Genomic DNA, 114,032 nt, shown 5'->3' with positions numbered 1-114,032 from the left:
CACTCGATAGGTCCGCGCAACGGCAGCAATCGCCTCACGTCGCTCATGCGGGACGGTGAGAGTCGTCGGATTCTGCAGCGTCGGGTTCAGATAAAGTGCTTTTGGTTGCAGACGTTTACAGCTTTCCGCAAAAGCATCGGGTGAGATGCCGAATTCATCCATCGGCAAACCGACGAGATTGAGCCTGAGTTGGGCCGCAATCGAACGCATCCCGGGATAGGTGATGTTTTCGGACAGCACGGTATCGCCGGGCTTGGCCAACAGGCCGAAGATTGCCAGCAGCGCCGGGTGTGCGCCGGGCGTTATGAAGATGCGCTCCTGCGCCGGATTGATGCCGCGCCGTCCAAGCCAGATCGCGGCGGCCTCCTTGTCCATGGCCGCGCCTCCAAAGCCCTGATAACGCAACAGGGAAACGAGATCGGCGGAAACGACGGATAAACCCTCGCGCATGCGAGCAAGAAGATCCGGCTCATTCGGCTCCGGCGGCAGGTTCATGGAAAAATCGATCGCCGACGCACGACGCGGGTCCGACGCCGTATCTATCGCAAATCCACGGCGTTCACGCTCCTGTTTGCCTGTCACGAACGTCCCGCGCCCGACATGGGAATCCACCAGTCCCCGCTTTTGCGCCTCAACATATCCGCGCGCCACCGTCGTGAAATCGATATTAAGGCTTTTGGCAAGCACACGCTGCGGCGGCAGGCGATCCCCCGCGACCAGAACACCGCTGCGCAAATCCATTTCAATGAGGTCTGCGATGGCGATATAGCGCGGACTGGAGGAGCGGCTGAGGTCGGGGTACCAGTTCTTCATTCGATGCTCCGCAGGGCGAACCGGCAACTGAAAAGGCAATCGCACCGGCATTGATGGTATATTGTTGCATACAACAGAGCCCATGTAGAGTTCCCAACTCCACATTTCATCCATCAAACGACCAAATGTCGCAACATCTTCCCACATCGCGGTTAGGCGCCGGAACCTATGGTTTTGGGTCGATAGCTTTCGAACACAGATGAAAACGCAGTCGGCCCGCCAGTTGCCCGGCGGGCCGACCATCCAGTCAAATAACCGTCAACGATCAGTCATCGTTTATTTCGTCTGTGCGTCTGCCGCTTTGACTTTCGCTTGATCGTCGACAAGTTCGTACCACATGGCATTGAGAACGGCGAATGCCGCCGCCAGGGGAAAGCCGAGAAGCCAGGCAAAGTACCACATAGGAAATCTCCTCAGGATCAGTAGGCGTGACCGCCCTTGTCGTTGACCGTCTTCTCGTCGACCTTGCCCCACAGCACATGATAGACCCAGGCGGTGTAGGCGAGGATCATCGGCAGGAAGATGATGGATACGACGAGCATGATGAACAGCGTCATGTGACTGGACGAGGCATCCCAGACCGTGAGGCTGGAGCGCGGATCGAGCGACGATGGCAGAAGGAAAGGAAACATCGACAGGCCAACCGTCGAGATTATGCCGAAGATCGCAAGCTTGCTGAGGAGCAAGACCGTGACTTCACGCCGGCCGAGCATGGCGAGCAAGGCGGCTATTGTCCCGACAAAGCCAAGAACAGGTGCGATTATCATCCACGGATGGGCGTTGTAATTGGCGAACCAGGCCTTGGCGCTGTGTTCGACTGTCTTCAGCAACGGGTTTGACGGCCCGTTGGTATCAATAGCACTTGCGATGTGATAGCCATCGACCCCCATCCACAGAAACACGCCGCCAAGCGCAAAGAGCACGATCACCATCAGCGCGGCGATGATGCCGAAGCGACGCGCGCGCTGCGCAACGATGCCATCCGTCTTCACCAGCAACCAGGCCGCGCCATGCATGACGAGCATCGCGACCGAAAGGACGCCGCAAAGCAAAGCGTATGGGTTGAGAAGCGCGAAGAAAGATCCCTCGTAATAGATGCGCATGTCGTTATCGAAGCGGAACGGCACGCCTTGCAGCACATTGCCGACAGCGACACCGAAGATCAGCGACGGAACGAAGCCTCCGATGAAAAGCGCCCAATCCCATCCTGCTTTCCAGCGAGCGCTCTCGCGCTTGGAGCGATATTTGAAGGCAACCGGCCGCAGGATCAGCGCAAAGAGGATGGCGAACATGGCGAGATAAAAGCCGGAGAACGATACGGCATAGAGCGGTGGCCACGCGGCGAAGATCGCCCCGCCTCCGAGGATCAGCCAAACCTGATTGCCTTCCCAGGTCGCGCCGATCGAGTTGATGGCGATGCGCCGCTCCGTATCCGTCCTTGCGACGAACGGCAGCAGCGTCCCGACGCCGAGGTCGAAGCCGTCGGTGACGGCAAAGCCGATCAGCAGCACGCCGAGAAGCAGCCACCAGATGACACGCAGGGTTTCGTAGTCGATCAATTCATGCAGGATCATGACGGGTCACTCCGCGGCCGGAACAAGGTTTTCGGAAATCAGCTTGGCCTCCGGTTCGTCATCCGGTTCGGGACCTTTGCGGATCGCCTTGATCATCAGCGTCATCTCGATGACGATGAGCACGGTATAAAGCGCGGCAAAGCCGAGGATGGTGAGAAGCACGGTGCCGGCGCCAAGGTTGGAGACCGCCGCCGCCGTCGGCAGCACGCCTTCGATGATCCACGGCTGGCGACCGAACTCCGCAACGACCCAGCCCAGCTCGATGGCGACCCAGGGGAGCGGGATAGCGAAGACGGCAATACGCAGAAGCAGCGGATAGTGATCCAGCCGGCGTCGCGCTGACAGCCAGAAGAAGACCGCGGTCAGCAGGATGAAGAACATGCCGAGACCGACCATGATGCGAAACGCCCAAAAGATCGTCGGCACATGCGGAATGGTATCGCGCGCGGCCTGAGCGATCTGCTCTTCCGTCGCCTGACGCGGATCGTCGACATATCGCTTCAACAGCAGCGCATAACCGAGCTCATGACCGATGTCCTCGAAAGAGGTGCGCGCTGTCGCAACGTCCTGCGAAGCCTGACCGGGCGTCGCCGGATTTGCCGCGCGGATCTTCATCAGCGCATCATAGGCCTTGATACCCTGACGAATATGATCCCTCGCCTGCGCCTCGAGCTTGTCGATGCCGGCAATTTCCGTCGTCAACGAGCGTGTGCCGATCAGACCCATGGCCCAGGGAATGTGGATAGCATAATGCGTTTCGCGGGCTTCCTGGTCCGGAAAACCGAAGGCGGTGAAGGCGGCCGGTGCTGGCTCCGTCTTCCACATGGCCTCGATCGCGGCGAGCTTCATCTTCTGATGCTCGGTCGTCAGATATCCGCTCTCATCGCCAAGCACCACGACGGACAGCGCCGAGGCAAGACCGAAAGAGGCCGCAACTGTCATCGAACGCTTTGCGAGCTCGACGCTGCGACCCTTCAGCAGATACCAGGCCGAAACGCCCAGCACGAAAACCGAAGCGCAGACATAACCGGCAGAAACGGTATGAACGAACTTTGCCTGCGCGACCGGATTGAAGACGACATCGAAGAAGCTGACAATCTCCATGCGCATGGTCTGCGGGTTAAGCGCCGAGCCTATCGGGTTCTGCATCCAGCCGTTGGCGATCAGGATCCATAGCGCCGAGAAATTCGAGCCCAGCGCCACAGCCCAGGTCGCGACCAGATGGCCGACCTTCGAAAGCTTGTCCCAGCCGAAGAAGAACAGGCCGACAAACGTCGCCTCGAGGAAGAAGGCCATCAACCCCTCGATCGCGAGAGGCGCGCCGAAGATATCGCCGACATAATAGCTGTAATAGCTCCAGTTCATGCCGAACTGGAATTCCATCACAATGCCCGTGGCGACGCCGAGAACAAAGTTGATGCCGAAGAGTGTACCCCAGAACTTCGTCATCTGCCGCCATATCTGACGGCCGGTCATGACATAAGTGGTTTCCATGATGGCAAGCAGCACGGAAAGGCCGAGCGTCAACGGCACGAATAAGAAGTGATACAGCGCCGTCATGGCAAACTGCAGGCGCGACAGCGCCACGATATCGAGTTCCATAGTCTTTCTCCCACCCCCTGCGGTGTGAATACGACGCCATTCGACGCGTCGCGGGCATGTTGCTTGCTTCTCAGTCCGGTCTCAGCCGGTTGAGCAGCATTTCGAATTCCGGTGTGCCACGATCAGCGCTTGCCGCGAGTCTTCCGCCGCTCAGCACCACGATGCGGTCTGCCAAGGCCGCTTCGCGGCGAATATGCGTGGCGATAACGAGGCTGCGTCCAGCGGCGGCGGCCAATCGTTCCAGCACCGCTCGACCGGTCTCTGCATCGAGGCTTTCGGTCGGCTCGTCGAGCAGCCACATCGGCGTATCGCGCAGGAATAGTCTCGCAAGCGCCAGTCGGCGCAATTGCCCGCCGGACAAGCCGGCACCACCTTCGCCGAGCCATGTGGAGAGCCCCTGCGGCAGCGTCTCGATATCATCAAGCAATCCCGCCGCCGCGAGCGCCTCGCGCAGCCGACAATCGTCGGCATCCGGTGCAGCCAGTTTCAGGTTACCTCGCACCGTGTCTTGAAACAGCTCGCTTCGTTGCGTGAGGCGTGTCGTCGGCAGACAGGCGACCGAGCCTTCAGTCGCAACGACCTCGCCCGCCAGCAAGGCCAGCAGCGTCGACTTGCCGACGCCGCTTTGCCCGACGACGGCCAATCGCTCGCCAACTGCCAGCGATAGGGAGAAATCATGCAGCACCGGACGTACTTCTTCCGCGTGGCCCGCGACAATGGACCGAAGCGCAAAGGCATAGCCGGCATCCGGGATGTCGATCCCGGTAGTTTCAGACGCCGGGTTCAGCCGAGGCGCGATGCGCCGCGCCGCAAGCAATGTTCGCCCAAGCTCCAGCGCTCCACGTCGCATGGCAGCGAAAGGCTCCGTAGCAGCGAATGCGATCAGAAGCGCGAAGGCGGCAGCCGGAGCGCCAATCGTGCCTTGCTTGGCAAGGAATGCGACCGTCAGCAGCGTTGCAGTCAACAGCAAGGTCGATGCGAGCGAGAAGCCTGCGGCGACACCGCTGTCGATCCGATTCAGAGCGTCGTCCGCTTCGCTCAGACGACGATCCGCCTCCTCGATGGCGCGTCGCTGCGCCTGCAGTTGGCCTACCATCGCGAGGTCGGTCTGGCCGGCGATGAGATCGATGGTTCGAGCCCGCAGAGCCTCCATCGCATGCGCGCGCCGTCTACCAGGCGTCAGGGCCATGCGTCCGGCAACGACCGAGAGACCAAGACAAATGACGACGAGCCATAGCCCCGCAAGGATGCCGAGCATCGGATCGATAAAGCTGAGGGAGACCATGACGGCGAATGCAGCGATCAAGGCAACCGTTGCCGGCACCAGCACACGCAGATAAAGCGAATCGAGCGCGTCGACATCGTTGGTCAACCGGAAGAGCAGCTTCGCAGGCCGTCTTATCATGGCCGCTGCGGCAACCGGCTCCGCCCAGCCGCGAAACAAGCGCTCGCGCAATGCCGCAAGAACCTTCAGCGTCGCATCATGCGTGACGATCCGTTCGCCATAGCGCGCCGCCGTCCGGCCGATTGCCAGCAGCCGTATGCCGGCCGAAGGCGCAAAGACATCAAAAACCGCAGCGCTGACGACCGATACTCCGGCAAAGGCGGAAGCGGTGATGAACCAACCGGACAGGCCGAGCAGACCGACACCGGCAAGCATCGCCAGCGCCGACAGGCCGGCGCCAAGAGCAAGGCTTGTGCGACGCTCGATCCAGAACAACCTGATAATGGGAAGAAGATGTGTCAGAGCACGCGTCATGCCCTTTCCCTCCGCGCTCCCGCATCCAGCTTGATGACGTGGCCCAGCCGCTCCGCGAGAACAGGATCATGGGTGGCAACGATCAAGGTGCGCCCCTTGGCAAGCGTCAGTAACGCCTCCGTCACAACAGCCGCAGTCTCGGCATCGAGATGGGCGGTGGGCTCATCGGCGAGAATGATCTCCGCGTCTGATCCGACCATCAGTCGCGCCAACGCCAGCCTCAGCGCCTCCCCACCAGAGAGACCCAGGCCGCCCTCCCCGACCGCCATCACGCGCTCGGCTGTCAGGACCTTGCTGAGGTCAACGCCGGCAAGGGCGTCTGCAACGGCATTCGCGTCGATCTCGTTGCGGCCGAGCCCGACATTGCGCCTGACGCTGCCAGCGAAAACATGTGGCGATTGACCAATCCAGGACATGCGGCGGCGCAGACCATCGGCGGTATCATCGCGCAGCGGCATGCCGCCGATCCGGATACTGCCGGCTTCACACCGCGCCAGACCGGCGATGAGCGATAAAATCGTCGTCTTGCCGGAACCGCTGGCCCCCCACAGCGCGACATGCTCGCCAGCAGCAACCGATAAAGTGACATGATCGATGACGGCTTTCAGCCCCGGCTGATGACGAAAGACGACACTATCGAGCTCGACCGAAGCCACACCGCCGTACACGGGCGTTCCCTCATCGCTGCCACCAAGAATGGCCTGCCGGGGCGATGCCAGGTCCTTCAAAGCGGCAAGTGCTGCCTCGCCGCTGGCACGATCGTGCCACACCGCAGACAATTCGCGCAGAGGCTCAAAGAAGGCCGGGGCCAGCAGGAGAATGAAGAGCCCTTCCGTGAGCGTAAGCGGGCCTTCCCACGTTCCGATATCGATCGAGCCAAGCAGGCTAAACCCGACGTAGACGGCCGTGGCGGCGACGCCGAGCGCTGCAAAGAATTCAAGCACCGCCGAGGACAGAAAGGCGATCTTCAACACGGCCATGGTGCGGATCCGCAGGGATTCGGCATCGGCCCGCAGCCTCAATGCCGTCGCATCGACCGCGCCCAGCGCGCGAATGGTGGCAAGTCCGCGCAACCGGTCGAGCAGGAACGCATTGATCCCGCCAGTCTCCGCAAGCTGCTTCTCGCTGGCAGCCTGCGCCCGCCAGCCGATCAGCGCCATAAAAATCGGGATCAAGGGCGCGCAGAGCGCGAGAACCAGCGCCGCAACCCAGGAGATCGGAAAAATACAGCCCAGCATGACGAGTGGGACGACGCTTGCTTTCATTCGGACAGGCCGGAACCTGGCAAGATAGGGAACGATCGCCTCGGCCTGCTCGCCGAGAAGGCTCGCGGCCAGCCCGGATGCAGGCCTGCCGCTATCGAGAGGCGATCGTCTTGCAAGCGTTGCCGCCGCCGCCGCCCGATGGACGCTCAATGCATGGCGGGCCGCACGAAAGGCCAGACGGCCACCGGCTGCCTCTAGAGACGCCCGAAGGATACCCAGACCTGCAACGACCGCAGCGGATACCGCCACCTCCGCAATGTCGCCGCCCCGACTAATCCCTCCCACACTGATCGCCAGCATGGCCGCCTGGCCAATCCATATCAGCGACGAGAGACAGAGAAGGGCCGACGCAAAACCGAGACCAGACCTTTTTTCGACCGGCGAATGCCGGATCGCTTTCCTGGCATCTGTGGTTTTCGAGTTGCCCGATCCCAAGGCGTCTCGCCTTTCCATCATACCTTCGCTGGCGGAGGAAGCACGCACGTTGGCTCACCCTTTCCAATCTATCTCTTCAAGTAAGGTTCGCGGAAAGGATGGGGCGTACGATCAGCATCGCATGCACATCCATCCGTCACCGAACCCTGAACGCACTTGCCGCAATCGATTATCTCGTAGCGCTAATATGACCGGCTTTTGCAGACTTGTCAGCGACAAGCATAGCATGGCCCGCCTCGCCGAAAGGTTGATCTCGCGGCAAGCTGTTCGCGAAATGGTTCTATGAGCATTGTGCACTGCGCAAAAGCGTGCAGGATGTCGCAGGACGTGTCACGGAGGATGGCAGATTGACGCAGAACCTACTGATCTCGCTTCAAAGTCTCGCAAAAATAGCCTGATGTAGCCGGGACGCTCAACTCGTTTGGCGGCTAAATTCTTTTGCATTGCAGCAATTTACGTGAGGTGACTGGCTCTGAACTTTCGCGACTCAACTTAGGGCGGCAAGGTTGTATATTTTTTCAAAAGCAGGCGCCCGACTCGCGTGAGCGCGACGATTTGACCGGCAGGATGATCGTTTAACCAGTTGATCCCTCGGCTTCATTCTTGCCGACCTGCTGGACAAACGTTTATGTGTCCGGGCAAAGGTATTTCGCGCTTGGTGGCAAGCGTTTGAGGTCGGTGCACAAGGGAGATTGTAATGTACGACAGGATTATTTGTGCAATCGGCCTTGGATCGCGCGAACGTGCCGAGCATTTGCTGCGGACGTCTCAGGCGCTTCTGGCGCCGCACGGCGAGCTGACCGTGGTGCATGTGGTCGAGCGCTTCCCCTCCGGCCACGAAAGCCCGGACGCATGGGCCGTCTCCGTCATCGGAGAGGCCGAAGAGAAGCTCAACACGCTTTGCCGCCGCCTCGGGATGACCACCACCATCGATGTCCGAACCGGCAACGCATCGAAAACGCTTCTCCTGATCGCCAAGGAGAGAAAAGCCGATCTGATCGTCCTGGCCACGCACGCTTCGGATATCCTCGACCGCCTCTTCGGCTCGACCGTGGAATACGTCATCCAGCACGCCGAGTGTTCGGTTCTTATCGATCGGGCGGAACGGCCGGCGTCGAAGAGCAAAAAATAGGTCGGATCGCCCGCTGAAAGGCAATCAGCTGCCATCGCTTGCTTTGCAATGCGACAGTGCTACATATCCGCGTCCATCCCGCGTCCAAGACGAGCCGAATGACTGAATCCGCCATTACTTGGAGTATCGCCGGGCTGACTGCCATAGGCGTCGTCGCACGCCCGTTTCGTTGGCCGGAGGCCGTCTGGGCGATACTTGGCGCAGCCCTTCTTCTCATATTCGGATTGATCGGGCCCAATGATGTCTGGGCAGGCGTCTCCAAGGGATTCGATGTCTATCTCTTCCTGATCGGCATGATGCTCCTGTCGGAGCTTGCCCGCAGGGAAGGACTGTTTGATTGGGTCGCCGCGATCGCCACGTCCCACGCCAAGGGCTCGCCCCGCCGGCTGTTCGCACTTGTTTATATCGTCGGCGTCGTGGTCACCGTCTTTCTGTCGAATGATGCCACTGCTGTCGTGCTGACACCGGCCGTCTATGCTGCCTGCCGCGCGGCACGGGTCAAAGACCCCATGCCCTACCTTCTGGTTTGCGCCTTCATTGCCAATGCCGCCAGTTTCGTACTGCCCATCTCCAATCCCGCCAATCTCGTAATCTTCGCAGGCGGCGAGATGCCGCCGCTGTCTCGCTGGATGGCAACATTTCTGCTGCCCTCGATCGTCTCGATCGTCGCGACCTTTGTCTGCCTCTACTGGACGCAAAGAAGCGCTCTGGCGGAGGATACTATCGCGCGCGCAGTCGAGGAGCCAACGCTGTCCCACAGCGCCAAACTGGCCGGATGGGGACTTCTCGTGACGGCGGTGATCCTGATCGGCGCTTCGGCCATGCATCTCGATCTCGGCGTCCCCACGTTCGTCGCAGGCATTGTTACAACGATCCTCGTTCTCACGCTCACCCGTCAAAGCCCGGTCGAAACCATCCGCGGAATCAGCTGGAGCGTATTGCCGCTCGTCGCCGGGCTGTTCGTCATCGTCGAAGCAGTCAATCATACCGGGCTGACCGCCCTTCTTTCTGACAGGCTCGCGTCGCTTGCTGCGCATTCTCAGGCACAAGCGGTCGGCGTCGCCGGAGTTTCTGTCGCGATCGTATCCAATCTCGTGAACAATCTGCCAGCTGGCCTCTTTGCCGGAAGTGCCGTGCAGGCCGCTCATGTACACGATTCGATAGCAGGCGCCGTGCTGATCGGCGTCGATCTCGGCCCGAACCTTTCAGTGACGGGTTCGCTTGCGACCATCCTCTGGCTTGCAGCATTGCGCCGCGAGGGCCTGCATATGGGCGCATGGAGCTTCCTGAAGCTCGGCGCAGTCGTGATGTTTCCGGCGCTGATGCTCTCCTTGGCAACACTCTCGTTGATATAAATGCAAACGGCGCAGAGCTTGTAGACGACCGGTCGATTATTTGTTACGCACCGACCATGGTGACCAGAAAGAAATCCGATCTGACGCGCAACCACATTCTCGAAATCGGGAAAGAACTGGTGCTGCGCAAGGGATTCGGCGGCGTAGGGCTCAAGGAACTGCTTGAACAAAGCGCCGTGCCGAAGGGGTCTTTCTATTACTATTTCGCGTCCAAGGAAGCATTCGGCTGTGCTCTTCTCAAGCAGTATTGCACCGATTATGCGGAGCGGCTCGATACGTTTTTTGCCTGGAAAGGAAACGGTCGTCAGCGGTTGCTCCACTATTGGAATGCTTGGATTTCGGACGGCAATGCCGGCAGCCTGGCCGATCGATGCCTGGTCGTGAAGCTTGCCGCCGAGATATCCGATCTGTCTGAAAACATGCGCGTGATCCTGCTTGGCGGTGTCGACGACCTGCTTCGCCGCATCAGCACCACGCTGACCGAAGGCCGCGAGGACGGCTCGATTTCCCCATCCTGCGTGCCGGAGAAGATGGCCCGCTCTCTCTACAGCCTTTGGCTCGGTGCGGCGATTCTCGCCAAACTTGGAAAAGACAAAGCGCCGCTCGATCAAGCCATGTTTGCCACCGAGCAGGCCCTTTCTGCGTCCGGTAGCCTGTGACCCAAGCCCGGATCGACACAACAAAATGCAAGGAAAACAAAATGCGTAGCGCCATTCACGAAGTCTTCGGCGATCCGGCTGCAGTCCTTCGTCTTGCCGAGATGCCGTTGCCGCAGCCGGTCGATGGACAGGTCAGAGTGCGCACCATCCTCTCCCCCATTCACAATCACGACCTCTGGACCGTGCGCGGCGCCTATGGCTACAAGCCGGCGCTGCCGGCTATCGGCGGCAGCGAGGCGGTTGGTATTGTCGATGCCGTCGGCCCTGGCTGTGATCGCCAGTTGATTGGCAAGCGCGTCGTCTCCGCCGGGGTACACGGGACCTGGGCCGAGCACTTCATTGCGCCTGTCGCAAGCCTTGTGCCCGTCCCCGACGTCATTTCCGACGAGGCCGCCGCACAGCTTATTGCCATGCCGTTCAGCGCCATCGCGCTTCTGGAATTTCTCGACGTCGAGAAAGGTGAGTGGATCATCCAGAACGCCGCAAACGGGGCCGTGGGCAAGACCCTTGCCATGTTGGCCCATAGCCGTGGTGTTCACTGTGTCAGTCTCGTCCGTCGCGACGCCGGGGTCGAAGAGATGGCAGCATTCGGCGTCGAGAATGTCATTTCGACTGCCGGCCCCGACTGGAAGTCCAAGGTTCGTGCTCTGGTCGGAAATGCGCCGATCAAAGCCGCCGTCGACTCCGTCGGCGGCGTCGCAAGCAACGACCTGGCTGACCTTCTGGGGGAAAACGGTCTGCTGATCACTTTCGGCACCGCCGCGGGCAGGCCGATGCAGATCGCGTCGGGCGCGGTCATTTTCAAGCAGCTGACCATCAAGGGCTTCTGGGGCAGCAAGATCAGCGCCGCCATGCCTGCCGAGGAGCGGTTGCGCTTGATCGCCGAGTTGATCCACCGCGTCGCCGTCGGGGAGGTCAAACTACCGGTCGAAGCGTCATACGAGATGACCGAGATCGCCGAGGCGGTGAAATCCTCAATGGCGCCAGGCAAAGCCGGCAAGGTTCTCCTGAAACCATGACCGGCGCGTCAAACTCCGGTCGCGGTTCACTTTAGAGTGACTTTGCGACCGCCGTGGCTGAGCTTTTCTTTAGATCCTGATCAGACTTTTGCGTTATCAAAAGCAAAAGTCTGATCAGTCGGAGTAGCATCGGTGAGCGCCGTGACATTGGAAGACGTTGACCGGCAAATCCGAAACGGGTTTCGGTTTCTTCGTTTCAAACCGGCGATCGAGGCGCTTTTCCTCAAGGACTACGCCGCAAGCCGCATCAAGCTGTCGCCGATCTGGGCTGTCGTCGGCACGCTGATTTACGATCTCGTTTATTTTGGCGACCGCACGATGATGGCGGACGTCTTCCAACAACTGGTCATGGTGCGTTTCGGGATTTTCACACCCTTTGCGCTGATTACCGTCGTGGCGCTGAGACGCTGGCCGAGCGCGCTCAACTACGATCTTCTAGCGATTAGCGTGGCTGTGCTCGGCGTTCTCCTGCCGATGTCGGTCGCCATGCACAGCGGCAGTCCTTATCTGTTCGTCTATCAGAACGGCAACGTCGCCGCCTTCCTGTTTTTCGTCATCGCCCTCAGGCCAAGATTTGTGACGATCCTGATCGGCCTCACGCTGATGTGCGCGGTACAATTCACGACCACCAAACTCAGCGGCGCCTTCGATGACGTCGTTTATACCGGCATCATCACTTTCTACGTCACGCTTGCGATTTTCCTCGTCCTCAGCGCCTATTTTTCGGAACACAAGGACCGGCTTAATTTTCTCAATCAGCTGCGCGGCAGCCTGCTCCACGTTCAGCTGGAGCAGAAGTCCGAACGCGACGAGCTCACCAGTCTGTTCAATCGACACTCCCTTGATCGCATGCGCTCCTCGATCTGGCGCCCCGATGGAGAGGTCCAATCCGTCGCGATCATCATGCTCGATATCGACAGGTTCAAGCTGTTCAACGATGTCCATGGCCACATGGAGGGCGACGATTGCCTTCGCGCCGTCTGCCAATGCATCTCGCGCGAGATCGGCGCCAATGGGACGGCATTCCGCTTCGGTGGTGAGGAAATTCTGGTCTTGCTGCCCGACACGACCTGCGAGGTCGCCTTCGCGATCGCCGAAAGAACCAGACGCTCCATTGAAACCTTCGCCATCCCTCATCGCGGTCTCGACGGCGGGCACGTCACGGCAAGCCTTGGCGTCACATGCGGCAGGCCTTCGCAAGACACACTCGAAGACCTTCTGAAAACGGCCGACGCCGCGCTCTATGAGGCAAAACGCGCCGGCCGGAATATGGTCATAGTTGCGCATGGCCCTTTCCTCAATTCGAGTGACGAGCCTCAAAACGACCATGACAGGGATTTCGGCGAGCCGTTGTCGGCGGCGTGATGCCGAGGCAAAAAATCTGAAAAATCGCTCTTGTTCCTCTAGTAGCTAGAGGATGTAGCAATGGTTCCAATAGCAAAATCGGAACCTGACGATGACTTCGACAACACAACAGAGCCGCTATCGCGTGGAAGGCATGGACTGCGCTTCCTGCGCTTCCAAGATCGACACAGCCGTACGTCGCTTGCCCGGCGTGGAGGACGTTTCCGTTTCGGTCACGGCAGGCACCATGACCGTGAAACACCAAGAAGACGAAACACTTGCTCCCGCCATTACAAAGAGGGTGACAGGGCTTGGGTATAAGGTGACGGCGCTTTCGCGAGCGAGCGCTTCCGTGACGAAGGCGGACGTAGGCGATCATGCTTGCGGCTGTGGGCATGACCATGACCATGACCATGACCATCATCACTCGCATGACCACGAAGAACATGATCACGCCCATCATGATCACGGTAAAGGTGCCCATCAGCATGAGCACGCAGGCCACGATCATGGTGCCACCAAAGACGAGCCGGCCATTGCCGGGCTCCACGGCCATGATCACGGTCCAACCAACGGACCATGGTGGAAATCGTCGAAGGGACGGCTGACCATTGCCAGTGGCGCAGCACTCGCGGTTGCCTGGGCGATTGGGAAAATGGTCCCGGAGCTCGATATCTGGATCTTCAGTGCGGCGATGCTGGTCGGCCTCATACCGATTGCCCGACGCGCATTCATGGCCGCCATGGTCGGAACGCCTTTTTCGATCGAGATGCTCATGACGATCGCTGCCGCCGGCGCCGTCATTATCGGTGCCAGCGAAGAGGCGGCCACCGTGGTCTTCCTGTTCCTGATCGGCGAATTGCTGGAAGGTGTCGCCGCCGGAAGAGCGCGGGCCAGCATCCAGTCGCTGACGGATCTCGTTCCCACGACGGCTTTGCTCGAGGAAAACGGCAAGACCCGAGAAGTACAGGCGGAGGATCTGGCTGTCGGCGCCGTCATTCTCGTACGGCCCGGCGATCGCATTCCAGCCGACGGCGTTATTTTGTCCGGTGAAAGCGCCATCGATGAAGCGCCGGTCACGGGCGAGAGCACGCCTGTGCGCAAGGGAGCTGACGAGCCCGTCTTTGCCGGCACCGTCAACGGAGATGCAGCGCTTCGCGTTCGCGTCACCGCGGCTGCGGCCGACAATACGATTGCACGCGTCGTCAAGCTGGTTGAAGAGGCACAGGAATTGAAGGCACCCACCGAACGCTTTATCGATCGTTTCTCGCGCTATTACACGCCGGGGGTGGTCGTCGTTGGCGCGCTCGTTGCCATTATCCCACCGCTCTTCATGGGCGGAACCTGGGCGGAATGGGTCTATAAAGGCCTCGCCATCCTGTTGATCGGCTGCCCGTGTGCCCTGGTCATCTCAACTCCGGCAGCCATAGCGGCCTCGCTGTCTTCGGGAGCAAGGCGCGGCCTTCTTCTCAAGGGCGGCGCCGTCCTGGAAAACATTGGCAAGGTGACCGCGGTCGCTTTCGACAAGACGGGGACGCTGACGGAAGGAAAGCCGAAAGTCACGGATATTGTCGCGCTCGGCGCGCAGGAGATGGAAGTGCTGCGCCTGGCAGCGGCCCTCGAAACCGGTTCAAGCCATCCGCTTGCTCGGGCGATCCTTGATCGCGCGTCGGCAGACGGCATCGAAATTCCCCAGATCGTCGATGCGAAGGCGATTGGCGGCAAGGGCATAAGCGGAATGGTGGATAGCGCCGAAATCTTCCTCGGCTCGCCGCAGGCAGCTGCCGAGAAGGTTCCGCTCACGCCGGAGCAATCGACCCGCATTGCCGCGCTCAACGACGAAGGCAAGACGGTCTCGGTTCTGATCGTCAAGGGCACCGCGGCCGGCTTGCTTGCCATGCGCGATGAACCCCGCGCCGACACGGCGGCAGGTCTGAAGGCCCTGACGGACGCTGGCATCAAGACCATCATGCTGACCGGCGACAACAAACGAACTGCGCAGGCCATCGGCAAGACACTCGGCATCGAGGTTCGGGCCGAGCTGCTGCCGGAGGACAAGCAGAGGATCGTCGGTGAATTGAAGAGCCAGGGCCTTCGCGTCGCAAAGGTCGGTGACGGTATCAACGACGCACCTGCTCTGGCCGCCGCCGATGTCGGCATAGCCATGGGCGGCGGCACGGATGTTGCGCTCGAAACCGCGGATGCCGCTGTGCTGCACGGTCGTGTCGGCGACGTCATGGAGATGATCGCTCTGTCCCGGCGGACGATGAGCAACATCAGCCAAAACATCACGATCGCGCTTGGTCTCAAGGCGGTATTTCTGGTGACCACCATCATCGGCATCACCGGTCTATGGCCTGCCATCCTTGCCGACACCGGCGCGACCGTGCTCGTCACCATGAATGCCCTGCGTCTTCTCGGCGGCAAGCGCAGGCAATTGACCGCCTAGAGCAAGCAGTAAATCTTCAACGGGCGCCGATTTCCGATCGGCGCCCGTTTCCCGTCATGGGTTCCTGATCGAAAGATAGCGACGCGGTGAAAGGCCAAACGCCTTTTTGAACATGGCAATGAAGCTGCTGGCGCTCGCATAACCGAGATTGTCTGCAACCTCGGCAATCGCACTGCCTGAGGTTAGATATTCAAGCGCCAGCATCAAGCGTGCCTGCTGACGCCAATTTGCAAACGACATGCCTGTTTCCGCATTAAAAAGTCGTCTTGCCGAACGCTCGGAAATGCCGGCTTTCTGCGCCAGTACTTGAAAGGTGTCCTCGCTCGCAGGCTCGCGCAGCACGGCCTCGGCAATGCGAAGCACCCGCCGGTCGGCCGGCATGGGCAGATGCAGACTTTCCGTCGGTGCGGCTCGAACCTCATCGAGCAAAACAGTCGCAAGGCGGCGCTGCGGCGCCGAAAGCGCGTCTTCCCAGTGCCAGCTCGTCGCTCGTCGCACGAGCGCGCGCAATACGTCGCTGACGCTTAGCACGCACGGACTTTTCGGCAGCCCGGCGCTTGCAGCCGGTGTCAGCAAAATTCCCCAGCCGCTCAGGACGCCATTGATGCTCGCCCTGTGCATGACACCAGGCGGGATCCATCCCGCTCGCCCAGGCGGCAACAGCCACGAGCCGGCAGGCGTGCGGACCGTCACCAGGCCGCTCTCTATGCAGAAGAGCTGTCCTCGCACATGAGAATGCCAGTCGTATTCCAGCGTCCCGAGCCGAAAAGCGCTCTCAGGCTCGTCCGATCCCCAAAAAGCGATCAGGGGCGGCCCGTCGGAGCGTTCGCCAATTTCTTCCAGGTCCATATCGGTTTGGCCGCCTTGCGATATTTAAAGTCCGAATGTCGTTATCACGGCCAGGCGCTCCAGCGCTATGGTTCTGCTCGAACTTAGAATGCAAACACAAACCAGAGCCCCAAATTTCATGCAGGATTTTCATGTTGCCATTATAGGCGCGGGCCTTGGAGGCCTCTGCCTCGCACAGGGTTTGAAGCGCGCCGGAATTCGCTTCGACGTCTATGAACGCGATCCGAAGCCAGATAGCCGCATCCAGGGCTACCGTATCCGCATAGACGCCGATGGTCAGAGAGCACTGGCGGCGTGCCTGCCGGCAAATCTCTTTGCTCTCTTTCAGGCAACAGCCTCCATCAGCGCTTCGGCCGGTCGCTTTCTGACCCCGCAGCTTCTCCCCGTCACGGGGCGAGCGCCGACAAGCTGGAACAGCGATGCGGATGACGACGCAGGCGATTTGAGCGTCAACCGTCAGACGCTTCGCGAAATCCTGCTTTCAGGGATTGAGGACCATGTTCATTTCGGACATGGCTTCATCGACTATCGCTGCCAAGACGATGGTTCGGTCGAGACCAGGTTCGAAAGCCACGCTCAGATACGCTGCAATCTGCTTGTGGGCGCAGACGGCGTAAACTCTCAGCTGCGCCGTCTACTTGCACCGCACGCCCGGCCGATCGATACCGGCTCGATCTGCATCTACGGCAAGGTCGACCTTCCGCTAGGTGACGCCGCCGACCTCGAAGAGGGCACGACCGTTGTCTTTGCCGATGGTTGCACGGCAATCTTCGATCTGATGCGGTTCGACGATGATTTTACGAAGCTCGCTGAACGCTTTGCACCTGGCTGCAACCTCACCCCGATAAGAGATTATCTCTATTGGGCCCTGATCGGCCCTCGCCGGCGGTTAGGCCTGACAGACGATGACATCGATCGAGATCCTCGGCCGGCGCTCGAGGGCGTAACGCAAGACTGGCACTCCAGTCTGAAGCAGATCATCGGCCGCACCGACCGCCACGACATCGCAGCCCTGCCGGTGCGAAGCGGTCGTCCGGATGCGCTCTGGCCTCCTGGTGCGGTCACCCTTCTTGGTGATGCGATCCATGCCATGAGCCCCGCCGGCGGACTCGGCGCCAACACGGCATTGATGGACGCACATGCTCTCTCCGAAACTCTCGCCAACGCGCTTGCAACGTCCGGGGCGCCCAATGCCCTGCTGCTTTACGAAGCCGACATGCGCGAGAGAGCCATCCGCGCCATCGATGCGTCGGAACGTGGCGCAGCCATGCTGTTTGAAACCAAAGCTTGAGGGACATATCATGACAATAGATGTAACAACCTTCACCGTCCACGACGTCTCGCTGTGGCCGATCGTTCGGCAGAGCGCGCAGTCGGTTCATCCGGGTTATGCCACACAATGGGCGCACGAAATGGATTCCCTCCTTTCCATTTCCATGCCCTTCGTTGTCATCATGGAGGGTGACCAACCGGCGGAAGATCACGAAGATCGAAAGGCGCGCGGTATTTGGCTGAAGAAAAACAAAGCTGCCCTCGCCTCGGTCTGCAGGGCCGTCATCGGCGTTGAGCCAAGCGCCCTTAAACGCGCAGCCATACAGGTCCAGATGAGCCTCGCGACCAAGGCTTTTGGCACGCGAATGGAGATGGTGAGTTCCGAGCAGGAAGCTCTCGCGCTTGCGACAAGAATCCTTGAGGATCGCCAGAGCGAGAATTAACCGGCATTCACTTCCGCGTTGCTCGCATGTCGACTTTATTGGGCGTATGGCGCTGTTTCCCAGCCAGCTGGCTGCCGGGATCGTCGCCACCTCGACTGGCGGCCACTATTTCCTATGGCTCACGTAAAAACAAGTGCATTAAACTCAAGAATAGCTATAGCAATGCAAGCCCATATCTTGGTAGACGTGAGCGCAGCATCGAGCACCCGCCTGCGGATCGAACGGTGCGCAGAGACGAAGGAATGTGAATGATGATGACGAGTGGCTCAGAAGCACGCTCCGTGCCTCCTGTCGACGTTTCAACCATGGGCGGTGAAGATCTTTTCCAGCTCGACGGTGTCTCTTTTGGCGTTGGCGGCCGAACCCTGCTTCAGCCTTTGAACCTGACGCTCGCGCCGCGACGCATTGTCGGTCTGATCGGTCACAACGGCTCTGGGAAGTCGACGCTGCTCAAGCTGCTGGCCAGACAGCAGCCTCCGGCCGCCGGCACCATCCGCTTCGAAGGCAAGCCCCTGACGGAGTGGGGTGACCGGGCCTTCGCGCGCAAGGTCGCCTATTTGCCTCAGGCCACGCCTGCCGCCGCCGGCATGCTGGTGCGCGAACTGGTCGCGCTCGGACGCTATCCATGGCACGGCGCTCTTGGCCGCTTCGGGCAAACCGATCGCGAAAAGGTCGAGGAAGCCATGAAGCTGACGGATGTCGCCGGCATGGCCGACCGGTTGGTCGACACGCTTTCCGGCGGCGAGCGCCAGCGCGTCTGGCTTGCGATGCTCGTTGCCCAGGATGCGGAGTGCCTGCTGCTCGACGAACCGATATCCGCACTCGACGTTGCCCATCAGATCGAAGTGCTGTCTCTTGTCCAGAGCCTCAGCCATGCAAGAGGCCTCGGCGTCGTCGTCGTGCTGCACGATGTCAACATGGCCGCCCGCTTCTGCGATCACATCATCGCCCTACACTCCGGCAAGATCATCGCCAACGGGCCACCGGACGATATTCTGACGACGGAAGCGCTGAAATCCATCTATGGCCTCGACATGCACATCATACAGCACCCGGCATCAGGTCATCCTGTCGCCATCCCGACCTGATTGATCAGCAGCCGACATATCAAAAACGGAGCAAGATCCTTGCTCCGTTTGCTTTGCTGAATGCGTGTCGATATCAGGATGCCGATCGTCGCAGGACCGGCGTGGCTTTCCATCCCAATTCCGGAGCGATCGAGGTCACGAAGTCGTGCAGGATCTGCCTGTATTCCTCATCTTGAAACTCATAAGGCAGCTCCAGGCGGAATTCGCTGACGTAAGGCAGGATAGGATCGGCAAACAGACGCTCCAGAATCTCGTCCGACGTGCCGACGATATCGCGGTCAAAAAGCGTTCTGCGATCGCCTTGTGGCGAGAGCGTGCGCTCGTGACGTCCCGCCGCGTAATCCGTATAGCGCTTTCGCGTCAAGGAATCCGCGCTATCGAACGGCACGATGACACGTCCAAGCGCCACGCGCCTCTCCTCGCCACCCGAAGCCCGATAGGTCTTGAGCTGCCTCGACTGCGCGACGAAGAAATCATCGGTCTCTTCCCCTGTCGTCACATTGCCGATCAGGAGATTGAAACCGCTCCTTCCGGCCCATTCCGCTGAGCGCAACGACCCGCCGCCGTACCATATGCGATCGATCAAACCCTTCGCATAGGGTTGCAGGCGTGGCCGCTGGGGGCCGAAGGGCGTCTTTATGACTGTCTTCTGATCGCCAATATAGGTCCCTCGCAGATTATTGGCGAAACGCAGCACTCTCTGGTGTGAGAAATCATGACTTTCCCAATCACCGTCAAAGGCAAGTGGACCGATCAGATCCGCGTGCAGGGGCCGCCCCGCACTCAAGCCGATGTTCAGTCGCCCACGCGAGAGAACGTCCACCGTGGCAAGGTCCTCCGCCAGACGATAGGGGCTTTCGTAGCCGATCGGGATCACGGCCGTTCCGAGCTCGATGGTGCGCGTCCGCTGCGTTGCCGCCGCAAGGAAGGCGCTGGCTGATGATATGCCCGGCTCAAGATGCCGCTGGCGGACCCAAGCGCTGTCAAACCCCTTTTGCTCACCGTGTTCAAGCAGTTGCAGGGTTTGTTCCAAGCCCGCCAAGGGATCTTCGTCCGGATAGTTGCCTGGTGTCAGAAAGCCGATGTGGCGGATCGATGGGGTTGGATGGCTCATCGCACGTCTCCTCAATATTTCGGCAAGCCGGGCGGGTTTGTTTCCGAAGCAGGCAACGCTTCCTCGGCGAGATGCCAGTGATCCAGTATCTTTGCGTAGGTGCCGTCCTTGATGAGACCATTGGTGGCCGCGGTCAGTGCATCGGCAAGGCCGCTGCCCTTGCGCGTGGTGATCGCGACATCGGACCGGTCCGGCCAGCCTGCGCTAAGCGTGCCGACGCGCTTGATGTTCTTGTCGCGCGCGGCGATGTAGACGAGCTGAGCGTGAGGCTGCACGATGACGTCGGCACGAGCCGATTGCAGTGCGAGAAGGCTCGCCGCGTCATCGTCATAATATTGCAGCTCGATCGGCTTCAGGCCGGCTTTGACGTCTTCATCGCTCCATTTCAGCAGAATCCGCTCCTGATTGGTGCCGGCGCCGACGATGATCCGCAGACCCGCCGCATCCTTGGGCTCCCTGATTGACGCAATCCTGCTGTCGCTTTTGACGAAGAACCCGTGAAGTCCCTGGCGATAGGTGGAGAAATCGAACTTCTCCTTGCGCTGCTCGGTCACGCCGACATTGGAAATGACAGCGTCGTATTTGCCCGATGTCAGTCCGAGCGGCCAATCGATCCACGCCACCGGAACCAGGTCCAGCTGCAGACCAAGCGCGTCGGCAACGGCATAGGCATAATCCGGATCCGCCCCGACGACGGTCTTCGCGTCTGTCGCGTAGGTGGCAAGCGGCGGTCCGCCGGGCGCGACCGCCACGGTGAATTTCCCCGGCGTCACGAACTTGAAATCCTTCGGGATGGCGGCAATTGCCGCCTCGTTCTTTGCCGCATGAATGCGTCCCGGCTGCTGAGGACTAAGATCGAAATCCTCGGCCGCGCTCGCCGGTCCAAGACCGATCAAGGTAATAGCGGCAACGGCGGCAAACCTGCTTCTAAGGCTGGAAAGAATAGTCACGGAAACTGTATCTCCATCTGAGATTCATGGGAGCGGACCGGCGAGGGCCCCACCAACGCCGGTCCGCTCGACCAACATTACGAACCGCTCTTCGGCAGGCCCGCAGGGTTGGTCTTGGATTGATCGACCGCTTCGGCAGCCAGGCTCCAGTGCTTCAGCACTTCGCCATATTTGCCGTCCTTGATCCGATCGTTGATGGCGAGTGTGAGGGCATCGGCAAGACCAGCGCCCTTCTTCGTGGTAACCGCGATTTCAGCCGTCAGCGGCCATCCGCCCGAGACGGTTCCGACAAGCTTGCGCGTGCCGTTGATCGAGGCCTTATAGGCCTGCGTCGCATTCGGATTGAATTCGACATCGGCGCGACCGGACTGCAAAGCAAGATCGGCGGCGGCACGATCGTCATAATACTGAACTTCGATCGGCTTCAGGCCGGCTGCGACGTTCTGACGATCCCATTCGAGAATGATCTTTTCCTGGTTGGTCCCGGCGCCAGTGATGACCTTGAGACCTGCGACATCCTTCGGTTCCTTGATCTCGGCGATCTTGCTGTCCGCTTTCACGTAGAAGCCAAGCACGTCGCGCCGGTAGGTCGAGAAGTCGAATTTCAGCTTCCGCTCTTCGGTGACAGTCACGTTGGAAATCACCGCATCATACTTGCCGGAGGAAACCCCGAGCGGCCAATCCTCCCAGGCAACGGGGACCAACTCGAGCTGCAGACCGAGGGAGTCGGCAAGCAATTGCGCGATATCGGGATCGGCGCCGACGACGGTCTTCGCATCCGTCGCGTAAGTGGCGATAGGCGGATCCCATGGGTTGATCGCCACCGTGAGCTTGCCGGGAGTGACGAACTTGAAGCCCGGTGCGATCGCCTTGATCGCTGCCTCATCCTTCTCCGCCCTGATGCGGTTGGATGTATCCGGGCTCAGATTGAACTTCTCGGCTGCACTGGCCGGAGTGCAATTCAGCGCTACGGCTGTAATGACCCCCGCGAGCACGTACCGTGCACTATCTAAAAATGCCATGTCCCTTCTCCGTTTCATCTTAAAGTTGTCTTGGTTGTCGTCATTGCCCGAATGCCGTCGGGGCTCGGCATTTTTTCGCCAGCGCTTGTTCGCTAGAGAACCTTGGCGAGGAATTCGCGCGTGCGCGGATGTCTCGCATCATTGAGGATCTGTGCCGGTGTGCCAGCTTCGATAATATGGCCGCCCTCCATGAAGACGACGGTATCGGCGACCTCACGCGCAAAGCCGATTTCGTGGGTTACGATGACCAGCGTCGTGCCGGTGCGCGCAAGCTCCTTGATGACATCGAGCACTTCGCCGACGAGCTCCGGATCGAGCGCGGAAGTGGGCTCATCGAACAGAAGGACCTTCGGACGCAGGGCTAGAGCGCGCGCAATGGCAACCCGTTGCTGCTGGCCGCCGGAGAGCTGGCGTGGATAGGCATTTATCTTGTCACCGAGACCGACGCGCGCCAGCAACTCCTGCGCCAATACCACGGCCTCGTCCCGCCCCAGACCGCGCACCTGTATCGGCGCTTCGATCAGATTTTCCAGAACGGTGAGATGCGGGAACAGATTGAAGCTCTGGAATACCATGCCGATATCGGTCCGGCGCTTCAGGATGTCCTTCTCCTTCAGTTCGTAGAGAACCTCGCCTTTCTGCGCGTAGCCGACAAGCTCGCTGTCCACCGAGATGAAACCACTGTCGACGCGTTCCAGATGGTTTATGGACCGCAGCAATGTCGATTTGCCGGAACCTGAAGGACCTACAATCGCGGTGACACTGCCGGCCGGAAGGCTGAGTTCGATATTGTCGAGAACCTTCAACGTGCCGAAGCTTTTCGATATTCCGTGGATACGCACAGCGCCGCCTTTGGCGCGCAGTCCGGTCACGCTGCGGAATGCTGCGAGCGACGCGGTATCCGAGCCGACATTAGCCGCGACGTTTGGCAGCGGCCGACGAAAGCGCTGGAAGAATGCCTGGAACGGCAGCGGGGTCGGATTGCGCAAGGCACCCTTCGAGAAATAACGCTCGATGTAGTGCTGCGCGATCGACAGGACCGTCATGATAACGAGATACCAGACCGTAGCGACCATCAGGAGCGGAATGACTTCGAGATTTCGGCGGTAGATGACCTGCACGGTGTAGAAAAGTTCCGGCAGCGCGAGCACGTAGACCATCGACGTGCTCTTGGCGAGCCCGATGATCTCGTTGAATCCTGTCGGAAGAATCGAACGCATGGCTTGCGGAAGAACGATACGGAATGCCTGGCGTCGACGTGGCAGGCCGAGCGCGGCGGCAGCTTCGAGCTGGCCCTGATCGACGGACAGAATCCCGCCGCGAACGATCTCGGCGAAGAAGGCCGACTGGTTCAGCGTCAAGCCGAGGAAGGCGGCGGCAAACGGCGTCAGAAGCTGCGTCGTCGGATAATCGAAAAGCACCTTGTCGGTAAAGGGTACGCCGATGGCGATGGTCTCATAGAGATAGCCGAGGTTGTTCAGCACCAGCAACAGCACGATCATCGGGATGGAACGCAGCAGCCAGATATACCCCCAGGAGAGGCTCGACAGCAGCGGTGATTTCGATACGCGCGCCAAGGCCAGGGCTGTCCCGAGAACAGAACCGGAAACGGCCGCAAGCGCAGTCAGAAGTAACGTCCTGCCAAGCCCGACGAGCACAGGCTCGGCAAAGAACCACTCTGCAAACACACCCCAACCCCAGCGAGGATTGGTAAAGGTCGAATAGAGAATGGCGACGAGAACGAATGCGGCGAAGATCGTGCCTGCCGTCCGTCCCGGATGCCGCGCCGGCACGATGCGATAGCGCGCATAGTCTGTCTTCTTCTCGTTTTCTCCCGTCGTCGCATTGATGCCGGCGAAATCCGTGGTGAGTGCCATGATGCTTGCCCCTTATGATTGTCGTTGCGTCGCGTCGCCGTCATCGTCCGGCGACGGCCAGACGCGGCTGCAAGTCGGAAGCCTCAGGGCGATAGGACGGCGCCAGATGCCGAACATCCTTCTCGAAAGGCAGGCTCTTGTAGATTTCGGGATCGACCGATGTGTCGAAGAGTGCCGTGTAACCATTGTTCAGATAGAGACCGACGGCCTCCGGCTGACGAAAGCCTGTCGTCAGATAGATGCGCTGATAACCCTGCCGGGCGGCCTGCAGCTCGAGCTCGACCAAAAGCTTGCGTGCCAATCCCTGCCGGCGGAGATCATGCCGTGTCCATATGCGTTTGAATTCGGCTGTCCGCTCATTGTAGTGCTTGAAAGCACCACCGCCGATCGTCTCTCCATCACGTAGAAGAAGCAGAAAGTTTCCGTGGGGCGGAGCGAATGCCTCCGGCGGGTAACGGTTCAACTCGGCAGCGGCACCTTCCGCGTTGAAGTAGGTGCCGTAACGGCTGTCATACTCGAAAATCAGCTCGTCGATCAGCGGCTTGGCGCGAGGATCCAGCGTGGTCGTGTAGAGAAACGTATCGCTCATGTCGGTTGTCACCTGTTGTCATCAGCAAGGAAGGTTTCGGCGAGGCGCACCCAGTAGCGGGCGGCGGGTGCGATGATCGCGTCGTTGAAATCGTATTGAGCGCTATGCAGCGGTGCGCTGTCTCCGTTGCCAACGAAGAGGTAGCTGCCCGGCTTTGCCTCCAGCATGAAGGCGAAGTCCTCGCTCGCGGTGCGCGGTCTGAAATTGGCCGCCAAAGCCGCAGGTCCCAATGCTTGCACTGCGACTTCGCGGGCAAAGTCCGTCTCGTCGGCGTGATTGACGAGAGCAGGAAAGCCGAGACGATAGCTAACGTCTGCCTCTGCTCCGAAGCTCTCGGCCTGAGCGCGGGCAAGCGCGGGTATCCGCTCCTGTAGTTTGACCCGAACCGTTTCGCTGAAAGCACGCATGGTGAGCTTCAGCTCGACGCTTTCCGGGATGACGTTCGAAGCGGAGCCCGCGTGTATGGAGCCTACTGTGGCGACGGCCATATCCTGCGGATCGATGTTTCGCGATACCACGCTTTGGAGTGCCGTGATGAAGGAGGCCGAAGCCAGCACCGGGTCGACGGCGCGATGCGGTTCGGCTCCATGGCCGCCCTTGCCGACAATCCGGATCAACGCCTGGTCGACGGAGGCCATTGCCGGTCCGACGACGAAGCCGAACTGCCCCTCAGGTACCCCCGGCCAATTGTGCAGCCCAAAGACCGCATCGACAGGGAAGCGATCGAACAAGCCTTCAGACAACATCTTGCGCGCCCCGGCGCCAATCTCCTCGGCCGGCTGAAAAATCAGCCGTAAGGTGCCGCTGAAATTGCCGCTCTCGGCAAGATAGCGCGCAGCGGCAAGCAATATGGACGTGTGTCCGTCATGGCCGCAGGCGTGCATGACACCGGGATTGCTGCTGGCATAGTCGACCCTTGTCGTTTCCTCGATGGGCAGCGCATCCATGTCGGCTCTGATGCCGAGGCTGCGGGACCCCTCTCCGCGCTTCAGAGTCGCCACGACGCCCGTTCCGGCGATGCCCGTTGCAACCTCATAACCCCAATCGCTCAGAAGCGACGCAATCCGCTTGGAGGTGCGATGCTCCTGAAAGGCAAGTTCGGGATACTGGTGGAAGTCGTGACGCAGCGCGATGATCTCGTCGAGATAGGCGGCAATTCCCTTCTCGACGGGATCGTTGATGGAATCCGGCTTGATGATGGCGTTCATAGTGATCGGTCCGGGCTCAGGCGCCGACGGCCTTTGCTGGTTCGATGTCATCGGAGCTTGCCGCGTAACGGCTCTCGCGGAACGGCAGACCAAGATGATCGCGAAGCGTCTCGCCTTTCAGTTCCGGGTCGAAATAGCCACGGCTCGTCAGGATAGGCAGCACATGCTTGGAGAAGTCGTCGAACCCCTCGCCGATGACTGGAAAGCCAAGAATGAAACCGTCCGCGCCTTCCTGATCCACCCAGCGGATGATCTCATCGGCAATATGTTCGGCAGTCCCGATAAACGAAGTGCGCGGCGTTGCGGCATCGAGCGCCACGTCACGCAGGGTCAATCCCTTCTCACGTGCCGTCTTCTTTATGCGGTCGGTCGTGGCGCGAAAATTGTTGCGGCCGATATCGCCAAGATCCGGGAAAGGCTCATCCAGCGGATAGACGCTGAAATCGTGATGATCGAAGAAGCGGCCGAGATAGGCGAGCGCCTCCTCGATGGTCACAAGGTTGCGGATTGCCTGGTATTTGGCATCGGCCTCCTCCTGTGTTGCGCCGACAATTGGGCCTATACCGGGGAAAATGCCGACATCCCTTGCGCTACGACCGTGCGCGACCGCGCTTTGCTTGACCTGCTTGTAGAAAACCTTGGCGTCTTCCAGCGGTCCGCCATTGGTAAAGACGGCATCGGCGTGCTTGCCGGCAAGCCGGATGCCGGAATCGGACGCGCCAGCCTGAAACACCACCGGCTGCCCCTGTTTGGAGCGGCTGATGTTGAGAGGGCCTTCGATACGGAAGAACCGACCCTTGTGGTTCAGTCGATGCAGCTTGGATTTGTCGGCATAGACGCCGGCTTCCCTGTCGCGAACGAAGGCGTCGTCATCCCAGGAGTCCCAAAGGCCTTTCGTCGCATCGAGATATTCGTCGGCGATCTCATAGCGCAATTCATGCTCGGGATGTTCGCGGCTGTAATTACGGCCGGATCCTTCAAGCGGCGATGTCACGGCATTCCAGCCGGCACGGCCGCCGCTGATCAGGTCCAGCGAGGCGAACTGGCGCGCAATCGTGAAAGGATCGCTGTACGACGTCGAGACCGTGCCGACCAGCCCGAGCTTTGTGGTGAAGGCGGCCAGCGCCGACAGGATGGTCAGCGGCTCGAACCGGTTGAGAAAATGCGGGATCGACTGCTCATTGATATAGAGACCATCCGCAACGAAAGCGAAGGCGATACCGGCCTCTTCCGCCTTACGGGCAGTCTTGACGAAGAAATTGAGATTGGTGCTCGCATCGGCGGGGACGCTCGGATGCTTCCAGGCGTTCATATGGCCGCCCGGGCCCTGCAGCATGATACCGAAAGTGACGTGTTTCTGAGCCATGATTGATCCTCCTGGGACAGGCCGTTCAGGCGACGAGGGAAAGCCGCTCTTTGGCGAGCAGTTCGATTGAGGTGAGCCGCTCGGCGGCGGTCAGCGCCGGCGTATCGAGGACAAATTCTTCCACGCCGTAGCGATGGTGGAGAGCATCGAGCTCGGCGCGAATCTGCGCCGCCGTACCATGGAGCACGCTCGGCACCTTCTCTTCGGTTCGGTAGTCCGTGACGCCAGCTTGTCGTGCGAATTCCGCCGCCTGCTCCAGGCTGCCGACATTGACGCTCTGGCCGTTGGGCAGGAAAAGTTTGACGATGCGGAGCTGACCGACGCGCTCACGGGCGTGCGTCTCGCTCTCGGCAGCAAAGGCCGCAAGCGCAAGGATTGGCACCCTTCCACCCGTGGCGCGGCCATAGGCCTCGAAGGTTTTGCTGAGATTGTCTGGATCGCCGTTCAGATGACCGGCAAAAACCAGCGTCCAGCCTTTTTCGGCAGCGAGCTCGGCACTTTCGACGCTGGCACCGAGAAGGAAGCGTTCCGCCGGGTGCGACGGGAACGGAGTTGCCAGCGCACCCTCGGAGGTTGGATCGGCAGCAAGATAACCATTCAGCTCCGAGAGTTGCTCAGCAAAGCTCGGCTTCCTCTCAGGATCGACGGCCACCTGAAGTGCACGTGTCGATAACGGAAAGCCGCCTGGTGCCTTGCCGACGCCGAGATCGATGCGACCGGGCGCAAGCGAGGCCAGCAGATTGAACGCCTCAGCGACCTTATAGGCGCTGTAATGTTGCAGCATGACACCGCCCGAACCAATGCGAATCCGGGAGGTTCTGGCGATCAGATAGGCGATCAGCACCTCGGGCGCCGAGCTTGCGAGGTTCGCCATATTATGATGCTCGGCAACCCAGAAGCGATGATAGCCAAGCTCTTCGGCTCTGGCGGCCAATCGCGTGGTGACACCAAGCGCGTCGCTGGCAGTGAGCCCCTGTTCGATCGGGCTCTTGTCGAGAAGGCTGAGAAGATAGGACATGCCGTTTCATTTCATCCATAGTCGTGCTCGATGCCGACCATCAAGCAATAGTCTATAAAAAGCATAGATTTTAAGGAATTTAAGAAACAGCTTTCTTTTTCTCGCCGCAGATGCGGAAAAAATAAGCAGTTGATCATATGGATGGCGCGTATGCCTTCAGCATGGCGTTGCGCGGAAATTCGCAACGAAGAACGGCCTATAAGGAGTGTGCCTTGCCGATATTTTCGGAGAGGAGGACGGCACCGTGAAGAAGCCCGCGCTTCGACGCTCGCCAATTTAGACAACCATTCCCCTTATAGTCTATAAAAATAGTTTGTTATTTCTGTCGTTCCCGCCGTTCCCTTCGCTAGGCTCTGCTCATTGCACTCAGGGAAACGCCACTATGGGCGAAGGGGCCAAGAATGAATTTCAAGCAACTGATCGCGGCGGCCGCAATTGGCGTCCTCAGCATTTCAACGGTATCAGCCGCTGCCGCGGCCGATAAGAAAGTCGTCGTCGGCTATCAGACCGACGCACTGCCGTCCTCCGTCGCCATTGCCAATGGCGATTTTGCCAAGGAAACCGGCTATCAGATCGATTTCCGCAAATTCAACTCGGGAGCTGAGATCTTCGCGGCCATCGCATCGGGCGATGTGCAGATCGGTTATGTTGGATCAAGCCCGTTTGCCGCGGCTGCCTCCCGCGGCCTGGACGTGAAGGCCTTTTATCTGTCCTCGATCTCGGGCGTCGATGAGGCGCTTGTGGTTCGCAATGGCTCCGGCATCAACACGCTTGCCGATCTGAAGGGGAAGAAGCTCGCGGCAGCGCCGGTATCGACCGACCATTACCAGCTGCTTGCCCTCATAAAGTCTCTCGGCCTTACCGAAAAAGACGTTCAGGTTTTCACCGTCCCGCAGCCGGAAATCGTTGCCAGCTACAATCGCGGTGATATCGATGGCGGCTTCGTCTGGGATCCGGCGCTGACGGAGCTGAAAAAGAACGGCAAGGTGCTGGTGACCTCCAAGGATGTCGCCGACAAGGGCGCTCCCACTTTCTCCGCCTGGGTCGCAACATCGAAGTTTGCCGCTAGCGATCCAAAGTTCCTGCAGTCATTCGCATCCGTCATCAGCAAGTATTACGCCTCCTTCGCCGCCGACAACGCAGCCTGGGGACCGGATAGCGATAACGCAAAGGCACTCGCCAAGCTCCTTGGTGGAACGGCCGACCAACAGGCTGCTGCGCTGAAAAACCTCACGCTGCTGACACCGGATGTCCAGGCGTCCAGCGCGTGGCTTGGCGGTGGCGACCAATCCGGTGCGGCGAAGATCCTGAAGGACACGGCAACTTTTCTGAAGACCCAGGGCAAGGTGTCCGAGGTCCTGCCGAACTACGGTGCGTTCGTGACGGCCGATGCACTCGTAAGCGCAAGCAACTGATCCTCCCTGACGCTGGCGCGCATGTCGCGCCGGCGTCGAACCTTTGAGAAAAAACATATGCTTAAAGTCGATCATGCCAGTGTATTCTTCGCAGCGCGCGATGGGAGAGCCGTTCACGCGCTCGATCGCGTATCCTTCAATATCCCGGAGCGCGGGATCGTGGTGGCGCTGGGTGCATCAGGATGCGGCAAGTCCACCCTGCTGAACGCGATCGCCGGCTTTCTGCCGCTCTCGGATGGCTCGATCACATTGGATGGCCGGCCCGTCGCCGGGCCTGGCTCCGATCGCGGCGTCGTCTTCCAGAAAGATTCATTGCTGCCCTGGAAATCCGTCGTCGATAACGTCGCGCTCGGATTGCAATTTGCCGGCCTGGGACGGCGGGAACGACGCGAGCGATCCTTCGAACTCTTGAAACTGGTTGGATTGACCGACTTTGCAGACGCATCGCCCTACGAGCTTTCGGGCGGGATGCGCCAGCGGGTCGGCATCGCCCGGGCGCTCGCGACCAATCCTGACATTCTGTTGATGGACGAACCTTTCGGCGCCCTCGATAGCCTGACCCGCGAACAGATGCAGGAGCTGCTCATCTCCGTCTGGGCGAGAACCGACAAGCGCATTTTCTTCATAACGCACTCCATCGACGAGGCATTGTTTCTCGGGACTGAAGTGCTTGTCATGTCGCCGCGGCCCGGCCGTGTCGTCGCCCGCTTTTCGCTGGATTTCGTGCATCGCCTTGCGGCTGGCGGCAACGCGAAGTCGATCGTCACTTCTCCGGAATTTACCAATCTCAGGGAAGAGATCCGCACAATCCTCCACAATGCAGACGATTTCAGGAGCGCGGCATGAGCGACGTCATCCAGACAAGGAGCATCGCCGCGTCCGAGCGCGACGCCCGGCCGAAGCTGGTTCAAATGCCAAGCTTCGGTGTAGGCGGCAAACCGACGATTGCGATCAGCATCGCGACGGGGATCTTTTTTCTTGGATTGTGGTGGCTGATCTCGACGCTCGGTTGGGTATCCCACCTCTTTCTGCCACGGCCCGACGAGGTGCTGACGCAAATCGGCGTCGTCTATCGTGATGGTTATGCGGGCGCATCGCTTTCAGAGCATATTTCCGCAAGCCTGTTCCGCATCGTCGTCGCGGCTGCCATCGCGATCGCAATCGGCATTCCCGTCGGTTTGCTAATGGGGCTCAACCGCTGGGCAAAGGGAATATTCGACACGCCCATCGAGTTCTACTGGCCGTTGCCGCCTCTCTCCTATCTGCCGCTGATGATCATTTGGCTCGGCATAGGCGAGACCTCGAAGATCACGCTGCTTGTGCTCGCCATGTTCGCGCCCATTTGCCTCTCGGCGCAGGCAGGCGTCCGCTCGCTCCCTCTCGAGCGTGTCAACGCTGCGCGTTCGCTGGGGGCAAACCGGCTTCAGCTGTTTCTGTCGATCGTGCTGCCCTCCGCCCTGCCTGAAATACTGACCGGCGTCAGGATCGCCTTCGGTATCGGCTGGGGAACCTTGGTGGCAGCCGAGCTCATCGCCTCCACACGCGGTATCGGCTTCATGATCATGTCGGCATCGCAGTTCCTGGCAACCGATGTCGTCTTCGTCGGCATCGGCATCATCGCGATCTGCGCCTTCGCGTTCACAGCGGGGATCCGCGTCTTGGAGGCCGTTCTCGTTCCATGGAAGGGCAAACTCTGAACAGCACATCCTTGGCGGCCGGGCTCCAGATGCATCCGCGCACCCATGTCTCATTCAGACAAGGCGTATAGGCAAGTCATGAGCAGCAGCAGCGAGTTTCTCTGGTACATTCCCAATGACGTCAAGCCCGGACACCGGGGTGATATCGCTGTCGAGGACCACAACAGCCTGGAAACGCTGACCAGCCACGCCAGGGCGCTTGAAGCGCATGGCTGGAAGGGCGCATTGATCGGAACCGGCTGGGGCAGACCTGACACGTTCACCGTTGCAGCCACCCTTGCTGCTCGCACCACCACCTTCGAACCGCTGATCGCAATTCGCCCCGGTTATTGGCAGCCGGCACAATTCGCATCGGCCGCCGCGACCCTGGATGAATTGAGCGGTGGCCGCGTGCGCATCAACATCGTATCAGGCAAGGACAATCTCGCAGCCTATGGCGACAGTGAAGGCGAGCCTGCACACCGTTACGGCCGTACTCGCGAATTCATCCGTCTGGTCCGCAGATTATGGATCGAGGAGGATGTGACCTATGACGGCGAGCACTTCCGCGTCACTGCATCCACGACCGCGCCACGGATCAATCCACGTGGCGAGCGCCGTCATCCCAAGCTCTATTTCGGCGGCGCGTCCGAAGCGGCCGAACGGGTGTCCGCCACGGAGGCGGATGTTCAGCTTTTCTGGGGTGAGCCCCTGGATGGCATCCAAGAGCGCATCGAACGCCTGAAGTCGCTAAGCAAAAGCCTCGGTCGCGATCTCGCTCCTCTGGAATTCGGGTTGCGCATTACCACTCTGGTGCGCGACACCTCCGAGCAGGCCTGGGCCGACGCCGAAGCAAAGGTTGCCGAAATGGCCAAAACCGGTGGAGCCAGGTGGCACGATCACCGGCAGTCAATTGCCGAGGGACAGAAGCGCTTGTTCGATCTCGCCGCGCGTGGCGACGTACTCGACGACAATCTTTATACGGCACCCGGCAGGGTCGGTGGCGGTGGTGCCGGCACGACATGGCTGGTCGGGTCTGCCTCGGAGGTGGCGCGCTCGCTCATGAAATATCGGGATATCGGCATCACCCACTTCATACTCTCGGATACGCCCTATCTCGCGGAAATCGAGAGACAGGGACATCAGCTACTGCCGCTCCTGCGCGATCGATCTTTGTAAACCGAAGATAACCATACCCACAGAACATCGCGACCTTCCGGGTTTCCAAGGCCGCCCCAGTCAATTATGACAGTTTCATGACAATGAACGCATGGGGCTTTGATGTTAGGCTGGTTTCGTAAACTCATGCCGCGCGAGGATCGCTTTTTCGATCTTTTCGCGCAGCACTCGCGCACGATCGTCGGCGCGGCCGAAGCGTTGAACGACCTGCTGTCCGGCAAGGACATCGATGCCAAATGCCGGCAGATCGTCGATCTTGAAAATCAGGCCGATGCCATCACCCGCGATGTGCTGCTGGCCGTACGCCGCAGCTTCATCACGCCGTTCGACCGCGGCGACATCAAGGATCTGATCATGTCGATGGATGACGCCATCGACATGATGCACAAGACGGTGAAAACCATCCGTCTGTTCGAGCAGAAGAGTTTTGATCCCGGCATGCAACAGATGGGTGCGGTGATCGTCAAGGCCGCCTATCTGGTCGCTGAAGCTGTGCCGCTGCTCGATCGGATGGGCGCCAATGTCACCAAACTCGGCAGCCTGACGGAGGAGATCGTCAAGGTGGAAGGCCATGCCGACGAACTTCACGACCAGGGCCTGAAGGATCTGTTCCGCAATCACGGCGCATCCAATGCGATGGCCTACATTATCGGCAGCGAAATCTACGGCGAGCTGGAGAAGGTCGTCGACCGCTTCGAGGACGTCGCCAATGAGATCAACGGCATCGTGCTCGAGAGCGTCTGATGGAGGCCTCGATCGCCTCTCCGCTGCTGGTGGGTATCATCGCCACGGCGCTGTTCTTCGATTTTCTGAACGGCCTTCATGATGCGGCGAATTCCATTGCCACCATCGTGTCGACCCGTGTGCTGCGGCCGCAATATGCGGTGCTGTGGGCCGCATTCTTCAACTTCATCGCCTTCCTTTTCTTCGGCCTGCACGTCGCCGAGACGCTGGGAACAGGCATCATCGATCCCAGCATTGTCGATCCGACGGTTATCTTTTCAGCCCTGCTCGGAGCGATCGTCTGGAACATCATCACCTGGGTCTTCGGCATCCCCTCGAGTTCGTCCCACGCCCTCGTGGGCGGCTTGATCGGTGCAGGCCTTGCCAAGGTTGGTGTCAGCTCCATCGTCTGGCTCGGCGTCTTCAAGACTGCCGGCGCGATCGTCATGTCACCCCTGATCGGCTTCGTGCTCGCCTTGTTTCTGGTGCTGATCGTGACATGGGTGTTCGTCCGCCAGACACCCTTTGCCGTCGACCGCACGTTCCGCATCTTGCAGTTTTTTTCGGCGTCGCTTTACTCGCTCGGCCATGGCGGCAATGACGCGCAGAAGACCATGGGGATTATTGCAATCCTCCTGTATTCCCAGGGCTATGGCGGCGGCTCTTTCCATGTTCCTTTATGGGTCGTGCTGTCGTGTCAGACCGCCATGGCTCTCGGCACCCTGTTCGGCGGCTGGCGCATTGTCCATACAATGGGGTCGAAGATCACCCGCCTCAATCCGATGCAGGGTTTCTGCGCGGAAACCGGCGGAGCCTTGACGCTGTTTGCGGCAACCTGGCTGGGCATCCCCGTCTCCACCACGCATACGATCACGGGCGCGATCATCGGTGTGGGTGCAGCACGCCGTATGTCGGCGGTGCGCTGGGGCCTCGCCGGCAACATCGTCATCGCCTGGGTCATTACGCTACCTGCGGCGGCGGCCATCTCAGCCCTGTCCTATTGGGCAATGCAGCTTTTCAGATAGGCGACGCACGCCCCTGATTTAAATAGATCTCAATGTTCCGGATCACGGCCGATAGGGCCGTAATCTTCGATTCAGGCGGCCGCTTCGTTCATTGGCTGGCCCCATCCTGACCATTTCAAGATCCCTTCCAAAGGTCAGCGTCACAACGTCGTCCCGATGTCGAGATCAGCACGCCACTCTGCCAGCGCCGTATATTAGCACAATCATCCAATATTGGCTTATTGACTTAAATTTAGCCGAAGCTATATTTTTAATAACGAGCTGGAGAAAGCCCCCATGACAGACTCGCTTGTCCGACGCACATTGTCGGAACGGACGGATATGCAGATTCGCGAAGTCTTGGCCGGTCGCCGCCGAGGTTTCCGTTCCAATCTTCTCTTTGCCGGTCCGGCGGTGATCGCCTCCATCGCCTATATGGACCCAGGCAATTTCGCGACGAACATTCAGGCAGGCTCTGCCTATGGCTATACGCTGCTCTGGGTGGTGTTGACCGCGAACCTGATCGCCATGTTGTTTCAGGCGCTTTCGGCAAAACTTGGCATCGTCACCGGCCATAATCTTGCGGAACTCTGTCGCGATCGCTTTCCGGCACCCATTCGCTACACGATGTGGGGCATAAGCGAGATCGCAGCCATGGCAACGGATCTTGCGGAATTTCTGGGCGGCGCAATCGGCCTGTCCCTGCTCTTCCACATGCCGTTGATCGCCGGGATGGCGGTGACTGCGGTTGTTACCTACGGCATGCTGCTGATGGACAAGCGTGGCTTCCGGCCGATGGAGCTCGTTATCGGCGGTCTCGTCGCGATCATAAGTCTTTGCTACATCCTTGAGATGTTCATTGCGCCCGTCGCCTGGGGTCAGGCTGGCATGGGCGCTATTCTTCCATCGATTCCAGATTCCACGGCATTGACGATCTCCGTCGGCATCATTGGCGCAACCGTGATGCCGCATGCGCTATACCTGCACTCCGGCCTCACCCAGCATCGCGCTCCAGGCCGCAATGACAGCGAGCGGCGCAAGCTATTGTCCTTTTCCAATTGGGAATGCGTCATTGCGCTTGCCGTCGCCGGTGCAGTGAACATGGCGATGGTGATCATGGCATCGGCCGCCTTTCATGCAGGCCATCCCGCTGTCGCCGAAATCCAGAGCGCCTATCATACGCTGACGCCACTGCTGGGCGGCGCTGCGGCAAGCATCTTCCTGATCTCGCTGATGGCGTCCGGCATTTCTTCATCCGCCGTTGGCACCATGGCGGGCCAGATGATCATGCAAGGCTTTGTCGGCTTCCGCATTCCCGTCTGGCTTCGGCGGCTGGTGACCATGCTTCCGGCGTTCGTCGTCGTGCTCATGGGCGTCAACACCACCGAAGCACTTGTCTATAGTCAGGTCGTGCTGTCCTTCGCCTTGCCAATCCCCATGATCGCACTTGTGCTATTTACCAGGAACCGCGCCATCATGGGCAACTTCGCCAATGGCCGTTTGACCGACATTGGTGCGATCCTCGGAACGATCATCATCCTTTGTCTCAATGCCATCCTGCTTTGCCAGACATTTGGCATCCCGATCCCTGGGCTGGAATAACCACAGGTCTATAACACGCACCGGGGTTTCATAACGGAGTTGAATTATTTATAGTCAAGGCTAAACATCATCACGCGACTCTTAACTTCATGAGGGTAAGCCGCCTTGACGAAACCGCCTGTAGTCCCGGAAAGCCGTTTTGCTTCCACTGAAGTCGAAACGCATGTCGAGGCTTTCCAGAAAAGCCGTGACGATCGACGTACGGAACTGATGGAAGATTACGTCGAACTCATCGCGGATCTGATAGAGCATGCCGGCGAAGCGCGCCAGACCGATATCGCGCAGCGCCTGGGGGTAACCCAGCCGACGGTTGCCAAGATGCTGAAGCGACTGGCTGAGGAAAACCTGATCACCCAACGCCCCTATCGCGGCGTCTTCCTGACGGAAGAAGGCCATCGTCTGGCAATTGCCACACGTCGTCGACATGAAGTTGTGGAAGCCGTCCTGTGCCGCCTCGGCGTCGATCCCGACACGGCAAGAAACGATGCAGAGGGCATAGAGCATCATGTCAGCGAGAAGACGCTGGAAGCGTTCGAGCGGTTTTTGAAAACCTGATGCCCTGAAATTGAGCAAAACGAGCCATTTTAGGCATAGTTTCACCAAGAATGGATTGAAATAGATCGCCGGCTACCGTCTGACTTGACCGATCCACCGGTATAAACGCATGCTTTACAAATCTTCGCTAAGCAAGACTTAGCGAGCTGCCGGCTGTTGTCGTAATTATACATATTTTTATTGCCGGCGCAGGGAATCATGATGAACGCCCAAGACCTTAGCACCACCGTGTTCGACATTGCCCCCGTTGCCATGTGGCTGGAGGATTTCAGCGGCGTTAAGGAGCAATTCGACCTTTGGCGCAGCGAAGGGGTGACCGATCTGCGCGCTTTCCTGCTCGCGGACGTTCAGCGCGTCGCCAGCTGCTCGCAAAAGATCAAGGTCGTCGCCGTCAACGCCAAGACGCTGGAATTGTTTGAGGCCGCGTCCTTCGATGCGCTGGTTGCGGGCCTGCCCAACATCTTTCGCGGCGAGATGCTTCAAAGCCACGTGAACGAACTGGTTGCGCTATGGGAAGGAAAGACCGAGTTCTCCGGCACCGCGATCAACTATACGCTTGGCGGCAGGCGCCTGGACATTCAGCTCAGAGGCATCATTTTGCCTGGGCACGAGAATTCGTGGAACCAGTTGCTGCTGACAACCGAAGATGTGACCGCGCGCGAGGAAGCTCGGCGCCGGGAAGAGAGCCAGCGGCTTTATGCCGAGGGAATGTTTGAACATTCGCCGGTTTCTCTCTGGGTCGAGGATTTCAGCCGCATCAAGATCCTGCTCGATGAAATCCGCAATCGCGGCATCGTCGATTTCCAGGTATTCCTGGACGTGCATCCGGAATTCGTTCAGCAATGCATGAGCGAGATCAGCGTGATCGACGTCAATCAGGCAACGCTCGATCTTTTCTGCGCTCCGGATCGCCAAACCCTGCATCAACGCATTGGCGAAGTCTTCCGCGACGACATGGAAAAGCATTTTCGCGGTCAGCTGGTCGAATTGTGGAACGAGCGACTTTTCCATCAGCGTGAGGTGCTCAACTACGCGCTGGACGGCTCGGAACGGCATGTGCTCCTGCAATTTTCCGTCTTCCCCGGCCATGAGCATGACTGGTCGCTGGTTCAGGTCGCACTGACCGATATTACGGCGCGCAAGAAGGCCGAAGCCTATCTCGAATATCTCGGCAAGCATGATGTGCTCTCCCGGCTATACAATCGTGCTTTCTACATGGAGGAGCTCAACCGGCTTGAGCGTAAATCGCTGCGGCCCGTCTCCGCCATCATCATCGATCTCAACGGGTTGAAAGAGGCCAATGACGAGAGCGGCCACGATGCGGGCGACTCCTTGCTGCGGCGCATGGGCGAAGTGCTGAACAGCGTGGTGTCTCAGCCCAATCATGCAGCCCGCATTGGCGGCGACGAATTCGCCGTCCTCATGCCCGGAGCCGATGAACTTTCAGTCGCTGCGATGGTCGAAACGATCAACGAGCTGCTCAAGATCAACAATCAGTTCTATTCCAGCGCGCCGCTGAGCGTCGCCATCGGCGTTGCCACCAGCCAGCCGGGAGAAACCATGGGCGCCATGGTCAAACGGGCCGATCTCGGCATGTATGAGCACAAGAAAGCGCATTATGCCGCTGCAGGCGCAAATAGCTGACACTCCGGCGAAGCGGGCAGCTCACGACGCAGCCGTCCGTCTCTTCATCCTGGCCGACAGAACAGCCGGTCTCTTGAATGCCAAATGAGCAGGAACAAAATCCGCGACTTCTCATTTGCCCTTTGGGACAAGATGGAGCTACGCAATGGAAGATCAAACGACCAACGTCGTCGTCGCCACCCGAACCGCTTTGGACCAAGCCGCAGCGCTTGCGGTTCATTACGGGTTTTCAATTCTCGGAGCCGTCATTCTTCTGGTCGGCGGTTGGATTCTCGCCGGCGTCATTAGCCGAGCAGCCTACCGCGTCATATCGCGCATTCGCGGCATCGACGAAACGCTGGCAAGTTTCTTTCAGAACGTCTTGCATTACGGCCTGCTAATCCTGGTCTTCATTACTGTCCTCGGACAGTTCGGTGTTCAGACGGCTTCCATCATCGCCACTCTCGGCGCCGCCGGCCTGGCTGTTGGTCTGGCATTGCAGGGAACGCTGCAGAATATCGCTGCCGGCATCATGCTGCTGGTGCTGAGGCCATTTCGTGTCGGCGAATATATCGAGACTTCGAATGTCAAAGGCTACATCCGGGAAATCGGTCTCTTCGCCACGGAAATGAAAACCTCCGATGGGCTTTACCTCATGGCGCCAAATTCGACGCTTTGGAACACTCCGATCATCAACCACAGCCGAGAGCCTGACCGCCGCCAGGAACTGTCGGTCGCGATCAGCAACGAGATCGACATCGATGTTGCCCGCAAGACCATTCTGGAGGCCATCAAATCGGATCAGCGGGTCAAGAGCAAGCCTGCGCCGGTGGTCTATCTCGACGACTTGACGGCCGACCAGACCGTGGTGAAGATCCAATACTGGACGGTTACTTCGTCCTGGACGGAATCGCGCCACGACATCATCGCAAACCTGAGATCACGGCTTGCCGAAGCCGATATTCCACTCAAATAATGCTGATGGAATGCGATAAGCATTGCGTCAATAAAGAAACCTGCCGCCGACAGGGAGCTGGTCGACGGCAGGCTTTCACGAGGTTTCAAAACCTCGGACAGGGTTCACCAACCCCGCAGTCCCATTAACTGCAGCGATGAAGATTTGTTCCCTGTTCCGATCGAAATCCACAAACGCAATCAAGATCATAATGGATGGCGTTCACTACCACTTCACGCGGTAATCGACACGCACATTGCCATCGGCCGTCAAGGTTTGCGGATCGACAAAGGATGCGGAGAAATTGAGATTCGGCGCGAGAGGCTGCTGAAACGAGACGGTGCTGGAAAAGGAATTGCCAACATCAGTCACATTGCCGCTGGCGGATATGGACGTACCGGTCCAGGGAACCGCAAACGTGAAGGCCTGCGTGGCCCTGATGGAATTCTCGGTGCTTCGCGATCCCGCATAATTGACGTTCAACGACCGAGACATGCTCATGTCCAGGTCTTCCGAAACCATCCATTTGCGCGACCGTTCAAGGCAAAGCGTACCCGTGCCGCTCAGCGTATCGACCCTCAATGCCACTTCGCGACGCGATACGGTGGAAAAGTGCGTGGTATCGTCGACTGCCGTTCCCCAGAGCGTCGCCAGACTGCTGCTGCGTAAGAGCGCGCCGCTTGCCGCTCCGCCCAATCCAAGATCCATGCCGGCGCTGACGTCCCACGCCATCGGCAGGCGAAAGCCGACTGTCGTCTTGTATGTTCTAGGCGCGACCTTCACCGGTGACCAGATCATCAGGTCGCTGGCCTTGGAAAGCTGTGGCAAGCTGACACTCGCAAGAAGACCAAGAACGCCGCGAAGGACGCGTTTAGACTTGAAGCCCATGTTAAAGCCCAGATTTTCGCTGCTTCGGACGCCCAAATCCCAAGGGCGCACGAAGACAAACACCAGACACGGTGGAAGGCCGCGTTCTGGCTTCAGATTGATTTTGTTCGGTTAAGCGCCAGCAGATTGCGGCGCATCGGAGCCAAGATTGACGACATCCGATCGAAGAGCATGACGCCGCTTCAAATCAAGCAGCACCCTTCGACGACAAGACTCCCATCCGAGGCAGCGCTTGTAAACCCCTCGGGTCGATGTTTTTTGCTGCGTTGCACACATGTCGCACCCACGACATCGATACATGAAAGCGACATCGTGGCATGAACCCTGAAAATCAGGGCTTTTGGCCGGGACTGCAACGCTGGCCGACGCTGATCAAATTCCTGCGAGCAATACTGCCCGAGAGCGTCGGGGTGCAGGATTTACTCCACGCGCACTCCGGCCTTCTTCAGAATCGGCAGCACCCGATCACAGAAAAAAGGCAGCTCTTGCGTATAGTTGACGAAGGATAGGGCGATGCCGGAGTAGCCCTGCTCGGTGATCGTAATCATCTCGTCCGCGATACGTTGTGGCGTCCCCACCAGCGGATAGCTGCCCGCACCGCCGGCAAAACGCTGCCGATAGCGATCATAGGCCTCACGATCATGCGATTGCGAGAACTCCTTCTTGCCGGCCATGTGTTGATCGACGGCAGCATGATCGGCCATGGTCACGGCATAGCGGGTGTAATACGCCTCTGCCTCGGCCTGTGTTTCGCGGCAAACGACATGAGAGACGGTATAGACGCCGACGTCTCTGCCGTTTTGCTCGGCGCGCGCGGCGATATCGGCTACATGCTTGCCTGCCTGCTCGATCTCGGTGAACGTCGTGAAGAGATAGTCGCAATGGGTCGCGGCAAAATCGCGGCCCGGCCCGCCGAACGCGGCATTCATGGTAACAGGTCGCGGCGCCTGCAGGCTGGCCGGCCGACTGACGGCTTCCTTCAGATTGTAGTAGGAGCCGGCATAGTCGAAGGGCTCATCGGAGGCATAGAGTTTCTCGACAATCTCAAGCCATTCAGCTGCTTGGTCGTATCCCTTCTCCACCAGCGGCACACCGAACATGCCGAACTCTTTCGGATTCCAACCGCAGACGATATTTAAGCCCGCCCGCCCCTGGCTGATATGATCGACCGTCGCAAGCGACTTGGCCGCGTAGAGCGGGTGAACGAGCGGCACATGCACGGTCATGAAAAGGCCAATGCGATCCGTCGCCGCTGCAAGGGCCGCGGCCCAGGTAAAGGTCTCAAACGACCATTCCCGCACCCGGTTCTTGCCGCCGAAACCACGCCAGCGCGCAATCGGCAGAAAAAATTCGAGGCCGGCTCGATCCGCGATCTGTGCCGCCGTCAGATTGTCTTGCCAGCCCGCGGTCCATCGTTCCGGCACATCGGTGATGGCAAGACCGCCATCCGCATTGGCGGAAAAAACGCCGAGCTTCAGCCGGTTCGGGCCTTTCAGCGGATGTTTCTTCATGACGGCTTCCTCCTCCCTGAGTTCACCTTTATGGCCGAGGCTATGCGGCGACCAGATTGCAATAGGTGTGACCTTCGCAAGGAGAAATTTCAAGCTTGAAATTTATTGATCGATGAAGGTCCGTTCTGACGCTTGACGCGCAACCGAAATGCAAGGGGATCTTATCCGTTGCCCTTGGGGGCACCGCTGGAAATCCTTTAACCCGCTGGCAATGGGATGAATATGGGTTAGCTTTCCGATTGAAAGGAAACCCCGTTGCGCATTCCACCCATCATCCTCACCGCACACATTGATCCGAAGGATATTGCTCCTTTTGATCGCCTCCGTCAGGAGAACTTCCCGCCTGACAGAAACTTCCTTCGGGCGCATGTGACGATTTTCCATCATCTCCCGGGTCAGCATCTCGCACGCATAAGGGAAATGGTCGAGATGCTGCTGGACGGCCGAAAGGCGCCGACGGCGATGGTGAGCGGCGTGCGCCACCTCGGCGCTGGCGTCGCCTTTGCGATCGACAGCACCGAACTCCTTGAGTTGCGTGCCGAAATGATGACGCTGTTCAGATCCTGGCCCGGACCTCAGGATCTGCGGAAATGGCAACCGCATATCACTATTCAGAACAAGGCGCAGAGATCGACGGCGGATGTACTCTTCTTCAAACTGCGGGAGGGGTTTCAACCGCTTCCGATCAGGGTAGCGGGCGTTGATCTCTGGAGCTACATGGGCGGCCCTTGGCGGCCTGAAGCCACGGTGCTCTTCAAATCGGAGGCCCCACCGACCGAGTAACCCACCAACTCCAAGAGCCGGTCACGCCTTTGCCTGAGGCGTGACCTCGCTGAGTAGCCAATCCTGAAACATTGTCGCGGTCTCGTTGGTCTGCTTCTTCTCGGGCATGACGATATAGTAGCTGTTCTCGGTTGGCATCGGCAGATCAAATAGCGGCAGAAGCGTGCCCGTTCCAAGCTCGTCTTCGATCAGATAGGTCGGAAGAAGTGCGACGCCGAGCCCGGCGATGGCGGCGGCGATGATCATGGAAAACTGATCGAAGCGCGCACCCGGATAGGCATTCTCGGTCGGCAAATCCTGCAGGTCGAACCATTGCGCCCAGAGTTTCGGGCGTGTCGTCAGATGCAGCAACGGCGCGGACGATAGCTCCTCCGGCGCGACAAGCCCCAGCCGCGCGGCAAGCTCCCGGCTGGCGACGGGCAATACGGTTTCGTTGCAGAGAAAGGTCGCAACGGCCCCCGCCCAGGCAGGTAGACCATAGTGAATGGCGAGATCGAAATTGTCCTCGTCGAAGCTGAAAGGCTTGGATCGCGATTCCACCGTGACGGCGACATCGCGATGCTCGTCGAGAAATCGACCAAGGCGGGGCACCAGCCAGCGCATACCGAAAGTCGGCAAGGTCGCGACCTTGAGCGATAATTTCATCTGGCCGGCCGCAACAGCGCCGATCATCAGCCGCTCGGAGCGCAGGAGCAGATCCTTGACCTCCGGCAGCAGCCGAAGGCCAGCCTCGGAGAGTACGACGCGCTGACGGACACGCTCGAACAGCTTCAGACCCGTCTGCTGCTCAAGATCGCTGATCTGACGGCTGACGGCGCTTTGGGTAAGGTTCAGCTCTTCGGCCGCGCGCGAAAAATTCTGGTGACGCGCCGCGCATTCGAATGCCTGGAGATTGACGATGTCAGGGATGAGGCGCCGGCGCATAGTCATTCCATTTTCGCATCAAGTTAGAATTCTCTCTCACAACATTGGCTACCAAACAAGAGATATTCTGCAAAACAGGAATGATGTAGCCTTTCAGGAAGAGATCGCACATGAAGCCTGACCACGTCTCGACCAGCGATATTCGCAGCGCTTTTTCCGCCGCCATGTCGGCGATGTATCGCGAAGAAGTTCCCGCCTATGGCACGCTCATGGAACTGGTTGCCCGCGTCAACGATGAAACGCTCATCGCACAGCCCAAGTTGAAGGAACGACTGGAGGCGACCGATTATCTCGATCGCATCTCCGAGGAGCGTCACGGCGCCATCCGGCTCGGCACGGCGGCAGAGCTCGCGATGATGGCGCGCGTCTTCGCCGTCATGGGCATGTACCCGGTCGGTTATTACGACCTCTCGACCGCCGGCGTACCGGTTCACTCGACGGCATTTCGCCCGATCGGCGATGCCGAGCTGAAGCGCAATCCCTTCCGCGTCTTCACCTCGTTGCTACGGCTCGATCTTATTGCCGATGAGGAGCTTCGCAAGGCTGCCGCGGACATTCTAGCGAAACGCCAGATTTTCACCGATGGCGCGGTTGCACTTACCGAGAAGGCCGAACGCGAAGGCGGGCTGACCATGGCCGACGCCAGCCGGTTCGTCGACGAAGTGCTGGAAACCTTCCGCTGGCACGATGAAGCCAATGTCGATGCCGGCATGTACTACCGCCTCCACGATGCTCATCGCCTGATCGCCGACGTCGTGTCGTTCAAGGGACCACATATCAACCATCTGACGCCGCGCACGCTTGATATCGATCGCGTCCAGGCGCTGATGCCGGATTACGACATCGCGCCGAAAGCCGTGGTCGAGGGACCGCCGACGCGCGTCTGCCCGATCCTGTTGCGCCAGACGTCGTTCAAGGCGCTTGAAGAGGCCGTTTCCTTCCGCAATGCCGATGGCATCTGGGAAACGGGCTCGCACACCGCCCGTTTCGGTGAGATCGAACAACGCGGTATTGCGCTGACGCCAAAGGGTCGCGCGCTTTATGACACGCTGCTGGATCAATCCCGCAAGATCGTCCGCCCGGCTGCCGACGGATCTAACGCACGTGATTATGAGGCAGCGCTTGCTCAGAGCTTTGCCGAATTCCCGGACGATTGGGCGGCAATCCGCGCCGAGGGCCTCGGCTATTTCAGCTATTCGCTGACGGCCAAGGGCAAGACCGCTGCAACAAACCGTGGCGATATCGACGCGCTGATTGCTCAGGGCCTGATCCAGTTCGATCCGATCGTCTACGAAGACTTCCTCCCCGTCAGTGCCGCGGGCATCTTCCAATCCAATCTCGGCGATGGCGCGCAGCAGGACTTCGTCGCCAGTCCGAACCAGCAGCGCTTCGAAGTCGATCTCGGCATGAAGGTGCTGAACGAATTCGACCATTACGCCGGCATCGAACAGGCATCGATCGATGCCTGCCTGCGGGCACTATCCAAACAAGATGCCGCCGAGTGAGGTGCGGCGACGTTAACAGTCGCTCGCCGGGATCACAGATAATTGGAGTTTCATGAGATGAATATCGCAGCTAAGACCCCTTCCGTTGCAGCAGAAGCTGCCGCCATTCTCGAAAAGCTCGGCGTCGACAAGGCGCTCTATACCGGAGGCGACATGCCCTCTTACTCCCCGGTCACCGGCGAGAAGATCGGCAGCCTCAAGACGGTTTCGGCCGATGAAGCGGCAAAGAAAATCGAGAAGGCCCACGCCGCATTCCGCGCCTGGCGCCTCGTGCCGGCTCCGAAGCGCGGCGAACTGGTGCGCCTGCTCGGCGAAGAGCTGCGTGCCGCCAAGGACGAGCTCGGCCGCCTGGTTTCCATCGAAGCCGGCAAGATCCGCTCCGAAGGCCTCGGTGAAGTGCAGGAAATGATCGACATCTGCGATTTCGCCGTCGGCCTTTCCCGCCAGCTCTACGGCCTCACGATCGCGACAGAGCGCCCGGGCCATCGCATGATGGAAACCTGGCACCCCCTCGGTGTCGTCGGCATCATCTCGGCCTTCAACTTCCCGGTCGCCGTCTGGTCTTGGAACGCAGCCCTGGCGCTGATCTGCGGCGATGCCGTCATCTGGAAGCCGTCCGAAAAGACGCCACTGACGGCGCTCGCCTCACAGGCGATCCTCGATCGTGCGCTTGCACGCTTTGGCGATGCGCCTGAGGGCCTGTCGCAGGTTCTGATCGGCGATCGTGCCATCGGCGAAGTCCTCGTCGATCACCCGAAGGTGCCACTCGTTTCGGCAACCGGCTCGACGCGTATGGGCCGTGAGGTCGGACCGCGGCTTGCCAAGCGCTTTGCCCGTGCCATTCTCGAACTCGGCGGCAACAATGCCGGCATCGTCTGCCCGTCGGCCGACCTCGATATGGCGCTGCGCGCCATCGCCTTCGGCGCCATGGGCACGGCCGGACAGCGCTGCACGACGCTGCGCCGCCTCTTCGTTCACACCAGCGTCTACGACCAGCTCGTGCCGCGTCTGAAGAAAGCCTATCAGAGCGTATCGGTTGGCGATCCCCTGCACTCATCCGCTCTCGTCGGTCCGTTGATCGACAAGGCCGCGTTCGATAACATGCAGAAGGCGATTGCCGAAGCCAAGGCTCATGGCGGCTCCGTCACCGGCGGCGAGCGGATCGATGTCGGCCACGCCGAAGGCTACTATACAAAGCCGGCGCTCGTGGAAATGCCGAAGCAGGCAGGCCCAGTCATGGAAGAAACCTTCGCGCCCATCCTCTACGTGATGCCCTATGACGATTTCGACGCCGTCATCGACGAGCACAACGCCGTTGCCGCCGGCCTGTCGTCCTCGATCTTCACCCGCGACATGCAGGAATCCGAGCGCTTCCTCGCAGCCGATGGTTCGGATTGCGGCATTGCAAACGTCAATATTGGCACCTCGGGTGCCGAAATCGGCGGCGCATTCGGCGGCGAGAAGGAAACCGGCGGCGGCCGCGAATCCGGCTCGGATGCCTGGAAGGCATACATGCGCCGTGCGACCAACACGGTGAATTATTCCAAGGCCCTGCCGCTGGCGCAGGGTGTCTCCTTCGACATCGAGTAAGCTCCATGACGATCGCCACGAAAATCGAAGAGGCGGGCTTCAAGCCCGCTTCGCGGATCGCCTCCATCGGCGTTTCCACCATTCTGCAGATCGGCGCGCGCGCCAATGCCATGAAGCGGGAAGGCCTGCCCGTTATCATTCTCGGCGCGGGCGAGCCGGATTTCGATACGCCTGACAATGTGAAGGAAGCCGCCAAGGCCGCCATCGATCGCGGCGAAACGAAATATACCGCGCTAGACGGTACGCCGGAGCTGAAGAAGGCGATCGCCGGAAAGTTTCAGCGCGAAAACGGCATCGACTACGCGCTCGACGAAATCACCGTGGCGACGGGTGCCAAGCAGATCCTGTTCAACGCCTTCATGGCCTCGATCAATCCGGGCGACGAGGTCATCATCCCGACGCCTTATTGGACCTCCTATTCCGATATTGTCGAGATCTGCGGCGGCGTGCCGGTTCTGATCCCTTGCGATGCCAAGGCCGGCTTTCGCCTGAAGGCGGATCAGCTCGAAAAAGCCATCACGCCGAAGACGCGCTGGCTGCTGCTCAACTCGCCATCGAACCCGTCGGGTGCCGCCTATTCCAAGGCCGATTATCTGCCGCTGATCGAGGTGCTACTCCGCCATCCGCATGTCTGGCTGATGGTCGACGACATGTATGAGCACATCGTCTATGACGGGTTCAAGTTCGTCACACCTGTTGCGATCGAGCCGAGCCTCAAGAGCCGGACGCTGACTGTCAACGGCGTTTCCAAGGCCTATGCCATGACCGGCTGGCGCATTGGCTATGCCGGCGGTCCGAAGGCTCTCATCAAGGCCATGGCCGTTATCCAGAGCCAGGCGACCTCCTGCCCCTCGTCCGTCAGCCAGGCCGCGGCCGTCGCCGCCCTTGATGGTCCGCAGGATTTTCTTGAGGGCCGCAAGGCAAGCTTCCAGAAGCGGCGCGATCTGGTGGTCGGAAGGCTCAACGCCATTGATGGCCTTGATTGCCTTGTGCCGGAAGGTGCCTTCTACACCTTCTCTGGCTGCGCGGGCATCCTCGGAACGACAACACCATCCGGAAAATCTATCGAGACGGATGCGGATTTCTGCGCCTATTTGCTGGATGAAGCCCATGTCGCCGTCGTTCCCGGCTCCGCCTTCGGACTGTCGCCGTATTTCCGCATTTCCTACGCGACGTCGGAAGCCGATCTCATCGAAGCGCTTGATCGCATCGAAAGGGCCTGCGCGGCTCTCAGCCGTTAAAGCAATTCCAGTGGAGATCCAGAGCGATAGCTCATCCGGAATTGCATAAAAACAAAGAGATAGAGCATTTCCATAATCGAATTTATGGTGCGGAAATGCTCTCATCATCCTGTATAATGCCGGAAGACTTCGCATCATGATACCGCGCCTCGTTTCGGCAAAAGATAGTTTTCAACATCAGATCGGCGCGCTGAAGCGCCGACTGAGCGAGCTTGGCTTTCAGGGTGACGTGGAAACGGAAGACGGCGCGCGGACGGTAGCCTCGACCGATAACTCCATCTATCAGCTCAAGCCGGCAGCAATCCTCCACCCTCGTGGCATCGGCGACCTGAAGATTATCGCCAGAGCCATATCCGAGCCCGCCTTTTCAGATCTCGCCATCGCCCCGCGCGGTGGTGGAACCGGAACCAATGGCCAATCCCTGACCTCCGGCGTCGTCGTCGATTGCTCCCGGCACATGAACCGCATTCTGGAGATCGATCCGGTCAGGGGGATCGCCCGTGTCGAGGCTGGCGTCGTCAAGGATCAGCTCAACAAGGCGCTTAAGCCATACGGGCTGTTCTTCGCACCCGAACTTTCCACCTCCAACCGCGCCACCATCGGCGGCATGGTCTCCACCGATGCCTGCGGTCAGGGATCGTGTCTTTACGGCAAGACCAGCAACCATGTTCTCGGCCTGCATGTGGTGCTTTCGGATGGCAGCGACTGGTGGTCGCGCCCGCTCGCCGAGATGGAGCTGGAGGAGATCAAGGGGCGTGACGATCGGATCGGCGAAATTCATCGCGTGGTCGATGCGATCGCCAGGGACAAAAGCGAGCTGATCGCGGCGACCTTCCCGAAGCTTAATCGCTACATGACCGGCTACGACCTCGCCCATATCAGGCGCGAAGATGGCCGCTTCGATCTGAACGCGGTGCTGTGCGGCTCGGAAGGCACGCTGGCGATGATCGCCGAAGCCGAGCTCAACGTGCTGCCGATCCCGGCACAATCGGCCCTCATCAACATCCGTTACGGCAATTTCAACACCGCGCTTGAGGATGCGCGGCAATTGGTGGCACTGAAGGTCGCTTCCGTCGAGACGGTCGACGAGAAGGTGCTGGGTCTGGCAAAGGGCGATATCGTCTGGAGCGGCATCGCCCGCTTCTTTCCCGAGGATGCGGCCGGCGCCGCCAACGGTATCAATATCGTCGAGGTGCTGGCCGACGATCGCGACCAGCTGGAACAGAAGCTGGCGGATGTGACCGCCGCCCTTGATGACCTCTCGTCGGCACGACACAAGGGCTATACGGTCGCTCGCGACAAGGCCGAGATCGAGGCGATCTGGTCGATGCGCAAGCGCGCCGTCGGTCTGCTCGGCAATGTCGAAGGACCGGTGCGGCCAGTGCCCTTTGTCGAGGACACCGCCGTTCCACCTGAGAATCTGGCTGCCTACATAGGCGAATTCCGCGCACTTCTCGATGCCGAGGGGCTGGACTATGGCATGTTCGGCCATGTCGACGCCGGCGTGCTGCATGTCCGCCCGGCGCTTGACCTTACCCGCATCGACCATCAGCCGCTCGTGCGCAAGATCAGCGACGGTGTCGTCGCCCTCACCCGCAAATATGGCGGCGTGCTCTGGGGAGAGCATGGCAAGGGCGTGCGCTCGGAATATGTGCCTGATTACTTCGGCGACCTCTATCCCAGCCTGCAGGATATCAAGCGCGCTTTCGATCCCGACGATCGCCTCAACCCCGGTAAGATCGCCTCGGGCGCATCCGGCCCGTTGCTGAAGATCGATGAAGTATCACTACGCGGTGACTTTGATCGCGTCATCGGCAATGATATCCGCACCGCCTTCGATAATGCCACCTATTGCAACGGCAATGGCGCCTGTTTCGATTTCGATGCAGCAAGCCCGATGTGTCCCTCCTTCAAGGCGACGGGCGATCGGCGTTATTCGCCGAAGGGGCGCGCAGCGCTGATGCGTGAATGGCTGCGCCTGCTTGCCGAGCGGAAGGTCGATCCCCGGCGAGAGGCGGAAGCACTGCGCCGCGCCAATCCTTTCGGCAATCTCCTGCAGCGGGTGGCGAACTCCCTCAATCCGGCCAATCGAGACGACTTTTCTCATGAGGTGCGGGCGGCGATGGATACCTGCCTCGCCTGCAAAGCCTGCGCGGGCCAATGTCCCGTCAAAGTCAGCGTCCCGGCTTTCCGCTCAAAATTTCTAGAGCTCTATTACGGCCGATACCTTAGGCCGCTGAAGGACCCACTCGTCGCCGCCATCGAAACGACCCTGCCGCTGATGGCGCGTTTCCGGCCCGGCTACAATCTGCTGACCGAATCGGCCGTTGGAGGAGCCTTGATGCGGCTTGCCGGCCTCACAGCGCTTCCGGCCATGCCGGCGATATCGCTCGAGCGGGAGGCCGCCCGGCTCGGCGTTCAGATCGCCACGCCTGACCGCCTGGCGAAGCTCTCGGAAAACGAATGTGCCCAAGCGGTCGTCATCATCGCCGATGTCTTCTCCACCCATTTCGATCCGGCCGTCGTTATCGCGACGCTCAAGCTTGCACTGAAAATGGGCTTCAAGCCGTGGCTCGTCGTTTCGCAGAACGGCAAGGCCCTGCATGTGCATGGTTATCTCGGTCGCTTCGAGAAGACGGCGGCAAAATCGCGTGACTATCTCGATCGCATCTCGCACTTGAGCATCCCGCTTGTCGGCATCGATCCGTCGATGACGCTGACCTATCGCAGCGAATATGCGGTCCTGCCGTCTGCCAGGCTGCGGGCGCCCGTGCTGCTGCTTCAGGAATGGCTCGCGACCAATCTCGACCGATTGCCGCCGCCAAGGGCTTTGCCGCGAGAGCGCTTCACGCTCCTTGCCCATTGCACGGAAAAGACCAACGCTCCGGCCGCCCTCAAGCAATGGTCCGTACTCTTCGACAAATTGGGTATCGAGCTCGACATGCCCGATGTCGGCTGTTGCGGTATGGCCGGCACCTTCGGCCACGAGGTGTGCAATCGCGCCATCTCGGAAAAGCTTTATGCAATGAGCTGGCAAGACAAGATCGCTGAGAGCGGCAATCGGGCCATACTTATGGCGACCGGCTTTTCCTGTCGTTCGCAGGTCGCCAAGATCGATCGCCAGGCTATCCCGCACCCGGTCGAGATCCTCGTGCGGCTGATTGGCTAATCGCCGAAGAGCCGTTTCCAGGGCAAAAACACATGTGGCGCCCGAAGGCGCCACCTATAAAACAATAGAAAGAATAGCCGTTTAGACGGCTTCTCTCATCCGGATTTTCTCCAGGCTGTAGACCTGCCCGAAACGATTGGCAAGGAAATCGCCGAGATCGATTTCTTCCTGGCAGACGAAGCCCTTAGCCGGCAGCTTGCCTTCAGCGAGGAGATCGAGCACCGTCGTAATGCCGGCTGCAGTGGTGATCTGGATCGCGCTCATCTTCTTACCGGCGACAACGCCTGCATAGACCTTGTTGGCATAGGTCTCCTGCATGTAGCGCCCCTCGCGCCAGCCGCAGACGGTGACGAAAACGACGACCACGTCTTGCATGGTGGCGGGCAGCGCGTTTTCGAAGAGATCCTTCAGCACGTCACGGCGGTTCTTGAGGTTCAGGTCGTTGAGCAGCGCCTTGATGATGGCCTGGTGACCGGGATAGCGGATGGTGCGGTAGTTCATCGTCCGTACGCGGCCGGAAAGCGTCTTGGCGAGCGTGCCGAGGCCACCGGACGTGTTGAAAGCCTCATAGGTGACGCCGTCGAGCGAGAACTCTTCGCGCTCTTCCATCGCCGGCACGGTGACGAGCTTGCCTTCGACGATCGCTTCGCATGGCTCGATATATTCGTTGATCAGGCCGTCCGTGCTCCAGGTCAGATTATAGTTCAGAGCGTTCGACGGATATTGCGGCAGCGCACCGACGCGCATGCGCACGCTGTCGAGGCTGTCGAAGCGCTTGGCGAGATCATTGGCGACGATCGAGATGAAGCCCGGCGCGAGACCGCACTGCGGGATGAAGGCGGTGTTTGCTCCTTGAGCCAGCTCCTCCACCTTCTTGGTGGTCGCGACATCTTCGGTGAGATCGAGATAATGCACGCCGGCTTCAAGCGCTGCTTCCGCGACGAAACCAGTGAGATGGAACGGCGCGGCCGACAAGACGGCGAACTTCCCCTTCAAAACGCCGACGAGCCCGGCGCGGTCGGCAATGTCGACGGCCGCGGTGGAAATTGCAGAGTGGCGATCGATCTTATCGAGCTGTTCCTGGCTCCGGTCGGCAACGACGACCTTGTAATCGCCAGTTTCGGCCAGCATCAAAGCAATCGCCCCACCGATTTTGCCTGCGCCAATGACCACTATGTCTTTCATATAAATCCCCTGCATTTCGCTGATAAGATTTTTATAAGTGTAGGTAGGAGCTGAACGATTCATAGCGACGAAAAACGCATTTCGTTGTATAAATCCATACAAATTGACGAAGTAATTTTGCAAAATGCAGGATCCACCATGCAGGTTACCGATAAAGACCGTGAACTGATCGCCTTGCTCGGCCAGAATGCCCGGATGCCGGTTGCGACGCTCGCCAAAAAGCTGTCGCTGTCGCGCACCACCGTTCAAGCCAGGCTTGAACGGCTGGAACGAGAAGGCGTGATTACGGGCTATGGCGTGCGGCTGTCGGAGACCTATTCATCCGGTCTCATTCGGGCGCATGTGCTGATCACGATCGCCCCTAAAGCACTGTCGGCGGTGACGGCGTCGCTGGATGCGATTCCTGAGGTAACCACGCTCCATTCGGTGAGCGGCACCTTCGATCTGATCGCGATCATCGCAGCACCCTCGATCTCTCAATTGGATCAGCTGATCGACGGCATCGGCACGATCGACGGTGTCGAGCGCACATTGTCATCCATCGTCCTTTCGACGCGGATTTCGCGTTAGAATCGGGCCGAGGCTAAAAGCCCCTTACTTCGTAGTGTGTTATGCCGACGCATAGCGGAGGAAAACATATAAATTTCATAGATATAAATGGAAATCATCTGAAACGAGTTCAGGTCACCGATTCGGCTCATAAACGGTCAGCACGGCAAGGTCCAACCAACCGGAGCACCGAGTGCCAAGGAAAAGGCAGCTAAAAATTAGCTGCCTTCCTATCTCATCGCACGGGTGATGGCTGTGGCCTCATGACGCAAGGCGCGCCGCTTAGATCCCTAGCGAGGCATCACTTGCACGTCTCTATTCGCTTCAATGCCGCCGTAATTCCAGACAACGAATAGGAATAGCTCGTCGCGGTTCCTCGTCTGGAGACTGCCTGCAGTTCAAGCTGCGCGCCGCCCTTCATGGCACTCACCATGGTGGGCTCCTGTGTCTCGTCTTTCACCCAGCCGTGCCGATCCTTGGTGAACATCGGAAATGTCTTGTCGCCGACCATCGCGGTCATCGATGCACCATCTTTCAAATCATAACCCATTGCAGCTTCTGGGACCAATTTGTCCCCCGAGGCAAGGCGCGAGACAATGAAAAAATTATCCCCATGGTCGACGCTGGAGGGCTTTTGTTCGATCGGTCTCGATAGAACGTAGCAACTGACGCTGTCGCCGGATTTGAAGGAGTATGCGCCCCAGTGGTCGAATTGATCGATTCGGACGGGCACTTCGGCATGCGCCACTCCGGCGCAGATTGCCACGAAGACCAGAGCGGGGGCGAAATTTCTAACAAGCATAGTTTCCTGCCATTTCTTGTTTCAAGGACATTGAAAGCGAGAGATGCACTCACACGCGCGGCAGTTTCGGTGCGGTGCGTTAGCTGATTGTTAATGTGTCGGTTAAAATTTGTTCATGTTTCGGAACGTGTGGATAACCAGCCCGATAAGGTCGAACATCAGGCCTTTTTCCAGCTGCGTGTCAGGCAGACGGCGAATTTAGCAATCCCCGTACGATTTCAAGGGTGCAGACCGGCTTCAACCCAAAAATGGGCCTAGCGCCAAGGGCGTCATCTATGGTTCCTGACTCTCCGAAACCTTTGGGGAAAACGGCGTCTCATCTCACACTAAAGGATTAATTCCATGACGAAATTTCGCTTCGCCCTCGTGGCGTCGGCAGCGGTGCTTTGCCTTGCGGGCACGGCCAGCGCCGAAGACCTGACCTTCACGCTCAAGAACGGCACCAAATCGGTACTGACCAATTTCTACACCTCGCCGGTCGGCGTTAATAATTGGGAAGACGATGTCTTCGGCAAGCAGGTGCTGAACCCGGGTGAAAGCATCGAGATCACCATCGGCGACGGCCGGACAGTCTGCAAGTACGACATGAAGTTCGAATTCGAGGAAGGGTCGAACCTCGACACGACAACCGACACGCAGAACCTCTGCGAACTCGGCACCTACACCATCCACGAATAAGACCGGAGAGGTGTCTGCGCCACGATCGTTTCGTGTCCACAGCGCCCCTCCCTCCCAGCAAACCCACGATTGCCTAAAACAAACGGAAGCCCCCATGAAAAAAATGTTGCTTATCGCCGCTGCGTTTGCAGCCCTGCCGTTGCTTGCGAACGCCAAGACGCTCGCCTTCCCAAGCGAAGCGCCTATTGCCAGTGTCAGCATTCCCGACAACTGGAAGCCGCAGGAAACCGAATCCGGTATCGACGCCAACTCGCCAGACGCCGCCATCTACTTCGCGCTCGATGTTGCCACCGGCGACAATGTCGACAAGGTCATCAGCGATGCTGTCGATTTCCTTGACAAGAACGGCGTCAAGATCGACCCGAGCTCCCGCAAGGACGATGACAGCAACGAGATCAATGGTATGAAGCTGTCTGTGCTGAACTGGCAGGGTACCGATTCCGATGGCCCGGTGAACATCAACCTCGGCCTTCTCTCTCCGGCACCCAACAAGCTCCTCGTTCTGACTTACTGGGGCTCCAAGGAGGATCAGGCCAAGCACGAGAAGGAAGTTCTCGATATCATTGGCTCCATCAAGCCTGCGAAATGATCGTTGCCTGAGGAATGCCGCGGCGCAGCGGCGACAGGCACTATCGATATGTTGTGGGCTCGCCAAACGGCGGGCCCATTTTCGTTGGAGACGCTGCCCAATGTCCTCATAGGAGCCATACGTTCGCATCGCTTGTATCTGCGGCTGAAATCATGCGATGACACCAGACTGAGCGACACAGACGAGCGGAGCCACGCGATGAAGAAGATCGGATTCCTTTCATTCGGCCATTGGACGCCCTCGCCTCAATCTCAGACGCGGTCGGCATCCGATACCCTGTTACAATCCATCGATCTTGCCGTCGCGGCCGAAGAGCTGGGGGCGGATGGCGCCTATTTTCGCGTGCATCACTTTGCCCGCCAGTTGGCTTCGCCCTTTCCATTGCTCGCCGCCGTCGGGACAAAAACCAGTCGCATCGAGATCGGCACCGGCGTGATCGATATGCGCTATGAAAACCCGCTCTACATGGCGGAAGATGCCGGCGCGGCCGATCTGATCTCCGGCGGCCGCCTGCAACTCGGCATCAGCCGTGGCTCTCCCGAGCAGGTGATCGATGGCTGGAGGCATTTTGGCTATGCTCCAGCGGAGGGAGAGAGCGACGCGGATATGGGCAGACGGCACGCGGAAGTCCTGCTTGACGTCCTGCGCGGCCAAGGCTTTGCCAAACCCAACCCACGTCCGATGTTTCCCAACCCGCCTGGCCTATTGCGGCTGGAACCCTATTCGGAGGGGCTACGCGAGCGAATCTGGTGGGGTGCGGGCTCGAACGCCACCGCCGTATGGGCAGCAAAGCAGGGAATGAACCTGCAGAGCTCGACCCTCAAGGACGACGAAACCGGCGAGCCCTTCCATGTACAGCAGGCTGCACAGATCAGCGCTTTCCGCGAAGCCTGGAAAGAAGCCGGCCACATGCGTGAGCCGCGGGTCTCCGTAAGCCGCAGCATCTTCGCACTGGTCAACGATCTCGATCGCGCCTATTTCGGACATAGCGGCAAGGATGCCGACAAGGTCGGCTTCATCGATGAAAATACGCGCGCCATTTTCGGCCGGAGCTATGCTGCCACGCCCGATGTGCTGATCGAAGAACTGGCAAAGGACGAGGCGATCGCGGCGGCCGATACGCTGCTTCTGACGGTGCCCAATCAACTCGGCGCCGACTACAATGCCCATGTGATCGAATCTATCCTCACCCATGTCGCACCGGCTCTCGGTTGGCGCTAGAGTTTCCGAGTTAAGCCTAAACGTTGGAATCTGCCCGCAACAGATTGTTTTCTTTGCGGACAGATCTCCAGATATTACATCGGTGACGGTGCTCGGACCCGATCAGCCCTTCGGATGAAGGCGTTGCAACAGGCTCAGCATGATCAGGACAATAAGAGCCATGATCGAGGAATAGGCCACCAAAGGCCATGCACTGGCGCCGTTCAACATGGTGACAGACATCGTACCTGCCAGGCTGACGATCAGGCTCTGGATGCAAAAATAGAATGCCACGGCCGACCCGGCGATATCATCGAAACGTGCCAAAGCGCCATTGGCCGTAACCGACGCCGTAAAGACGATGCCGACAGCCATGATCCACATCGGAAGCAGAAAGCTTGCGAAGGACGGTGAGCCGAAAATCTGGCCGCCGGTCAGAACGACGGCTCCGCACATCAGCAATAGCATGCCCCTTTTGACGCAGCCCGGGACACCCCATTTGCCGACGAATTTTCTGGCGAAACGCGCCGTGATGATCATCACGACGGCAACGGTTGCAAAAGCGATGCTGAACGCAAGCTGCGAATAGCCGGCATGGCCGATCAGAATACGCGGCGCGGTCGAGAAGAACACGAAGAATGTGCCCATCGCGGTGCTGAAAGCCAATGTGTAAACCCAGAACGAGAGGCTGCCGAAAATCGGCAGAACGGAACGGCGCGGTACCGCCGAATCGATCGACCGCGTCTCATGCCATCGGAACACCGCCTGCGCAGCGGCTATGATGGCCAAGATGCCAAGCAGGTTGAAGATAGCACACCATCCGAAATTATCGGCGATAACGGCCCCGGCGATTGGGCCGAGCGCGGGTACGAAAGACAGAATCGCTCCGAAGGCGCCGTAAATGACGCTGCCTTCCTCCCGGTCGGCATAGACATCGCGAACGGTTGCAAAGGTCGCGACCAGTGCCGCAGAGGCGCCCGCTGCCTGAAGCAGGCGGCAGACGAGGAATGCAGTTGCGGTCGATGAACCGGCCGCACCAAACGAAGACGCGGCAAACAGAATCGCCCCGCATAGCAACACAGGACGGCGACCGATGCGATCCGAGATCGGGCCGAAGGCGATCTGCCCGACCCCAAGGATGATCATATAACCGCTGAGCGTCAGCTGGATCATTGCCGGCGTAGTGTTCAATATGCCGGGCATCGATGGCACGACGGGAAGATATATATCCATAGCCAGCGAGGCGAGTATATCGAACGGTGCCATCAGCAGCAGCGCCGACGACAGCGTGTAGGCCCACAAAGGGCGTGTTTTAGACATGGAAAAATCCGCTCGAAGGAGAAATCGAACGGCGCCTGCCTACAGTCTCGAAAGGAATGGGATCGACAGAACGCCGCAACAACAAGGTGAGCTGTTGCGGCTTATCTATCTGCTGTTGCTAAGCTTCCCATGCCGATGCTCCGTATGGCGAAAGTCTGACGATGCCACGGCCTTAGCAGATCACACAACGCACGACAACCAGACATAGAGGCGCTTTGCCGCAGGTTGAGGCCATCGGCGACCTTCATTCCCCATAGAAATAGACGCCAAATCTAATGAATTATTAACCATGAACATGCCCTAAGTACTTGTAATTTCATTACTGGAGCAGATCATGTCGCGTGCGTCGAAAATGAACGAATTGGATGATCGGCTCGACTTTGTCGGACTGGGGCAAGACGCCCGTCAGGCCCTCACGGAGTTGCAGCCCATCATTGAATTTGCCGTCAAGGGTTCCCTTGATGTCTTCTATGAGAAGATCACCAAGCATCCTCAGATGGCAAAGTTCTTTTCGTCGCAGCAGCATGTAGCCCATGCCAAATCCAAGCAACAGGAGCATTGGAAGACGATCGCGCTGGGCAAATATGGCCCCGATTATGTCGAAGCCGTTTCGGCGGTCGGCAGGACACATGCCCGCCTTGGGCTGGAACCGCGCTGGTATATCGGCGGATACGCCATGATCCTTGAAGGCATGGTGCGCGCGATTGTCGCTCAGCAGCTGAAGGGCGTGCTGGTGCGAAAGCACGAACAGGCATTATCACGCCGGCTCTCGGCAATCATCAAGGCTGCCCTTGTCGATATGGATTATGGCATTTCGGTCTATCTGCAGGTGCTCGCCGATGAGCGCGACAAGGCCGAAAGCGAGCGTGCGGCGGCCCAGCGCGAGCAGGAGCGAGCACTTTCCGCACTTGGCCTTGCTCTCACCAGCCTTTCAAACGGCGATCTGACGGCTGATATCACCGAAGCGCTCTCTGCGGAATTCGAGATGCTGAAAAGCAACTACAACGGCTCGATCGCGTCTCTTGGAACGGCCATGCAGCGCATCGAAGATTCGGTCACACGCGTCCGCGACGAGGCCGGCTCGATTTCTTCGGCCGCCGACAACATGGCTCGGCGTACCGAACAGCAGGCTTCCGCGCTGGAAGAGAGTGCGGCTGCCATCGAGCAGATTACCACCATCTCCGAGCAAACCGCCGAACGCACGCGCGAGGTTCAGGCTATCGTCAAGGAATCGGCATCCGAGGCCGAGCGCTCGCGCGACGTGGTCCAGCAGGCGGTATCCGCCATGGACGATATCGAAACCTCCTCGCGCAAGATGACCGACATCATCTCCGTGATCGACGATATCGCCTTTCAGACCAATCTTCTGGCGCTGAATGCCGGCGTCGAGGCTGCAAGAGCCGGAGAACAGGGTAAGGGTTTCGCCGTCGTCGCGCAGGAAGTTCGCGAACTTGCCCAACGCTCGGCGACAGCCGCAAAGCAAATCAAGGATCTGATCGACCGGTCTTCCAATGACGTGCGGCGCGGTGTCGAACTCGTCAACCGCACCGGGGAAGCACTCGAGCTCATCGGCAACCAGGTCGCCTCCATCGACCGCAATGTCGGCGCCATCGCGCGCTCGACACAGGAGCAGGCGGTCGGCATCAGCGAGATCAATTCGGCGGTCCGCAACATGGATCAGATGACGCAGCAGAACGTGGCGCTCATGGAGGAGACAAACGCCTCGACACGCCATCTCGCCGACATCAGCAACGAGCTCGCAGGCCTGGTTGGGCGCTTCAGGACAGTGCGCTCGGGAACGCGAACCGGCGCGGTGAGATTGAAACTCGCCGGTTAAGGCCCGATCGTCGTCAATCGATCGACATCGGCAATCCGCCGTCCCAGGCGCCACTCGGGACGGCGGTTTTTTAGACGTCCAAAGATGGCAGTTCCTCGACTTCGGCAATCAGCCATTGACGGAATGCTTTCATCGAAGCCGTCTCTGCTCGCGACTTCAATCGCGTCAGCCAGTAGCTTCCGGTCATCGCCGTAATCTGAAAAGGCTGCACGATGCGGCCAGCTTCGATTTCATGTGAGAACATGGCGACCGGGACGAGCGCCGCACCGACACCACGTGCCGCAGCCTCGACCAGAGTGAGCGAGGAGTCGAACATCCAGCCGCGAAGATGCGGCGGGGTAAGGCCGGCCGCCCTGAACCAGAGTGACCATTCATCGAGCCGATAGGAACGCAACAGCTCGACTTCGGCAAGATCGGCGGGCTTCCGCAATCTCTGTGCGACCGTTGGAGTACAGACGGGAGACAGCGGCGCATCCATGAGGTGGATTGCCTCCGTTCCATGCCATGCGCCATCGCCGAAGCGCAGAAAGAAATCCAACCCGTCGAGCACCATATCGGCGCGATTATTGTTGGTCTTCAGCCTGAGATCGACATGCGGATGCTCCGCCTTGAAGTCGCTTAACCGTGGCAACAGCCAGCCGATAGCGAACGTGCCCACCACGCCGATGGTCAGGATTTCATCGAAATTACCTTCCTCCAGCTGGCTCAACGTCGCGCTCATGCGGCGAAACGCATCCGTCAGCACCGGAAGCAACGCATGCCCCTCGTCGGTCAACGCCAAGCCACGCGGCAGGCGCTTGAACAGGGTGACGCCCAACACCTCTTCCAGCGCCTTGACCTGATGGCTGACCGCCGTCTGGGTCACCCGCAGCTCCAGTCCAGCTCGCGTGAAACTGCAGTGCCGGGCCGACGCTTCGAAAACCCGCAACGCGTTGAGAGGCAGTTGTGAAATGTCCATTGTGTCCAATGCCCAAGTTTTTCTCATGCCTAAGCCCAAAATTGATCGTTTGTCTAGGGCACGAAGCAGCGCCATAGTCTGCGTCATGAGGTGATTGCAGGCTCCAATGACGTCCACGGAAGCCATGCTGCGCACCTCTGACCAACAGACATCGAAGTGGAAACAGGTATGACAATCCTATTGTCACGCCGGCAGACTCTTGCCGGCAGCTTGCTTGCGATTCCCGTCCTGGCGAGTGCGACAGCGAAGGGACACGCCGAAGACAAGAATAGCGGCGAGCAGCAACTCGCTGCGTTGGAGAGCAAGCACTCCGGGCGCATCTGCGTCAGCGTTCTCGATATGGCAAGCGGCAAGCGCATCGAACATCGAGCCGGTGAACGCATCCTGATGTGCAGCACCTTCAAGGCGTTGGCCGCAGCACTGGTGCTTGCCCGCGTCGATAAGGGTGACGAGACGCTAGACCGGCGCATTCACTATGCGAAAAGCGATATTATTCCCTATTCGCCGGCAACAAAGGCGAATGCCGGCAAAATCGGTATGACTATCGGGGAACTCTGTGCGGCGGCCGTGACCCTGAGTGACAATACGGCCGCAAATCTGCTGCTTGCGAGCGTCGGCGGCCCAAAGGCGGTCACCAACTTCTGCCGCAATCTGGGGGACGACATCACCCGCCTTGATCGCACGGAGCCGACGCTCAACTACCACGACACGCCGGATGACGAGCGCGACACGACGACTGCGGCCGCAATGCTGGGCAATTTGCGCCAGCTTCTCTTCACCGACGTGTTGGCGGCGCCATCCAGATCGCAGCTTGCCGCCTGGCTCATTGCCAACAAGACAGGTGATGCGCGCCTGCGTGCCGGCCTTCCCAAGACCTGGCTGGTCGGCGACAAGACAGGCACCAACGGCGATAAGGATGGCAACGCAAATGACATAGCCATCCTCTGGCCATCCGAGCGTGCCCCGATCATCGTTACGGCCTATTGCGAAATCCCCAAGATCGCGGCGAAGGAACGGGACGCGGTCATCGCCGAGATCGGCCGCATCGCCTCCGAAATCTAAGTCATGATCACGCGACGGCTCTGACGAGCCATCGCCTTTTGCCCTTATCTCGCGACAAGCTAGCCACCGATACCGGTAGAGGATATCCCTTGAACTCACATTTCATTCGACTGCGGGCGCTGAGCATTGTTGCCGGCTGCTTCTGTTACGGCGTGACCGCATATGCTTCAGACAGCGAAGACCAACAGCGCCTGGAGAAGATCGTCGACACCACCATCGCACCGCTCATGAAGGACAACGATGTTCCCGGGCTTGCGGTGGGCGTTATCGTCAAAGGCCGGCGCTACACCTTCAACTATGGCGTGGCTTCAAAGGAGACCGATCAGAAGGTTACCGACGATACTATTTTCGAGCTCGGCTCCCTGAGCAAGACCTTCACGGCGGCGCTTGGATCTTATGGCGTGATCACCGGCAAACTGTCGCTTTCCGATACTGCCGGCAAATACATGCCGGAGCTATCGGGCAGCCACCTCGACAGTGTCAGCCTTCTCGATCTTGCCACCTACGCCGCAGGCGGCCTGCCTTTGCAGTTCCCGGACGAGGTGACCGACAATGACAAGATGATCGCCTACTATCGGGACTGGAAACCGTCCTACGTGGCGGGGACCTACCGCCTTTATTCCAATCCGAGCATAGGTCTTTTCGGCTATCTGGCGGCGCGAGCGATGGGTGAGCCGTTCGATACGTTGATGCAGGATAAGATCATCGCCGGCCTCGGCCTCAATCACACCTATGTCCGGGTTCCGCCGGCCGAAATGGGCAATTATGCTTACGGCTATTCGAAGCAGGGCAAGCCGATCCGCGTCAATCCCGGCGTTCTGGACACGCAAGCCTACGGCATAAAGACCACTGCGTCCGACATGTTGCGCTTTCTGGAAGCCAACATGACTAGCAGCTCCAAGCCGGACGATAGTTTGCAGCGCGCCATCGCAGCCACGCATGTCGGCTACTACCACATCGGGACCATGACCCAAGGTCTTGGCTGGGAAATCTATGCCTACCCGACAACGCTTGCCCGACTGCTTGCCGGCAATTCGTCCGACATGGCTTTCGATCCACACAAGGTCGATCGTCTGTCACCGCCACAACAGCCACGCCCGGAAACTTTGCTGAACAAGACAGGCTCGACGAACGGGTTCGGGGCCTATGCCGCCTTCATTCCCGCTCGACAGATCGGCATCGTCTTGCTGGCAAACAAGAACTATCCGATTACGGCCCGCGTCACCGCTGCGTACAAGATCCTGACGGCAATCGAAAACACCCCATCTTCCAACGGCGGATAACGGAATCACGTTTTCGTGTAAGGCTTTATCGGCTCCAAGGCCGGCTTTCGGTAAAATCATCGAAAGCCGGCCTTGGAGTTATGAGTCTATTATTATCGGGTCTCCGACGCTCGGTTCGGCACGGCTTCCGTCTGAGAAGCCTCCGTTCCGTTGAAGAATTCCTGCAGGAGCCGGGTAATCCGCTCTGGCGATGTGCCCTTGGCATATTCTTCCTGCATCCGGCGTCTAACCAACATTTCCAAGACTGACATGTCTTTCACCTCATAAATCCGGCGCAAGACAAATGTGGCTCTCATTGGCACGCCAGACAAGTTACAGTTTTTTCATGGTTTGCCCGATGAAAATTTAAGATGTCAGCATTATTTTAGAGCGCCGAAACAGGGGCTTGGCATCGCACCGAAGTGTGATTACAAGGCCCTTCGCCAAATATCGTCACATCGTAGAATTGAAAGCGGCCAATCGGTCGGTTGTTTGCGTTTCATTAACTTCCGTGCTTTAGCGCGCACACCCCGACCTTTGGATGAGGTCGCATGCAAGGAATGAATAATGCCCGTTAAGAAAAGCTCTGCCTCCGATGTCTTCCAACGCAAGATTTCGGAATTCTGCGACCTGAGGCTCGCGCCGCTGCTGCAACCGCACAGCTTCGAAAACCTGAAGGGTTTCATGATTGGGCTAATCGTCTTCAGATCGCGCCCGCCGCTGCGGGCTGGAAGAATAGACTGGCAGGAAATCGCCACACTCTGTGGCATGGACACGGAAATGAGTGCGGATTTCAAGCGTGCCGCCCAACCTGGCTTCGATGCCATTCTTCGTTGGTTGAGAGCCACGCAGACCAATACGGCGAGCGTTCCGGCGGCACCTTCCAAAAGCCCGGTTCGTGTTGTTGCCAAGACCCGCATCCGCATACAGTCGGATCGGCGTATCGCTCAGCCCGAACGCCGCGCAGTGGCTTCCTGATAGTCCCTTAATGACATCGGTCCGAAACCGATGCGCCCAAGCAAAGACATCTCGACGCCGCCTCATGAGGCGGCGTTGCTTTTTTCCGAAACGGGCTTCTGTGGCGCCATAATCGCAGACCGTCGACGCGGCATGTTGCCGAAGAGACCGCCCGGCCGCACCAGCAAGATGATGCAGAGCATGACACCGATCGCCACGATCTGCAGCGATGCGGCTCGAGCCTGCTGCTCAGGCGAAAAAAGGACGCTCGTCAGCGCACCGGAACCCGCCCAAATGCCCCAGACGAGGATGCTGCCGATGACAGCGCCCTTGTTGCTGCCCGAACCGCCGACGATCAACATCACCCAGACCTGGAAGGTCAAGGTCGGAACATAATTGTCAGGAGCGATGAAGCCGATGAAATGCGCCTGCATGGCGCCGGCAAGCCCCATGATGGCGCCGCCGACGGCAAAAGCCTGCACACGATAAAACCGCGCGCTCTTGCCGAGCGAAATGGCGGCACGCTCGTCCTCGCGCAGCGCCTTGAGGACACGCCCCCAAGGGCTTTTTGCCAGATGCTCAAGCGCGAAATAGACGATCAGTATCATCACGACGACGACGCCGAGATTGGCAAGATTAAAGAGCAGAGGCGTTTCGGCAAGGCTGGAGAACAGGCGCGGAATGAAGCCGATACCGAATGGGCCGCCGGTCAGCTTTTGTGCGTTTAGCGCCACAAGCTGGACGACGACGGCCACGCCGAATGTGGTAATCGCCAGATAGTCGGATTTCAGCCGGAGCGTGGCAATGCCGATGATGGCAGCGGCAATGCCGGCAATCACCATGGCTCCGAACCAACCGGCGAGGATCGGCAGGCCGAACCCGCCGAGCCGCCCGGCCGTATCCGGCGTCGTCAGCAAGGCTGAACTATAGGCGCCAATGGCAACGAAGCCGGCGAGACCGACATTGAAGAGGCCCGTCAGCCCCCATTGCAGGTTCAAACCGAGCGTGATGAAGGAGAAGATCAACGCTGTGGTGAGAAAGAACGCGCCGTAGCCAATAATATCCATCATCGCTCTCTCACTCCGAAAAGGCCGATCGGCCGAACGAACAGCACTGCCATCAGAATGATGAAGGAGATGGCGGCACGCCATTCGGCACCGACAAGCTGAACGGCCGCCGCCTCGGCAAGACCGATAATAAGGCCTCCGAGAACGGCGCCCGGCACGCTGCCGATACCGCCGAGAATGGCGGCGGCGAACATCGGCAGCAACATGTCGAAGCCCATCAGCGGGCGGATCTGCACGAGAATGCCGATCATCACGCCGGCGACGCACGCCAATCCCCCGCCAATCAGCCAGGTGACGCGCACGACCTTGGCGACGTCGATGCCGACGACGCGGGCAAGCGCGGGATTTTGGCTCAGCGCCTGCATGGAGCGGCCCGTCTGCGTCCTCGTCATCAGCATATGCACGCCGAAAACCAGAAGCGCGGTGACGATCAGAAGGGCAATCTGATCTGGGGTGATGCGAATGCCGAAGCCAACAGGCATGGCGATCTGGATCGCACGGCTGAAGTAGGTTGGCCGCGAGGTGAAGAGAAACTCAAGAAGGCTGCGCAAAGCCATGGAAGCGCCGAAGCTCGCCATGACGACGATGATCGATTGGCCTTTGGCGCGCAATCGCGCAAACAGCACCTTGTCGAGCGCGAGAGCAAGAAGGCCGGTAAAGCCCATTGCCACGATCACCGCCACGATCAGCGGCCAACCGAAGGAGAGTGGCCCGATCGGTGCAACCTTGCCGAAGACAGCGCCGATCGCACTAACCACAGCAAGCGTCGCGTAGGTGCCCCAGGCCATGAAATCGCCATGAGCGAAATTGGAAAAGCGCAGGATCGAATAGGTGAGCGTCACGCCGATGGCGCCAAGGCCGATCATCGAGCCTGTCAGCAATCCGTCGACGATGAATTGCAGGTTCATGCCGCACCTCCCTTTACTGACGTCACCGGCCGTTGGCCGAGATAGAGTTCAGCAACGACAGGGTCGTTCCAAAGCTCCGATGCAACGCCCTCATGCCTGTCTTTGCCCTCGACGAGCACATAGGCGCGGTCGCCGATGGCTAGCGCCGCCTTGGCATTTTGCTCGACGAGCAGAATGGTGACACCGGATTTTCGGATCTCGGTTAGCATGTCGAAGACCATCGAGACGAATTTTGGAGAGAGACCCGCTGAAGGCTCATCAAGGACGAGAAGCTTCGGGTGAACGATGAGTGCGCGCGCAACGGCCAGCATTTGCCGCTGACCTCCCGAGAGATTGCCGGCCGCAATGCGGCGGTGACGCGCAAGATCCGGAAAGGTCGCATACATCTCTTCGATACGAACAGGCACGTCCTTCGGCTTCAGAATGCCGCCGGCCACCTTCAGATTGTCTTCGACGGACATCAGCGGGAAGACATTTTCGGTTTGCGGCACGAAGGCGAGACCAAGCCGCACCATGGTGTGTGCGGGCGCACTCGTGATATCCCTGCCGGCTAGTTCCACCGTGCCGCTTTCGACCGGAACCAGACCGGCAATGGCCTTGATGAAACTCGATTTTCCTGCACCATTGGGACCGAGAACGACGACGATTTCCTTCTCCGCCACCGTAATCGAAGCCCCGCGAACAATCGGAACGCCAGGCTCATAACCCGCGACAAGATTACGAACGCTCAACACCGGTTCGCTCATGCCGCGCCCCCCAGATAAGCTTCGATGACGCGCGGATCGCGAGCAACCTCCTCCGGCGTTCCCTCGCAAAGCAGTTGCCCACTCGCCATCACGAGCACGCGGTGACACAGACGTGTGACCATATCGATATTGTGCTCAATGAGAAGAAAAGTAACGCCACGCTGATTGATATCGCGGATGCGGTCGATGATCGTTTCCAGAAGGGTCGCGTTGACCCCGGCCGCCGGCTCATCGAGCAGAATGAGGGCCGGATCTGCCATCATGACACGGGCAAGCTCCAGAAGTTTGCGCTGACCGCCCGATAAAACGCGGGCCGGTTCGTGCGCCAGACGCGTCAGGTGAACAAGTTCGAGCAGGTCCATCGCCTTGGCATGGGCTGCCTTCTCCTGAGCGGCGACTTTCCACGGCCGCAGGAAATTCGATAGCAACCGCTCTCCGGCCTGGTCCTGAGCCGCCAGCATGACATTGTCGAGCAGCGTCAGATTGGGAAAAGGCCGAGGGATCTGAAAGGTGCGGCCAAGACCGCGACCAATGCGGCGATGAGCCGCCTCGCCTGCAACTTCGGCGCCGTTCAGGACGATGTCACCGCTGCTCGGCGCGACGCTGCCGGCCAAAAGATCGAACATGGTCGTTTTCCCGGCGCCGTTCGGGCCGATCAAGCCGAGGATCTCGCCTTGGCGCACATGGAATGAAACGTCGTTGACGGCCACCAGGCCGCCGAAACGCCGCACCACGTTTTTTGCCGTCAGAACAGGCCGGGCTTCCTCCCCATGCCGTTCAACTGTCGTACTCATGAGATCCCTCTGGTCGGAAAGCGATCGTCGTCGCTTCCCTGATTATTTGATTTGTGATCACACTTGCATTGATCACGCTAATCAGCTTTAATCCTCTTCGCAAGCCGAAAAAGGGATTTCGAATGCAAAAGGCCACCGCCGACAAGAGCGATCCGATTGCCGCACAGCTTGCGCCAGTGGGGCGAGAAACCGTTCAGGACAGAGTCTATCTGGAACTGCGCCGCGCGCTGATCGGCGGCCTTTTCGAGCCGAGCCAGGTATTGACGATCCGCGGCTTGGCCGATGCGTTGATGACCAGCACCATGCCGGTGCGCGAGGCACTCGGTCGGTTGATCACCGAAAAAGCGCTGGAAGCGCTCCCCAACCGATCCGTTCGCGTACCGCCGATCACGCTGGAGCGCATGGACGATCTTCTGCGCGCCCGTATCCTCATCGAGGGCGAAGCGATCGCGCTTGCCGCCACTCGCATGACCTCGCGCCAGATTACGACTATCGAGAGCATGCTCGGCGAGTGGGACGAGATGCGTGCGCTGAAGCACAAGAAGGATGTCGACCGCGAAGTGACGCTCAACCAAGCCTTTCACTTCGAGATCTATCGCGCCTGCGGCTCCGCCGTTCTCATCCCGATGATCGAAAGCCTGTGGCTGCAGTCCGGTCCCTGTATCCGCGTCGCCATCTATGCCTTCTCGGACGCCGGCGAAATCGACACCGCCCATTATCACCGCACGATCGTCAAGGCGATCGCTGCGCAGGATGCAAAAGAAGCCCGCGATGCGCTGGTCGCAGACATCAGCCGGCCATTCACCTTCCTGCGCAATAAACTGGAAGCCGAAGCCAAAAAGGGCCAATCCGCATGAGCCAACGCGCCATAAAAATCACAGAACCACGCTCCGGTCTCAGCGTTTTTGCGCCGCTGATCGAGGCGAAGGCACCCGACAATACCGCCTTTCTCTGGAGTTACCTCAGCGAACCGCGCGTCGTCGGGGGTATTCATGCCATGTGGACCGGGCCGGAAATTTCCTGCCCGATCCCGCCGGCGCATCTCAAGGATGTGTCCTACGCGAACGCCCTGCCGGCTGAGAATGCAACGCTGACGCCGCAGCCCGGCGATATCGTGCTTAGCTATGTGCCGCCGCGCATGTGGGGCGGCAATCCCGACGCCATCTTTGATATCGGACTGTTCTATGGACAGGGCGCGCGTCTGCTCTTCCCAATCGGCTGGCTTGCCGGCAGCGTCGTCGCGCAGGTGCGTCCAGATGAGCGCGAGCAATTCGCCGCCGCCTGTGGCGTCATCCGCCGCAATGGCGCCTGTGACGTCACGTTCGAGCGTGCGGAGATCTGACATGGCCGCGGCAAGCGACGACAGTTTCGAGTTGTTCGATCTCAGGGTCGAGGCTGTTATCCCTGAGGGCAAGCCGATTTATTGCGGCGCCAAGCAGGGCGACTATTTCGAGCTCAAGGGCGAGATGCTGTCCCTGCCGCCGGGACAGGGCTTTTCGATCTATTCGATATCCGCCGTCCTGCCGTTGCTCGCGGCCAAACAGCGACCAACCCATAAGAACGACTGGATGACCTCGGATGCGGAAATCGCCTGCCCCGACCCGAACTGCGCGAGCCGGCTGCGGATCGTAAGAACGAGCAAGCGGCGGTTCAGCCATGCCGAAACGACGGCTGTGCCGTTGCCCGAAGGAGAATGAACCGCATGACCGCCAAGACTTTTGAGCTCAGCCCCGGATATAAGATCTCCCGCGTCATCCGCGGCGGCTGGCAGCTTGCCGGAGGACACGGCGCCATCGATCGCGTCCAGGCCGTCACCGATCTGATCGCCGCCTTCGACGTCGGCATCCGCACCTATGATTGCGCCGATATCTATACCGGGGTCGAGGAACTGATCGGCGAGGCACGGGAGCGGCTTCGCAATGAACGCGGCGCGGAAGCCGCAGGTGCCATGAAGGTGCACACGAAGCTGGTGCCCGATCTTGAGAAACTGGCAACGATCAGCCGTGACTATATCCAGGGGATCGTCGACAAGTCGCTGAGCAAGCTGAAAACCGAGCAGCTCGATCTGGTGCAGTTTCACTGGTGGGATTACGCCCTGCCCGGCTATCTCGAAGCGCTGAGCTGGCTGGACGAGATGCGCCGGGAAGGAAAAGTCCGCAATGTCGGCACGACGAATTTCGACACGCCGCACATTGCCGAGATTCTGAAAGCCGGCATTCCGCTGGTCAGCCAGCAATTGCAATATTCGGTTCTCGATCAGCGGCCGTCGCACAGCCTCGCCAAGCTGGCTGCCGAGAACGATGTGAAATTTCTGTGCTATGGATCGGTGGCCGGCGGCTTCCTGAGCGACAAGTGGCTCGGACAGCCGGAGCCCGAGATGCCGCTCGAGAACCGCTCACTCGTCAAATACAAGCTGATCATCGACGATTTCGGCGGCTGGGAGCTGTTCCAATCGCTGCTTGCTACGCTAAGAGCCATCGGCGATCGTCATAGCGTCGATATCGCCACCATCGCCAGTGCCTGGGTGCTGGAACAGCCGCAGGTGGCCGCCGTCATCGTCGGCGCCCGCAATCAGGCGCATGCGCTTGCCAACGCCAAGATCATGGATGTCGCCCTTTCGGACGACGACCGCCGGCAGATCGCCGGCATCATCGCCCAGAGCCCGGGCCTCGAAGGCGACGTCTATACATTGGAGCGCGATCGCACCGGCAGGCACGGCTCGATCATGCATTACAACCTCAATGCGGGGAAGGTATGAGCCAGGAATCGTCTCTTTTCCAAAAGGCCCGCGCCGAGGTCATCGATTTCCATCGCTTCTTCGAAGCCTGGTACGATGCAGAAACTGCCGGCAGCACCGATTTCGATCGCTGCGAGCGCACCTTCGGCCATGCTTTCCGCATGATCCCTCCGACTGGCCGCATCTTCGATCGCGCTGAAACCATCGAGCTGATCCGTACAAATCGCGCGAGCTTTCGCGGGGATTTCAGCATCGAGATTTCGGATATCCACTCGAGCTTCGAAACCGAGAACACGATCGTTCTCACCTATGTCGAGGCGCAGATGCGCGCCGGCAAATATAGCCGGCGTCAAGCAAGCGCTCTTTTCACCGCAAGTTCATCGGCACCCAACGGCGTCGAATGGCAGCATCTGCATGAAACCTGGCTGCAGATGCCGGAGACCTGACAGGTTCGCAAAAACAGAAATGAAAATCGTTGACCGAACAAGGGGAACAAAGATGAAGAAGACGATATTTCAAATCACCACGGCTCTGGTCCTGTTAACCGCAGCCGGCGTCGCTAATGCCGCAGACTGCAAGGTAACGGTCGGCCTGGTGATGGAGCTGACCGGTCCGGCCGGTGAATACGGCCAGGCTGGGGCCAAGTCCGTCGAGATGGCCTTCCGCGATATCAACGCCGCTGGCGGTGCCCACGGCTGCGATCTGGTAACCGATACGCGCGACAGCCAGAGCCAGGGCAATGTCGCCGTCGACGCAGCGACCCAGCTCGTTCAAGTCAAGAAGGTCCCGGCCATCATCGGTGGCATCATCTCTTCGGTGACGATCCCGATCCTGACCTCCGTGACTGCGCCAGCCAAGATCGTCCAAGTGTCGCCTGCTGCCTCCTCGCCGACGCTGACGGCGCTCGGCCGCGACGGCAAGACCAACGGCATCTTCTTCCGCACCATCACCTCGGATTCGCTGCAGGGTATCGCAGCCGCCAAATATGCGATCGACAAGGGCTTCAAGAAGCTTGCGATCATCCACGTCAACAACGATTTCGGCGTGAACATGGTCGCCGAATTCTCAAAAGCCTACAAGGCGCTCGGCGGCACCATCGTCTCGACCACACCTTACAATGAAAAGCAGTCGAGCTACGCCTCGGAAGTCACCGCCGGCATGGGCGGCGATCCGGACGGCCTTTATCTCGTCAGCACGCCGGTCGACGGCGCGACCATCGCCCGCACCTGGATTTCGCAGGGTGGTCCGCAGAAATTCCTGCTCAATGACGGCATGAACAGCCCTGACTTCATCGATTCCGTCGGCGCCGACTATCTGAAGGAAGCCTATGGCACGTCGTCCGGTACCAGTCCGACCCCGTCGACCGATTATTTCAATAAGAACTACAAGGATTTTTCGGGCATCGAGCCGACCAACCCCGCCGCCGACCGTGCTTACGATGCCGGTGCGATCGTGGGCCTTGCGCTTGCTATCGCCGGCGATGATACGTCGAAGCTGAAGGACGACATCTATAAGGTTGTCGACCCCAAGGGCACACCGATCTATGCCGGCAAGGAAGAATTCGCCAAGGCTCTCGGCCTCATCAAGGAAGGCAAGCCGCTCCGCTACGAAGGCGTCATCGGCCCGGTCTCCTTCGACCAGTATGGCGACATCACAGGTCCGTTCCGTCTCTGGAAGATAGCCGACGGCAAGGTTGCAACGGATGGCGAGCTGTCGATGGAAGACGTTGCCGCGCTGAAGGACAAGATCAAGTAGACCGTCCCTTGAAGACGCGGCGAGGCGTGCTTCCCGGCACGCCTCGCGCAAAAATCCCTGGCGCAATTCCTTCGGCGGCTCACCTGTCGTGACAGCCATCTGGCATAGTTATTGAGAGATCATCCGCTGATGCCCAGCCATGCCGCTGACCCCACAAATCCGACGCTGTGGACGCTGACAGCCGGCCCCGGCCCCGAACTGTCTGGCCGGCTGCCTTCTCGTTCGGACATCGTCGTCATCGGCGGTGGCTTCACCGGCCTGACCACTGCTCTTCATCTTGCCCGTGCCGGCAAATCCGTGATCGTTCTTGAAGCCGGGAAGTTAGGCGCAGGAGCGAGCGGCATGAACGCCGGCTTCGTCGTGCCGAATTTCGCCAAGGCCGATCCGGCGGCCGTCCGTCAGAAATTGCCACGGGACAAGGCTGATGCTTTGCTGTCGCTTGTTGGCACGGGCGCCGACGAGGTCTTTGCGACTATTACGGACGAGAATATCTCTTGCGACGCCGAACAGGTGGGATGGCTGCAGCCTGCCTATGGCGAGGATATGGCTCGAATTCTGCGCCAACGCGCCCGAGATTGGGCCGAACTCGGGCGCCCTGTGGAATTTCTTGAGTCCAACGCCATTCGGAGCGAAACCGGCATGGAGATCTACTCCGGAGGATTGATCGACCATTCCGGCGGCGCGATCCATCCGCTGAAGTATCTCTATGGTCTCGCGGGCGCGGTGCTGCGGCATGGCGGCACGATCCACGAAAACAGCGCCGTTGAAAGCGTCATGCGAGACGGCAGCGTCTGGCGCGTTGGTCTCGCGGGCCATCAGGTCGAAACGGACAGCGTCATCCTCGCCACCAATGCATTCACCGATGGCATCGCCGCGCGAATGGGCCGAACCGGCGTGCCACTAAAAGTCTATCAGGTCGCAACAAAACCGATAGACGCCGCAACAATCGAGCGGATTGCCCCACATCGCAGGCCTGTCGGCGATACACGCTCCAACCTTTTCACCTACCGGCTCGATCGTGACAACAGGCTGATCAGCGGCGGTATGGCCATCAATCCGATCGGTGCCTTCGACCGCATCGGCCGCGCCGTCGTCGAACGCCTTGCATCCGAACTCCGCCTGCCGAGCCATCCTGATGTGGAGATCGTCTGGACCGGAACCGCGATCATGACGCCGGACTTCCTTCCGCGCCTCTACCGGTTTGGTGATGGCTTCCTTGGAGGGATCGGCTGCAACGGCCGCGGCATCGCGATGACGGCACAACTCGGCCGCATACTGGCTCGGCTGGCACTTGGCGAAACGGCTGAATCCCTGCCGATCCCGCTGCAACCCAGCCGTCCCTTACCGTTTCACCGGTTCACGCCTCTCGTCGCTTCGCTTGCTCTCGCGCATGCCCGTTTTGAGGACTGGCGAACCGGCCGCCAGTGATACTTGAGCAACATGGGTGGCGCAACATGATCCACTTTTGGTGGTGAAACGGCTTGCGGCAGCAATTGACTACCAATTCTATAGAGAAAGGAATGAAGAGCCGCCAGCGGCGATAAAAACGAAATGCGTTTTCTCGAACGCCCCCTGTGAATGCGGCATCGTGGCGCCGAATGAAATCGGAGCCCGCCCCATGAACGCTCAATTGCACCATATCAACACCCAGCATCGCAAGGCAGCCTTGCTGGAGACAGAGCAACAAGCACTAGCCGTCGCGCAGGAGCTTGCCGAGCGTTTTGCCGCCACCGCCGCACAGCGCGACAGCGAAAGACAGCTGCCCTACGCAGAGATGGACGAGCTTGCGCAATCGGGATTGCTCGCAATTACGGTACCGGAGGAGTATGGCGGGCTGGATGTCTCCAACGCGGTGCTGGCGGAAATCACTGCCATTCTGGCGCAGGCTGACGGTTCGATCGGTCAGATTCCGCAGAACCACTTCTATATTCTCGAGGCGTTGCGTATCGACGGCTCGGACGATCAGAAGCGATATTTCTTCGGTCGAGCCCTGGCAGGCGACCGCTTCGGCAATGCTCTATCGGAGCGCGGAACGAAAACCGTTGGCCATTACAACACCCGCATCACCCGTGACGGTCCTGGCTACCGGATTAATGGCCGCAAGTTCTACTCGACCGGCGTTCTCTTTGCCGACTGGGTCACAGTTTTCGCGCTGGATGAAAGCGACGCTCTAGTCATGGCGTTTATTCCCAAGGGTACGGAAGGGGTGGAAATCATCGACGATTGGGATGGATTCGGACAGCGCACGACCGGTAGCGGCACGACTGTCCTCAACAACGTCTATGTCAACGCCGACCATGTCGTCCAGCATCACAAAGGCTTCGAACGGCCGACGACGATCGGCTCAGTCGGCCAGATCATCCACGCCGGCGTCGACCTGGGTATTGCAAGGGCTGCCTTTGCAGAAACACTGGATTTCGTGAAAACCAAGTCGCGTCCCTGGATGGACAGCGGCGTCGATCGCGCATCCGACGATCCGTTGACCATTGCAAAGATCGGCCAGATCGCCATCCGCCTGGAGGCGGCGACCGCAACGATCGAACGCGCAGGTCGCAAGGTCGATGCGGCGCAGGTGGAGATGAACGAAAAGAGGGTTGTAGAAGCGACGCTGGCCGTGGCGGCCGCCAAAGTGCTGACGACCGAGATCGCCGTAGAGGCCGCGAACACGCTTTTCGAGCTTGCCGGGACGGCATCGGTCAAACTCGATCTTAATCTCGATCGCCATTGGCGCAATGCCCGCACGCACACGCTGCATGACCCAGTTCGCTGGAAATATCACGTCGTCGGCAATTACCACCTGAACGATGTCATTCCGCCGAAGAACGGCGCGCTTTGATCGGCTCATTCAAGCGATGGCTTGATAGCATCCAGACGCTCTCAAGCCACGCCATGAGTTTCGGACAATCAATGGACCTGAGCCGATACTAGCGGGACCTCGGCGCCATTGGCGTCATAGAGCCTACCATCGAGAAAATAATCGCCATCATGAAGGCCGGCGATATCCTGATAGCGGATCAGCCGTTCGGTTCCAGCGACGAATACCGACTGCCGATCCGAATTTCCGGCCTTCAGATGATTGAAAAGCAGATTCAGCGTGATCGCCATCAAAGCCGCCGAGCTGATGCCCGAATGGAAGATGGTGATGACCCAGGCCGGAAAATGCTCGTAAAAGCCCGGCGATGCGATCGGGATCATGCCAAAGCCGATCGACGTCGCAACGATGATGAGGTTCATGTTGTTTTCATAGTCCACCTTGGCGAGGGTGCGAATGCCGCTTGCCGCAACCGTTCCGAACAGGACGAGACCTGCACCGCCCAGTACGGAGTTGGGAACGGCTGCCACGATGCGCCCGACCACGGGCAAGAGACCGAGCGCTACCAGGAAGAGGCCGCCGGTCGCAACGACATACCGGCTCTTGATGCCGGTGACCGCCACAAGGCCGACATTCTGGGCAAAGGCGCTCTGTGTGAAGGAGCCGACCACGGGGGCGAGGATGCTCGATAGCATATCGGCACGCAAGCCATCTCCAAGCCGGCGCGCGTCGACCTTCGTGCCGACGATCTCGCTGACCGCCAGGATATCGGCCGATGTCTCAACAAGCGTCACCATGATGACGATGAACATGGAGATGATCGCGGCGGCATCGAAAATCGGATAGCCGAAGTGAAAGATTTTCGGCAGGGCGACAAATGGACCCGTCATCACTCGCGAGAAGTCGGCAATACCCGCAGCATAGGCGATGCCGGTGCCGATAATGATCGCAAGCAGGATGGAAAGCCTCGATATGGCGGCGTTTCCAAGCTTGCTCAAGAGCAGGACGATGACGAGTGTGATGCCGGCGAGCAGAATATTGGCCTGGCTTCCGAAATCAGGCGCGCTTCTATTGCCGCCCATGGCCCAGTTTGCCGCGACGGGCATCAAGGTCAGGCCGATGGTCGTGATGACAATGCCTGTCACGAGCGGGGGAAAGAAGCGGGTAATTCGCGAAAACACCGGCGTGATGATCAGGCCGATGAACGACGCTGCAATCACGGCGCCGATCACGGACTGAATGCCGCCACTCCCCGTTATCGCAATCATCGTTGCGACACCGGAAAAAGACACACCTTGCACCAGAGGCAAACGGCTCCCGAAAAAGGGCACCCCGATCGTCTGCAGGATCGTCGCCATTCCCCCCGCGAATAGAGAGGCCGTTACAAGGAGGCCTATATCGGCCGGGGACAGGCCCGATGCCTGGCCGAGAATCAACGGAACGGCAACGATGCCGCCATACATGGTCAGGACATGCTGAAGGCCGTAGGCCAGATTGGCGCCAAGGCTTAATCTCTCGTCTTCAGGCGGCAGGCTTTTGGTATTGTCCTCAATGGTTGTTGCCAAGGTAAACTCCTCCATACCTTTGGGCGTCTCATTCCTCCAAATGAGCGATGCAGGTTACGGTACGGAGACCGGGATGACTTTATAGAAAAATGCGAAACACCTTATGCAAGCCATTACTGCTATGAAGAGACCAGCGAACAGGCATCGAGCCATTCAGATCAATGGTTGGCGCGACGCAATCTTAAGGACGAATGCTTGGGCAGCCGAAGCATAACAGTCGTTTCCCAAGCGCTCATATCAACAAAAGTCGCTTAGCTGTAGAGGCTGACTTCCGGAATCCGGTCGTTGAGCGCGAACTCGCCCACTTCCTTGGCCTTGTAATAGACTGGATCGTGCAGTGTGTGCGTGCGCACATTCCGCCAGAAGCGATCGAAGCGATATTTTTCCGCCGTCGATCGGGCACCGGTCAGTTCGAAAACGCGGGATGTAACATCCAGAGATACATGGGTGGCGTTCACCTTCGCCGCATAGGCTTCCGCAGCCGCCTCGCCCCGCTCCCGTGCCGTTGCCCTGTGACCTTTGGCAAGACCGGTCTGGACGATCGCCGCAGCGCTATCGGCAAGAGCCGTCGCCGCTTTCAAGGCAGCCGTCAATTCGCCGACACGCTCCAGAATATACGGATCGTCCGCTGCCCGTTCGACGCCCGATGTGCCCCAGGGCCGGGTCGTTGTGCGCACATAATCGATCGCCGCACGCAACGCGCCTTCGGCAGTGCCGAGATAGAAATTGACGAACACGAGCTGAATGAGCGGTGTATTGAAGGTCGCCTGGACGGGTGTCTCGCCGCCAGTCGTCGCTGCCTTGTCCAAATCCTCCTCGTAGACCGGAAAATCATGGAATTCGACACTGCCGCTGTCGGAAAGGCGCTGGCCGAAATTATCCCAATCATCATTTGCCTTATAGCCGGCACGGTTGGTCGGCACGGCAAAGCCGACAATCCTGTCGTCCAAGGCTGCGTTGGCATTGATGTAATCGGAGACATGCGCGGCAGTCGAGAAGGATTTGCGACCGTTGAGGACATAGCCATTGCCGCGGCGTGTCAAAACGAGGCCGGGATCGCGCGGATTTACGGCCGCACCCCAATAGAGGCTGTTGGCAACGGTCTTGCCACCAAGCTCCTGCGCGCGCGCCTCCTCGAACGCCCAATACAGATACTGGCTGTTGACGTAGTGATAGCCGAGCAATTGACCGATTGAACTTTCGCCACGGGAGAGAATGCGCACCAGCCGCAAGCCATCGACCCAATCAAGGCCGCCGCCGCCAATCTGCGGCGCATGCAGCGCATTCAACAGGCCTGCATTCTTCAGCTTGACGATCTCACCGAGCGGTGGCCGACCCTCGCGATCAAGCTCTGCGGCACGGCTGGACAGATCCGCCGAGATTTCCTCGGCGCTGACGAAGAGATCCTCTCGCGTGGTATTTCGATGACCCGCGAAGACGACGTTGGACTGGCTCATGATATGAACTCCGGTTCTGTGACATGATCCGACGAGCGCCTGGCCCGCCGGCAATTCGACGTGGGCAGCCTAGAAAAGTTTGTCCGGAATCCAGCTTGCGGTCACGGCATCGCTGGTGCTGAAGGCAGGAACCTTCTTGCCAAGCTCTTCGATCGTCTTCACACCGGCAGCGCGCAATCCTTCCTGGGTGAGTAGCGTCGGTTTGACGGTGATCTGATGCGGAACATCCTGGCCCGCGATCTGCAGGGCGGCAGCGCGAATGGAGACGGCCCCGACGACGGCAGGATTGGTCGCAACGGTGGCAACCCAGGGGCTGCCCGGCTCAGTGATTTCCTGAATGTCGGCCGTGGAAACGTCGGCCGAATAGATCTTCAGCTTCCCCGCGATGCCGAGATCGCTTGCCGCAAGCTTCACACCGCGCGCAAACTCGTCATAGGGCGCAAAGACGACGCTGATATCAGGATTTGCCGTCAGCGCCGCCTTGGCCTGATCGGCCGTCGATGTCGCCGTCGTATCGCTCACATTGCCGAAACGGGCTTTCTCGACAACACCAGCATTCTCTTTCTTAAACGCGTCCCAGACCTCGTTGCGGCGGTCAAGTGGCGCAAAGCCCGCAACATAGACATAGGCCGCCTTGAAGCTGTTGCCATTGTCCTTGACCACCTGCTTGAGAGCGAGATCGGCAAGTTCGTGATCGCTCTGCTCGACCTGAGGGATCTTGGGATTGTTCAGATTGACGTCGAAGGCAACGATCTTGACGCCCTTGTCGAGCGCTTGCTGAACAACATCGCCCAGAGATTCCGGCAGTCCGTGATCGATCACAATGCCGGAAACGCCGAGGTTGATTGCCTGCAAGATCTGCTCCCGCTGTTCCGCAGCGTCCTGCCGGCCTGGAAACACGCGCAAATCGATACCGAGCGCTTTTGCCTGCGCTTCGGCGCCCGCCTGATAGGCCTGAAAGAAATCGCCGGCCGAAATGTAGCTGATCAGCGCAACCTTCACGTCTCCCTTGTCAAAGGGCGCTGGAGCACCGCTGATGCCGGCGGCCGTTGCGGCTTGAGAGAAGACGAGCGGAATGGCGGTGGCCGACAGGGCGAGCCGCAGAAGGGACTTCATCGTAGCGAACCTCGTAATCAATCTGGAGCGTCGTCTGACGGAACCTCCCGCAACGCATGCAATCATTAAATATAATCTCTATGTTTTTAGTAGATTTAATCATTCGATTTTGCATGCCTTGTGAGATTCTTTGTTCCTTGGCCCTCGCTTTGGCGGCAAGGCCTTACCTCGAGCGATCACCGGAAAGTCCTGGCTGCATGATTCAAGGGGCAACGCAACCGCCGTATTGATCCCGTTTCATCGAAAAACGCCGCATCGAGTCTGCCTCAGTCGCCTGATGGATATTTCTCACTCATCGCCTGTTTTGGAAAATCGTTTCTCCGTAAATATCAAAATCTATCTATTTTATAGGTTATTGGCATTGATGAATTGCTGGAGAGGATGCTTTCATGACCAACGAACATACGACAGGCCTTGGGCGCAGGGATATTTTGAAACTGACTGCCGCAGGCGCGGCATTGGCGACTGCCGGGCTGATCTCGAACAAGGCGGCCGCCGACGATGCGATCTCGCTAAAAGGCAAGCGTATCGCCATCAGCGCCACGGGCACGGACCATTACTTCGATCTGCAGGCCTATAATGCCCAGATCGACGAAGTGAAGAAGCTCGGCGGCACGCCGATCGCCGTCGATGCCGGTCGAAACGATGGCAAGCTGGTGTCGCAGCTGCAGACGTTGATCGCGCAGAAGCCGGACGCGATTGTCCAAATCCTGGGCACATTGAGCGTCATCGACCCATGGCTGAAAAAGGCACGGGATGCAGGCATCCCGGTCCTGACCGTCGACGTTGGCTCCACCAACTCGATCAACAACACGACCTCCGACAATTGGGGGATCGGCAAGGATCTGGCACTGCAGCTCGTTTCCGATATCGGCGGCGAAGGCAACATCGTCGTATTCAACGGCTTCTACGGCGTGACGCCCTGCGCGATCCGCTACGACCAACTGGTCAACGTCGTCAAATACTTCCCAAAGGTGAAGATCATTCAACCCGAATTGCGCGATGTCATTCCAAATACGGTTCAGGACGCCTTTACGCAAATCACGGCGATCCTCAACAAATATCCGGAGAAGGGTTCGATCAAGGCCATTTGGTCGGCCTGGGACATACCGCAGCTCGGCGCGACACAGGCTCTTGCCGCTGCCGACCGCACGGAAATCCGCACCTATGGTGTCGATGGAAGCCCGGAAGTGCTGCAGCTGGTTGCCGACCCGAAGTCTCCGGCGGGCGCCGATGCGGCACAGCAGCCCGCGGAAATAGGCCGCACGGCCATCCGCAATGTCGCCAAGCTGCTGGCTGGACAAACGTTGCCGCGTGAAACCTACGTGCCTGCGCTCCTCGCCAACAAACGCAACGTCGCCGACATCATCAAGAAACTCGGCATCGGCTGACATAAAACCGGCGATGCGGCTTTGCCCGCATCGCCCCGCGAAATGCGAGGACCTCACCCAATGACAGCAATCGAGCCTGCATCCGCCGCAGGTACCGAGAACAATATTGTCCGTTTCGATCGCATCGTGAAGCATTTCGGCGGGGCACAAGCCTTGGCCGGAGCATCGCTCAATATTCGACGAGGCACCGTGCATGGGCTCGTCGGACAGAACGGCGCGGGCAAATCGACGCTGATCAAGATTCTCGCCGGTCTGCATCGCCCCGACCAAGGGCGCATCGAAATCGAAGGGCGCGGCTATGACAGGCTGACGCCGCATCTGTGTGAGGAACTCGGCATCCACTTCATTCATCAGGATCGCCTGCTGGTTCCCACCTTCACCGTCGGGGAGGCGCTGTTTCTCGGAAGGGAGCTGCGCCTGGGGTCCACTCCATTTATCGATCGCCGCGCGATGCAGCGCCGCGCCGAGGAGATCCTCGCCAACTATTTCGGTGTCGACCTGCCCAGGAATGCTTTGATCAGCGAGCTGTCGACGGCTGAAAAGCAGATCGTTCAGATCACGCGGGCACTCCTTCACCAACCGAAGCTCCTCGTCTTCGACGAGCCGACAGCCGCACTGATCCGCCAGGAGGCCGAGATCCTGTTTCGCTTGATCCGACGGCTGCGCAGTGACGGCGTGACCATCATCTACATCTCGCATTATCTGGGTGAGATCGAAGCGCTGTGCGACGATGTCACCATCTTGCGCAACGGCGTCGATGTTGCATCTCTGCCCATCAGCGAGACATCCGCCAACGGCATCGCGGCGTTGATGGTCGAGCGCGATATCGCCGATATGTTTCCCAAACGACAGGTGGCACTTGGCGCAGAAGTTCTGAACGTGCGCCATCTCTCTGCCGCCAGTCGCTTTGAGGACATCAGCTTCACGCTGCGTCGCGGCGAGATCCTCGGTATCACCGGATTGCTGGGCTCCGGGGCGAAAGATCTCGTGCGAACGCTCTTTGGGCTGCAGCCAGCGACGAGTGGCGAGATCGATGTTGACGCAAAGAGCCTCAAGCCGCGTACCCCGGTCGAGGCCGTCGCCAATCAACTGGCGCTGGTGCCGGAGGATCGCCGCGGTCATGGCGTCGGTCTCGACCTCAGCGTGCGAGAAAACATCACGCTGTCGAGCCTTTCACGCTACACGCGGTTCGGCTTTCTGAATAGCAAACGCGAAGCGCGCGATACCGACGATTTGATCCGGCGTCTACAGATCAAGACGACGGGCCGGGAGGCGTTGGTCCGCACGCTCTCGGGCGGCAACCAGCAGAAGGTCGCGATCGCCAAATGGCTGAGCCGCCAGTCGGAAATCTATCTGCTGGACGAGCCGACTGTCGGTGTCGATATAGGCTCAAAAGTCGAGATTTACACGCTCATCGGCGAGCTTGCCGCACGCGGTGCAGGCGTCATCGTGCTGTCGTCGGATCTCCAGGAGCTTGTCGGCATCACCGATCGGATCCTTGTGCTGTTTCGCGGCCGGCTGACGCGCGAACTCGTTTCCTCACAGACTACAACCGATGAAGTGCTGGCGGCATCGACCGGCGCGGTAGAAGGATTGCGCCATGTCGGCTGATGTCCAGTTTGCATCCCTCCCCCCGGCGGCGTCCGGACGCTCCCTGCCATCGGGTGGCAAGCTTGCCGCTGCCGCTCTGCGCTACGGTTCCCTGCTGGTTTTCCTATCAATCCTCGTCATTTTTGCACTGACAGCACCGTTTTTCTTAAGCGTCGGCAATATCGGCAATGTGCTTGGGCAATCGGCCATATCCGGCGTCCTCGCCATCGGTCTGACGGTCGTCCTGATTGCCGGCGGGTCGAACGTCGTAACTGGCGGCATCGACCTCTCGCTGGCTGCCAATATGGGGCTAAGCGCGGCCGTTTATGCCACACTGATTCAGCTTGGCTTCGGCGACCTGACGGCAGGCATCGGAGCGCTCGCAACAGGATTGGCCATTGGTTTCGTCAATGCGCTGGCGATCGTTTTGACGGGTATCGTCCCTCTGCTGGCAACGCTTGCGGTGATGAACGTCGTCGCCGGGCTGGAACTTGTTCTGACGCAAAATACCGTTCTTCCGGCCACCACGGATTTCCTCTCCGCTCTTTCGGCTTCGGACGGCTTCGGTATCCCGATCCTCGCCTATGTGCTGATCGGGTTTACGATCATCACCACCGCCATCGTGCAGTATACGCCGCTTGGTCTGCGCCTCTATGCGGTCGGCGAATTTCCCGAAGCCGCCCGCGCAGCCGGCCTCCCCTTGAAAAAACTGATCGCCGGCGCCTTCGTTGCAAGCGGGCTCTGCGGCGGTATCGCCGGCATTCTGTCGGTCTCCTATCTTAGCGGAAGCACGACCGGCTCAGGCGAGATGTTGCTTCCCGTCGTCGTGACCGCATTGCTCGGCTCGGTCTTTTCGCGGCGCCTGGTTCCAACGATCGGCGGCACGCTGATCTCGACGCTGTTCGTTGGATTTCTCATCAACGGCTTTCAGCTCCTCAACTTGCCGAGCACGCTTGTCAGCGGCGTACAGGGGCTTCTGATCCTGATCGTGGTCTCCGCCACCACATTGCTGCGCAGAAGGGAGATCTAGGCATGTCCGCATCCCTCACATCGGCACGACCATTGGCGAGCCTTGCTCGGTACGGTCTCATCATCGCCCTTGTCGCCGTCTTCTCACTCTTCTCGGTGGTCGCCCCCACCTTCTTGAGTGCCGGAAATCTGCAGAGCATTCTGGTCAACAATTTCACGCTGCTTGCCATCGTCTCGATCGCGATGACGTTTGCCGTCGCGGCCGGCGGCATTGATCTTTCGGTGGGCACAGCGGTCGATTTCGCAAGCTTCGCCTTCGTCTGCGGTATTCTGGCAGGCCTCCCGGTGCCGGTGGCAGCTCTGGCCGGTCTTGCTACCGGAGCAGCCGTGGGGGCCTTCAATGCCGTGCTCATCTCCGCAATCGGCGTCTCGCCGTTCCTGGCCACCCTTGGAACCCTGTTCATCGGCCGCAGCGTCCAGCAACTGCTGACGGATGGCGGTAATCCGGTTTACCTGCCGCCCTCCGGCGTGCCTGAAGCATTTCGCTTCCTAGGTCACGGAACACTCACCAATATCCCCGTGCCGCTGCTGATTGCGGCCATCATCATCGTCGGCGCTGCCGTGCTTTTTACCCGGATGCGCTTCGGACGGGCTGTCCTGGCGATCGGCATCCAGCCGGCTACCGTGCGCTATTCCGGAATCGGCGTGAGGGCACATGTCGCCGCGACCTTCGTTCTTGCCGGCGTGATCGCTGCCTTTGCCGGCCTGATCCTCACGGCGACGGTCACGGTCTACATCCCGTCCTCGGGCAACGGCTTCATGTTGAATGCCATCGGCGCCACCTTCATCGGCACGACATTGTCGCCGCTTGGACGGCCGAATGTCACGGGAACGGTTTTGGGCGTGCTGCTTCTCAGCATCGTCGCCAATGGCCTGCTGCTGACAGGTCTGAATTTCTATTGGCAGCAGGTCGGCACCGGGTTGCTGATCTTTGCAGTGCTTGCCTTCAGCTTCGTCAATCGGAAAGCCGTCAGCGCTTAAGCGCCGGCAGATCTAAATCATGCAGGAACAGCAAAGATGACTCGCGAAATCAGGCTCAACGCTTTCGACATGAACTGCGTCGGACATCAGTCACCCGGCCTATGGCGCCATCCACGCGACAAGTCGTGGACCTACAAGGACCTCGACTATTGGGTCCATCTGGCAAAGACCTTGGAGCGCGGAAAATTCGATGGACTTTTTATTGCCGATGTTCTCGGCGTTTACGACGTGCTGAACGGCAATGTGGACGCCGCCCTTCGCCATTCCGCACAAGTGCCGGTCAACGATCCCCTGCAGCTCATTCCAACCATGGCTTATGAGACCGAGCATCTCGGCTTCGGGCTTACCGCTTCGCTCTCCTTCGAACATCCCTATACTTTCGCACGACGGATATCGACGCTCGATCACCTGACCAAAGGGCGCGTCGGCTGGAACATCGTGACCTCCTATCTGAACAGCGGCGCGTTGAATATCGGCCAATCGGCGCAGACGAAGCACGATGACCGCTACGGATTGGCGGAGGAATATCTCGAAGTCTGTTACAAGCTCTGGGAAGGCAGCTGGGAAGATGATGCCGTCATCCGCGATCGGGAGAAAGGCATCTTCACACAGCCGGAAAAGGTGCATCCGATCCGCCATGCGGGCACGCATTTTACGGTACCCGGCATTCATTTGAGCGAGCCGTCCCCACAGAGAACACCGGTGCTTTATCAGGCGGGCGCCTCCAGCCGTGGCAAGGATTTCGCCGGCGCCCATGCCGAATGCATCTTCGTGGCGGCACCTTCCAAGCCAGTGCTGAAGCGCTATGTCGCCAATGTCCGCGAGGCAGCCGAGCGCGTCGGCCGCAACCCGCGGAACATTCTCGCGTTCAACCTCCAAACCGTGATCCTTGGCGAGACCGATGCCGAGGCGCAGCGCAAGTTCAACGAATACCGTCAGTACGCCTCCTTCGAGGGCGCGCAGGCGTTGATCTCGGGTTGGACTGGTATCGATTTTGGCCAATTCTCACCCGATGAAGTTCTGCGCCACCGTTACACCAACGCCGTTCAATCCGCCGTGGAGACCTTCACGACGATCGATCCGGACAAGGAATGGACGGTGCGTGAAATGGCGGATTGGGTTGGCATCGGCGGCTTCGGCCCGGTCTTTGTCGGCTCGCCGCAGACCGTCGCCGATCTCATGCAGGAGTGGATCGATGACACGGACGTCGACGGCTTCAACCTGGCCTATGCCGTGACGCCGGAAAGCTTCGAAGATGCAGTTGATCTGCTGGTGCCGGAACTGCAGAAACGCGGCGTCTATAAGACCGAGTATCGCGCCGGCACCCTTCGCGAGAAACTTGGCGGCAGCGGCCCACGGCTCGCCGCACCGCATCCGGCGGCGGGCTATCGCAATCTCCGCAACGTCGTTGCACGCGCCTCCTGACTCGAGATTCAAAAGGACAGACGACCGCTTTCGGAGCTCAGCCAAAGGGCTCTGAAAGTGTGGCCTCGAGATCGGCTCGTGCCTCGGGCGAAAGATGGGGTCGCAGGAGACTTGCGACCTGGCTCAGGCCCCAATGCAGGTGCTCGGCCCCGAGATCGCGAACGCCTTCCTGCAGCCCGAGATAGACAGCCCAGTAGGTCGAGACGATCCATATATTCGTCAACAGCGCCTTTCGGTCGTCAGCGGCGACGTTGATCCGGCCGGCATCCTGCATGCGCTGAAAAAAGACATCGACGGAAAGGCGCATGCCGGCGCTCACCGCCAGAATGGGTTCTCTGAGCCCCGGGGCGATCGCCAGCAATCCGGGGATATCCCTGAACAGAAATCGATAAGTCCAGACCAGCGAGAACCATTTGCGCAGGAATCCGGCGTAGGCTTTCGAGTCGCTGCCGGGAACCACCTCGGCACTGGCAACAAGCGCCAGCGCATCCGTCTCGAAGCGAGAGAACAAGGCCAGAACCAGGGATTCCTTCGTACGGAAATAGTAATAGAGATTGCCCTGATTGATGCGTACGGATTCGGCAATCTCCGCCGTCGTGACCGTTTCCGGCCCCTTCTGATTGAAAAGCGATAACGTCGAAACCAGTATCCGCTCACGGGTTTTGGGTCGCACCGCAGCGCTCGTTGCTTTGACTTTATTCTCCGGCACACTTTTCCCTCTTGAACGCTTAAGGTATTCACCTTATATTTTTAAGGTACATACCTTACGTTTGATTTACAGCCATTCGTTCAGTTGAACAAGGAGGCCGAGGGATGAGTACGCGCGCAAACATGGCCGAGACGTCGGCGGCGGCATTTCCGCTGACACCACGCTCGATGCCGCATGTGCTGCTTTCCTTGATCCGCAACCCGCTCGACGCATTGCCGCCCGAGATTTTCCGCGAGCCCATCATCTTCACGAGGATGGGAGGAAAGATGCGGGTCTATCTCGCCGACCCCGAACTGATCTACCAGACACTGGTTCGCAATTCCGATGCGCTCGGCAAGGGAGAGGATGTGCGGCGGCTCCTCGGTCCGGCGCTCGGCGACGGTATCCTGACCTCGGACGGCGCCCACTGGAAATGGCAACGCCAATCCGTCGCCGGTGCGTTTCGCCACGAAAAACTCCTGGAGCTTCAGCCCGCGATGATCGCTGCGGCTGAGCGCAGGCGAGATCTTTGGCAATCCCATCAAAATGACACGCTCGATCTTTGCCAGGAGATGATGCGTACGACCTTTGACATTATCGTCGAAACAATGATGTCGGGCGGAGATGGGATCGATGTCGACAAGGTCGAGCGCAATATCACCAACTACTTGAAGCCCACAGGCTGGAAGTTCGCGCTCGGTCTGGTCGGCGCCCCGAATTGGATGCCGCATCCAGGCAGGGAAAAGGCGAAAGCGGCCGTCCTGTTTCTGCGTGCAACGCTCGCAAAGGTCATTGCCGAACGGCGACGCAGCGGCATCGAGCGCAGCGACCTCGTCTCCATGTTGCTCGGCGCATCCGATCCGGAAACCGGCCGCACGATGAACGACGAAGAAATCATCGACAATCTGATGACCTTCATCACGGCCGGACACGAGACGACGGCACTCGGTCTTGCCTGGACGCTTCATCTTCTGGCCCGTCATCCGGCTTATCAAGCCAAGCTTTTCGATGAGATTGTCAACGTGACCGGCGGCAATCCGCTTCGCGCAGACCATGTCGGTAAGCTCACCTATGCCAGGCAAGTCTTTTCAGAGGCCATGCGGCTTTATCCGCCGGCGCCGATCATCTCGCGCGCGGCAGTACGTGACTTCACACTTGCTGGCTATACGATCCCCGCCGGCACGATCATCTATGTGCCGATCTATGCGGTGCACCGCCACGCATCCCTATGGGAGGAACCGCTGGTCTTCGAGCCGGAGCGTTTCGAGCCGGAAGCCGCCAAGGCCCGGCACCGGTTCGCCTTCATGCCGTTCGGCGCAGGGCCGCGCGTTTGCATCGGCAATGGCTTTGCCATGATGGAGGCGGTGGCGATCCTTGCCGTCCTTCTGCAAAAATTTCGAGTGACCGGTTCGAGCGAGCCCTCCCCCAAGCCGATCATGAAGGTGACGCTGCGGCCCATGCATCCGCTGCCGATCCATCTCGTCGAACGATAGGCGCCGACACTCGCAATTTCGGACACAAGGCAGGTCGAAGCTCACTCCAGATGCCACGGAGATGCGCATGCGCCTTTCGCTGTCTACTGGCAGTTCGAAGGCAGCTTCGGCGTTTACGACGTTGCCAAGGACCAATGGGTCGAACCGATCTACCGGGCGCTCATGCCGAAACAACAGAATTGATCTGGAGCACAGCACGCTGCTTCGGCATGCGCGCTGTGCGCCAATGAACTGCTTCGGGTCTTAGCTGCCCCAGGTCTGCTCGAGAATGCGAACCCAGTTTTCATGGGCGATCATTCTGAGTGTCCGATCGTCAAATCCATGAGCACGCAGGGCGTCGATCAGCTTCGGCAGGCCGCTCGCGTCGGCAAGCGATTGCGGGATCGTGGTGCCATCAAAATCCGAGCCAAGGGCCACATGTTCAACGCCGATCCGCTCCGCGATATAGGCGATGTGGCGCACGAGGACGTCGAGCGGCGTATCCGTGTTTCTCACACCGTCTTCGCGCAGGAACAGCACGCCGAAATTGATGCCGACAAGACCGCCGGTATCGCGGATGGCGTCAAGCTGCTTGTCGGTGAGGTTGCGGCTATGCGGGCTGAGTTTGTGCGCGTTGGAGTGCGATGCGACAAGCGGCGCATTCGACAATTTCGCGATGTCCCAAAAGCCTTTCTCGTTCATATGCGAGAGATCGACCAAAATACGCAATTCATTGCAAGCACGGATCAAATCCTTACCCGCTTCGGTAAGACCCGGTCCGATATCCGGCGACGAAGGGAAGCGGAAGGGCACGCCATAGGCAAAGACATTCGGCCGGCTCCAGACTGGTCCGAGTGTCCGCAGGCCCGCCTGATGCAGCACATGGAGCGCATCGAGATCGGCCCCGATCGCCTCGGCTCCCTCGATGTGGAACACGGCGGCAAAACGGCCATCCGCAATCGAGCTACGAATATCCGAAGCCGAGCGGCAAACCTTCACGGCCCCATCGGATTGCGCCTCAATCTCCAGAAGCAAGCGAAACATCGCCAGGGTTTCGTTCAAGGCATCCGACTGCGGCGGAGCGGGAAAATCCGCGTTGTGATCGCGTGGCTGATCCGGAGATGGAATAAAGACTGCACAGAGGCCGCCGGCAAGGCCGCCACGACGCGCTTTCGGCAGATCGATATGGCCTGCGGCCTCGCCCTGCAAAAAAGACCGGACGGAATTGGAGCCGCCACGACGCAAACGCAGCAACACGTCATTATGACCATCGAAGACAGGAATTATCGAAGATTCGCTCATGTCTCATTCCAAGAGTTTGATCGACAGATGCTGAGGCAAGGTGACCCGCCTCGCGATGCAGGCCACGAAATGGCCCGCGACAAGAGAGATTTGCCGCCAAGCACGCTGCTGGTGATGCACCCGCGGCATAGGCGTTTCAAATCCCTCCACGCTTGGCATAAAGCCATCGTTGGAAGAGTAAAAGCATTTTCGCACCGTGCCCGGAGAGAGGAAGCCCTCTCGGCTAGAGGAAGCGGTTGGCGCGCAGCCATTCCTCCCACCATCCCGGCCATTGGATGCTCGGTGTGCCGGTCTTGCCCATGCCAAAGCCATGGCCGCCGCTCGGCAGGCGGTGCATTTCAACGGGAACGCCAGCCTTTCGGCAAGCATCGGCCATTAGAATCGTATTTTGCGGATCGGAAATGGGATCGTCCTCGGCCTGCACCAGAAAGACCGGTGGACAACCGGAACGGACATGTGTCTCCACCGACCAATCGGCGCTTTCCTGCTCGTCCGGATGCTTGCCGACCAGCGAGCGCCGGGCGGAGGTGTGGTCATAGGGCGGCTGCAATGTGATGACGGGATAGATCAGCGACGCCAGGCTGGGGCGGGCAGATTGCTCGTCGATCGCATCTGTCGCCCGATACGAGGCAAAGGCCGACCGTGTCGTCGCAAGTCCCATCAAATGGCCGCCCGCCGAAAAGCCGAGAACGCCGACGCGCGACGCGTCGAGGTGCCGGGACCCGGCTTCTGCACGAATATACCGCAAGGCGCGTTGCGCATCTTGCAGAGGCGCCAGCGGTCGGTCGCTCCACCCCTCCAGTGGCAGGCGATAGGTCAATACGAATGCGGTGACACCGCGCGCCGCCAGCCAGCGGGCAGCCGGATACGCTTCTTTTTCCAATTCTATTCGCTTGTATCCCCCACCGGCCGCAATCAACATGCTCGCGCCATTTGGGCGCGCGGGCACAAACACCTCCAAGGTGGGCATCGCAACATTGGTGACGGCCCCCTTCCCGCTGATCGAAAGACCGCCGGTTGGTCCACCGCCACCTGGAGGCGATTCCGGCCATAGCGGAATGACGGAATTTGACGGCGCCGCCTGAGCTCTCGCAGACAGCAAGGCGAATGTCGTGGCGGCCAGAAATGAACGTCGATCCACCATCATGATTTGAAGGCCTCACAATCCATTGCCAAGAAGCCTTCGAAGATCGTCGCCTCTTGCATCTCAAAGTTCGATCATCCGGAGCCCGCCCCGGATTCGCTTGGATAGGATCAAGCATCGCCTTATGGCGGCAATGTGATGAGCTGAGACGCCTCGCGGCGTCGATGATGCCGCTATGTTTTCGCTCGAGACAACCATACTACCGGACGTCTGCGCGGACCACCCGTTCGTCACCGCAAGGCATCGCAGCTCCTCACCGAAAGGCTGCCGCCTGTATCGAGGTGGTACAACCCGCCTTAGTTTATGGTCTGCTTTCAAAGCATTCTCTACTGGAGCGACAAGTTGACGAGTTGAAAGGCTTGCCTTTTCAGGCGCGCGCTGCAAATAAATGCTTGAACCTAGTAGCAATTCGGGATTCGGCGCAAAGTGCCGCTTCCCGAGCAACACCAGGCTTTAGCGGCCTTCGGCCCAAATCCGATTGCGGCAACGGGATGCGGCGTCCCCGCCGAAATCGCGAACGAGGATTGGACGGCGATGCTTTCGCCTTGATCCAGCGCTATCTGAGGAGACCAGATTGCCTGACTTTCGACGCGAAGAACAATCCGCCTCTGCGGCAGTCGAAGCGAAAGATGAAGTAGGCAACGACGACGGCAAACCCGCGCAAGCCGAACGACGTCGATTTCCACGTCCGACAACCTCAGCCATTGAAGGCCCCTCGTCGCCGCCGGCTTTGCAGCCAATGTTCTTTTCCACGACCGATCTGGAGCCGACGGAGCAGTTTGTCGCCTGGCGAGCCTATGTGGCTCCACTCGTCGATATCCGTCTGCCCGACAACGTTTCGCCGGAAGCAGGCTTCGTGGCCAATCAAAAGGCCTGGAATCTCGGCGGCATGTTGGTCGTTGATCAGTCGACACCGGCTCATAGCTACATGCGCTCTCAGGCCAAGGTAAAAGCCAACCTCATCGACCATTGGCATGTTTCCATGCTGCACAGCGGTCGCACCTGGACAGAGGTGGACGGAATGGTGTCGGAAGGCCAGCCCGGCAAGATGCAGCTGCGATCCCTCGGGCATCCGTTCAGAGGTCGTTCCACGGACGCAAGGACCCTGTCGCTCATCCTGCCCCGGACATTGTTGTTCGACGTTCCCTCCTCTGCCGAGATCAAGAACAATATTGTGGTCTCCGGTGCCCTCACCGAGCTTCTGGTCGAGTATCTGAACATCGTGGAAATGAACTTGCCGCGTTTCGTTGCTGCAGACCTGCCGCATGTCGTACAGACCGTGCGCGACATGATCCTCGCATGCGTTTCTTCCTCGGTGGCACAATCGGCGGGCTCGGAGCAGCATAGCATGCTCGTGCTCACGGAACGGATCCGACGCTTCGTCGAAGGCCATCTCGCATCGGACGATCTGACTGTGGAACGAATATGCCGAGAGCTCGGCATATCGCGCACACGGCTCTACCAGGTGTTCGAGCAGGATGGTGGCGTTCATCACTATATTCAGCGGCGGCGCCTGCTCTCGGCCCACGCCGCGCTCAGCGATCCCTCCAATCGAACCCAAATCGTCGATATCGCCTTTGCTGTCGGCTTTTCATCGGCGGCGCATTTCAGCCGGGCATTCAGCAAGGAATTTGGCTATAGCCCTCGGGAGGCCAGAAACCTGACCCTGCCGCGCTATCCCAAGCATGCCGCCTCGTCATCGTCGACGGGCGAGACGCATCCCTTCGATGAGTGGCTAAGGACACTCAGCCACACTCGCTGAGATCGCGGATCGCTGAATAAATATCCCCTCGCACCCGTTGAGCGGCGCCTGCCTTGGCGCTCCGTCCGCGTGGCTACCAGATGGGTCGCACACGCGAAAATGGACGCTGCTGCAAGTTTCAGGATGCGTGGCTAACGACATACATTATGTAACTCATTAAAAATGAAACCATTAATTGTTCTGACATCCAGACCACGGTGCGTGGGAATGGACGCAGTGTCCATCCCGGCAATCTTTAGGGGACATATCGATGGTAGCTACCCGCCAGACAATCCAGATCAACAAGCCCCAGCGCGAGGTCAACGATTCCTATCGTGCCGTTGAGCGCGAGGAAGTTCTTGCCGTCGCGTTTCGCGATTTCGTCCAGGTTGCGATCACAGCCGGCTGGAGCGAGACCGAGGTCGCCCTGACCTTGGCGGATATTGCAGACGATTACGTAATGGCTCTCGCTGGCAGGGTTGCTGAAAAGTAGTTTTGCGTGCCGTCGGTGCTCCGCAGGGGTGAGCACGAAGGGCAATCGGCAACTCCTCCGCCATGCCGCCGGTGTTACCGCTCAATAAGAAAGCGGCTCACCGGCGCCATGTTTTGTGGATCAATTTGAAGCGTCATCCGCGTAAGTGGCAAGCATGAGAAACGTCATGAAGATCAGACAGCATCTCTGGTTCCAGCGCGATATGGAAGCAGCCATCGAATTCTATACGTCGATCATTCCAGGCTCGAGCATAGGTTGGATCTCCAACATTCTGACCAGCGCACCGAATGGACCGGCCGGCAGTTCGAAGTTCGCCGGCTTTACACTTGGCGGCCGCCCATTCATGGGATTTGAAGCCGGCCCGTTCGACTCCTCAGACCATGGTTCGATGATTACGATGACTTGCGATACGCGGGCCGAGGCGGATCGGCTGTGCAAGGCGTTGAGCAAGGGTGGCTCGGTAGAAAATGCCGGCCATGTACGGGATGCCTGGGGCGTTTACTGGCAGTTTTTGGTCGCGAAGCGGGATGAGCATGCCGAGGCGCCAGGCAAGGCGCCGGCAAACGATTCCGTAAAGACGCGATCATCGGTAGCCTAGAACCTCAATATAGATAGCAAAAAGCGCAAGCCGACCGAGATTGGCTTGCGCTTTTTTACATTATACGGGCGTCAGTTGAGCGCCGGGCAACCACGGCGATTGGCGAAGACCATCCGGTCCGGGCCACCATCGTTCCAGCCGCGAACGACGATGCGTCGTCCATCGCTCTGAACCGAATCGATGCGTCGGAAGCCTTCTTCGCGGGCGGCGCGCATCAGCTCGCCACGGCCGCATCCACCGCGATCCCGATCACGGTCACGATCCCAGCCTCTCGGCGGAGGCGGGCGATCCCAATCACGACCCTGGTCACGCTGCCATGGCGGCGGCGGCCGGTCATCATCGTCATAGTATTGCGCCATCGCGGCCGAAGTCATCAACTGCATTGCAGCGATCCCCACCACGGCGACGCGAGAGAATTTCACTAACCGTTCAAACATTCCCTTACCCCCATTTCCTATCCAATGGACGGACACAGCAATATGGTGGTTCGCCTGAACTCCGCGTGAACGTAAGGCAGAAGTTCCATTAGGGTCACCACAACACCAAATCGTTTCATTTCGGTCCGGTATTGCGGGAAGTTAAATCGCAGCTGCGCCAAAAGTTCCCTGTCGGCACCTTCATGGAGCCGAAGGCCCGAACGCGTTGCAACGGTGCGGCGAATGTCCAAGAGGTGTCAAATCAGAGATATCTGTCCGCGCCGCGCCAGCTGGAAATGGCTGAATGGACCGATTTTGACAGCATCATCGCTCCTGCAAGACAGTAAAGGAAAAGGATGATGGCAGCTTCGACGATCAATGGCAGAAACGCAAATCGCGAAACGGGAATATCCTCTTCATCGACCAGCATTTCAGGGACACTCAAGATCATGGCTAATATCGGCGACACCAGGATCGCCAAAAACGCCAGTCCATGAAACCAGAGGCGAAAGCGAGGGAGTTTTCCTGCCGCCCAGAACGCGGCAAGCGGCGCGGCGATATTGCCTATCAAGCCGAGCACAACGGCGACATCAGATGACAGAACCGAATCGTCCATGAACCCCAATTCTCTTTTTTCCGAGGCTAATGCTGCGTTCAGAGAATGACAACCTATTCAATCGGTGTAGAGGCGGCGGCAGGTGGAAAATCGGCGGTGCTGCAATCAGCCGTCCTCACTGCCACCAGGCTTCACGCCGAAACCATTTCAGATCGCTCTTGCGGCTCTTTCCAGCGGCCTTTCGGTCACCCTTGAGATGATCAAGATATCCACCCAGGACGCTATTGATGAAGACGTGGGTTTTCGTCAGGCTCGATCCGAGACGCTTGAATTTTGCCTCTTTGTCGCGCTCCATCTGCTGCAGCACTTTCCAGAAGACGAAACTGTCATGGCTTTCCTTCAAGGTCAGAAAGTATCCGGATGAATAGGCGCCCTCGAAACGATCGACGAAGGTCATGATCGCCGGGTGGCGCAAGTTATACCCCACCCACCCGCATTCAGGATATATCCGCCGATTGAGATAGGCCGCCAGTTGGTTTCCCCGTGGAGCGATGTCGTCGATAAAGCTCCTCGGAATGTCTCGATGCGTCACCGTGTCGGCGTCCAACCATATCAGCTGGTCGACCACCGATCGATATCGTCTGATGGCGTCGGCCACCGCAAAGACTTTGTTAGAAAAGCGGACGGCATCCCAGCGGAAATCACGCGTCAAGCCGTTACGAACGGGACGAAATCCATTGGCCTGCAGATTCTCGCCATAGGCTTGGCGAAACTCTCGGAGTTTTGGCAGGTCTGCATGGTCGAATACGATGAGGCGGCGATCCCGCTCCTCGATCTCGACATCCTCGGCATAAACGACAAGAGCGATATCCTTGGGCCAATGCTTGAGAAACGTCTCGATGCATGTTTTGCCGTAGTCCCGGTATCCTTTTTCATGGAACGTCGTGACAACGACATGCTTGAATTGTTCTCGTCGCCACGGATTTGTAAGAAGCATCGACGCCCGGATCCTCAGCAAAGTTACCCCTGCTTCGATCTAGCCGATCGCTCCCGATCGATGGTGTCCGAATGTTTCCAGCCGGTGAAATTTCTGGGATATCGTGTTGCTGAACGTAAGGGCGGGTCGGGCCGCCGCCGTGATAGAGATCACAAATGCCGTATCCGACGACCATCGGGCGATCGGATACGGCAACCATGGCCTAAATGACCGGCATCACTTCGGCGTCACGTCGAAGCCGAACCACTTCTGCGACAGCTTGGCAATGGTGCCATCGGCCTTGGCCGCGGCAATCGCATCGTTGAACATGGCCTTCAGCTGCGTGTCGTCCTTGCGCAGACCGACCGAGCTGCCACGGCCAAGAAGGCCGCCCTGGAAGCGCGGACCGGTCATGACCATGTCTTCATTGCCGGGCTTTGCCGCCGCAGTGGAAAGATAAGCTGCGGATGCGATGACGATATCGACGCGGCCAGCCTTCAGATCGAGGTCGTGCTGCTCGGTCGTCTTGTATTCACGAATTTCGGCGATGCCCTTCAGGTATTTGTCGAGGAAGGTCGCGGCGATCGATGCCGACTGGACGCCGATCGTCTTGCCCTTCAGCATGGGCTCGATCTCTTTCACAGCTTCGGCCGCCCCCGCTTCATCGGTTGCCAGCGAGAAGCTTTTGCCCGTCAGCGGCAAGTTGACGAGCGGTGAATCCTTCAAGGTCGCGAAGGTCTGGCCAGTCGAGCCATAAGAATCGCTGAAGGCGATCACTTCCTCGCGCTTCGGCGTGGCGGACATGCCCGAGATGATCGCATCGAACTTGCCAGCGTTGAGCGCGGGGATCATGCCGTCGAACGGCTGAACGATCGTCGTGCATTCGACCTTCATGTGATCGCAGAGATATTTGATCAGGTCGATTTCATAACCGTCCAGCGTGCCGTCGGCCTTGGTGAAATCCCATGGGCGGAAAGCGCCTTCGGTAGCGATGGTGATGTGCGTCCACTTCTTCTCTTCGGCGCGCGCTGCTGTCGATATGGCGAATGTGGCGACCATCATGATCGCCGCCAATATTCCACTAATATATTTCATGATCGAGTTCCCTTTTTCTGATTGAGCGTAAGTTTCATTGACTGATGAACTGACGGAAGCGCTCCGAGCGCGAATTGGTAAAGACGTCCTGCGGCTTGCCATCTTCTTCGACAACGCCCTTGTGCAGGAAGATGACGCGGCTCGACACATCCCGGGCAAACCCCATCTCATGCGTGACGACGAGCATGGTGCGCCCCTCTTCGGCGAGCGCCCGCATGACGCGCAGAACTTCGCCGACGAGCTCGGGATCGAGCGCAGACGTCGGCTCATCGAAGAGCATCACCTTCGGGCGCATGGCGAGTGCGCGCGCAATGGCAGCCCGTTGCTGCTGGCCACCGGATAGATGCGAGGGATAGAAGTTGCGCTTGTCGGCAATACCGACCTTCGCCAGCAAGGCCTCGGCCTCCTCGACGCATTCGGCACGTGAGCGGCGCTGAACATGGATCGGCGCTTCGATGATATTTTCGAGAATGGTCTTGTGAGACCAGAGATTGAAGCTCTGGAAAACCATTCCGAGCTGCGAGCGAATTCGATCGACCTGACGGCTATCTGCCGCGCGATGAACGCCTCGGCCGCTACGCTGCATGCGGATCGTTTCGCCCGCCACCGTCACTTCGCCGGAATCAGGCGTTTCCAGCAGGTTGATGCAGCGCAGAAACGTGGACTTGCCGGACCCCGACGACCCGAGGATAGACACCACATCTCCTTCCATGGCCTCGAGTGAAATCCCCTTCAGGACCTCCACCGGCCCAAAGCTCTTATGCATATCGCGTACGCTGAGTGCGACTGATGTTGCCGTCATTGCGGGTCTCCTGCGGCGACTGCTTCGGTGGCGGAACGGGTATTGGATACGGATACGGGAGGGCGCAGATGCGGGCTGAGCCTGTATTCGGCAAACTGGACCAGACGCGTCAGCACGAAGTTGATGACCAGGTAGATGGCGCCCGAGACGACAAAGACCTCGATAGCTCGATAGGTCTCCGAAATGATCTTGGCGGCGACGCCTGTGACTTCCATCAGCGTGATGATCGAGGTGAGCGAAGTCGCCTTGACCATGGAAATCATTTCGTTGCCATAGGCTGGCAGTGCCTGGCGAACAGCGAGCGGCAGGACGATGCGGCGAAACAACATGATCGGGCGCATGCCGCAAGCACGCGCCGCCTCGACCTGTCCATGCGGAACCGACAGCAGGCCACCGCGAATGATCTCGCTGGCATAAGCCGCCGTATTCAGGGTTAGTGCCAGCACTGCGCACCAATAAGGATCGCGCAGGAAAGGCCAGAAGATGCTGTGGCGAATAACAGGAAACTGGCCAAGCCCGTAGTAAATCAGGAAGATCTGCACGAGCAGAGGCGTGCCGCGGAAAACGAAAACATAAAGCCTTCCGAACCAATCAAGGACCGTGATGCCGGATAAACGGCCTAGAGCGAGAAGCAGCGCCAGGATGGCTCCAAGGCAGATGGAGGTCACGGCAAGTTCGATCGTCAGCGGCAGCGCTGCGATGAGGCTGAGGAACGTCTCTTCGAGAAATGGCCAGTCCATCAGCGTCTCCTTACGCCACGCGACAGATGCCGCTCGGCCTGCTGCAGGATGAGGCTCGAAAGGGTCGAGATCATCAGATAGATGACGCCTGCGATCAGATAGAAGTCGAAAGGCAGCCCGGTCGAACCGGCTCCGACCTGTGCCTGGCGCAGGAGTTCTGCAACACCGGTAATCGACACCAGTGCCGATTCCTTCAGCACGACCTGCCAGACATTGCCGAGACCGGGAAGCGCGTGGCGCAAGGTTAGCGGCGCGATGATACGGCGCAGGCGCAGGCCACGCGACATGCCGCAAGCGATGGCCGCTTCGATCTCGCCGCGGTTAACGGCCTTGAAACCGCCGCGCAGCACCTCCGTGAACTGTGCGCCCGAAGTAACACCCACGGCCAGCGACCCGGCAAGAAAACCCGGAAAACCCAGAAAGCCTTCCGCACCGAACAGCTTGCCGATGGCGGTCACGACGGCACTACCACCGAAATAGAAGAGGTAGATGACCAGTAGATCGGGAATGCCACGCAGCACGGTCGTGTAGGCATCGGCAACCGCCCGCACAGCGCGATTGCCGGCGATCTTCGCCCAGGCGCCGAAGGTCCCGATCACGGCACCGATGGAATAGCCGGCGATGCCGACGAGAATGGTCATCAACGCCCCGGCCAGAAGCGCATGGCCCCACCCGTCGGGGCCGAAACCAGCGAGTTCGAACAGACCCGGCTGGTTCATGACGAAGACCCTAAGCGGTGTTTCATGGCGACATGCAGCATCGAGAGGGCCTCAGCTAGGCAAGATGGGGTGACGTGGCGATATTCGCCAAGCAGAATTCGCGGCCGATGGTCAGCGACGGCTCAGCCATGAGCCGTCTCCGGGAGCGGCGGCTGAACATCGTCCGGAATGGGATTGACGAACGGCGTCCCTTCGAGACGCGCCTTATGGTCCGCCTTGGCGGCTTCGATCAGCTGCGGATTGCGCATAAGATCGGTCGCCGTGCTCGCCATAACCTTGGCGGCATGCTCGGTCCCCTTGTGTGCCACCGGCAGCTTGCCTTGCGCCACGAGCTGCCAGGAATGACCCGGCGTGCCGATGGCATAGGTTGCGCCGCGCATCTGCACGGTCGGAACAACCCAGCTGACCGTGCCGACATCGGTGGAACCGACCAACGTTCCATCGCCAGCATCCAACGGGAAAATTTCCGCGCAGAGCGGCTGATCCTTCTTCGGCTTCAGCGCGAAGCGCTTGTATGATGTGGCGATATCCTCGGCGCTGAATGTCTCTTGGAATTTGCGCGCCGTCTCGCGATCCGCATCGTCGAATACGGGCGGCCCGAGCCGCTCCAGATGCGCAAACATGCATTCTTCGAGGGGTGTGTTGCCGACCAGATTAGCATCACCACTCAGGATTTCGCTGCGAACGGTCGTCTCGGTCATCAGTGCAGCGCCTTGCGCCACCTTCTTGACGCGCTCGACCAGCACGAGAAGCTCCGGCAGAGTTTGCGCACGAACGAGATAGCGCACGGTTGCGCGAGCCTGCACGACGTTCGGGGCGCCGCCGCCTGCATCGGTAATCGCATAGTGAATCCGCGCCGACGATGGCATGTGCTCGCGCATGTAGTTGACACCCACATTCATCAACTCGACAGCGTCAAGCGCACTGCGGCCCAGATGCGGTGTTGCCGAAGCGTGCGACGCCCGGCCGGAGAAATGGAAATTGATCTCGTTGCAGGCAAGCGAAATCGGATTGTTGACGCCGGCAAAGGCTGCCGGGTGCCATGAAATGGCAATGTCGACATCGTCGAAGACGCCGGCGCGCACCATGAACCCCTTGGAAGAACCGCCCTCTTCGGCCGGGCAGCCGTAATATCGCACCCTGCCCTTCAGCCCATTTGCCGCAAGGAAATCCTTGACGGCGGCGGCGGCGAGCATCGATCCAGCGCCGAGCATGTTATGGCCGCAACCGTGACCATTGCCGCCGTTCAGCACGGGCCGTTCCTCGGCGATACCGGCCTCCTGACTCAATCCCGGCAGCGCATCGAACTCGCCGAGAATGGCGATGACCGGGCCATCCTCGCCTGCTTCGCCCATGACCGCCGTCGGCAAACCGGCAATCCCGCGCTCGACACGAAAACCTTCGGCCTCGAGCATGCGCGCATGTTCTTCGGCGGATCGATACTCGAGGTAGTTGGTCTCGGGGATATCCCAGATCCGATCGCTCAACTCGAAAAACGCCGCGCGCTTTTTCTCGACGATGTCCCAGACCGCATCAGAATTTTGCATGGACTTGCATCCGCCTCATGTAATGGATATCAAATTGGTGCCAATTTATGTGCCAATTAACCCGAGTGCGCAAGAGATGTGCATGGATATTTTTTCAGCAGCGATCCCTGTCGCTGTTGAAACAAGGCGACCCATGTTAGTCATCATTCAAAATCGGAGGCCGAGGAGACCTGCATGAAGCCGCTGGAAGCCGCCGCGACAGCGCGAGCACGAGACGCTGAAGCGCCCGATGTTACCGAACTTATTCTCCAGGATATTCTTTCCGGCAGGCTTGCGCCCGGAACATGGCTGAAGCAGATCGATCTCGAGCGCCGTTATCACTGTACGCGGCCGCAGGTGCGGCTGGCGCTGGACAGGCTCGTGCAGAAGCGCCTGGTGGAACACATTCCCAATCGCGGCTACCATGTCCATGAGCAGGATGGACGGCGAGCTCAGGAAGTCAGCGACATCCGCGTCATCCTGGAAGTGGCGGTTGGCGATCGCGTCGTCGCGAATGCCGGCGCGGCGGAGATAGCAGCCCTGAGGGCGCTTGCCGTCCGGTTCGACGAGCTGGTGCTGACCGGCACCATGCTCGAACTCTACGAGGCCAATCTCGCTTTTCACCGGCAATTGCTGATGCTTGCCGGCAATCAGGAGCTTGTCGATCTGATCACGGAGATCCGTCAGCGCACCTCGTCGGCGCCAGTGTCGCAATGGCGCACCCGTGCTCGCGTCGAGCAATCCGGTCGAGAACATCAGCTGATGGTCGATGCGATCGAGAGGCGCGATGTGGATGCGCTGAGAGAGCTGACCCGCCAGCACATCATGCAGGGTTGAGATCGGATATCGGCTGCGCGCAGCCCTACTTGATCGTGAAGTCGACGGATTCCATGGGTTTGCCGTCGACTGAGAATTCGATCTTGTAGGACCCCACCGGCCAGCCGTTGTTCGGCTTGGTCATGTCCGAATTTACGCGGTTGATCATGGACGTAATATCCACATCGACGGCGTCGATCTTGTAGTTCGGCGGAGCCGCCCCGCCGGTGTCGACCGCGATCCAGGCGATATTCACTTTGCTCCCCGAGGGAACATCTTTGGTGAGTTCGGCGGTGACGAAGATTTTCGGGGTATCCGGGGCAAAGCTGTCCTGCGTCGTATCGGCGTCTTTATCGGTCGAAACGACAATGTTTTCAAAACCGGCAGCCCATACGCTGGAAGCAACGACTGTAATGGCGGTGACCGCCAGAGCGAAAAGAAATTGTTGGGGGCGACGCATTCTCGATATCCTCCATTTGAGAAGATGACGCAGTGACGGCACGACTATCAATCTTGCCAGAGCGCAGCAACAGCCACGGCAAATAGGGCCAATAATGGGCCCGTGTACCGACAACCAAGGCGTTGTTGCAAATAGAGGCCACTCGCCGAAATCAATAGGCGTTTCTCAAATTGAACGAGCTTGCGCCCTCGACTGCCTTGCTTAAGGATCAGCTCCAGTGATCAGCGGTTTGAATATGATCGTCTTTTCGCTTGCGATCTCTTTTCCGGCCACGGCTTCGCGAACCAGTCGCGCCGCAACTTCGCCCATCGCACGTCTTGGAGATTGAGACGTTGCGATCCGTGACGGCAAGGAATTGACGAGATCCAATCCATTGAAGCCGGCAATCAAAATCTTTTCAGGAACGCGAACTCCAAGCTCCATGCAGGCAAATAGTCCGCCGCTCGCCATATCGTCATTTGAATAATAGATGCAATCGAGATCGGGTATCTCCGCAAGCATCGCGACCGTCAGCCTTTTGCCCAATGCGATCGAAGAGAATGCATCGTCGAGCTGCTGATCGACGAAATGCAGCCCATGTTCGCGCAGAATGCGCTCGAAGCCGGCCTTGCGCTTGCCGGCACGCAGATCCCTCTCCAACGCGCTGCCGATATAGCCAAAACGCCGGCGGCCGCCGGCAACCAAAGCCTTTGCCATCTCGGCTCCGGCTTCGCCATGTGAAAGGCCCACATTGAAATCGATCGGCGTACCATCAAGATCCATGAGCTGGATGACCGGAATATCGGCATTCCGCAGCAGTTTTAACGTTTCTTCCGGCTGATCCAGACCCGTGACGATGATCGCGCAGGGCTGCCAGGAAAGCATGTCGCGGATGATCTCGCGCTCCTTGACGACATCATAATCGCAAATGCCGAAAACGGCCTGCATGCCCGAGCCGTCCAGCCCGGCGGAGATGCCCGCCAGCACCTCGGGAAAGACGACGTTCGACATGCTCGGCACGACAACAGCCACCAGATTGGTGCGTTGCGAGGAAAGGGAAAGCGCCAGCCGGTTGCCGACATAGCTCAGCCGCGTCGCTGCTTCCAAAACCCGATCGCGGGTATCTTTTGAGACATCGGAGGCCCCGCGAAGAGCACGTGACGCCGTCATTTTACTGACGCCCGCCTCATTCGCAACTTCTTCCAATGTGGCTCTGCGTATTCCCAATCAACCCTCGATACAGTGAACCAATGCCCAATGACGGCAGTCTTCTTCATAGAAGATTTCCGCAGGAACGCAAAGCCATCCCTATTGACAATTATGTGCCAAATAGGCTTCGTTATCGATACCGGTATCGGTAACATTGGCAAAAACACAGAGGAAATGCCGTGGAGGAGATGAAGAGGGCAGCCGTCATCGGTCTGGGTTCGATGGGATGGGGAGCGGCCATATCCTTGCTTAAAGCGGGCTTCACCGTTCGAGGATGCGATCTTCGCGGCGATGTCCTCCAAAAGTTCGCAGAGGCCGGCGGGGAAGCTTGCACAACGCCGGCTGCAGCGGTTGGCGACGTCGATGTCGTTCTTGTCTACGTGATTAACAGCAGCCAGGTCGAAGATGTCGTCTTTGGCGCGAACGGAGCCCTGGAGACGGCAAAGCGGTCGACCGTCTTTCTGCTCTGCGCGACGATGGCACCCAGCGCAACGACTGCCATTGCCGAAAGGCTCGAGGCAGCTGGCATGCTCGTCATCGATGCCCCGGTCTCGGGCGGCCATGTCCGCGCGCTGGCTGGCGAAATTACCGTCATGGCGTCCGGCTCTCAAGAAGCCTTTGATCGCGCCGCACCCACCCTTGACGCTATTTCCAGCAAAGTCTTTCGATTGGGCGATCGTCCCGGCGCCGGCTCGCAGGTCAAGATGATCAATCAGCTGCTTGCCGGCGTACACATCGCCGCCACGGCCGAGGCCATGACACTTGCCGCCAAGGCCGGTATCGATCTGAAAACGGTCTATGACGTGATTCGCGTTTCTGCTGGCTCTTCCTGGATGTTTGAAAATCGTGGCGAGCATATTGTCTCCGGCGACTATTCCCCACGCTCGGCCGTCAACATCTTCGTCAAGGATCTCGGTATCGTCACCTCCGAAGCTGAAAAAGCGGGCGCACTGACGCCGCTTGCCGCGTCTGCACTTGCGCTCTTTACCGAGGCATCGAAAGCCGGTCTTGGCGGCGAAGATGATGCCGCCGTCGCGAAAATTCTTGCCAGCAAGAGCGGCGCTACCCTGCCCGGCATGGAGGAATAGCGATGGCGCTTGTGCTCGGCTGCATTGCGGACGATTTTACCGGGGCAACGGATCTCGCTGCGCTCCTTTCCCGTAGCGGATTGCCGGTGTCGCTGCGGATTGGGGTGCCAAAGTCGAAGCGAGACGAGAGTGACCCCGCTGTCATCGAGGTCATCGCTTTGAAATGCCGAACCGCGCCGGTTCAGGCTGCCATCGAGCAGGCGCGCGAGGCGCTGACATGGTTGAAGGAGGCCGGAGCAACCCGCTTCTTCTGGAAATATTGCTCAACCTTCGACAGCACGTCGGAAGGCAATATCGGTCCGATCGCGGAAATGCTGATGGCGCAGACGAACGCCCGCCAGACGATATACTGCCCTGCCTTCCCCGAGAATGGCCGCAGCGTCTTCATGGGGCATCTCTTCGTCGGCGAACAGCTACTGTCAGACAGCCCGATGAAAGATCATCCGCTGACGCCGATGCGTGATTCAAACCTTGTGCGGCTTCTATCACCGCAGGTGCGGGGCACAGTCGGACTTGCCAATCGAAACGTGATTTCGAAAGGTTCGGCAGCGCTGCAAGCCAGATTGCAGCAATTGCAGGAAACCGGTGTCTCGCACGTAATCGTCGACGCCATAAGCGACGACGATCTGCGCACCATCGCAGCAGCCGCCGTGGATATGCCGCTTCTTACCGGGGGAAGCGCGATCGCCGGCCAGCTTCCACATCTCTATATCGAGCATGGCCTCGCGGCACCGCCGAATGCCCGCGCGCACCTCCCGAATGTCGAGGGCGGCCAGATTGTCTTGTCGGGAAGCTGCTCTGCCATGACGCGTAGGCAGGTCGCGAGTTATGCCGCGCGCAGTTCGAGCCTCAAACTCGATCCGATCAATCTCTCGAAACAGGGCGCGGCTGCCGCCTGCCTGTGGCTGAGGCAGCAGCCGGCCGACGCGGCCAAGATCGTCTACGCGACCGCCGAGCCCGGTGACGTTCGTCACGCGCAAGAACAACTGGGACGGGACGAAGCCGGCCATGTCGTTGAACAGGCGCTTTCCGACGTTGCCCGCGAGGCCTTCATGCACGGCACCCGCCGCTTCGTGGTTGCCGGCGGTGAGACGTCCGGAGCGATCACTCAAGCGCTTGGCGTCACCCATCTGACGATCGGACCGGAAATAGCACCGGGCGTCCCCTGGACCTTCGCCGAAGTGGAGGGGGAAACGATCGCACTGGCATTGAAGTCGGGCAATTTTGGTGGAGAAGACTTCTTTACGGATGCCTTCTCCCGTCTGGGGGCCGCATGAGCGAAGAAGCCAACCTGCGCGAGCAGATATGCCTGATGGCCAAATCTCTTTATGACCGGGGCCTGACCGCCGGCTCATCCGGCAATATATCGGCACGCCTCAGCGATGGACGGCTCCTGGTGACCCCGACGGGCAGCTCTTTCGGCCGCCTCGATCCCGCACGGCTTTCCTTGTTCGATCAGAACGTGCGCCTGATCGGCGGCGACAAGCCGACGAAGGAAATGCCGCTGCATGCGGCTTTTTACGAGACCCGCCCGGACAAGACCGGTGCCGTAGTCCATCTCCATTCCAGCCATTCGGTGGCACTATCCGTTCTGCCCGACGTCGACAGCGATAATATGCTGCCGCCGCTCACGGCCTATTCGATCATGAAACTCGGCAAGGTGAAGCTTCTGCCCTATTTCATGCCGGGCGATCCGGCCATGGGCGATGCAATCCGTGGTCTCGCCGGCAAGCGGAGCGCCGTGATGCTGGCAGCACACGGGCCGGTCGTCTCGGCAAAGGATCTGGAGGCGGCCGTTTACGCGATAGAGGAACTGGAGGAGACGGCAAAGCTTGCGATCCTGACCCGCGGGGCAAGCCCATCCCTGCTGACGGATGCGCAAATTGCCGACCTCGTTCGAACATATGATGTGGAGTGGGACTGAACATGCCGCTTTTTTCCGCCAATTTGGGCTTTCTCTGGCAGGAGCTCTCGCTTCCCGATGCGATCAGGGCTGCCAAGGCGGCTGGTTTCGATGCAGTCGAATGCCATTATCCCTATGAGACCTCCGCCGAAGACGTAAGGCAAGCGCTCGCCGAGACGGGCCTTGCCATGCTTGGACTCAACACCATTCGCGGCGATGTTGCGGCCGGCGACAACGGGCTCTCCGCAGTCCCGGGACGTGAAGATGAGGCGCGCCGGGCGATCGACCAGGCAATGGACTATGCAGCAGCGATCGGCACTCGGAACATTCACGTCATGGCCGGAAAAAGCGAAGGCGGAGAGGCGCACGCCACCTTCGTCGCCAATCTGCGCTATGCCTGCGAGCGGGCGACCGAGATCGACGCAACCGTGCTGATCGAGCCCCTCAATCATCGCGACGCGCCCGGATATTTTCTGAGAACGACAGACCAGGCGCTCGATATCATTGCTGAAGTCGGCGCGCCGAATATCAAGCTGATGTTCGATTGCTATCACATCCAGATCATGCAGGGCGACCTGATGCACCGCCTTCAGACGCATCTGAATGCCATCGGCCATATCCAGATCGCCGCCGTTCCCGATCGACGAGAGCCGGATCACGGCGAAATCGATTATCGCGAAATTCTGCGTTTTATCGACACCATCGGATATGACAGGCCGATCGGCGCCGAATACCGCCCGGCAGCGACGACGGAGGCCGGCCTTTCCTGGCTGCGGTCCTATCGGTGAGACTATTGTCGCCATCGCTGTAAATCCGATGGTCATCGCGCGAATAAAGCGCAACAAGCAGAGTGAAGATTAAAGACAGACACCGGCCCTATTGGGAGGATACGCCGAAATGCATGTATTGATCTTGGGTGCCGCCGGCATGATCGGCCGCAAACTCGTGGGCAGGATCGCTGCCGAGCCGATGATTCTCGGACAGTCGATCGATCGCCTGACACTTGCGGATGTGATAAAGCCGCCGGTACCTGACGCCCTCGCGTCAATTTCCAAGCCGCTGGCCCTCGATCTTGCGCACCCTGGCATTGCCGAAAAACTGATCGACGAGCGTCCCAATGTGATTTTTCATCTTGCCGCCGTCGTCTCCGGCGAGGCAGAGGCGGATTTCGACAAGGGCTATACGGTCAATCTCGATGGGACGCGCGCTTTGTTCGAAGCGATCCGTCATCAGGGCCAGAAAAGCGCTTATGTGCCGCGCGTGATCTTTGCCTCGTCCCTCGCCGTTTTCGGCACGCCCTTTCCGGAGACGATCGGCGACGATTTCCTCACGGCACCGCTGACAAGCTACGGCACGCAGAAAGCAATCACCGAATTGCTGCTCGCCGACTATTCGAGACGCGGGATCTTCGATGGCATCGGCATCAGGTTGCCGACCATCTGCGTGCGCCCCGGCGCCCCGAACAAGGCAGCTTCCGGCTTCTTTTCCAATATTCTGCGCGAGCCGCTTGTCGGAAAGGAAGCCATATTGCCGGTCAGCGATACGGTGCGGCATTGGTTTGCAAGCCCTCGTTCCGCCGTCGGCTTCTTCGTTCATGCAGCAACGCTCGACACGGCAAGCGTCGGGCCGCGACGGAACCTCACCATGCCGGGGCTTTCCGCCGTTGTTTCCGACGAAATCGACGCATTGCGCCGCATCGCCGGCGACAAGGCCGTGGCGCTCATACGGGTCGAACCCGATCCGGTGATCGAAAAGATCGTCACCGGCTGGGCACAGCGCTTTGATGCGAAGCGCGCGCATGATCTGGGCTTCAAGGCGGAGCAGAGCTTTGACGAGATCCTGCAGGTGCATATCGAAGATGAGCTCGATGGGAGGCTTGCATGAACGCCCCCTCCTCCAGCGCGCAGAATGGAATAGCCCTGGTAACAGGCGGCGGCACCGGCCTCGGGCGATCGATGGCAAAGGCGCTCGGCGTGGCCGGCTACAAGGTCGTCATTTCCGGGCGACGGGCAGATGTGCTCGAAAAATCAGCGAGAGAGCTCTCGGAAGAAACCGGGGCGGAGTTTCTTGCGGTTGCCGCAGACGTCAGTGATCCTCACTCCGTCCGATCCCTCTTCGAGGTCATCTCGAGCCGATATGGCCGCCTCGACCTTCTCGTCAACAATGCCGGCATGGGATTACCTGCCGTGCCGATGGAGGAATTGAGCTTCGAGCAATGGAATGCCATCGTCGGAGCAAATCTGACCGGCGCATTTCTTTGCACGCAGCAGGCTGTCCGGCTGATGAAGAGCCAGGTGCCGCGCGGCGGCCGCATTATCAACAACGGCTCGATTTCCGCGACAACGCCGCGCCCGCATTCGGCACCCTATACCGCGACCAAGCACGCGATCACCGGTTTGACGAAATCGACCGCTCTTGACGGCCGCCGCTTCGATATAGCCTGCGGCCAGATCGATATCGGCAACGCGGCAACCGACATGACGGCTCGAATGAGCGCCGGCGTCTTGCAGGCGAACGGTGAAGTCGCCAGCGAGCCGACCATTTCGGCCGACCATGTTGCACGCGCGGTGGTCTATATGGCGACATTACCGCTCGACGCCAACGTTCTGTCGATGACGGTCATGGCAACGCAAATGCCATTGGTCGGCAGAGGCTGACAGGCGAGCCGGCAGCATCGGGACGCCATGCTGCCGGTAGTCTTTCAATCGGGTTGGCTGTTTCAAATGGCTGGCCGTGACGACGGCCTGACCAGCCGGCGCTCTATCAACCCACCAACGCTGAAGATCAGAACCTCGATGTCCGTATCGATCTTGTCGCCATCGAGCAGCCTGACAACGTCATCAATCCCCGATACGGCCTGTCCGTCGATGGCGAGCAGATAATCGCCCTCCGCCAGGCCGGCTTTCTCCGCGGGACTATCCTTCTCGACGCGGCGCAGCCGCACGGCGGTCGCGTGCGTTACCCCGGCCTCAAGCGCAATACGTCGATGCAACTCCACCGTGTCGGCCGCAATGCCGATATAGGCGCGACGCACATGGCCGAAGCGCAGAATTTCGGAAACGACGTGCTTCGCGGTATTCGACGCAACCGAGAAGGCAATACTTTGAGCACCCTGAATGACTGCGGTGTTCACGCCGATCACCTCACCGCCGGAGGACACCAGCGGCCCACCCGAATTGCCCGGATTGAGCGCCGCATCCGTCTGGATGATGTCTTCCAAGAGCCGCCCACTCGCTGCACGCATCGACCGGCCGAGCGCCGACACGATGCCAGCAGTCACAGTCCATTCGAAACCAAGGGGATTGCCGATCGCGATTGCGATGTGGCCGCGCTTCAGTGTCTTGGAATCGCCAAGTCTTGCCCATGCTCCCGGCCAATCATTGGCGCGGATCAGCGCGAGATCGGTATCGGGATCGCGCCCGAGCACTCTGCCTTCGACGGTCGCCCCCTCGGGTGTCTTGATCTTCACCGTCTTCGCGTCATCGACGACATGGTTGTTCGTGACGACCAGGCCATCCGGCGAAATGGCAAAGCCGGAGCCGTGTCCCGTACGGCCGCCCAGCCGTTCGATCCGGCTGACCGCCGGTCCGACGGTATCGACGGCGCTTGATACCGATTGAGAATAAGCATCCAGCAGCCCAGAATCGGATGACGGCTGGATATCGCGATCTATGAAGCCCATTGAAAAACCCTCCGATGCGAACGCATCGTTCATGAGGACCGGCAGCAGCTGTAATCAGCAGGAGGCTGTCAGTTCGACAGATTGAAAGACTTCATAATCAGATGAGGAGGCACCGCTGTGAGTTCAAGAGCAGCCGGTTGGACGCAGCGGGGGCCTTTACCTCGACCAAGCCTGGCATAGTTAACCATGCAAGATGTGGAGCGGAGGTTCGTGAATGATTGCGAAGTTTGTCCTGACGCTGATTGGCGGCAGTTTGATTGCGGCGCCGGCGGTTGCTGCCGGCATCGAATGCGCGAAGCAATCCTCTCTCAGCGACCACATCATTTGCGGCGACAGGTCGCTTCGCACGCGTGACGCGATCACCAATGATCTTTATGCCGCCGCCATGAAGACGGACGATGCGAGCACTGTTCGGGAAAAGCAAGTACGCTGGGTGAAATCCCTGCAGGCATGTGCCGATGCGATGTGCCTACGGCGGACCTATGACGACCAGATCGGCTACCTCCAGTCGACGAAGGGCGGGCAAAGCGTCTCAACGGTCTTTTTCATGAAGGAGAGCAGCGGCGATGAGGGCAACCTCGCCGTTTTTGGTCCGACCAACGGCCTTGTGGCAATCTCGCTCAATTCAACCCATGTCGGTCCAGGCGGTGCCGAGGCCGGCGACGTCAATGCGGATGGTGTCGCCGGCGTCATTGCACTCAAATCCGGCCATGGCATCCTTGCCATCGACAAATGCACCGTCGGCTTTGATCGACACGGCACGCAGGTATGGCAGGTGACGCAGAAGGGCACGTGTAACTTCGCCGATGGCGTCAGTCTGGAAGGCGTCTACCGACGCCAACCGTGAAAGGGGCAGATTGCGAGGAAGCCGGTGCGCGTGGCAAACTCACGCTGAAGCGACGCAAATAAAGGCTGGGACGCATCAACGCGCGTCCCAGCCTTTCGATATTGATAATGGCGATCAGCTGCCGACGGCGTCAGCCGTGCACTTCTTGACGAAGCTCGTCTTGGCAGCACCGGCCAGTTTCTTCGTCGCGGCCTGAGCGTCGCAGGAGCTTGCCGCATCCTTGGCGCATTTGTTGCTGAAGCTGGTCAATGCAGCGCCAGCGAGCTTCTTGTCGGCTGCCTGCGACTTGCAGGTAGCGTCCGCTGCCATGGCTCCAGTTGCAAGGCAGGTCGAAATAATCGCAAGTCCAATCAATCTGATCATCGATGTCCTCCGGGGCAATCCTCTGCAACAGGCCGAGGTAATTCGAGTCTAACCGAACGCCAGCCGTAGTAAAGACACCGCCACGCGCTCATACAGCGGAAAAAACGGCTTAAAAGGCTGTAATTATTACCCGATTAGACCTTCTCGCCTTGAACCCTTCGACAAAAGAATAGAAAATACCCACATAGGGTGACCGGCGGCGTATCTCGCCCGGCCCGTCCCCGTCACGCAGCAGCAAACCGTGACAAGCACCAACGCCAACAGTACGCTGAACTAGAAATTCCCAATCCTCTCATGAAGACAATTTCAGGCACGAATCTCGAACAGGCCAAGTCGCACAACAGGCGTGTCGTGATCGAGGCCATTCGCACCAACGGACCGCTGTCGCGCGCCGCAATCGCTCGCATGACGGCGCTGACGACCCAGACGGTGTCGAATATCGTCGAGGAATTGGCGCGCTCGCATCTGTTGATCCCCATGGAAGCGCAGAAGATCGCTCGCGGCCAGCCGATCATTCCCTACACCATCAACCCAAACGGTGCTTACTCCATCGGCCTGGAACTCGGGCGGCAAAGGGCGACCGGCGTTCTAACAGACCTCTCCGGAACCGTCTGCGCCCGCGTCGAGCGCCATGTCGACAGGCCCGGACCGAGCGAAGCGATGCCAGTTCTGGCAGGTATCGTCAGGGATTTGCAGGCGGAATTTTCGTTCGACCACGACCGGTTGCTCGGCGCAGGTATCGCCTTGCCCGGACGCTATGCCGATGGCGGCGTCACGTCGCTCAGCCCGCTCAATCTTCCGGGATGGCAGGATTTCGCCGTGGCAAGCGAACTCGAACGGCTGATCGACCTGCCGGTGCTGGTGGAAAACGATGCGACAGCGGCCGCGATCGGCGAGCGGCTTTACGGCGTGGCCCGTGGCCTTAGCAGCTTCGTCTATCTGTTTCTGGCTGGCGACGGCGGTATCGGCGCCGGTATGTTCCTCGACGGCCATCTCTACAAGGGCAGCCGCGCCAATGCCGGTGAGATCGGTCATATCATCGTCGAACCGCATGGCCGGCTTTGTACCTGCGGCAAACGCGGCTGCCTTGATCGTTATGTATCGCCATCCGTCGCCTACGAATATCTTGGCATCGATCGCGCCCATGAGCTTTCGCCAGACGATCTCGATACGATGATCAAATCGAACGATCCCGGATTGGAAGCATGGCTGGAGCAGGCTGCACAACCATTACGCCAAACGGTCGATTTCCTTGAGCTTGCCTTCGATCCACAAACGATCGTGCTTGGCGGCAGTGCGCCGTCATCCCTGATGACACGTCTGGCGGCACGCTTGGAGCCCCTGCACATCCCTGTGAATCCGACGGAGAAACGCACGATCCCTCGTCTGATGGTCGGCGCCACCGGCAAGGATACGGCCATTCTCGGTGCGGCGGCACTGCCGATCTTTTCGGAAACGAACCCGCAATTCGATGTGCTGCAGAAGCCGATCATCCATCGCAGCGCTCAGCAGATATAACCGATGGCGCGAGCTTGACTCTGTATGCCGCTGAAATGAGATCAGGCGCGACACACTTGCCGCGCCTGATATTGATGCATCAAGCCTTCAGAACTGGTGCAGGCCGTAAAGCAGCGGCATCGTGCCGACAAGCGCGCTGAAGCGTTCCCAGGACTTTGCGGATGGCTTCGTCCAACCGGTTTCCGCAAGAGCGGAAAGTCGCGGGAACACCAATCGGTCGAAGATAGCCCGATCCGTCATCGATTCCGACCAGATGCAGGCCTGAATGCCACGGAGCTTTTCCTTTTGAGTGTCCGTCCAGCCGCCGATTGGATCGAACGTATAGAGCTTCTCGGGATCGGAATGGCCTGCCCAGCTCGCGCCGGGCTCATCCCAATCCGGCCGCATCGCCATATCGAGATAATAAACCTGCCCTGGGCACACGACGATCTCGTATCCCCGGCCAGCAAGCTCGGCTGCTACCTCGACATTGCGCCAGCTGCAAAGATAGCTCTTGTCCTTGTCGATCCGGTCACCGTGGGCCGCCTCTTCCCAGCCACCGGTCACGCAACCTTTTGAGGCGAGAAATGCCTGAATGCGCTCCAGAAACTCAGCCTGAAGGATGGCGGCGCCGGAGCCGTGAATATCATCGGCTCCATGTGTGTTGGTCATGACGTTCAATCGCTTGGCGTGAGCCTGCGCAACCTCGTCTCCGGCAAGCTCGCGCAGGCGCGCCAACGCCTCCGGCGAGCCAGACCATGCTCCAAGGGGAACCTCGTCCGCGCCGATGTGGATCGTCTTGAACGGGAAGAGCTCGATCAGCTCGGAGAGGATCGTCTCGATGACCTCATAGGTCTTCTCACGCGCCGGATTGATGCAATTATCCGGGAAACCCTGAACCGAATAATAGCTGCCGGCTTCGTTCGGATCGCGCAGCTCGGGAATTGCCTGGAGCATGGCATAGCAATGGCCAGGTATATCGATCTCCGGCAAGATCTCGATGCCGAGACCTTTGGCGTAGCCGACGATATCTCGCACAACAGCCTTGGTGTAGTAACCACCGGTGCGAGCCGGGCTGGATCCGAGAAGCGGCGGCATCGGCAAACCGTGGCCACGCCACGCGCCAATCTCCGTCAGAGCCGGATAAGCATCGATCTCGACGCGCCAGGCTTCATCATCCGACAGATGCCAGTGGAAGCGGTTCAGCTTGTTCCAGGCAAGCACCGCCATCAACTTCTTGATCTCTGCCGAACCATAGAACTGGCGAGCGACATCAAGGTGCAGACCGCGCCAGCTCATCGCCGGCTCGTCGACGATCTCACCTGTTGCAGGGAAATGAAACGCCTGCGGATGCAGGCGCGCGCCGCGCCAGATCTGGCCGATGGTGATGAGGCCATAGACAAAGCCGGTCTGCGCACTCGCTTCGACCGCAATGGCTTCAGGCGAAAATACGATCTTATAGGCCTCGGCGCCCAGACCCTCGACGTGGCGCAATTCCACCGGCACGGCACCTTCCGCGTCGGAGCGGATCAATCCCTCGGCCGAAAAGAGGTGTTCGACAAGGGCCGTGAAACTTTCAGCGGCAGCCTGCGCCTCAGCCCCCCCAGCCTTCAAGACAAAGCCTGCGGGAAGCGGGCGACGGGAGGAGACCGCGACGCGGTTCGGCCAGGGAATGATCGCCAACGGCACCGGTGGGTTGGACGGTACCGGGTAGACTTCCGCGCCGCGCTTCAGTGGCGCATTGCTTGACGATGTCCGCGTCGGCTCCGTTCCGAGAGAGACCGTGGTGCCGTCAGGGAATGCGAGATAGGCGCTATTGGCGCCATCGTTCCAGTGACGGAACTGCCAGCTCAGCGCACGCACCGTGATGGTCCATGTCTCGCCGCCGGCGAGGACAAAACCTTCCGGGGGCTGGAATTCGGTAAAGTTGGAAAGCCGCGTGGTGATCGTCGCGCCTTCGACGACGCCGGCCGGGTCGACGCGACCGGGGCCGCTGACGCAAAGCGAGAAGCCGGAAAGCTGCTCGGACGACAGATTCTTGAGCCGCAGCACATAGGAAAAGTCCTTGTCGCCGGCGGGCGGATTCCACGTTGTTTCAAGCCGCAGAGCCAGGGAGCGCGGTGTCGACATGTGTATTCTCTTTCTTAAAGATCGATCAAAGCTTGAGCATGCCGGCATAAATGCCGGGTTCTGAGTTGGGGATCTGTATCGCGCCAACCGTCTTCTCGTAGAATTCAGAAGGGCCGACATCGCCGATGACGGTATAGGCATAGCCCATGGCCTTCTGATCGTTCAGGCAGGCAAACAGCAGCGCGCGGCCGATGCCAAGACCGCGCACGCTTTCGTCGACGCCGGTCGGGCCGAAGAAGCCCCGCGCCGTCGCCTCGTGGCAGGCAAATCCGACAAGCTCTCGGTTACGCGTCGCGATGAAACAGGTCGGCGGCTGGCGGGTCATGGCCACCGTCGTTTCGCTCGCCCAACCCTCGCTGAAATGCTTGCCGACCCAGCCGACGACGAGCCGCAGCTCCGGCGGGAGCGCCCGCCGAATGGTGACGCCTGCCTTCGCCATACGCTCGGCCGACTGCCCGTCGACCGGTAGCGTCGATAGATTGACCAGATAATCCAAGGGAGAAATCCTTCTAGTTCGATGCGACGAGCGCACGCATGTAATGATTGTCGCCGACCTGCTCGACGGCGGTGGAGATCGGACGCGTCAGTGCGCGAATTTTCTCGGCCTGTTCGAGAAAGCGAGCGCTGCCGCCGGTCACGAAGCGGCGTCCGCCATCGGGAACGGCAGAAAGCAGAAGCTGCGTATAGGGATGCTTGGGCGCGGCAAGCACCGTGGCCGTATGACCCCACTCCACCATCTGACCAGCGAACATGACGACGATCTCCTCGGCCACATGGGCAGCCGTTGCGATGTCATGCGTGATGTAGAGCATGGCGAGATCGTTTTCCCGCTTCACCCGCGCCAGCAGGTCGAGGATGTCCTTGCGGATAGACACGTCCAGCATCGAGGTCGGCTCGTCCGCGACCAGCACGCTTGGCGAAACCGCCAGGGCACGGGCGATATTGACGCGCTGACGCTGGCCACCGGACAATTCATGCGGAAATTTCTGACGTGTGACGGCGGGATCGAGCCCGACGCTTTCGAGCAGCTTCGAAATCTCGTCATCCCGCTCTGCCTTCGGCTTGTCGTCACCATGAAGCTGCAGCGGCCGGGCGATATGATGGTTGATCGTAAAGGCCGGATTGAGCGAAGCGAAGGGGTCCTGAAACACCATCTGAACGTCCTTGCGGTAGAGACGCTCCTCGCTGCCGGTGCCACGGGCGGTGCGATCCTGTCCGCGAAACAGCAGTTTGCCGCCGCTGGCCCTGTCCAGTCGTGCGATAATGCGCGCGCATGTCGTCTTGCCGCAGCCGGATTCACCCACCAGCGCAAGCGCGCGTCCGGCGAAGAGGGAGAAGGAAACGCTCTTGAGTGCATGCACCGAGCCGAAATGGCGCTGGACATCCTCAAGCCGAATGACGGGTTCGGCAGCGAGTGCCTGTATCTGCGGTTTCATGCCAAAGCTCCGGAAAGATGTGCGCTGCCCGGAAGCT

The 114,032-nt window shown here is 59.3% G+C and carries 107 protein-coding genes (2 of these 107 running past the window's edge); 58 read left to right on the top strand and 49 right to left on the bottom strand.

Annotated features, from left to right (window positions below; all coding sequences use genetic code 11):
* The 6 genes from HGP17_RS13905 to cydD form a co-directional block, all read right to left on the bottom strand.
* Positions 1 to 813, bottom strand: partial view of a PLP-dependent aminotransferase family protein gene (locus tag HGP17_RS13905; protein ID WP_168809823.1) — the 5' portion only. 591 nt of this gene lie to the left of the window's left edge; 813 of the gene's 1,404 nt are visible here — the first part of the coding sequence; it begins with the start codon at positions 811 to 813; the stop codon falls past the left edge of the window.
* 276 nt (positions 814 to 1,089) lie between these two features.
* On the bottom strand, positions 1,090 to 1,215 hold the full coding sequence (gene cydX, locus HGP17_RS13900; RefSeq protein WP_168809821.1) for a cytochrome bd-I oxidase subunit CydX: 126 nt from the start codon (positions 1,213 to 1,215) through the stop codon (positions 1,090 to 1,092).
* 17 nt (positions 1,216 to 1,232) lie between these two features.
* Complete coding sequence (cydB, locus tag HGP17_RS13895) at positions 1,233 to 2,387, bottom strand: cytochrome d ubiquinol oxidase subunit II (RefSeq protein WP_168809819.1); 1,155 nt, start codon at positions 2,385 to 2,387, stop codon at positions 1,233 to 1,235.
* 6 nt (positions 2,388 to 2,393) lie between these two features.
* Positions 2,394 to 3,989, bottom strand: coding sequence for a cytochrome ubiquinol oxidase subunit I (locus HGP17_RS13890; protein ID WP_168809818.1), 1,596 nt, complete (start codon positions 3,987 to 3,989; stop codon positions 2,394 to 2,396).
* A gap of 70 nt (positions 3,990 to 4,059) precedes the next feature.
* Positions 4,060 to 5,748, bottom strand: a complete 1,689-nt coding sequence (cydC, locus tag HGP17_RS13885) for a thiol reductant ABC exporter subunit CydC (RefSeq protein WP_168809815.1) — start codon at positions 5,746 to 5,748, stop codon at positions 4,060 to 4,062.
* Positions 5,745 to 7,496 (bottom strand): thiol reductant ABC exporter subunit CydD, encoded by a 1,752-nt coding sequence (cydD, locus tag HGP17_RS13880; RefSeq protein ID WP_348648932.1) that lies wholly within the window; start codon positions 7,494 to 7,496, stop codon positions 5,745 to 5,747. Before cydD ends, cydC begins: the two co-directional genes overlap by 4 nt.
* Positions 7,497 to 8,145: 649 nt before the next feature.
* Between cydD and HGP17_RS13875 the strand changes: the two genes are divergently transcribed.
* The 6 genes from HGP17_RS13875 to HGP17_RS13850 all read left to right on the top strand — a co-directional run bounded on the left by HGP17_RS13875 (position 8,146) and on the right by HGP17_RS13850 (position 15,406).
* Positions 8,146 to 8,580 (top strand): universal stress protein, encoded by a 435-nt coding sequence (locus HGP17_RS13875; protein ID WP_168809813.1) that lies wholly within the window; start codon positions 8,146 to 8,148, stop codon positions 8,578 to 8,580.
* Positions 8,581 to 8,678: 98 nt separating this feature from the next.
* Positions 8,679 to 9,935: an arsenic transporter gene (locus tag HGP17_RS13870; RefSeq protein ID WP_168809811.1), complete on the top strand. Its 1,257-nt coding sequence runs from the start codon at positions 8,679 to 8,681 to the stop codon at positions 9,933 to 9,935.
* 56 nt (positions 9,936 to 9,991) lie between these two features.
* Positions 9,992 to 10,594: a TetR/AcrR family transcriptional regulator gene (locus tag HGP17_RS13865; protein WP_168809809.1), complete on the top strand. Its 603-nt coding sequence runs from the start codon at positions 9,992 to 9,994 to the stop codon at positions 10,592 to 10,594.
* A gap of 41 nt (positions 10,595 to 10,635) precedes the next feature.
* On the top strand, positions 10,636 to 11,613 hold the full coding sequence (locus HGP17_RS13860; RefSeq protein WP_168809807.1) for a zinc-binding dehydrogenase: 978 nt from the start codon (positions 10,636 to 10,638) through the stop codon (positions 11,611 to 11,613).
* 132 nt (positions 11,614 to 11,745) lie between these two features.
* Entirely contained in the window at positions 11,746 to 12,978 is a 1,233-nt protein-coding gene (locus tag HGP17_RS13855) for a GGDEF domain-containing protein (RefSeq protein ID WP_168809805.1), read from the top strand.
* A gap of 91 nt (positions 12,979 to 13,069) precedes the next feature.
* Entirely contained in the window at positions 13,070 to 15,406 is a 2,337-nt protein-coding gene (locus HGP17_RS13850; protein ID WP_168809803.1) for a heavy metal translocating P-type ATPase, read from the top strand.
* A gap of 54 nt (positions 15,407 to 15,460) precedes the next feature.
* On the opposite strand, the gene HGP17_RS13845 is transcribed toward HGP17_RS13850, so the two are convergent.
* Positions 15,461 to 16,255, bottom strand: a complete 795-nt coding sequence (locus HGP17_RS13845) for a helix-turn-helix transcriptional regulator (RefSeq protein ID WP_168809801.1) — start codon at positions 16,253 to 16,255, stop codon at positions 15,461 to 15,463.
* A 118-nt stretch (positions 16,256 to 16,373) separates the two neighbouring features.
* Between HGP17_RS13845 and HGP17_RS13840 the strand changes: the two genes are divergently transcribed.
* From HGP17_RS13840 to HGP17_RS13830, 3 genes are all read left to right on the top strand, one after another.
* A complete protein-coding gene (locus HGP17_RS13840; RefSeq protein ID WP_168809799.1) occupies positions 16,374 to 17,546 on the top strand; it encodes an NAD(P)/FAD-dependent oxidoreductase in 1,173 nt (390 codons plus the stop codon).
* A 10-nt stretch (positions 17,547 to 17,556) separates the two neighbouring features.
* Entirely contained in the window at positions 17,557 to 17,970 is a 414-nt protein-coding gene (locus HGP17_RS13835) for a hypothetical protein (protein ID WP_168809796.1), read from the top strand.
* 305 nt (positions 17,971 to 18,275) lie between these two features.
* Entirely contained in the window at positions 18,276 to 19,058 is a 783-nt protein-coding gene (locus HGP17_RS13830; protein ID WP_168810084.1) for an ATP-binding cassette domain-containing protein, read from the top strand.
* A gap of 73 nt (positions 19,059 to 19,131) precedes the next feature.
* Here the strand turns inward: HGP17_RS13830 and HGP17_RS13825 are convergent, their stop codons facing one another.
* From HGP17_RS13825 to HGP17_RS13790, 8 genes are all read right to left on the bottom strand, one after another.
* Positions 19,132 to 20,172 carry an LLM class flavin-dependent oxidoreductase gene (locus HGP17_RS13825; RefSeq protein ID WP_168809794.1) on the bottom strand — a complete coding sequence of 347 codons (1,041 nt, stop codon included), beginning with the start codon at positions 20,170 to 20,172 and terminating at the stop codon, positions 19,132 to 19,134.
* 11 nt (positions 20,173 to 20,183) lie between these two features.
* Positions 20,184 to 21,074, bottom strand: a complete 891-nt coding sequence (locus HGP17_RS13820) for an ABC transporter substrate-binding protein (protein ID WP_348648939.1) — start codon at positions 21,072 to 21,074, stop codon at positions 20,184 to 20,186.
* A 125-nt stretch (positions 21,075 to 21,199) separates the two neighbouring features.
* Positions 21,200 to 22,144 carry an ABC transporter substrate-binding protein gene (locus HGP17_RS13815; protein WP_168809791.1) on the bottom strand — a complete coding sequence of 315 codons (945 nt, stop codon included), beginning with the start codon at positions 22,142 to 22,144 and terminating at the stop codon, positions 21,200 to 21,202.
* Between the two features lie 92 nt (positions 22,145 to 22,236).
* Entirely contained in the window at positions 22,237 to 24,021 is a 1,785-nt protein-coding gene (locus tag HGP17_RS33920; protein WP_168809789.1) for an amino acid ABC transporter permease/ATP-binding protein, read from the bottom strand.
* Positions 24,022 to 24,061: 40 nt separating this feature from the next.
* Positions 24,062 to 24,610 carry a GNAT family N-acetyltransferase gene (locus tag HGP17_RS13805; protein WP_168809787.1) on the bottom strand — a complete coding sequence of 183 codons (549 nt, stop codon included), beginning with the start codon at positions 24,608 to 24,610 and terminating at the stop codon, positions 24,062 to 24,064.
* An 8-nt stretch (positions 24,611 to 24,618) separates the two neighbouring features.
* Positions 24,619 to 25,818, bottom strand: coding sequence for a M20 aminoacylase family protein (locus HGP17_RS13800; RefSeq protein ID WP_168809785.1), 1,200 nt, complete (start codon positions 25,816 to 25,818; stop codon positions 24,619 to 24,621).
* A gap of 16 nt (positions 25,819 to 25,834) precedes the next feature.
* Positions 25,835 to 27,184 (bottom strand): LLM class flavin-dependent oxidoreductase, encoded by a 1,350-nt coding sequence (locus HGP17_RS13795; protein WP_168809783.1) that lies wholly within the window; start codon positions 27,182 to 27,184, stop codon positions 25,835 to 25,837.
* A 25-nt stretch (positions 27,185 to 27,209) separates the two neighbouring features.
* On the bottom strand, positions 27,210 to 28,202 hold the full coding sequence (locus HGP17_RS13790; protein WP_168809780.1) for an MsnO8 family LLM class oxidoreductase: 993 nt from the start codon (positions 28,200 to 28,202) through the stop codon (positions 27,210 to 27,212).
* Positions 28,203 to 28,603: 401 nt separating this feature from the next.
* Between HGP17_RS13790 and tauA the strand changes: the two genes are divergently transcribed.
* From tauA to HGP17_RS13740, 10 genes are all read left to right on the top strand, one after another.
* Positions 28,604 to 29,617 (top strand): taurine ABC transporter substrate-binding protein, encoded by a 1,014-nt coding sequence (gene tauA / locus HGP17_RS13785; RefSeq protein ID WP_168809778.1) that lies wholly within the window; start codon positions 28,604 to 28,606, stop codon positions 29,615 to 29,617.
* Between the two features lie 57 nt (positions 29,618 to 29,674).
* The gene (locus HGP17_RS13780) at positions 29,675 to 30,463 is read left to right on the top strand and encodes an ABC transporter ATP-binding protein (RefSeq protein WP_168809776.1); all 789 of its coding nucleotides are present in this window, start codon (positions 29,675 to 29,677) and stop codon (positions 30,461 to 30,463) included.
* Positions 30,460 to 31,314 carry an ABC transporter permease subunit gene (locus HGP17_RS13775; RefSeq protein ID WP_168809774.1) on the top strand — a complete coding sequence of 285 codons (855 nt, stop codon included), beginning with the start codon at positions 30,460 to 30,462 and terminating at the stop codon, positions 31,312 to 31,314. The genes HGP17_RS13780 and HGP17_RS13775 overlap by 4 nt, the downstream gene beginning before the upstream one ends.
* Positions 31,315 to 31,392: 78 nt before the next feature.
* The gene (locus HGP17_RS13770; protein ID WP_168809772.1) at positions 31,393 to 32,472 is read left to right on the top strand and encodes an LLM class flavin-dependent oxidoreductase; all 1,080 of its coding nucleotides are present in this window, start codon (positions 31,393 to 31,395) and stop codon (positions 32,470 to 32,472) included.
* Between the two features lie 102 nt (positions 32,473 to 32,574).
* Complete coding sequence (locus HGP17_RS13765; protein ID WP_168809770.1) at positions 32,575 to 33,216, top strand: DUF47 domain-containing protein; 642 nt, start codon at positions 32,575 to 32,577, stop codon at positions 33,214 to 33,216.
* Positions 33,216 to 34,220, top strand: coding sequence for an inorganic phosphate transporter (locus HGP17_RS13760; protein WP_168809768.1), 1,005 nt, complete (start codon positions 33,216 to 33,218; stop codon positions 34,218 to 34,220). Before HGP17_RS13765 ends, HGP17_RS13760 begins: the two co-directional genes overlap by 1 nt.
* 276 nt (positions 34,221 to 34,496) lie before the next feature.
* The gene (locus HGP17_RS13755) at positions 34,497 to 35,801 is read left to right on the top strand and encodes an Nramp family divalent metal transporter (protein WP_168809766.1); all 1,305 of its coding nucleotides are present in this window, start codon (positions 34,497 to 34,499) and stop codon (positions 35,799 to 35,801) included.
* A gap of 105 nt (positions 35,802 to 35,906) precedes the next feature.
* Positions 35,907 to 36,356 carry a manganese-binding transcriptional regulator MntR gene (gene mntR / locus HGP17_RS13750; protein WP_168809763.1) on the top strand — a complete coding sequence of 150 codons (450 nt, stop codon included), beginning with the start codon at positions 35,907 to 35,909 and terminating at the stop codon, positions 36,354 to 36,356.
* A gap of 201 nt (positions 36,357 to 36,557) precedes the next feature.
* The gene (locus HGP17_RS13745; protein ID WP_168809761.1) at positions 36,558 to 38,000 is read left to right on the top strand and encodes a sensor domain-containing diguanylate cyclase; all 1,443 of its coding nucleotides are present in this window, start codon (positions 36,558 to 36,560) and stop codon (positions 37,998 to 38,000) included.
* A 145-nt stretch (positions 38,001 to 38,145) separates the two neighbouring features.
* Positions 38,146 to 38,955 (top strand): mechanosensitive ion channel domain-containing protein, encoded by an 810-nt coding sequence (locus HGP17_RS13740; protein WP_168809759.1) that lies wholly within the window; start codon positions 38,146 to 38,148, stop codon positions 38,953 to 38,955.
* 204 nt (positions 38,956 to 39,159) lie between these two features.
* On the opposite strand, the gene HGP17_RS13735 is transcribed toward HGP17_RS13740, so the two are convergent.
* Together HGP17_RS13735 and HGP17_RS13730 are read right to left on the bottom strand one after the other, a co-directional pair.
* On the bottom strand, positions 39,160 to 39,822 hold the full coding sequence (locus HGP17_RS13735; protein WP_168809757.1) for a hypothetical protein: 663 nt from the start codon (positions 39,820 to 39,822) through the stop codon (positions 39,160 to 39,162).
* Between the two features lie 419 nt (positions 39,823 to 40,241).
* A complete protein-coding gene (locus tag HGP17_RS13730) occupies positions 40,242 to 41,333 on the bottom strand; it encodes an LLM class flavin-dependent oxidoreductase (RefSeq protein ID WP_168809755.1) in 1,092 nt (363 codons plus the stop codon).
* Between the two features lie 255 nt (positions 41,334 to 41,588).
* Between HGP17_RS13730 and HGP17_RS13725 the strand changes: the two genes are divergently transcribed.
* Positions 41,589 to 42,116 carry a 2'-5' RNA ligase family protein gene (locus tag HGP17_RS13725; protein WP_205925962.1) on the top strand — a complete coding sequence of 176 codons (528 nt, stop codon included), beginning with the start codon at positions 41,589 to 41,591 and terminating at the stop codon, positions 42,114 to 42,116.
* A 21-nt stretch (positions 42,117 to 42,137) separates the two neighbouring features.
* On the opposite strand, the gene HGP17_RS13720 is transcribed toward HGP17_RS13725, so the two are convergent.
* Positions 42,138 to 43,046 (bottom strand): LysR family transcriptional regulator, encoded by a 909-nt coding sequence (locus tag HGP17_RS13720; RefSeq protein WP_168809753.1) that lies wholly within the window; start codon positions 43,044 to 43,046, stop codon positions 42,138 to 42,140.
* A 104-nt stretch (positions 43,047 to 43,150) separates the two neighbouring features.
* On the opposite strand from HGP17_RS13720, the gene HGP17_RS13715 reads away from it, so the two are divergent.
* The 4 genes from HGP17_RS13715 (at position 43,151) to HGP17_RS13700 (ending at position 50,545) form a co-directional block, all read left to right on the top strand.
* Entirely contained in the window at positions 43,151 to 44,545 is a 1,395-nt protein-coding gene (locus tag HGP17_RS13715; protein WP_168809751.1) for a VOC family protein, read from the top strand.
* 57 nt (positions 44,546 to 44,602) lie between these two features.
* Entirely contained in the window at positions 44,603 to 46,135 is a 1,533-nt protein-coding gene (locus tag HGP17_RS13710) for an aldehyde dehydrogenase family protein (RefSeq protein ID WP_168809750.1), read from the top strand.
* Between the two features lie 5 nt (positions 46,136 to 46,140).
* Positions 46,141 to 47,376 (top strand): pyridoxal phosphate-dependent aminotransferase, encoded by a 1,236-nt coding sequence (locus HGP17_RS13705; RefSeq protein ID WP_168809748.1) that lies wholly within the window; start codon positions 46,141 to 46,143, stop codon positions 47,374 to 47,376.
* A gap of 136 nt (positions 47,377 to 47,512) precedes the next feature.
* The gene (locus HGP17_RS13700; protein ID WP_168809746.1) at positions 47,513 to 50,545 is read left to right on the top strand and encodes an FAD-binding and (Fe-S)-binding domain-containing protein; all 3,033 of its coding nucleotides are present in this window, start codon (positions 47,513 to 47,515) and stop codon (positions 50,543 to 50,545) included.
* Between the two features lie 81 nt (positions 50,546 to 50,626).
* Here HGP17_RS13700 and HGP17_RS13695 read toward each other — a convergent pair whose 3' ends face one another.
* Positions 50,627 to 51,745, bottom strand: a complete 1,119-nt coding sequence (locus tag HGP17_RS13695; protein ID WP_281412758.1) for a saccharopine dehydrogenase family protein — start codon at positions 51,743 to 51,745, stop codon at positions 50,627 to 50,629.
* A 123-nt stretch (positions 51,746 to 51,868) separates the two neighbouring features.
* On the opposite strand from HGP17_RS13695, the gene HGP17_RS13690 reads away from it, so the two are divergent.
* Positions 51,869 to 52,300, top strand: a complete 432-nt coding sequence (locus HGP17_RS13690) for an Lrp/AsnC family transcriptional regulator (RefSeq protein WP_168809742.1) — start codon at positions 51,869 to 51,871, stop codon at positions 52,298 to 52,300.
* Between the two features lie 280 nt (positions 52,301 to 52,580).
* Here the strand turns inward: HGP17_RS13690 and HGP17_RS13685 are convergent, their stop codons facing one another.
* Positions 52,581 to 53,081 carry an invasion associated locus B family protein gene (locus tag HGP17_RS13685; RefSeq protein ID WP_168809740.1) on the bottom strand — a complete coding sequence of 167 codons (501 nt, stop codon included), beginning with the start codon at positions 53,079 to 53,081 and terminating at the stop codon, positions 52,581 to 52,583.
* Positions 53,082 to 53,423: 342 nt separating this feature from the next.
* Between HGP17_RS13685 and HGP17_RS13680 the strand changes: the two genes are divergently transcribed.
* From HGP17_RS13680 to HGP17_RS13670, 3 genes are all read left to right on the top strand, one after another.
* Positions 53,424 to 53,759: a hypothetical protein gene (locus tag HGP17_RS13680; RefSeq protein ID WP_168809738.1), complete on the top strand. Its 336-nt coding sequence runs from the start codon at positions 53,424 to 53,426 to the stop codon at positions 53,757 to 53,759.
* A 94-nt stretch (positions 53,760 to 53,853) separates the two neighbouring features.
* The gene (locus HGP17_RS13675; RefSeq protein ID WP_168809736.1) at positions 53,854 to 54,348 is read left to right on the top strand and encodes a histidine kinase; all 495 of its coding nucleotides are present in this window, start codon (positions 53,854 to 53,856) and stop codon (positions 54,346 to 54,348) included.
* 198 nt (positions 54,349 to 54,546) lie between these two features.
* Positions 54,547 to 55,569, top strand: a complete 1,023-nt coding sequence (locus HGP17_RS13670) for an LLM class flavin-dependent oxidoreductase (RefSeq protein WP_168809734.1) — start codon at positions 54,547 to 54,549, stop codon at positions 55,567 to 55,569.
* Positions 55,570 to 55,671: 102 nt separating this feature from the next.
* Here HGP17_RS13670 and cml read toward each other — a convergent pair whose 3' ends face one another.
* On the bottom strand, positions 55,672 to 56,868 hold the full coding sequence (gene cml, locus HGP17_RS13665) for a CmlA/FloR family chloramphenicol efflux MFS transporter (RefSeq protein ID WP_168809732.1): 1,197 nt from the start codon (positions 56,866 to 56,868) through the stop codon (positions 55,672 to 55,674).
* A gap of 334 nt (positions 56,869 to 57,202) precedes the next feature.
* On the opposite strand from cml, the gene HGP17_RS13660 reads away from it, so the two are divergent.
* On the top strand, positions 57,203 to 58,705 hold the full coding sequence (locus HGP17_RS13660) for a globin-coupled sensor protein (RefSeq protein WP_168809730.1): 1,503 nt from the start codon (positions 57,203 to 57,205) through the stop codon (positions 58,703 to 58,705).
* 70 nt (positions 58,706 to 58,775) lie between these two features.
* Here the strand turns inward: HGP17_RS13660 and HGP17_RS13655 are convergent, their stop codons facing one another.
* The gene (locus tag HGP17_RS13655; protein WP_168809728.1) at positions 58,776 to 59,663 is read right to left on the bottom strand and encodes a LysR family transcriptional regulator; all 888 of its coding nucleotides are present in this window, start codon (positions 59,661 to 59,663) and stop codon (positions 58,776 to 58,778) included.
* A gap of 168 nt (positions 59,664 to 59,831) precedes the next feature.
* Here HGP17_RS13655 and bla point away from each other — a divergent pair, with 168 nt between their 5' ends.
* Positions 59,832 to 60,725, top strand: coding sequence for a class A beta-lactamase (bla, locus tag HGP17_RS13650; RefSeq protein ID WP_168809726.1), 894 nt, complete (start codon positions 59,832 to 59,834; stop codon positions 60,723 to 60,725).
* A gap of 104 nt (positions 60,726 to 60,829) precedes the next feature.
* Positions 60,830 to 62,008, top strand: coding sequence for a class C beta-lactamase (gene ampC, locus HGP17_RS13645; protein WP_348648938.1), 1,179 nt, complete (start codon positions 60,830 to 60,832; stop codon positions 62,006 to 62,008).
* A gap of 92 nt (positions 62,009 to 62,100) precedes the next feature.
* Here the strand turns inward: ampC and HGP17_RS13640 are convergent, their stop codons facing one another.
* Entirely contained in the window at positions 62,101 to 62,259 is a 159-nt protein-coding gene (locus tag HGP17_RS13640; RefSeq protein WP_168809724.1) for a hypothetical protein, read from the bottom strand.
* Between the two features lie 295 nt (positions 62,260 to 62,554).
* Here HGP17_RS13640 and HGP17_RS13635 point away from each other — a divergent pair, with 295 nt between their 5' ends.
* On the top strand, positions 62,555 to 62,965 hold the full coding sequence (locus HGP17_RS13635) for a hypothetical protein (protein WP_168809723.1): 411 nt from the start codon (positions 62,555 to 62,557) through the stop codon (positions 62,963 to 62,965).
* 62 nt (positions 62,966 to 63,027) lie between these two features.
* Here HGP17_RS13635 and HGP17_RS13630 read toward each other — a convergent pair whose 3' ends face one another.
* From HGP17_RS13630 to HGP17_RS13615, 4 genes are read right to left on the bottom strand one after another with little or no spacing between them, the layout of a single operon-like run.
* A complete protein-coding gene (locus HGP17_RS13630) occupies positions 63,028 to 64,014 on the bottom strand; it encodes a branched-chain amino acid ABC transporter permease (protein ID WP_168809722.1) in 987 nt (328 codons plus the stop codon).
* Complete coding sequence (locus tag HGP17_RS13625; protein ID WP_168809721.1) at positions 64,011 to 64,919, bottom strand: branched-chain amino acid ABC transporter permease; 909 nt, start codon at positions 64,917 to 64,919, stop codon at positions 64,011 to 64,013. Before HGP17_RS13625 ends, HGP17_RS13630 begins: the two co-directional genes overlap by 4 nt.
* A complete protein-coding gene (locus HGP17_RS13620) occupies positions 64,916 to 65,665 on the bottom strand; it encodes an ABC transporter ATP-binding protein (protein WP_168809720.1) in 750 nt (249 codons plus the stop codon). Before HGP17_RS13620 ends, HGP17_RS13625 begins: the two co-directional genes overlap by 4 nt.
* Positions 65,662 to 66,459: an ABC transporter ATP-binding protein gene (locus HGP17_RS13615; RefSeq protein WP_168809719.1), complete on the bottom strand. Its 798-nt coding sequence runs from the start codon at positions 66,457 to 66,459 to the stop codon at positions 65,662 to 65,664. The genes HGP17_RS13620 and HGP17_RS13615 overlap by 4 nt, the downstream gene beginning before the upstream one ends.
* Before the next feature lie 122 nt (positions 66,460 to 66,581).
* Between HGP17_RS13615 and HGP17_RS13610 the strand changes: the two genes are divergently transcribed.
* The 8 genes from HGP17_RS13610 (at position 66,582) to HGP17_RS13575 (ending at position 73,787) form a co-directional block, all read left to right on the top strand.
* Entirely contained in the window at positions 66,582 to 67,316 is a 735-nt protein-coding gene (locus HGP17_RS13610) for a GntR family transcriptional regulator (RefSeq protein ID WP_205925961.1), read from the top strand.
* Positions 67,313 to 67,801, top strand: a complete 489-nt coding sequence (locus tag HGP17_RS13605) for a DUF3830 family protein (protein WP_168809717.1) — start codon at positions 67,313 to 67,315, stop codon at positions 67,799 to 67,801. Before HGP17_RS13610 ends, HGP17_RS13605 begins: the two co-directional genes overlap by 4 nt.
* Position 67,802: 1 nt before the next feature.
* The gene (locus tag HGP17_RS13600) at positions 67,803 to 68,156 is read left to right on the top strand and encodes a TIGR04076 family protein (RefSeq protein ID WP_168809715.1); all 354 of its coding nucleotides are present in this window, start codon (positions 67,803 to 67,805) and stop codon (positions 68,154 to 68,156) included.
* A 5-nt stretch (positions 68,157 to 68,161) separates the two neighbouring features.
* Positions 68,162 to 69,217 (top strand): aldo/keto reductase, encoded by a 1,056-nt coding sequence (locus HGP17_RS13595; protein ID WP_168809713.1) that lies wholly within the window; start codon positions 68,162 to 68,164, stop codon positions 69,215 to 69,217.
* The gene (locus HGP17_RS13590; RefSeq protein WP_168809711.1) at positions 69,214 to 69,642 is read left to right on the top strand and encodes a DUF4440 domain-containing protein; all 429 of its coding nucleotides are present in this window, start codon (positions 69,214 to 69,216) and stop codon (positions 69,640 to 69,642) included. The genes HGP17_RS13595 and HGP17_RS13590 overlap by 4 nt, the downstream gene beginning before the upstream one ends.
* Before the next feature lie 52 nt (positions 69,643 to 69,694).
* The gene (locus tag HGP17_RS13585) at positions 69,695 to 70,951 is read left to right on the top strand and encodes an ABC transporter substrate-binding protein (protein ID WP_168809709.1); all 1,257 of its coding nucleotides are present in this window, start codon (positions 69,695 to 69,697) and stop codon (positions 70,949 to 70,951) included.
* A 129-nt stretch (positions 70,952 to 71,080) separates the two neighbouring features.
* Entirely contained in the window at positions 71,081 to 72,379 is a 1,299-nt protein-coding gene (locus HGP17_RS13580) for an FAD-dependent oxidoreductase (protein WP_168809707.1), read from the top strand.
* Positions 72,380 to 72,569: 190 nt separating this feature from the next.
* Positions 72,570 to 73,787 (top strand): SfnB family sulfur acquisition oxidoreductase, encoded by a 1,218-nt coding sequence (locus HGP17_RS13575; RefSeq protein ID WP_168809705.1) that lies wholly within the window; start codon positions 72,570 to 72,572, stop codon positions 73,785 to 73,787.
* A gap of 68 nt (positions 73,788 to 73,855) precedes the next feature.
* Here HGP17_RS13575 and HGP17_RS13570 read toward each other — a convergent pair whose 3' ends face one another.
* From HGP17_RS13570 to HGP17_RS13560, 3 genes are all read right to left on the bottom strand, one after another.
* The gene (locus HGP17_RS13570) at positions 73,856 to 75,343 is read right to left on the bottom strand and encodes a nucleobase:cation symporter-2 family protein (protein ID WP_168809703.1); all 1,488 of its coding nucleotides are present in this window, start codon (positions 75,341 to 75,343) and stop codon (positions 73,856 to 73,858) included.
* Between the two features lie 236 nt (positions 75,344 to 75,579).
* A complete protein-coding gene (locus tag HGP17_RS13565; protein WP_168809701.1) occupies positions 75,580 to 76,785 on the bottom strand; it encodes an acyl-CoA dehydrogenase family protein in 1,206 nt (401 codons plus the stop codon).
* 69 nt (positions 76,786 to 76,854) lie between these two features.
* Positions 76,855 to 77,901, bottom strand: a complete 1,047-nt coding sequence (locus HGP17_RS13560) for a substrate-binding domain-containing protein (protein WP_168809699.1) — start codon at positions 77,899 to 77,901, stop codon at positions 76,855 to 76,857.
* A 389-nt stretch (positions 77,902 to 78,290) separates the two neighbouring features.
* Here HGP17_RS13560 and HGP17_RS13555 point away from each other — a divergent pair, with 389 nt between their 5' ends.
* The 5 genes from HGP17_RS13555 to HGP17_RS13535 are packed head-to-tail and all read left to right on the top strand — an operon-like array spanning position 78,291 to position 84,317.
* Positions 78,291 to 79,292 (top strand): sugar ABC transporter substrate-binding protein, encoded by a 1,002-nt coding sequence (locus HGP17_RS13555; protein WP_168809697.1) that lies wholly within the window; start codon positions 78,291 to 78,293, stop codon positions 79,290 to 79,292.
* A 60-nt stretch (positions 79,293 to 79,352) separates the two neighbouring features.
* Positions 79,353 to 80,903, top strand: a complete 1,551-nt coding sequence (locus HGP17_RS13550) for a sugar ABC transporter ATP-binding protein (protein ID WP_168809695.1) — start codon at positions 79,353 to 79,355, stop codon at positions 80,901 to 80,903.
* On the top strand, positions 80,893 to 81,912 hold the full coding sequence (locus HGP17_RS13545; protein WP_168809693.1) for an ABC transporter permease: 1,020 nt from the start codon (positions 80,893 to 80,895) through the stop codon (positions 81,910 to 81,912). Before HGP17_RS13550 ends, HGP17_RS13545 begins: the two co-directional genes overlap by 11 nt.
* Positions 81,913 to 81,914: 2 nt before the next feature.
* A complete protein-coding gene (locus HGP17_RS13540; protein WP_168809691.1) occupies positions 81,915 to 82,892 on the top strand; it encodes an ABC transporter permease in 978 nt (325 codons plus the stop codon).
* 36 nt (positions 82,893 to 82,928) lie between these two features.
* The gene (locus HGP17_RS13535) at positions 82,929 to 84,317 is read left to right on the top strand and encodes an LLM class flavin-dependent oxidoreductase (protein ID WP_168809689.1); all 1,389 of its coding nucleotides are present in this window, start codon (positions 82,929 to 82,931) and stop codon (positions 84,315 to 84,317) included.
* A 37-nt stretch (positions 84,318 to 84,354) separates the two neighbouring features.
* On the opposite strand, the gene HGP17_RS13530 is transcribed toward HGP17_RS13535, so the two are convergent.
* Positions 84,355 to 84,990 (bottom strand): TetR/AcrR family transcriptional regulator, encoded by a 636-nt coding sequence (locus tag HGP17_RS13530; RefSeq protein WP_348648931.1) that lies wholly within the window; start codon positions 84,988 to 84,990, stop codon positions 84,355 to 84,357.
* A gap of 158 nt (positions 84,991 to 85,148) precedes the next feature.
* Between HGP17_RS13530 and HGP17_RS13525 the strand changes: the two genes are divergently transcribed.
* Positions 85,149 to 86,498: a cytochrome P450 gene (locus tag HGP17_RS13525; RefSeq protein ID WP_246704092.1), complete on the top strand. Its 1,350-nt coding sequence runs from the start codon at positions 85,149 to 85,151 to the stop codon at positions 86,496 to 86,498.
* A gap of 243 nt (positions 86,499 to 86,741) precedes the next feature.
* Here the strand turns inward: HGP17_RS13525 and HGP17_RS13520 are convergent, their stop codons facing one another.
* Positions 86,742 to 87,779 carry a dipeptidase gene (locus HGP17_RS13520; RefSeq protein ID WP_168809683.1) on the bottom strand — a complete coding sequence of 346 codons (1,038 nt, stop codon included), beginning with the start codon at positions 87,777 to 87,779 and terminating at the stop codon, positions 86,742 to 86,744.
* A gap of 223 nt (positions 87,780 to 88,002) precedes the next feature.
* Complete coding sequence (locus tag HGP17_RS13515; protein ID WP_168810081.1) at positions 88,003 to 88,923, bottom strand: alpha/beta hydrolase; 921 nt, start codon at positions 88,921 to 88,923, stop codon at positions 88,003 to 88,005.
* 703 nt (positions 88,924 to 89,626) lie between these two features.
* Between HGP17_RS13515 and HGP17_RS13510 the strand changes: the two genes are divergently transcribed.
* The 3 genes from HGP17_RS13510 to HGP17_RS13500 all read left to right on the top strand — a co-directional run bounded on the left by HGP17_RS13510 (position 89,627) and on the right by HGP17_RS13500 (position 91,755).
* Positions 89,627 to 90,685 carry a helix-turn-helix domain-containing protein gene (locus tag HGP17_RS13510; protein ID WP_348648937.1) on the top strand — a complete coding sequence of 353 codons (1,059 nt, stop codon included), beginning with the start codon at positions 89,627 to 89,629 and terminating at the stop codon, positions 90,683 to 90,685.
* A 250-nt stretch (positions 90,686 to 90,935) separates the two neighbouring features.
* A complete protein-coding gene (locus HGP17_RS13505) occupies positions 90,936 to 91,157 on the top strand; it encodes a hypothetical protein (RefSeq protein WP_168809681.1) in 222 nt (73 codons plus the stop codon).
* 166 nt (positions 91,158 to 91,323) lie between these two features.
* Positions 91,324 to 91,755: a VOC family protein gene (locus HGP17_RS13500; RefSeq protein ID WP_168809679.1), complete on the top strand. Its 432-nt coding sequence runs from the start codon at positions 91,324 to 91,326 to the stop codon at positions 91,753 to 91,755.
* A gap of 71 nt (positions 91,756 to 91,826) precedes the next feature.
* Here the strand turns inward: HGP17_RS13500 and HGP17_RS13495 are convergent, their stop codons facing one another.
* From HGP17_RS13495 to HGP17_RS13460, 8 genes are all read right to left on the bottom strand, one after another.
* Positions 91,827 to 92,138 (bottom strand): hypothetical protein, encoded by a 312-nt coding sequence (locus HGP17_RS13495; RefSeq protein WP_246704081.1) that lies wholly within the window; start codon positions 92,136 to 92,138, stop codon positions 91,827 to 91,829.
* 295 nt (positions 92,139 to 92,433) lie between these two features.
* A complete protein-coding gene (locus tag HGP17_RS13490) occupies positions 92,434 to 92,787 on the bottom strand; it encodes a hypothetical protein (protein ID WP_168809675.1) in 354 nt (117 codons plus the stop codon).
* A gap of 115 nt (positions 92,788 to 92,902) precedes the next feature.
* A complete protein-coding gene (locus HGP17_RS13485) occupies positions 92,903 to 93,724 on the bottom strand; it encodes a hypothetical protein (RefSeq protein ID WP_168809673.1) in 822 nt (273 codons plus the stop codon).
* Positions 93,725 to 93,940: 216 nt separating this feature from the next.
* A complete protein-coding gene (locus HGP17_RS13480) occupies positions 93,941 to 94,798 on the bottom strand; it encodes a transporter substrate-binding domain-containing protein (protein ID WP_168809672.1) in 858 nt (285 codons plus the stop codon).
* Positions 94,799 to 94,832: 34 nt separating this feature from the next.
* Positions 94,833 to 95,600 carry an ATP-binding cassette domain-containing protein gene (locus tag HGP17_RS13475; RefSeq protein ID WP_168809670.1) on the bottom strand — a complete coding sequence of 256 codons (768 nt, stop codon included), beginning with the start codon at positions 95,598 to 95,600 and terminating at the stop codon, positions 94,833 to 94,835.
* Entirely contained in the window at positions 95,597 to 96,340 is a 744-nt protein-coding gene (locus HGP17_RS13470) for an ABC transporter permease (protein WP_168809667.1), read from the bottom strand. Before HGP17_RS13470 ends, HGP17_RS13475 begins: the two co-directional genes overlap by 4 nt.
* A complete protein-coding gene (locus HGP17_RS13465; RefSeq protein ID WP_168809666.1) occupies positions 96,340 to 97,059 on the bottom strand; it encodes an ABC transporter permease subunit in 720 nt (239 codons plus the stop codon). Before HGP17_RS13465 ends, HGP17_RS13470 begins: the two co-directional genes overlap by 1 nt.
* Positions 97,060 to 97,181: 122 nt before the next feature.
* Positions 97,182 to 98,606, bottom strand: coding sequence for a M20 family metallopeptidase (locus HGP17_RS13460; protein WP_168809664.1), 1,425 nt, complete (start codon positions 98,604 to 98,606; stop codon positions 97,182 to 97,184).
* A gap of 174 nt (positions 98,607 to 98,780) precedes the next feature.
* On the opposite strand from HGP17_RS13460, the gene HGP17_RS13455 reads away from it, so the two are divergent.
* On the top strand, positions 98,781 to 99,422 hold the full coding sequence (locus HGP17_RS13455; protein WP_168809662.1) for a GntR family transcriptional regulator: 642 nt from the start codon (positions 98,781 to 98,783) through the stop codon (positions 99,420 to 99,422).
* A 25-nt stretch (positions 99,423 to 99,447) separates the two neighbouring features.
* Here the strand turns inward: HGP17_RS13455 and HGP17_RS13450 are convergent, their stop codons facing one another.
* Together HGP17_RS13450 and HGP17_RS13445 are read right to left on the bottom strand one after the other, a co-directional pair.
* Positions 99,448 to 99,861, bottom strand: a complete 414-nt coding sequence (locus HGP17_RS13450; protein ID WP_168809660.1) for a hypothetical protein — start codon at positions 99,859 to 99,861, stop codon at positions 99,448 to 99,450.
* A gap of 201 nt (positions 99,862 to 100,062) precedes the next feature.
* Positions 100,063 to 101,061: a LacI family DNA-binding transcriptional regulator gene (locus HGP17_RS13445; protein ID WP_168810075.1), complete on the bottom strand. Its 999-nt coding sequence runs from the start codon at positions 101,059 to 101,061 to the stop codon at positions 100,063 to 100,065.
* Positions 101,062 to 101,228: 167 nt separating this feature from the next.
* Here HGP17_RS13445 and ltnD point away from each other — a divergent pair, with 167 nt between their 5' ends.
* The 6 genes from ltnD to HGP17_RS13415 all read left to right on the top strand — a co-directional run bounded on the left by ltnD (position 101,229) and on the right by HGP17_RS13415 (position 106,697).
* Positions 101,229 to 102,137 (top strand): L-threonate dehydrogenase, encoded by a 909-nt coding sequence (gene ltnD / locus HGP17_RS13440; protein WP_348648930.1) that lies wholly within the window; start codon positions 101,229 to 101,231, stop codon positions 102,135 to 102,137.
* A 2-nt stretch (positions 102,138 to 102,139) separates the two neighbouring features.
* Positions 102,140 to 103,414: a 3-oxo-tetronate kinase gene (gene otnK, locus HGP17_RS13435; RefSeq protein WP_168809658.1), complete on the top strand. Its 1,275-nt coding sequence runs from the start codon at positions 102,140 to 102,142 to the stop codon at positions 103,412 to 103,414.
* Positions 103,411 to 104,061: a 3-oxo-tetronate 4-phosphate decarboxylase gene (gene otnC, locus HGP17_RS13430; protein WP_168809656.1), complete on the top strand. Its 651-nt coding sequence runs from the start codon at positions 103,411 to 103,413 to the stop codon at positions 104,059 to 104,061. Before otnK ends, otnC begins: the two co-directional genes overlap by 4 nt.
* Positions 104,062 to 104,063: 2 nt before the next feature.
* Positions 104,064 to 104,828 (top strand): TIM barrel protein, encoded by a 765-nt coding sequence (locus HGP17_RS13425; RefSeq protein ID WP_168809654.1) that lies wholly within the window; start codon positions 104,064 to 104,066, stop codon positions 104,826 to 104,828.
* Between the two features lie 109 nt (positions 104,829 to 104,937).
* Positions 104,938 to 105,924 (top strand): D-erythronate dehydrogenase, encoded by a 987-nt coding sequence (gene denD / locus HGP17_RS13420; RefSeq protein ID WP_168809652.1) that lies wholly within the window; start codon positions 104,938 to 104,940, stop codon positions 105,922 to 105,924.
* Positions 105,921 to 106,697: an SDR family oxidoreductase gene (locus HGP17_RS13415; protein WP_168809650.1), complete on the top strand. Its 777-nt coding sequence runs from the start codon at positions 105,921 to 105,923 to the stop codon at positions 106,695 to 106,697. Before denD ends, HGP17_RS13415 begins: the two co-directional genes overlap by 4 nt.
* Before the next feature lie 62 nt (positions 106,698 to 106,759).
* Here HGP17_RS13415 and HGP17_RS13410 read toward each other — a convergent pair whose 3' ends face one another.
* On the bottom strand, positions 106,760 to 107,722 hold the full coding sequence (locus HGP17_RS13410) for a trypsin-like peptidase domain-containing protein (RefSeq protein ID WP_168809648.1): 963 nt from the start codon (positions 107,720 to 107,722) through the stop codon (positions 106,760 to 106,762).
* A gap of 214 nt (positions 107,723 to 107,936) precedes the next feature.
* Here HGP17_RS13410 and HGP17_RS13405 point away from each other — a divergent pair, with 214 nt between their 5' ends.
* Entirely contained in the window at positions 107,937 to 108,569 is a 633-nt protein-coding gene (locus HGP17_RS13405; RefSeq protein WP_168809646.1) for a hypothetical protein, read from the top strand.
* Between the two features lie 114 nt (positions 108,570 to 108,683).
* Here HGP17_RS13405 and HGP17_RS13400 read toward each other — a convergent pair whose 3' ends face one another.
* Positions 108,684 to 108,932, bottom strand: a complete 249-nt coding sequence (locus HGP17_RS13400) for a hypothetical protein (RefSeq protein WP_168809645.1) — start codon at positions 108,930 to 108,932, stop codon at positions 108,684 to 108,686.
* A gap of 294 nt (positions 108,933 to 109,226) precedes the next feature.
* On the opposite strand from HGP17_RS13400, the gene HGP17_RS13395 reads away from it, so the two are divergent.
* Positions 109,227 to 110,450, top strand: a complete 1,224-nt coding sequence (locus HGP17_RS13395) for an ROK family transcriptional regulator (protein WP_168809644.1) — start codon at positions 109,227 to 109,229, stop codon at positions 110,448 to 110,450.
* Positions 110,451 to 110,537: 87 nt separating this feature from the next.
* Here the strand turns inward: HGP17_RS13395 and HGP17_RS13390 are convergent, their stop codons facing one another.
* The 4 genes in view from HGP17_RS13390 to HGP17_RS13375 are tightly spaced (at most 25 nt apart) and all read right to left on the bottom strand, a layout consistent with a single transcriptional unit that may run on beyond the window.
* Complete coding sequence (locus HGP17_RS13390; protein WP_168809643.1) at positions 110,538 to 112,559, bottom strand: beta-N-acetylhexosaminidase; 2,022 nt, start codon at positions 112,557 to 112,559, stop codon at positions 110,538 to 110,540.
* 25 nt (positions 112,560 to 112,584) lie between these two features.
* Positions 112,585 to 113,055 (bottom strand): GNAT family N-acetyltransferase, encoded by a 471-nt coding sequence (locus HGP17_RS13385; protein WP_168809642.1) that lies wholly within the window; start codon positions 113,053 to 113,055, stop codon positions 112,585 to 112,587.
* 13 nt (positions 113,056 to 113,068) lie between these two features.
* Positions 113,069 to 113,995, bottom strand: coding sequence for an ABC transporter ATP-binding protein (locus HGP17_RS13380; RefSeq protein ID WP_168809641.1), 927 nt, complete (start codon positions 113,993 to 113,995; stop codon positions 113,069 to 113,071).
* Positions 113,992 to 114,032, bottom strand: partial view of an ABC transporter ATP-binding protein gene (locus tag HGP17_RS13375; protein WP_168809640.1) — the 3' end only. Its footprint extends 775 nt past the window's final position; 41 of the gene's 816 nt are visible here — the last part of the coding sequence; its start codon lies off the right edge, out of view; it ends in the stop codon at positions 113,992 to 113,994. The genes HGP17_RS13380 and HGP17_RS13375 overlap by 4 nt, the downstream gene beginning before the upstream one ends.

Origin of the sequence: Rhizobium sp. P38BS-XIX, assembly GCF_012641435.1 — a bacterium.
Taxonomy (GTDB): domain Bacteria; phylum Pseudomonadota; class Alphaproteobacteria; order Rhizobiales; family Rhizobiaceae; genus Rhizobium.
The sequence above is the reverse complement of the archived record's forward strand: the minus strand, read 5'-3'. Positions and strand labels throughout refer to the sequence as shown.

What these genes read in the sequence shown, in the direction of transcription:
- cydX (WP_168809821.1), bottom strand. Translation starts at nt 1,215, where the DNA reads ATGTGGTACTTTGCCTGGCTTCTCGGCTTTCCCCTGGCGGCGGCATTC.
- cydB (WP_168809819.1), bottom strand. Translation starts at nt 2,387, where the DNA reads ATGATCCTGCATGAATTGATCGACTACGAAACCCTGCGTGTCATCTGG.
- HGP17_RS13890 (WP_168809818.1), bottom strand. Translation starts at nt 3,989, where the DNA reads ATGGAACTCGATATCGTGGCGCTGTCGCGCCTGCAGTTTGCCATGACG.
- cydC (WP_168809815.1), bottom strand. Translation starts at nt 5,748, where the DNA reads ATGACGCGTGCTCTGACACATCTTCTTCCCATTATCAGGTTGTTCTGG.
- HGP17_RS13875 (WP_168809813.1), top strand. Translation starts at nt 8,146, where the DNA reads ATGTACGACAGGATTATTTGTGCAATCGGCCTTGGATCGCGCGAACGT.
- HGP17_RS13870 (WP_168809811.1), top strand. Translation starts at nt 8,679, where the DNA reads ATGACTGAATCCGCCATTACTTGGAGTATCGCCGGGCTGACTGCCATA.
- HGP17_RS13865 (WP_168809809.1), top strand. Translation starts at nt 9,992, where the DNA reads ATGGTGACCAGAAAGAAATCCGATCTGACGCGCAACCACATTCTCGAA.
- HGP17_RS13860 (WP_168809807.1), top strand. Translation starts at nt 10,636, where the DNA reads ATGCGTAGCGCCATTCACGAAGTCTTCGGCGATCCGGCTGCAGTCCTT.
- HGP17_RS13850 (WP_168809803.1), top strand. Translation starts at nt 13,070, where the DNA reads ATGACTTCGACAACACAACAGAGCCGCTATCGCGTGGAAGGCATGGAC.
- HGP17_RS13845 (WP_168809801.1), bottom strand. Translation starts at nt 16,255, where the DNA reads ATGGACCTGGAAGAAATTGGCGAACGCTCCGACGGGCCGCCCCTGATC.
- HGP17_RS13840 (WP_168809799.1), top strand. Translation starts at nt 16,374, where the DNA reads ATGCAGGATTTTCATGTTGCCATTATAGGCGCGGGCCTTGGAGGCCTC.
- HGP17_RS13835 (WP_168809796.1), top strand. Translation starts at nt 17,557, where the DNA reads ATGACAATAGATGTAACAACCTTCACCGTCCACGACGTCTCGCTGTGG.
- HGP17_RS13830 (WP_168810084.1), top strand. Translation starts at nt 18,276, where the DNA reads ATGGGCGGTGAAGATCTTTTCCAGCTCGACGGTGTCTCTTTTGGCGTT.
- HGP17_RS13825 (WP_168809794.1), bottom strand. Translation starts at nt 20,172, where the DNA reads ATGAGCCATCCAACCCCATCGATCCGCCACATCGGCTTTCTGACACCA.
- HGP17_RS13815 (WP_168809791.1), bottom strand. Translation starts at nt 22,144, where the DNA reads ATGGCATTTTTAGATAGTGCACGGTACGTGCTCGCGGGGGTCATTACA.
- HGP17_RS33920 (WP_168809789.1), bottom strand. Translation starts at nt 24,021, where the DNA reads ATGGCACTCACCACGGATTTCGCCGGCATCAATGCGACGACGGGAGAA.
- HGP17_RS13805 (WP_168809787.1), bottom strand. Translation starts at nt 24,610, where the DNA reads ATGAGCGATACGTTTCTCTACACGACCACGCTGGATCCTCGCGCCAAG.
- HGP17_RS13800 (WP_168809785.1), bottom strand. Translation starts at nt 25,818, where the DNA reads ATGAACGCCATCATCAAGCCGGATTCCATCAACGATCCCGTCGAGAAG.
- HGP17_RS13795 (WP_168809783.1), bottom strand. Translation starts at nt 27,184, where the DNA reads ATGGCTCAGAAACACGTCACTTTCGGTATCATGCTGCAGGGCCCGGGC.
- HGP17_RS13790 (WP_168809780.1), bottom strand. Translation starts at nt 28,202, where the DNA reads ATGTCCTATCTTCTCAGCCTTCTCGACAAGAGCCCGATCGAACAGGGG.
- tauA (WP_168809778.1), top strand. Translation starts at nt 28,604, where the DNA reads ATGAATTTCAAGCAACTGATCGCGGCGGCCGCAATTGGCGTCCTCAGC.
- HGP17_RS13780 (WP_168809776.1), top strand. Translation starts at nt 29,675, where the DNA reads ATGCTTAAAGTCGATCATGCCAGTGTATTCTTCGCAGCGCGCGATGGG.
- HGP17_RS13775 (WP_168809774.1), top strand. Translation starts at nt 30,460, where the DNA reads ATGAGCGACGTCATCCAGACAAGGAGCATCGCCGCGTCCGAGCGCGAC.
- HGP17_RS13770 (WP_168809772.1), top strand. Translation starts at nt 31,393, where the DNA reads ATGAGCAGCAGCAGCGAGTTTCTCTGGTACATTCCCAATGACGTCAAG.
- HGP17_RS13765 (WP_168809770.1), top strand. Translation starts at nt 32,575, where the DNA reads ATGTTAGGCTGGTTTCGTAAACTCATGCCGCGCGAGGATCGCTTTTTC.
- HGP17_RS13760 (WP_168809768.1), top strand. Translation starts at nt 33,216, where the DNA reads ATGGAGGCCTCGATCGCCTCTCCGCTGCTGGTGGGTATCATCGCCACG.
- HGP17_RS13755 (WP_168809766.1), top strand. Translation starts at nt 34,497, where the DNA reads ATGACAGACTCGCTTGTCCGACGCACATTGTCGGAACGGACGGATATG.
- HGP17_RS13745 (WP_168809761.1), top strand. Translation starts at nt 36,558, where the DNA reads ATGAACGCCCAAGACCTTAGCACCACCGTGTTCGACATTGCCCCCGTT.
- HGP17_RS13740 (WP_168809759.1), top strand. Translation starts at nt 38,146, where the DNA reads ATGGAAGATCAAACGACCAACGTCGTCGTCGCCACCCGAACCGCTTTG.
- HGP17_RS13735 (WP_168809757.1), bottom strand. Translation starts at nt 39,822, where the DNA reads ATGGGCTTCAAGTCTAAACGCGTCCTTCGCGGCGTTCTTGGTCTTCTT.
- HGP17_RS13730 (WP_168809755.1), bottom strand. Translation starts at nt 41,333, where the DNA reads ATGAAGAAACATCCGCTGAAAGGCCCGAACCGGCTGAAGCTCGGCGTT.
- HGP17_RS13720 (WP_168809753.1), bottom strand. Translation starts at nt 43,046, where the DNA reads ATGACTATGCGCCGGCGCCTCATCCCTGACATCGTCAATCTCCAGGCA.
- HGP17_RS13715 (WP_168809751.1), top strand. Translation starts at nt 43,151, where the DNA reads ATGAAGCCTGACCACGTCTCGACCAGCGATATTCGCAGCGCTTTTTCC.
- HGP17_RS13710 (WP_168809750.1), top strand. Translation starts at nt 44,603, where the DNA reads ATGAATATCGCAGCTAAGACCCCTTCCGTTGCAGCAGAAGCTGCCGCC.
- HGP17_RS13705 (WP_168809748.1), top strand. Translation starts at nt 46,141, where the DNA reads ATGACGATCGCCACGAAAATCGAAGAGGCGGGCTTCAAGCCCGCTTCG.
- HGP17_RS13700 (WP_168809746.1), top strand. Translation starts at nt 47,513, where the DNA reads ATGATACCGCGCCTCGTTTCGGCAAAAGATAGTTTTCAACATCAGATC.
- HGP17_RS13695 (WP_281412758.1), bottom strand. Translation starts at nt 51,745, where the DNA reads ATGCAGGGGATTTATATGAAAGACATAGTGGTCATTGGCGCAGGCAAA.
- HGP17_RS13690 (WP_168809742.1), top strand. Translation starts at nt 51,869, where the DNA reads ATGCAGGTTACCGATAAAGACCGTGAACTGATCGCCTTGCTCGGCCAG.
- HGP17_RS13685 (WP_168809740.1), bottom strand. Translation starts at nt 53,081, where the DNA reads ATGCTTGTTAGAAATTTCGCCCCCGCTCTGGTCTTCGTGGCAATCTGC.
- HGP17_RS13680 (WP_168809738.1), top strand. Translation starts at nt 53,424, where the DNA reads ATGACGAAATTTCGCTTCGCCCTCGTGGCGTCGGCAGCGGTGCTTTGC.
- HGP17_RS13675 (WP_168809736.1), top strand. Translation starts at nt 53,854, where the DNA reads ATGAAAAAAATGTTGCTTATCGCCGCTGCGTTTGCAGCCCTGCCGTTG.
- HGP17_RS13670 (WP_168809734.1), top strand. Translation starts at nt 54,547, where the DNA reads ATGAAGAAGATCGGATTCCTTTCATTCGGCCATTGGACGCCCTCGCCT.
- cml (WP_168809732.1), bottom strand. Translation starts at nt 56,868, where the DNA reads ATGTCTAAAACACGCCCTTTGTGGGCCTACACGCTGTCGTCGGCGCTG.
- HGP17_RS13660 (WP_168809730.1), top strand. Translation starts at nt 57,203, where the DNA reads ATGTCGCGTGCGTCGAAAATGAACGAATTGGATGATCGGCTCGACTTT.
- HGP17_RS13655 (WP_168809728.1), bottom strand. Translation starts at nt 59,663, where the DNA reads ATGGACATTTCACAACTGCCTCTCAACGCGTTGCGGGTTTTCGAAGCG.
- bla (WP_168809726.1), top strand. Translation starts at nt 59,832, where the DNA reads ATGACAATCCTATTGTCACGCCGGCAGACTCTTGCCGGCAGCTTGCTT.
- HGP17_RS13640 (WP_168809724.1), bottom strand. Translation starts at nt 62,259, where the DNA reads ATGTCAGTCTTGGAAATGTTGGTTAGACGCCGGATGCAGGAAGAATAT.
- HGP17_RS13635 (WP_168809723.1), top strand. Translation starts at nt 62,555, where the DNA reads ATGCCCGTTAAGAAAAGCTCTGCCTCCGATGTCTTCCAACGCAAGATT.
- HGP17_RS13630 (WP_168809722.1), bottom strand. Translation starts at nt 64,014, where the DNA reads ATGATGGATATTATTGGCTACGGCGCGTTCTTTCTCACCACAGCGTTG.
- HGP17_RS13625 (WP_168809721.1), bottom strand. Translation starts at nt 64,919, where the DNA reads ATGAACCTGCAATTCATCGTCGACGGATTGCTGACAGGCTCGATGATC.
- HGP17_RS13620 (WP_168809720.1), bottom strand. Translation starts at nt 65,665, where the DNA reads ATGAGCGAACCGGTGTTGAGCGTTCGTAATCTTGTCGCGGGTTATGAG.
- HGP17_RS13615 (WP_168809719.1), bottom strand. Translation starts at nt 66,459, where the DNA reads ATGAGTACGACAGTTGAACGGCATGGGGAGGAAGCCCGGCCTGTTCTG.
- HGP17_RS13610 (WP_205925961.1), top strand. Translation starts at nt 66,582, where the DNA reads ATGCAAAAGGCCACCGCCGACAAGAGCGATCCGATTGCCGCACAGCTT.
- HGP17_RS13605 (WP_168809717.1), top strand. Translation starts at nt 67,313, where the DNA reads ATGAGCCAACGCGCCATAAAAATCACAGAACCACGCTCCGGTCTCAGC.
- HGP17_RS13600 (WP_168809715.1), top strand. Translation starts at nt 67,803, where the DNA reads ATGGCCGCGGCAAGCGACGACAGTTTCGAGTTGTTCGATCTCAGGGTC.
- HGP17_RS13595 (WP_168809713.1), top strand. Translation starts at nt 68,162, where the DNA reads ATGACCGCCAAGACTTTTGAGCTCAGCCCCGGATATAAGATCTCCCGC.
- HGP17_RS13590 (WP_168809711.1), top strand. Translation starts at nt 69,214, where the DNA reads ATGAGCCAGGAATCGTCTCTTTTCCAAAAGGCCCGCGCCGAGGTCATC.
- HGP17_RS13585 (WP_168809709.1), top strand. Translation starts at nt 69,695, where the DNA reads ATGAAGAAGACGATATTTCAAATCACCACGGCTCTGGTCCTGTTAACC.
- HGP17_RS13580 (WP_168809707.1), top strand. Translation starts at nt 71,081, where the DNA reads ATGCCCAGCCATGCCGCTGACCCCACAAATCCGACGCTGTGGACGCTG.
- HGP17_RS13575 (WP_168809705.1), top strand. Translation starts at nt 72,570, where the DNA reads ATGAACGCTCAATTGCACCATATCAACACCCAGCATCGCAAGGCAGCC.
- HGP17_RS13570 (WP_168809703.1), bottom strand. Translation starts at nt 75,343, where the DNA reads ATGGAGGAGTTTACCTTGGCAACAACCATTGAGGACAATACCAAAAGC.
- HGP17_RS13565 (WP_168809701.1), bottom strand. Translation starts at nt 76,785, where the DNA reads ATGAGCCAGTCCAACGTCGTCTTCGCGGGTCATCGAAATACCACGCGA.
- HGP17_RS13560 (WP_168809699.1), bottom strand. Translation starts at nt 77,901, where the DNA reads ATGAAGTCCCTTCTGCGGCTCGCCCTGTCGGCCACCGCCATTCCGCTC.
- HGP17_RS13555 (WP_168809697.1), top strand. Translation starts at nt 78,291, where the DNA reads ATGACCAACGAACATACGACAGGCCTTGGGCGCAGGGATATTTTGAAA.
- HGP17_RS13550 (WP_168809695.1), top strand. Translation starts at nt 79,353, where the DNA reads ATGACAGCAATCGAGCCTGCATCCGCCGCAGGTACCGAGAACAATATT.
- HGP17_RS13545 (WP_168809693.1), top strand. Translation starts at nt 80,893, where the DNA reads ATGTCGGCTGATGTCCAGTTTGCATCCCTCCCCCCGGCGGCGTCCGGA.
- HGP17_RS13540 (WP_168809691.1), top strand. Translation starts at nt 81,915, where the DNA reads ATGTCCGCATCCCTCACATCGGCACGACCATTGGCGAGCCTTGCTCGG.
- HGP17_RS13535 (WP_168809689.1), top strand. Translation starts at nt 82,929, where the DNA reads ATGACTCGCGAAATCAGGCTCAACGCTTTCGACATGAACTGCGTCGGA.
- HGP17_RS13525 (WP_246704092.1), top strand. Translation starts at nt 85,149, where the DNA reads ATGGCCGAGACGTCGGCGGCGGCATTTCCGCTGACACCACGCTCGATG.
- HGP17_RS13520 (WP_168809683.1), bottom strand. Translation starts at nt 87,779, where the DNA reads ATGAGCGAATCTTCGATAATTCCTGTCTTCGATGGTCATAATGACGTG.
- HGP17_RS13515 (WP_168810081.1), bottom strand. Translation starts at nt 88,923, where the DNA reads ATGGTGGATCGACGTTCATTTCTGGCCGCCACGACATTCGCCTTGCTG.
- HGP17_RS13505 (WP_168809681.1), top strand. Translation starts at nt 90,936, where the DNA reads ATGGTAGCTACCCGCCAGACAATCCAGATCAACAAGCCCCAGCGCGAG.
- HGP17_RS13500 (WP_168809679.1), top strand. Translation starts at nt 91,324, where the DNA reads ATGAAGATCAGACAGCATCTCTGGTTCCAGCGCGATATGGAAGCAGCC.
- HGP17_RS13495 (WP_246704081.1), bottom strand. Translation starts at nt 92,138, where the DNA reads ATGCAGTTGATGACTTCGGCCGCGATGGCGCAATACTATGACGATGAT.
- HGP17_RS13490 (WP_168809675.1), bottom strand. Translation starts at nt 92,787, where the DNA reads ATGGACGATTCGGTTCTGTCATCTGATGTCGCCGTTGTGCTCGGCTTG.
- HGP17_RS13485 (WP_168809673.1), bottom strand. Translation starts at nt 93,724, where the DNA reads ATGCTTCTTACAAATCCGTGGCGACGAGAACAATTCAAGCATGTCGTT.
- HGP17_RS13480 (WP_168809672.1), bottom strand. Translation starts at nt 94,798, where the DNA reads ATGAAATATATTAGTGGAATATTGGCGGCGATCATGATGGTCGCCACA.
- HGP17_RS13475 (WP_168809670.1), bottom strand. Translation starts at nt 95,600, where the DNA reads ATGACGGCAACATCAGTCGCACTCAGCGTACGCGATATGCATAAGAGC.
- HGP17_RS13470 (WP_168809667.1), bottom strand. Translation starts at nt 96,340, where the DNA reads ATGGACTGGCCATTTCTCGAAGAGACGTTCCTCAGCCTCATCGCAGCG.
- HGP17_RS13465 (WP_168809666.1), bottom strand. Translation starts at nt 97,059, where the DNA reads ATGAACCAGCCGGGTCTGTTCGAACTCGCTGGTTTCGGCCCCGACGGG.
- HGP17_RS13460 (WP_168809664.1), bottom strand. Translation starts at nt 98,606, where the DNA reads ATGCAAAATTCTGATGCGGTCTGGGACATCGTCGAGAAAAAGCGCGCG.
- HGP17_RS13455 (WP_168809662.1), top strand. Translation starts at nt 98,781, where the DNA reads ATGAAGCCGCTGGAAGCCGCCGCGACAGCGCGAGCACGAGACGCTGAA.
- HGP17_RS13450 (WP_168809660.1), bottom strand. Translation starts at nt 99,861, where the DNA reads ATGCGTCGCCCCCAACAATTTCTTTTCGCTCTGGCGGTCACCGCCATT.
- otnK (WP_168809658.1), top strand. Translation starts at nt 102,140, where the DNA reads ATGGCGCTTGTGCTCGGCTGCATTGCGGACGATTTTACCGGGGCAACG.
- otnC (WP_168809656.1), top strand. Translation starts at nt 103,411, where the DNA reads ATGAGCGAAGAAGCCAACCTGCGCGAGCAGATATGCCTGATGGCCAAA.
- HGP17_RS13425 (WP_168809654.1), top strand. Translation starts at nt 104,064, where the DNA reads ATGCCGCTTTTTTCCGCCAATTTGGGCTTTCTCTGGCAGGAGCTCTCG.
- denD (WP_168809652.1), top strand. Translation starts at nt 104,938, where the DNA reads ATGCATGTATTGATCTTGGGTGCCGCCGGCATGATCGGCCGCAAACTC.
- HGP17_RS13415 (WP_168809650.1), top strand. Translation starts at nt 105,921, where the DNA reads ATGAACGCCCCCTCCTCCAGCGCGCAGAATGGAATAGCCCTGGTAACA.
- HGP17_RS13410 (WP_168809648.1), bottom strand. Translation starts at nt 107,722, where the DNA reads ATGGGCTTCATAGATCGCGATATCCAGCCGTCATCCGATTCTGGGCTG.
- HGP17_RS13405 (WP_168809646.1), top strand. Translation starts at nt 107,937, where the DNA reads ATGATTGCGAAGTTTGTCCTGACGCTGATTGGCGGCAGTTTGATTGCG.
- HGP17_RS13400 (WP_168809645.1), bottom strand. Translation starts at nt 108,932, where the DNA reads ATGATCAGATTGATTGGACTTGCGATTATTTCGACCTGCCTTGCAACT.
- HGP17_RS13395 (WP_168809644.1), top strand. Translation starts at nt 109,227, where the DNA reads ATGAAGACAATTTCAGGCACGAATCTCGAACAGGCCAAGTCGCACAAC.
- HGP17_RS13390 (WP_168809643.1), bottom strand. Translation starts at nt 112,559, where the DNA reads ATGTCGACACCGCGCTCCCTGGCTCTGCGGCTTGAAACAACGTGGAAT.
- HGP17_RS13380 (WP_168809641.1), bottom strand. Translation starts at nt 113,995, where the DNA reads ATGAAACCGCAGATACAGGCACTCGCTGCCGAACCCGTCATTCGGCTT.